Source organism: Pseudomonas faucium (assembly GCF_021602585.1).
GTDB lineage: Bacteria > Pseudomonadota > Gammaproteobacteria > Pseudomonadales > Pseudomonadaceae > Aquipseudomonas > Aquipseudomonas faucium.
Genome location: NZ_BQIP01000001.1, coordinates 451,426 through 560,767, shown reverse-complemented (window position 1 = coordinate 560,767; position 109,342 = coordinate 451,426). Strand labels below are relative to the sequence as shown.

The 109,342-nt window shown below is 62.3% G+C and carries 95 protein-coding genes and 3 pseudogenes (1 of these 98 cut by a window edge); 40 read left to right on the top strand and 58 right to left on the bottom strand.

Translation table 11 applies throughout. The annotated features are described in order from the left end of the window. Window positions 1–16 precede the first annotated feature (16 nt). The 22 genes from L6D75_RS02640 to L6D75_RS02535 form a co-directional block, all read right to left on the bottom strand. Window positions 17–874: a hypothetical protein gene (locus L6D75_RS02640; RefSeq protein ID WP_236193388.1), complete on the bottom strand. Its 858-nt coding sequence runs from the start codon at window positions 872–874 to the stop codon at window positions 17–19. Next, window positions 871–1,023: a hypothetical protein gene (locus L6D75_RS02635; RefSeq protein WP_176517272.1), complete on the bottom strand. Its 153-nt coding sequence runs from the start codon at window positions 1,021–1,023 to the stop codon at window positions 871–873. Before L6D75_RS02635 ends, L6D75_RS02640 begins: the two co-directional genes overlap by 4 nt. A 36-nt stretch (window positions 1,024–1,059) precedes the next feature. After that, complete coding sequence (locus L6D75_RS02630) at window positions 1,060–1,920, bottom strand: hypothetical protein (protein ID WP_176517294.1); 861 nt, start codon at window positions 1,918–1,920, stop codon at window positions 1,060–1,062. After that, a complete protein-coding gene (locus L6D75_RS02625) occupies window positions 1,917–2,069 on the bottom strand; it encodes a hypothetical protein (RefSeq protein ID WP_176517272.1) in 153 nt (50 codons plus the stop codon). The genes L6D75_RS02630 and L6D75_RS02625 overlap by 4 nt, the downstream gene beginning before the upstream one ends. Before the next feature lie 36 nt (window positions 2,070–2,105). Beyond that, complete coding sequence (locus L6D75_RS02620; protein WP_176517293.1) at window positions 2,106–2,966, bottom strand: hypothetical protein; 861 nt, start codon at window positions 2,964–2,966, stop codon at window positions 2,106–2,108. After that, window positions 2,963–4,087 carry a hypothetical protein gene (locus L6D75_RS02615; protein WP_176517292.1) on the bottom strand — a complete coding sequence of 375 codons (1,125 nt, stop codon included), beginning with the start codon at window positions 4,085–4,087 and terminating at the stop codon, window positions 2,963–2,965. Before L6D75_RS02615 ends, L6D75_RS02620 begins: the two co-directional genes overlap by 4 nt. A gap of 11 nt (window positions 4,088–4,098) precedes the next feature. Continuing rightward, complete coding sequence (locus tag L6D75_RS02610; RefSeq protein WP_176517291.1) at window positions 4,099–4,353, bottom strand: PAAR domain-containing protein; 255 nt, start codon at window positions 4,351–4,353, stop codon at window positions 4,099–4,101. A 35-nt stretch (window positions 4,354–4,388) separates the two neighbouring features. Next, entirely contained in the window at window positions 4,389–5,474 is a 1,086-nt protein-coding gene (gene tssA, locus L6D75_RS02605) for a type VI secretion system protein TssA (protein WP_176517290.1), read from the bottom strand. 99 nt (window positions 5,475–5,573) lie between these two features. Next, entirely contained in the window at window positions 5,574–6,092 is a 519-nt protein-coding gene (locus L6D75_RS02600) for an Hcp family type VI secretion system effector (RefSeq protein WP_176517289.1), read from the bottom strand. 107 nt (window positions 6,093–6,199) lie between these two features. Then, window positions 6,200–8,692: a type VI secretion system membrane subunit TssM gene (gene tssM, locus L6D75_RS02595; protein WP_176517288.1), complete on the bottom strand. Its 2,493-nt coding sequence runs from the start codon at window positions 8,690–8,692 to the stop codon at window positions 6,200–6,202. Next, window positions 8,689–9,612 carry a type VI secretion system-associated protein TagF gene (gene tagF / locus L6D75_RS02590; RefSeq protein WP_176517287.1) on the bottom strand — a complete coding sequence of 308 codons (924 nt, stop codon included), beginning with the start codon at window positions 9,610–9,612 and terminating at the stop codon, window positions 8,689–8,691. The genes tssM and tagF overlap by 4 nt, the downstream gene beginning before the upstream one ends. 34 nt (window positions 9,613–9,646) lie before the next feature. Beyond that, entirely contained in the window at window positions 9,647–13,528 is a 3,882-nt protein-coding gene (locus L6D75_RS02585; protein WP_176517286.1) for a type VI secretion protein IcmF/TssM N-terminal domain-containing protein, read from the bottom strand. A gap of 21 nt (window positions 13,529–13,549) precedes the next feature. Next, complete coding sequence (gene icmH, locus L6D75_RS02580) at window positions 13,550–14,263, bottom strand: type IVB secretion system protein IcmH/DotU (protein ID WP_176517285.1); 714 nt, start codon at window positions 14,261–14,263, stop codon at window positions 13,550–13,552. After that, window positions 14,260–15,603: a type VI secretion system baseplate subunit TssK gene (tssK, locus tag L6D75_RS02575; protein WP_176517284.1), complete on the bottom strand. Its 1,344-nt coding sequence runs from the start codon at window positions 15,601–15,603 to the stop codon at window positions 14,260–14,262. Before tssK ends, icmH begins: the two co-directional genes overlap by 4 nt. Continuing rightward, complete coding sequence (gene tssJ, locus L6D75_RS02570; protein ID WP_176517283.1) at window positions 15,596–16,312, bottom strand: type VI secretion system lipoprotein TssJ; 717 nt, start codon at window positions 16,310–16,312, stop codon at window positions 15,596–15,598. Before tssJ ends, tssK begins: the two co-directional genes overlap by 8 nt. A 72-nt stretch (window positions 16,313–16,384) precedes the next feature. Next, entirely contained in the window at window positions 16,385–18,985 is a 2,601-nt protein-coding gene (gene tssH / locus L6D75_RS02565; protein WP_176517282.1) for a type VI secretion system ATPase TssH, read from the bottom strand. After that, window positions 18,982–20,052, bottom strand: a complete 1,071-nt coding sequence (gene tssG / locus L6D75_RS02560; protein ID WP_176517281.1) for a type VI secretion system baseplate subunit TssG — start codon at window positions 20,050–20,052, stop codon at window positions 18,982–18,984. Before tssG ends, tssH begins: the two co-directional genes overlap by 4 nt. Further along, on the bottom strand, window positions 20,016–21,848 hold the full coding sequence (gene tssF, locus L6D75_RS02555) for a type VI secretion system baseplate subunit TssF (RefSeq protein WP_176517280.1): 1,833 nt from the start codon (window positions 21,846–21,848) through the stop codon (window positions 20,016–20,018). The genes tssG and tssF overlap by 37 nt, the downstream gene beginning before the upstream one ends. After that, a complete protein-coding gene (tssE, locus tag L6D75_RS02550) occupies window positions 21,848–22,330 on the bottom strand; it encodes a type VI secretion system baseplate subunit TssE (RefSeq protein WP_176517279.1) in 483 nt (160 codons plus the stop codon). Before tssE ends, tssF begins: the two co-directional genes overlap by 1 nt. A 32-nt stretch (window positions 22,331–22,362) precedes the next feature. Next, window positions 22,363–23,865 (bottom strand): type VI secretion system contractile sheath large subunit, encoded by a 1,503-nt coding sequence (tssC, locus tag L6D75_RS02545; RefSeq protein WP_176517278.1) that lies wholly within the window; start codon window positions 23,863–23,865, stop codon window positions 22,363–22,365. 14 nt (window positions 23,866–23,879) lie between these two features. Continuing rightward, entirely contained in the window at window positions 23,880–24,413 is a 534-nt protein-coding gene (tssB, locus tag L6D75_RS02540; protein WP_176517277.1) for a type VI secretion system contractile sheath small subunit, read from the bottom strand. A gap of 62 nt (window positions 24,414–24,475) precedes the next feature. Then, window positions 24,476–25,225, bottom strand: coding sequence for a hypothetical protein (locus L6D75_RS02535; RefSeq protein WP_176517276.1), 750 nt, complete (start codon window positions 25,223–25,225; stop codon window positions 24,476–24,478). A gap of 657 nt (window positions 25,226–25,882) precedes the next feature. Here L6D75_RS02535 and L6D75_RS02530 point away from each other — a divergent pair. The 7 genes and pseudogenes from L6D75_RS02530 to L6D75_RS02500 all read left to right on the top strand — a co-directional run. Next, entirely contained in the window at window positions 25,883–27,058 is a 1,176-nt protein-coding gene (locus L6D75_RS02530) for a M20 aminoacylase family protein (protein ID WP_176517275.1), read from the top strand. 95 nt (window positions 27,059–27,153) lie between these two features. After that, the gene (locus tag L6D75_RS02525) at window positions 27,154–28,464 is read left to right on the top strand and encodes a citrate-proton symporter (RefSeq protein WP_176517274.1); all 1,311 of its coding nucleotides are present in this window, start codon (window positions 27,154–27,156) and stop codon (window positions 28,462–28,464) included. Next, on the top strand, window positions 28,461–29,918 hold the full coding sequence (locus tag L6D75_RS02520; RefSeq protein WP_176517273.1) for an amidase: 1,458 nt from the start codon (window positions 28,461–28,463) through the stop codon (window positions 29,916–29,918). The genes L6D75_RS02525 and L6D75_RS02520 overlap by 4 nt, the downstream gene beginning before the upstream one ends. 69 nt (window positions 29,919–29,987) lie before the next feature. Continuing rightward, on the top strand, window positions 29,988–30,773 hold the full coding sequence (locus L6D75_RS02515) for an IclR family transcriptional regulator (RefSeq protein WP_371871985.1): 786 nt from the start codon (window positions 29,988–29,990) through the stop codon (window positions 30,771–30,773). 298 nt (window positions 30,774–31,071) lie between these two features. Further along, a complete protein-coding gene (locus L6D75_RS02510; RefSeq protein WP_176515555.1) occupies window positions 31,072–31,731 on the top strand; it encodes an ABC transporter ATP-binding protein in 660 nt (219 codons plus the stop codon). Next, window positions 31,728–34,181: an FtsX-like permease family protein gene (locus tag L6D75_RS02505; RefSeq protein WP_176515554.1), complete on the top strand. Its 2,454-nt coding sequence runs from the start codon at window positions 31,728–31,730 to the stop codon at window positions 34,179–34,181. Before L6D75_RS02510 ends, L6D75_RS02505 begins: the two co-directional genes overlap by 4 nt. Then, a pseudogene (locus tag L6D75_RS02500) lies at window positions 34,171–34,953 on the top strand (lipocalin-like domain-containing protein); the annotation flags it as partial. The gene L6D75_RS02505 and the pseudogene L6D75_RS02500, both read left to right, overlap by 11 nt. Window positions 34,954–34,966: 13 nt before the next feature. On the opposite strand, the gene L6D75_RS02495 reads toward L6D75_RS02500, so the two are convergent. Further along, window positions 34,967–36,154, bottom strand: coding sequence for an MFS transporter (locus L6D75_RS02495; protein WP_176515553.1), 1,188 nt, complete (start codon window positions 36,152–36,154; stop codon window positions 34,967–34,969). 137 nt (window positions 36,155–36,291) lie between these two features. On the opposite strand from L6D75_RS02495, the gene L6D75_RS02490 reads away from it, so the two are divergent. After that, a complete protein-coding gene (locus tag L6D75_RS02490) occupies window positions 36,292–37,197 on the top strand; it encodes a LysR family transcriptional regulator (RefSeq protein ID WP_176515552.1) in 906 nt (301 codons plus the stop codon). Here L6D75_RS02490 and L6D75_RS02485 read toward each other — a convergent pair. The 7 genes from L6D75_RS02485 to L6D75_RS02455 form a co-directional block, all read right to left on the bottom strand. After that, a complete protein-coding gene (locus L6D75_RS02485; RefSeq protein ID WP_176515551.1) occupies window positions 37,187–37,957 on the bottom strand; it encodes a substrate-binding domain-containing protein in 771 nt (256 codons plus the stop codon). The genes L6D75_RS02490 and L6D75_RS02485 overlap by 11 nt on opposite strands. A gap of 12 nt (window positions 37,958–37,969) precedes the next feature. Next, the gene (tcuC, locus tag L6D75_RS02480; RefSeq protein ID WP_176515550.1) at window positions 37,970–39,262 is read right to left on the bottom strand and encodes an MFS transporter; all 1,293 of its coding nucleotides are present in this window, start codon (window positions 39,260–39,262) and stop codon (window positions 37,970–37,972) included. A 132-nt stretch (window positions 39,263–39,394) separates the two neighbouring features. After that, window positions 39,395–40,774, bottom strand: a complete 1,380-nt coding sequence (locus L6D75_RS02475) for an APC family permease (protein ID WP_176515549.1) — start codon at window positions 40,772–40,774, stop codon at window positions 39,395–39,397. Window positions 40,775–40,981: 207 nt separating this feature from the next. Next, window positions 40,982–43,519 (bottom strand): HWE histidine kinase domain-containing protein, encoded by a 2,538-nt coding sequence (locus tag L6D75_RS02470; RefSeq protein ID WP_176515548.1) that lies wholly within the window; start codon window positions 43,517–43,519, stop codon window positions 40,982–40,984. A gap of 172 nt (window positions 43,520–43,691) precedes the next feature. Further along, the gene (locus L6D75_RS02465) at window positions 43,692–45,053 is read right to left on the bottom strand and encodes a purine-cytosine permease family protein (RefSeq protein ID WP_176515547.1); all 1,362 of its coding nucleotides are present in this window, start codon (window positions 45,051–45,053) and stop codon (window positions 43,692–43,694) included. A gap of 14 nt (window positions 45,054–45,067) precedes the next feature. Further along, complete coding sequence (locus tag L6D75_RS02460; protein WP_176515545.1) at window positions 45,068–45,742, bottom strand: cysteine hydrolase family protein; 675 nt, start codon at window positions 45,740–45,742, stop codon at window positions 45,068–45,070. Window positions 45,743–45,866: 124 nt separating this feature from the next. After that, a complete protein-coding gene (locus L6D75_RS02455; RefSeq protein ID WP_176515542.1) occupies window positions 45,867–46,022 on the bottom strand; it encodes a hypothetical protein in 156 nt (51 codons plus the stop codon). Between the two features lie 298 nt (window positions 46,023–46,320). On the opposite strand from L6D75_RS02455, the gene L6D75_RS02450 reads away from it, so the two are divergent. Next, complete coding sequence (locus tag L6D75_RS02450; RefSeq protein ID WP_176515540.1) at window positions 46,321–46,818, top strand: peroxiredoxin; 498 nt, start codon at window positions 46,321–46,323, stop codon at window positions 46,816–46,818. Window positions 46,819–46,893: 75 nt separating this feature from the next. On the opposite strand, the gene L6D75_RS02445 is transcribed toward L6D75_RS02450, so the two are convergent. Then, window positions 46,894–47,274, bottom strand: coding sequence for a Rho termination factor N-terminal domain-containing protein (locus L6D75_RS02445; protein WP_176515538.1), 381 nt, complete (start codon window positions 47,272–47,274; stop codon window positions 46,894–46,896). Between the two features lie 188 nt (window positions 47,275–47,462). On the opposite strand from L6D75_RS02445, the gene potE reads away from it, so the two are divergent. Then, a complete protein-coding gene (gene potE / locus L6D75_RS02440) occupies window positions 47,463–48,827 on the top strand; it encodes a putrescine-ornithine antiporter (RefSeq protein ID WP_176515536.1) in 1,365 nt (454 codons plus the stop codon). On the opposite strand, the gene L6D75_RS02435 is transcribed toward potE, so the two are convergent. Beyond that, window positions 48,725–49,168, bottom strand: coding sequence for an HvfX family Cu-binding RiPP maturation protein (locus L6D75_RS02435; protein ID WP_443096555.1), 444 nt, complete (start codon window positions 49,166–49,168; stop codon window positions 48,725–48,727). The two genes, potE and L6D75_RS02435, sit on opposite strands and share 103 nt — an antisense overlap. A gap of 286 nt (window positions 49,169–49,454) precedes the next feature. On the opposite strand from L6D75_RS02435, the gene L6D75_RS02430 reads away from it, so the two are divergent. After that, window positions 49,455–49,721 carry a hypothetical protein gene (locus tag L6D75_RS02430; RefSeq protein ID WP_176515533.1) on the top strand — a complete coding sequence of 89 codons (267 nt, stop codon included), beginning with the start codon at window positions 49,455–49,457 and terminating at the stop codon, window positions 49,719–49,721. Between the two features lie 13 nt (window positions 49,722–49,734). Here the strand turns inward: L6D75_RS02430 and L6D75_RS02425 are convergent, their stop codons facing one another. Beyond that, complete coding sequence (locus L6D75_RS02425; RefSeq protein ID WP_176515531.1) at window positions 49,735–50,466, bottom strand: Crp/Fnr family transcriptional regulator; 732 nt, start codon at window positions 50,464–50,466, stop codon at window positions 49,735–49,737. Between the two features lie 37 nt (window positions 50,467–50,503). Further along, a complete protein-coding gene (locus L6D75_RS02420; protein WP_176515529.1) occupies window positions 50,504–59,098 on the bottom strand; it encodes a glycoside hydrolase family 94 protein in 8,595 nt (2,864 codons plus the stop codon). A 177-nt stretch (window positions 59,099–59,275) separates the two neighbouring features. Here L6D75_RS02420 and L6D75_RS02415 point away from each other — a divergent pair, with 177 nt between their 5' ends. Then, window positions 59,276–59,902 (top strand): LysE family translocator, encoded by a 627-nt coding sequence (locus L6D75_RS02415; RefSeq protein ID WP_176515527.1) that lies wholly within the window; start codon window positions 59,276–59,278, stop codon window positions 59,900–59,902. A 36-nt stretch (window positions 59,903–59,938) separates the two neighbouring features. Here L6D75_RS02415 and L6D75_RS02410 read toward each other — a convergent pair whose 3' ends face one another. After that, a complete protein-coding gene (locus L6D75_RS02410; RefSeq protein WP_176515526.1) occupies window positions 59,939–61,060 on the bottom strand; it encodes an alkene reductase in 1,122 nt (373 codons plus the stop codon). Between the two features lie 137 nt (window positions 61,061–61,197). Between L6D75_RS02410 and L6D75_RS02405 the strand changes: the two genes are divergently transcribed. After that, window positions 61,198–62,127, top strand: a complete 930-nt coding sequence (locus L6D75_RS02405; protein ID WP_176515525.1) for a LysR family transcriptional regulator — start codon at window positions 61,198–61,200, stop codon at window positions 62,125–62,127. A 52-nt stretch (window positions 62,128–62,179) separates the two neighbouring features. On the opposite strand, the gene L6D75_RS02400 is transcribed toward L6D75_RS02405, so the two are convergent. Continuing rightward, on the bottom strand, window positions 62,180–62,974 hold the full coding sequence (locus tag L6D75_RS02400) for an SDR family NAD(P)-dependent oxidoreductase (protein WP_176515524.1): 795 nt from the start codon (window positions 62,972–62,974) through the stop codon (window positions 62,180–62,182). A 106-nt stretch (window positions 62,975–63,080) separates the two neighbouring features. Here L6D75_RS02400 and L6D75_RS02395 point away from each other — a divergent pair, with 106 nt between their 5' ends. Next, the gene (locus L6D75_RS02395) at window positions 63,081–64,037 is read left to right on the top strand and encodes a GlxA family transcriptional regulator (RefSeq protein WP_176515523.1); all 957 of its coding nucleotides are present in this window, start codon (window positions 63,081–63,083) and stop codon (window positions 64,035–64,037) included. On the opposite strand, the gene L6D75_RS02390 is transcribed toward L6D75_RS02395, so the two are convergent. From L6D75_RS02390 to L6D75_RS02380, 3 genes are all read right to left on the bottom strand, one after another. After that, window positions 64,034–64,339 (bottom strand): DUF7693 family protein, encoded by a 306-nt coding sequence (locus L6D75_RS02390; protein ID WP_176515522.1) that lies wholly within the window; start codon window positions 64,337–64,339, stop codon window positions 64,034–64,036. The genes L6D75_RS02395 and L6D75_RS02390 overlap by 4 nt on opposite strands. Window positions 64,340–64,385: 46 nt before the next feature. Then, window positions 64,386–64,808 carry a nuclear transport factor 2 family protein gene (locus tag L6D75_RS02385; protein ID WP_176515521.1) on the bottom strand — a complete coding sequence of 141 codons (423 nt, stop codon included), beginning with the start codon at window positions 64,806–64,808 and terminating at the stop codon, window positions 64,386–64,388. 121 nt (window positions 64,809–64,929) lie between these two features. Beyond that, a complete protein-coding gene (locus L6D75_RS02380) occupies window positions 64,930–65,829 on the bottom strand; it encodes a LysR family transcriptional regulator (RefSeq protein ID WP_176515519.1) in 900 nt (299 codons plus the stop codon). A 156-nt stretch (window positions 65,830–65,985) separates the two neighbouring features. Here L6D75_RS02380 and L6D75_RS02375 point away from each other — a divergent pair, with 156 nt between their 5' ends. Next, entirely contained in the window at window positions 65,986–66,432 is a 447-nt protein-coding gene (locus L6D75_RS02375; protein ID WP_176515517.1) for a DoxX family protein, read from the top strand. On the opposite strand, the gene L6D75_RS02370 is transcribed toward L6D75_RS02375, so the two are convergent. Next, the gene (locus L6D75_RS02370; RefSeq protein ID WP_176515515.1) at window positions 66,401–67,840 is read right to left on the bottom strand and encodes an aldehyde dehydrogenase family protein; all 1,440 of its coding nucleotides are present in this window, start codon (window positions 67,838–67,840) and stop codon (window positions 66,401–66,403) included. The genes L6D75_RS02375 and L6D75_RS02370 overlap by 32 nt on opposite strands. A gap of 135 nt (window positions 67,841–67,975) precedes the next feature. Here L6D75_RS02370 and L6D75_RS02365 point away from each other — a divergent pair, with 135 nt between their 5' ends. The 4 genes from L6D75_RS02365 (at window position 67,976) to L6D75_RS02350 (ending at window position 71,533) form a co-directional block, all read left to right on the top strand. Next, window positions 67,976–68,896: a LysR family transcriptional regulator gene (locus L6D75_RS02365; RefSeq protein WP_176515513.1), complete on the top strand. Its 921-nt coding sequence runs from the start codon at window positions 67,976–67,978 to the stop codon at window positions 68,894–68,896. An 89-nt stretch (window positions 68,897–68,985) separates the two neighbouring features. Then, a complete protein-coding gene (locus L6D75_RS02360) occupies window positions 68,986–69,654 on the top strand; it encodes an isochorismatase family protein (protein WP_176515511.1) in 669 nt (222 codons plus the stop codon). 53 nt (window positions 69,655–69,707) lie between these two features. Next, a complete protein-coding gene (locus L6D75_RS02355) occupies window positions 69,708–70,316 on the top strand; it encodes a dTMP kinase (protein WP_176515509.1) in 609 nt (202 codons plus the stop codon). 74 nt (window positions 70,317–70,390) lie between these two features. Then, the gene (locus L6D75_RS02350) at window positions 70,391–71,533 is read left to right on the top strand and encodes an MFS transporter (protein WP_176515507.1); all 1,143 of its coding nucleotides are present in this window, start codon (window positions 70,391–70,393) and stop codon (window positions 71,531–71,533) included. 56 nt (window positions 71,534–71,589) lie between these two features. Here the strand turns inward: L6D75_RS02350 and L6D75_RS02345 are convergent, their stop codons facing one another. The 3 genes from L6D75_RS02345 to L6D75_RS02335 all read right to left on the bottom strand — a co-directional run bounded on the left by L6D75_RS02345 (window position 71,590) and on the right by L6D75_RS02335 (window position 76,170). Continuing rightward, complete coding sequence (locus tag L6D75_RS02345) at window positions 71,590–73,785, bottom strand: TonB-dependent receptor (protein ID WP_176515505.1); 2,196 nt, start codon at window positions 73,783–73,785, stop codon at window positions 71,590–71,592. Between the two features lie 163 nt (window positions 73,786–73,948). Further along, entirely contained in the window at window positions 73,949–74,935 is a 987-nt protein-coding gene (locus tag L6D75_RS02340; RefSeq protein WP_176515503.1) for an alcohol dehydrogenase catalytic domain-containing protein, read from the bottom strand. Window positions 74,936–74,958: 23 nt separating this feature from the next. After that, entirely contained in the window at window positions 74,959–76,170 is a 1,212-nt protein-coding gene (locus L6D75_RS02335; protein WP_176515501.1) for an MFS transporter, read from the bottom strand. Window positions 76,171–76,269: 99 nt separating this feature from the next. On the opposite strand from L6D75_RS02335, the gene L6D75_RS02330 reads away from it, so the two are divergent. The 4 genes from L6D75_RS02330 to L6D75_RS02315 all read left to right on the top strand — a co-directional run bounded on the left by L6D75_RS02330 (window position 76,270) and on the right by L6D75_RS02315 (window position 80,127). Then, a complete protein-coding gene (locus tag L6D75_RS02330; protein WP_176515499.1) occupies window positions 76,270–77,193 on the top strand; it encodes a LysR family transcriptional regulator in 924 nt (307 codons plus the stop codon). Between the two features lie 315 nt (window positions 77,194–77,508). After that, window positions 77,509–77,922, top strand: coding sequence for an alternative ribosome rescue aminoacyl-tRNA hydrolase ArfB (arfB, locus tag L6D75_RS02325; RefSeq protein WP_176515497.1), 414 nt, complete (start codon window positions 77,509–77,511; stop codon window positions 77,920–77,922). 61 nt (window positions 77,923–77,983) lie between these two features. Then, on the top strand, window positions 77,984–78,889 hold the full coding sequence (locus tag L6D75_RS02320) for a hypothetical protein (protein ID WP_176515495.1): 906 nt from the start codon (window positions 77,984–77,986) through the stop codon (window positions 78,887–78,889). A 152-nt stretch (window positions 78,890–79,041) separates the two neighbouring features. Then, window positions 79,042–80,127 (top strand): methyltransferase, encoded by a 1,086-nt coding sequence (locus L6D75_RS02315; RefSeq protein ID WP_236193386.1) that lies wholly within the window; start codon window positions 79,042–79,044, stop codon window positions 80,125–80,127. 333 nt (window positions 80,128–80,460) lie between these two features. Here the strand turns inward: L6D75_RS02315 and L6D75_RS02310 are convergent, their stop codons facing one another. Then, window positions 80,461–83,427 (bottom strand): DEAD/DEAH box helicase, encoded by a 2,967-nt coding sequence (locus tag L6D75_RS02310; protein WP_176515493.1) that lies wholly within the window; start codon window positions 83,425–83,427, stop codon window positions 80,461–80,463. A 720-nt stretch (window positions 83,428–84,147) separates the two neighbouring features. Here L6D75_RS02310 and L6D75_RS02305 point away from each other — a divergent pair. The 5 genes from L6D75_RS02305 to L6D75_RS02285 all read left to right on the top strand — a co-directional run bounded on the left by L6D75_RS02305 (window position 84,148) and on the right by L6D75_RS02285 (window position 90,147). After that, the gene (locus L6D75_RS02305) at window positions 84,148–85,962 is read left to right on the top strand and encodes a DDE-type integrase/transposase/recombinase (RefSeq protein WP_176515491.1); all 1,815 of its coding nucleotides are present in this window, start codon (window positions 84,148–84,150) and stop codon (window positions 85,960–85,962) included. Then, the gene (locus L6D75_RS02300) at window positions 85,963–87,021 is read left to right on the top strand and encodes a TniB family NTP-binding protein (protein WP_176515489.1); all 1,059 of its coding nucleotides are present in this window, start codon (window positions 85,963–85,965) and stop codon (window positions 87,019–87,021) included. 105 nt (window positions 87,022–87,126) lie between these two features. Next, complete coding sequence (locus L6D75_RS02295; protein ID WP_176515487.1) at window positions 87,127–88,995, top strand: TniQ family protein; 1,869 nt, start codon at window positions 87,127–87,129, stop codon at window positions 88,993–88,995. A gap of 239 nt (window positions 88,996–89,234) precedes the next feature. Beyond that, the gene (locus L6D75_RS02290) at window positions 89,235–89,621 is read left to right on the top strand and encodes a hypothetical protein (RefSeq protein WP_176515484.1); all 387 of its coding nucleotides are present in this window, start codon (window positions 89,235–89,237) and stop codon (window positions 89,619–89,621) included. A 100-nt stretch (window positions 89,622–89,721) separates the two neighbouring features. Further along, window positions 89,722–90,147 (top strand): hypothetical protein, encoded by a 426-nt coding sequence (locus L6D75_RS02285; RefSeq protein ID WP_176515482.1) that lies wholly within the window; start codon window positions 89,722–89,724, stop codon window positions 90,145–90,147. 521 nt (window positions 90,148–90,668) lie between these two features. Here the strand turns inward: L6D75_RS02285 and L6D75_RS02280 are convergent. Further along, a complete protein-coding gene (locus L6D75_RS02280; RefSeq protein WP_176515480.1) occupies window positions 90,669–91,139 on the bottom strand; it encodes an XRE family transcriptional regulator in 471 nt (156 codons plus the stop codon). A gap of 315 nt (window positions 91,140–91,454) precedes the next feature. Here L6D75_RS02280 and L6D75_RS02275 point away from each other — a divergent pair, with 315 nt between their 5' ends. The 5 genes from L6D75_RS02275 (at window position 91,455) to L6D75_RS02255 (ending at window position 93,873) form a co-directional block, all read left to right on the top strand. Continuing rightward, on the top strand, window positions 91,455–91,835 hold the full coding sequence (locus L6D75_RS02275; protein WP_176515479.1) for a hypothetical protein: 381 nt from the start codon (window positions 91,455–91,457) through the stop codon (window positions 91,833–91,835). A 28-nt stretch (window positions 91,836–91,863) separates the two neighbouring features. Beyond that, entirely contained in the window at window positions 91,864–92,235 is a 372-nt protein-coding gene (locus tag L6D75_RS02270) for a DUF6957 family protein (RefSeq protein WP_236193385.1), read from the top strand. A 17-nt stretch (window positions 92,236–92,252) separates the two neighbouring features. Beyond that, entirely contained in the window at window positions 92,253–92,492 is a 240-nt protein-coding gene (locus L6D75_RS02265; protein WP_176515475.1) for an antitoxin VbhA family protein, read from the top strand. A 239-nt stretch (window positions 92,493–92,731) separates the two neighbouring features. Then, window positions 92,732–93,460, top strand: a complete 729-nt coding sequence (locus L6D75_RS02260; protein WP_176515473.1) for a metallophosphoesterase family protein — start codon at window positions 92,732–92,734, stop codon at window positions 93,458–93,460. Window positions 93,461–93,486: 26 nt separating this feature from the next. Further along, entirely contained in the window at window positions 93,487–93,873 is a 387-nt protein-coding gene (locus L6D75_RS02255; protein ID WP_236193384.1) for a hypothetical protein, read from the top strand. Window positions 93,874–93,910: 37 nt separating this feature from the next. Here L6D75_RS02255 and L6D75_RS02250 read toward each other — a convergent pair whose 3' ends face one another. Beyond that, entirely contained in the window at window positions 93,911–94,189 is a 279-nt protein-coding gene (locus tag L6D75_RS02250) for a hypothetical protein (protein ID WP_176515471.1), read from the bottom strand. A gap of 134 nt (window positions 94,190–94,323) precedes the next feature. On the opposite strand from L6D75_RS02250, the gene L6D75_RS02245 reads away from it, so the two are divergent. Beyond that, complete coding sequence (locus L6D75_RS02245; protein ID WP_236193383.1) at window positions 94,324–94,665, top strand: hypothetical protein; 342 nt, start codon at window positions 94,324–94,326, stop codon at window positions 94,663–94,665. Window positions 94,666–94,987: 322 nt separating this feature from the next. On the opposite strand, the pseudogene L6D75_RS02240 reads toward L6D75_RS02245, so the two are convergent. The 5 genes and pseudogenes from L6D75_RS02240 to L6D75_RS02220 all read right to left on the bottom strand — a co-directional run bounded on the left by L6D75_RS02240 (window position 94,988) and on the right by L6D75_RS02220 (window position 100,133). After that, a pseudogene (locus tag L6D75_RS02240) lies at window positions 94,988–95,893 on the bottom strand (4-hydroxyproline epimerase). Window positions 95,894–96,249: 356 nt separating this feature from the next. Continuing rightward, window positions 96,250–97,119: an isocitrate lyase/PEP mutase family protein gene (locus tag L6D75_RS02235; RefSeq protein ID WP_176515469.1), complete on the bottom strand. Its 870-nt coding sequence runs from the start codon at window positions 97,117–97,119 to the stop codon at window positions 96,250–96,252. A gap of 143 nt (window positions 97,120–97,262) precedes the next feature. Further along, window positions 97,263–97,871 carry a L(+)-tartrate dehydratase subunit beta gene (gene ttdB, locus L6D75_RS02230; RefSeq protein WP_176515467.1) on the bottom strand — a complete coding sequence of 203 codons (609 nt, stop codon included), beginning with the start codon at window positions 97,869–97,871 and terminating at the stop codon, window positions 97,263–97,265. After that, the gene (ttdA, locus tag L6D75_RS02225; RefSeq protein WP_176515556.1) at window positions 97,868–98,767 is read right to left on the bottom strand and encodes a L(+)-tartrate dehydratase subunit alpha; all 900 of its coding nucleotides are present in this window, start codon (window positions 98,765–98,767) and stop codon (window positions 97,868–97,870) included. Before ttdA ends, ttdB begins: the two co-directional genes overlap by 4 nt. A gap of 19 nt (window positions 98,768–98,786) precedes the next feature. Next, complete coding sequence (locus L6D75_RS02220; protein WP_176515465.1) at window positions 98,787–100,133, bottom strand: dicarboxylate/amino acid:cation symporter; 1,347 nt, start codon at window positions 100,131–100,133, stop codon at window positions 98,787–98,789. Between the two features lie 193 nt (window positions 100,134–100,326). Between L6D75_RS02220 and L6D75_RS02215 the strand changes: the two genes are divergently transcribed. After that, window positions 100,327–101,268, top strand: coding sequence for a LysR substrate-binding domain-containing protein (locus tag L6D75_RS02215; RefSeq protein ID WP_176515463.1), 942 nt, complete (start codon window positions 100,327–100,329; stop codon window positions 101,266–101,268). A gap of 215 nt (window positions 101,269–101,483) precedes the next feature. Here L6D75_RS02215 and L6D75_RS02210 read toward each other — a convergent pair whose 3' ends face one another. Beyond that, window positions 101,484–102,485 carry an NAD(P)H-dependent flavin oxidoreductase gene (locus tag L6D75_RS02210; RefSeq protein ID WP_176515461.1) on the bottom strand — a complete coding sequence of 334 codons (1,002 nt, stop codon included), beginning with the start codon at window positions 102,483–102,485 and terminating at the stop codon, window positions 101,484–101,486. 420 nt (window positions 102,486–102,905) lie between these two features. Here L6D75_RS02210 and L6D75_RS02205 point away from each other — a divergent pair, with 420 nt between their 5' ends. Beyond that, window positions 102,906–104,045: a glutathione-independent formaldehyde dehydrogenase gene (locus L6D75_RS02205; RefSeq protein WP_176515459.1), complete on the top strand. Its 1,140-nt coding sequence runs from the start codon at window positions 102,906–102,908 to the stop codon at window positions 104,043–104,045. Window positions 104,046–104,118: 73 nt separating this feature from the next. Here L6D75_RS02205 and L6D75_RS02200 read toward each other — a convergent pair whose 3' ends face one another. The 3 genes from L6D75_RS02200 to L6D75_RS02190 form a co-directional block, all read right to left on the bottom strand. Beyond that, entirely contained in the window at window positions 104,119–104,367 is a 249-nt protein-coding gene (locus tag L6D75_RS02200; RefSeq protein ID WP_236193381.1) for a hypothetical protein, read from the bottom strand. 79 nt (window positions 104,368–104,446) lie between these two features. Beyond that, on the bottom strand, window positions 104,447–104,911 hold the full coding sequence (locus L6D75_RS02195) for a hemerythrin domain-containing protein (protein WP_176515457.1): 465 nt from the start codon (window positions 104,909–104,911) through the stop codon (window positions 104,447–104,449). A gap of 140 nt (window positions 104,912–105,051) precedes the next feature. Beyond that, the gene (locus tag L6D75_RS02190) at window positions 105,052–105,555 is read right to left on the bottom strand and encodes a CinA family protein (RefSeq protein ID WP_176515455.1); all 504 of its coding nucleotides are present in this window, start codon (window positions 105,553–105,555) and stop codon (window positions 105,052–105,054) included. Between the two features lie 152 nt (window positions 105,556–105,707). On the opposite strand from L6D75_RS02190, the gene L6D75_RS02185 reads away from it, so the two are divergent. Continuing rightward, the gene (locus L6D75_RS02185) at window positions 105,708–105,869 is read left to right on the top strand and encodes a hypothetical protein (protein WP_176515453.1); all 162 of its coding nucleotides are present in this window, start codon (window positions 105,708–105,710) and stop codon (window positions 105,867–105,869) included. 53 nt (window positions 105,870–105,922) lie between these two features. Here the strand turns inward: L6D75_RS02185 and L6D75_RS02180 are convergent, their stop codons facing one another. Further along, window positions 105,923–106,780: an SDR family oxidoreductase gene (locus tag L6D75_RS02180; RefSeq protein WP_176515451.1), complete on the bottom strand. Its 858-nt coding sequence runs from the start codon at window positions 106,778–106,780 to the stop codon at window positions 105,923–105,925. 195 nt (window positions 106,781–106,975) lie between these two features. Between L6D75_RS02180 and L6D75_RS02175 the strand changes: the two genes are divergently transcribed. Beyond that, a complete protein-coding gene (locus L6D75_RS02175) occupies window positions 106,976–107,500 on the top strand; it encodes a hypothetical protein (RefSeq protein WP_176515449.1) in 525 nt (174 codons plus the stop codon). 58 nt (window positions 107,501–107,558) lie between these two features. On the opposite strand, the gene L6D75_RS02170 is transcribed toward L6D75_RS02175, so the two are convergent. Together L6D75_RS02170 and L6D75_RS02165 are read right to left on the bottom strand one after the other, a co-directional pair. Then, window positions 107,559–108,098: a type 1 glutamine amidotransferase domain-containing protein gene (locus L6D75_RS02170; RefSeq protein ID WP_176515447.1), complete on the bottom strand. Its 540-nt coding sequence runs from the start codon at window positions 108,096–108,098 to the stop codon at window positions 107,559–107,561. Between the two features lie 312 nt (window positions 108,099–108,410). Further along, window positions 108,411–108,686, bottom strand: a pseudogene (locus L6D75_RS02165) (SDR family oxidoreductase); the annotation flags it as partial. A gap of 198 nt (window positions 108,687–108,884) precedes the next feature. Between L6D75_RS02165 and L6D75_RS02160 the strand changes: the two are divergent. Both L6D75_RS02160 and L6D75_RS02155 read left to right on the top strand, forming a co-directional pair. Then, the gene (locus L6D75_RS02160) at window positions 108,885–109,169 is read left to right on the top strand and encodes a DUF6555 family protein (RefSeq protein ID WP_176515445.1); all 285 of its coding nucleotides are present in this window, start codon (window positions 108,885–108,887) and stop codon (window positions 109,167–109,169) included. A gap of 1 nt (window position 109,170) precedes the next feature. After that, window positions 109,171–109,342 carry the 5' portion of a hypothetical protein gene (locus L6D75_RS02155; protein WP_176515425.1) on the top strand. The gene runs 32 nt beyond the window's last position, so only the first 172 of its 204 coding nucleotides appear in the window; it begins with the start codon at window positions 109,171–109,173; the stop codon falls past the right edge of the window.

Sequence of the window (109,342 nt, the reverse complement as noted above, 5' to 3'; positions counted from 1 at the left end):
GGGGCTGAAGAGTGGGTTATTCCAGGGCCTTGATGGGCGGGTCCTGGTAGTTTTCATCGATGGCGATGCCCATCTGCTTCAAGCGTGCTTCGGTTTGGGCGCGTTCCTGGGCCATGCGTTTGAGTTCAGCGGGGAGGAGCTTTACCCAAACATCTTGATTCTCATTTGGGACGAAATTTTTATAAAACTCCGCTTCTGATTGAAAATTAAATGAAAAAAGATAGGAGCCGCGCTCTTGTGGGGCTTGCGAGGTGTTCTCTCGCTGGACACGGAAAAGGAGGTAGTTGCCGTTCTTATGAAAGTACCAGTTGTTGATTGTCGGCATTGCTAACCACTCTGCCTGACTTAGTTTTAGCGTAGGATCTTTCCAAGGGCCAGTACCAACAGGTACACCTAGTACTTCGTCAAAGAGTTTGAACTTGCTTGCTTCGCTTCCTGGTACTCTTGCTTCGTTGGGAAGGATATAGCGCTGCCATCCTGAAAGTCTCAGCTTGACTAGTGTGTCGTTGAAATATTGCATGAACTCAGAGTGTTCAGAGTTCGAAGGGGCGGGTGCAACCCTGATGCTGGCGTTTTCTACGAGGTCTGTCTTATACGTGATAAGTGCTGCGCCAACTATATTGTTCAGAGATAAAGGGTTCTGGTTGGGATCTACAAGGGCTGTGCCTTTGTTTTCGCTTTTGGAGGAAGTACTAAATTCATAGAAGCATACGTGTGAGCTGCAGTCCTTGGTTAGCTGCATAGTGGAGCTTGTCAGTACGTTCTTGATGCTGTCATTTAAAGAAAACGTTACATTAGGTTTATTTGCAGTCACGTTCGATGCTCCGCAGGCGGTCAATAATAATAAAAATAGTGAAGCCGGCTGCTTATTCATTGTGATGCCATGAGCGTATGGTTCGGGGTGCGGCCGAGGCGCTCGACGCCGTGGGCGCGCAGGGCCTGGAGTGCGTCGGCACCCAGCGGGGTGGTCAGCTGCAGCAGGCGGCCGCTTTGCGAGAGCGGGGTGCCGAAGGTCAGGTCCATGACAAGGGATCTCCTGAGTGAGGGCTGAAGAGTGGGTTATTCCAGGGCCTTGATGGGCGGGTCCTGGTAGTCCTCGTCGATGGCGATGCCCATCTGCTTCAAGCGTGCTTCGGTTTGGGCGCGTTCCTGGGCCATGCGTTTGAGTTCTTCAGGAATAAGTTTCAGCCAATCGTCACGATCGTCACTCGCAACAAATTCTTTGTAGAACTCCGATTCGGACCGTGCATTTAATGTAAATAGGTAAGATCCCTTTTCTCGCGGCGAATCAGCGCTGTTCTCTCGCTGCATGCTTAGAATCAGATAGATACCATCTTTATAAAAGTACCAGTCGTTGAACATTGGCAGCGATAGCCACTCTTCCAAGTTTAATTTCAGTGAAGGGTCAAGCCATGGACCTGTGCCGACGGGCTTGCTCAGCACCCTGCTGGTGCTTTCAAATTTTTTGGCTTCTAAACCCGGTATCCTTGCCTCGTTCGGCATGATGAACCGATGCCAACCCTGTGCCAGCAAGTTGTCTACTCGCTGATAGAAGTAGCCCATGGCCTGGGCGTGTGGTGAGTTAGGGCTGACGCCACCAAGCGTGATTTCTGCATCATTTACGATATCGCTTTCATATGTGCCGAGCGTCACGCTCACCGCATCTTCAAATTTTAAGGAAGTCGTGGTTTTAGGGTTAATTGATACAGCTGCACGATTATCTTCGCTAAATGAAAGCGAATATTTATAGAGGCAAATTCCTAGCATGCAGTCCTTGGTTAGCTGCATAGTGGAGCTTGCCAGTACGTTCTTGATGCTGTCATTTAAAGAGAACGTTACATTAGGTTTGTTTGCAGTCACGTTCGATGCTCCGCAGGCGGTCAATAATAATAAAAATAGTGAAGCCGGCTGCTTATTCATTGTGATGCCATGAGCGTATGGTTCGGGGTGCGGCCGAGGCGCTCGACGCCGTGGGCGCGCAGGGCCTGGAGCGCGTCGGCACCCAGCGGGGTGGTCAGCTGCAGCAGGCGGCCGCTTTGCGAGAGCGGGGTGCCGAAGGTCAGGTCCATGACAAGGGATCTCCTGAGTGGGGGCTGAAGAGTGGGTTATTCCAGGGCCTTGATGGGCGGGTCCTGGTAGTCCTCGTCGATGGCGATGCCCATCTGCTTCAGGCGTGCTTCGGTTTGGGCGCGTTCCTGGGCCATGCGTTTGAGTTCGGCGGGCACATGCGCCTTCCAGTTTTCACGGTTTTTTTCGCCTTCAACGAAGCCTTTATAAAATTCGCTTTCAGATTCAAAGCTGAGTGTAAACAAATACGATCCCTGCTTCTGGGGCGCTTGAGTATCATTCTCGCGCTGAACGCGAAGCAATAGATACACTCCGTTTCTGTAGAAGTACCAACTGTTTATCGTTGGGAGTGCAAGCCACTCTTCTGCACTCAGCTTTAAAGCGGGATCTTTCCATGGGCCGGTGCCGACAGGCTTGCCAAATATTGATCGAGTACTCTCGAATTTTCTGGCCTCTTCGCTGGAGACTCTCGCTTCGTTTTGAAAGATATACCTTTTCCAACCCGCAGTTTGTAGCTTGCCTATTTGCTGATAAAAGTAGCGCATGGCTTGATCGTGCTTGGAATCCTGTGGTACGCCACCGAGTGTCACTCTGGCATTGTTGATAGTGTTGTTTTCAAAAGTGCCCAGCGTGGTGCTAACAACGTCGTCAAATTTTAAATTTCCATTGTTGGAGTTAATCGACACATCCGCCCGCAAGGTGTTGGCGAATGATAGGGAGAATTTGTAGAGGCACAGGCCTTGCATGCAGTTCTTTTTAAAGTCGACTGATGACGATGAAAGGGCCTTGTCAATAGGTGTATCAATTTCAAATCGTATAGTGGGCTTTTCGCGATTCATGTTCGCCTCCCCACAGCCGACAAGCCCCAGCAAAAATGCATATCTGGCGAACTTCATCATCCGGTGTGCTCACTCGTTTGCAGGCCAGCAACTGCTACCTGCGAAGGGCCAAGCAACCACCCCTGGGTCTGCGTCGAGCCATGCCGGTCGAACACCAGCACCGCGCCCTGCAGGCTGTTGGCCGCCTGCAAGGCGAGCGCCAGCGCGCTCATCGCGCTGATCCCATGCCCGTATTCGCCCGCCAGCAGGGCATGCCCGATAACGTGCTGCTGCGGGTCGCAGTCGGGCAGGCAGGTGTTGACGAACTGATACAGGTGCTCAAGCCGGTTGTCGTCGTGGTGGCCGTCCGTGACCAGGGCCTTCACTTCGGCGATTGCCATACGGCTGCGTTCGTACAACTGCTCGGCCACCTGCTCGAGACTGCCCGTGCTCTTGCGCGGCTGCAAGGCGCGCGGGCCATGGGCCTCGGTCACTGGCGGATAAAGCTGCCAGCGCGCATTGCCTTCGGGGTTGGCCAGGTCGACCCGTTGCAGGTTCAGCACGGCAATCGCTTCGCCTGCCATGCGCTCGCCTGCAAGGCCGCCGGCCCTGGCCAGGGTCGCCCACGAGTCGAGGCCGATGCACAGCAGGTTCGGCGCCTGCAGGTCGTTCTGCAGCGCCCAGGGCAGCCAGGTGGCGAAGGCTTGCTCGGGGGCGATGAAACCGTGCCTGGGCAGGTAGTCGAATGGCCACATTTCCAGCGCAGCATCCAGCCACGGGTCGGCCTCTATGTCGGTCGGCGCGAACAGCACGACCTGGGTCTGGTCCCAGTCCAGCTCGGCGGCAAAGTCGTGCCACTGGCCGAACATGCCTTGTAGCAGTTGCCGCGCCCTTGGCAGGGCATGGACTTCGGGGCGCTCAGTACCTGCACGGATGCGCCGCACATTGCGCCGGTGCCCGGCCGGGCTGACCAGCCGTGGGTCGTGTTCGAAATCGGCGGTCAGCTTGCCCAGCGCCTTGCCGGCCCTGGCCTCGGCCGGGCTCAGGTTGGGCAGCCACAGCCAGGCATCGGCCAGCCCCATGCGCGTGGTGTCGTAGTGCGCCACGGGGCGCGGCGGTGGGGCCAGGCGCTGTTGCTGTTCGCGTCGCTCGCCGATCACATCCCATAGTGAACGGTGGCCCTGGGCAAAGGGTTTCAACATGCGGGCTGTCCTTAGAGTATTCCGGTGTCGCTGTTGGTCGCGATCAGGCTGGAGCCGCAGGCGGTCTTGTCGCCATGGCGGGCCACCGGCATGCCGTCGACCAGGGTGGTGCTGTCGCCGCTGGCGATCACGCAGGCACCGTGCAGGCACATCACCTTGTCGCCCATCCGGGCCACGGCGCGGCCGTTGACCACGGTGGAGGATGAGCCCTGCACGACCATGCCGCCGCGGTCGGTGGGGTCGTTCAAGAGAATGATCGGACGCATGTCGAAACTCCTTTTCTGGCGGCTAGGACCACAAATCAGTCACGAGGTTGCAAGGTGCCGAGCACATCGCGGATGCCATCGACCACGCCGCTGTCCTTGATCACATCGTTGAGCCAGGACTCCAGCGGCATGTTGCCCCACTTGATCGCCCGCTCCACCAGGTACGGCACCGGGCTGTGCGGTTCGGTCTGCTTGAAGAATTGCGCCACGCCCTGGAGCAGGGCAAAGGCTTCCTCGCGGTTCAGCGGGGTGGTGCGCAGGGGCGCATCGCTGCTGCGCTGCGTGGGGGCGCGGGTGGCAACGGCGTCGGCTTCTGGCCTGTGCTCGGGCTCGCTCGGGGCGGGCGCCGTGAGCCGTTCCACACCGCGCTCCTTGAGCAGGCGCTCGACCAGTTGGCGGGCGTCCAGCAGCACGTCATTGAGTGCCAGGAAGCTTGGTACATCCTGCTCGAACGCGGCGTCGGCGGCCGCTTGCAGCTGCTGGCAGGCGTGCAGGCACTGGCTGATCTGGGCGTGGCGCAGGTGCAGGTGTTCGGTGTCGGTGAGCACCACCGAGCGCTGGAACAGTTCGGCGTTGATCTTGCCTTCTTCCAGTGCCTGGTGCATTGCCGAGGGGTTTTGCCGGGCGAGGTTCTCGACCTGCCGCGACTCTTCGTACTTGTGCAGGCTGTAGTGTTGCCCCTGGGTAATCGGCAGGGTGCGCACCACTTGGGTCAGCGTGGTAGTCAGCCACGCCAGGCGGGCCGCGCGTTCCTCCACACCCTCGTCGAGGGCGGGGTACAGCGTGTCCCAGAAATCTTCCAGCAGGGCCTGGGCCACTGCCAGGGAAAAACGGACCCCAACAAAGTGCTTGCGGTGGGCCAGGCCTTCGCTCAGCCACGCCACCAGCATCAGGTCCTTGCTTTGCTCGGTGAGGCCGGCCGCAGCGAGTTGGATCACCTGCTCCCAGTCGGCCTGCTTGAGGTCGGTTTGCCAGTCGCCCTGGGTCAGGTAGTCGGCATCGGCGCGGCGAGCTTCCTTGATCTGATCGAACAGGCTGGAAAAACTCAGGTCCTCGCCGGCACCGCCATCGATCGGGGCGCGCAAGGCAGACAATGAAAGGTCGTCGAGAATGTCGGTCATGGACGGCTCTGCAGCAAAGGTAAAAGGAAGGTCACCGTGCCGAGGCGGCACGGGACCCTCGAGCGAGCTGCCCGTTACCGGCGGCAGCTCAGGTCAGGCTCAGGCATAGACCTTGTTCAGCGAACGGTCCCAGCCGCCGGTGACCTTGCCGCCACCTGCGCCATCGGAACGCTTCTGCTGGGTGTAGGTGGTCTTGATGCGCGAGAAGTTGAACTTGATCTCTTCCATCGGCAGGTCGCTTTCGGCTTTGGCTTCGCCGTCGATCGGCAGGTTGCCAAGGAAGTTCACCGAGGAGATCACCACTTCTTCGAGGGTGATGGTCAGGTAGGTCACCTTGTCACCACCGGCACGGTTCACGTTCAGCACCACTTCCTTGATGTGCTGGCCTTTGCAGCACGCCTCGAAGGCCTTGGCAGAGGCCTTGTCGACGTACTTGCGGATGGTGAAGTCGCTCAGATTGACACGCTCGGACGACGCACCGCCGGAGGAGCTGGCAGTGGCCGAAGTGGCCTGGGTGGCGCCGTACTGGTAGCCCAGTACTTCGATCCAGTCCTTGTGCTTGTCGTCCAGTGCTTCGCCTGGGATGCCGTCAATCTTGAGGTAAGCGTCAAATGCCATTTTTACGTTTCTCCATAGGTGTAAAGGGCTTCCATGATCCATAGCGTGGACCTGCCCTGAGGTTGACCCCGGCGAACGGTTCACCGGGATCGTATTGAGACCGGGCGTCAATCAAGTGCCCGGACCTCGATCTCTACGCGCCTGTTCGGTTCCAGGCACTGAATCAGTTCGGCGCGCGGCGCTTGCAGGTTGCAGCGCACCAGTGGTTTGTTGCTGCCTTCGCCCACGGCGTCGACCAGTTCTGCCGGCAGGCCCTTGCCCACCAGGTAGGTCTTGATGGTCTGCGCGCGTTGCCGCGAAACCTGCAGGTTGCTCTGCGCATCGCCGATCTGGTCGGCGTGGCCGGTGATGACGATCTTGCCGACGTTGGGGGTGTTCAGCAGTTTGTTGGCGATGCTGCTCAACTGGCGCTGGCCGGCGGCCTCAAGGCTCTGGAAGTCGGCGCGGCCGAAGGCGAACAGCGTGTCGGACTCCAGGGTGATGGTCTCGATGGCACGCAGCGAGCGCGACAGCAGGCTGTTGATGTAGTTGCGCGAGCTGGAAATCAAGAACGCGTTGTTGAGGATGCGCGGCACGTCCGGTTCGCGGACCTGGTCGCTGTAGAAGGCGATCTGGCGCCCGGCGAACTGGTAGTCGTCGGCTTCGCCGGCAGCTTGCGCGGATTGCCCGGCAGTGCGTGGCACCTGCTTGTAGATCGCCGGGTACCAGTAGTCGGGGATGCGCGCCTTGAGCACGGCTGGCTCGGCTTGCTCGCGCTGGGCCTTGGACAGCATCAGGTAGGTGTCCAGGGTGGTCTGGCCGAACGTGGCGACCGATTGGGCACGGTTGTCCACCGGCAGGGCGCGTGGCTCGACACTGTCGATGCCGCTCACCGCTTCCAGGCGCGCGGCATTGCGCTGGTAGATCTTGATGCTGCTGAGCAGGTACAGCGAGCGCGTCAGGTTGTCGGCGGTGGGCTTGAGCATCACTTTTTCCAGCTGGGCGAAATAGCGCTCGCGGATGAAGGGCTCGATGTCGTGGCCGCTGTACAGACCCATGCGCATGGCCAGCGGCACGCCGTCGACGTGGTGGCGGGCATACAGTTCGGCCGCCGCCTGGCGCAGCTGGTCGAGGGTGTGCCAATCGGTGTACTGCTGGCTGGCTGCGGCGTCCTGTTGCTGGGCGGCCTGCAGATTGCCGGCCACGGCCTGGATGGCGGCCTTGTTGTTGCTGTACGACCAGCCCCAGGCCAGGCACAACGTCAACCCCGCAACGCCAGCGGCGGCGACCCAGGCGGCCTTGCGCCGGGCCTCGCGGTGGTTGCTGGTGTACAGCGCCACCAGGTGCTGGTCAGGGATGATCACTTTGCGGAACAGGCTGGCGATGAACAGCGGCGCGGCCTGGTTGTGGCCACCCGCGGTGTGGGCAGGCGCGGCCAGGGCGAAGCGCTCGCGCACCTGGCGGGCATAGGCTCCCTGGGCCGGCTCATCGGCGTCCAGGGCGCTGGTGAAGTAGAAACCACGCAGCAGTTCGGCGCTCTGGTAAGGGTTGGCGCGCAGCAGGTCGGTGACAAAACCCTTGAGCAGCGGCTTGAGCGCCGCCAGCTCCAGCGGCAGGCGGTAGGCGGCCGGGTCCTGGCGGGTCAGCTGGATGTCCTGCTCAAGCACTTGCTGGTCGGCCAGTGCCTGCCAGTGCTCGACCAACGCGTCCAGCGCGCTGGCAAAGCGGCTGCCCCAATCGGCCTGTGCGAAGCCTTCGTGGGCGAAGGTCTTGCCCATGACCTCGTCACGGGCGGCGGGGTCGAGCTGACGCAGGAAATGGGTGAAGCCTGGCAGCAGGTCGCACTTGGTGAACACCAGGTAGATCGGCAAGCGCAGCGCCAGCAACTCGTGCGCCTCCTGGATACGCTCGCGCAGGCGCTTGGCCAGGCGCTCGCGGCCTTCGGCGCCGGCATTGAGGATGTCTTCGATGCTGACAGCCACGATCAGGCCGTTGAGCGGGCGGCGCTGGCGGTGCTGGCGCAGCAGGCCGAGGAAGGCGCGCCACTTGCCGGCTTCTTCCTGGTTGTCGATGTAGCGCCCGGCGGTGTCGAGCAGCACGGCTTCGGAGCTGAAGAACCAATCGCAGTTGCGTGTGCCGCCAAGGCCTGCAACCCGTGCGCCTTCGCGGTCGGCGTAAGGGAAGGTGAGGCCGGACTGGTAGAGCATGGTGCTCTTGCCCGAGGCCGGCTGGCCGATCACCAGGTACCAGGGCAGGGCATACAGGGCGTCCTTGTTCGCCCCCGGCTTGGCCGAACCCTGCAGGCGCTCCAGGCTCTGCAGCAGGCGCTCGCGCAGCAGGCTCACTTCTTCGCGGTCCTGGGGGCTGGCATTGAGCACCGCTTGGTCGGCGTCATCGCGCAGCAGGGCCTGCAGGTCGTGGTGGTTGGACACGCCTCGGTACATCAGCAGCACGTAGGCGGCCGACAACAGCATGAACAGCCCGATACCGGCCAGCAGGCTGTAGAGCGAGGCAAAGCCCAGCGCCACGCCAGCCGCCCAGACCAGGAAGATGGCCAGGAAGAACACCACGCCGAGCACATACGGCTGGTATTTGAAGAAGTAGTACTTGAGCCTGTTCATCGATACTGTTCGTCCCGCGCGCTGGCAAAGCGCTCAATGAAATCGTTCAGCGCCAGGTCGTCGGCTGGCAGCGCCAAGGCGCCACCTGCCGCTGGCTGGGGCAAAGGGTCCAGCAGGTTGTAGCGCTCATGGGCGCCGGCCACGCCAGTCAGCACGCGGTACACCTCGTCGCAGCCGCGCGAGGCGAAGCACAGCAGGCCCGGGCGCATGAAGTTGTCCACCAGCACGCTGACATCCGGCATGCCGGCGCTGCCGCGCAGGCGTGACAGCAGCGTGCACCAGAGGTCGGCCATCGGCCGCTTGAGCCCGCTCTGCGCAGGCAGGGGCAGGTTGATCGCGGCAGGCTGCCCGTGCTTGAGGGCGGCGCGCAGGCGGTACAGGCTGGCCATGCCGGCCTGGGTGTCGAACTCCGGGTAGCTGTGGCGCAACGGCCGGGCGACGTCGTGCAGGTTGAAATCGCGCAGAAACTTCTCGTGCACCCGGCGGTACAGGTCCAGGTCTTGCGCGGTCCAGCCGCGCATGGCCTTGATCCGGGCGAACAGCTCGGCCATGTCGCTGCCTTGCGCGGCCTGCATCAGCAGCGGCTTGATCTGCCCGGCAAACAGCTCGCTGAGGATGTGTGGGCTGACGAACTGGCCGTCGTGCTCCACGCGGATGCTCTGGAACACCATGAACGGGTAGCGCCGTCCGCTGGTATCGCGCGAGCTGATGAAGCCGCCGAGCAGCCACTGCCCGCCACGGCTGCGGTAGCAGAAGAAGCACACCGGCAGGGCGTCGAAACGCTCGCGCCAGTCGGCTTCGGCCTGCATCCGGCCAAGGCCGTTCTGCAGCCACAGGTCGAACTCGCAGGCCTCCGGCAGGGCGCCGTTGAGGCTGACGAAGTCGGCACTGGCCGGGACTTTGCCGAAACACCCGATCATCGTGCGCCGGCCCCTTGCATCGTGCTTGCCATCGTCAGTTCACCCGCGCGCTGTCATTGAGCACGCTCAGTGCCTTGACCTGGGCCAGGTCGGTCATCTTCACCCCGCCGTAGTTGCGTACCACCAGGCTCACCGGGCCTGCCACCGATTGCCAGGTAAAACGCTGCTGGATGGTGTCCAGGTCGCTGACCCGGGCACTGTCATTCATCTTCAGCAGGCCCCAGCGGCCGGGGTAGTCGAACACGGTGATGCGCTGGCCTTCCAGGGTCACCACGTCCAGGCGTGCGCCCGGTGTGTTGTTGCTGCCTGGCCAGGCGAAACGGTTCCAGCTGGTGCGGCCGTTGCGGTAGTGCTGCTCCTGGCCATCGAGGGTGAAGATGATGTCGGTGTAGCGGGCGGACGGTTCGAGCATGATCTCGAAGCCGTTCTCGCGGTCCGACAGGCTGGCGATCACCTGGCCCACGGAGCTGGCCTTGTCGATGCTGTCGACCATCCGCGCGTTGACCAGGGGGCTGGTGTTGTTGCCGCTGCCCATGCCCAGCCCTTCGCCTGCGGCCAGGTTGCCGATTTGGTTGCGCTTGAAGGCCGGCAGTAACCCGCTGTCGGGGTCGACGAAGCGCTGCAGGTCCTTGACCGAGGCTTCGTTGTCGCTGCTGGCGACGATCGGGTAGCGGTGCGCCATGACTTGCTGCCAGGGGCGGGCGATGTCCTGCGCCCAGGCTTTGGCGATCTGCTGCCCGGCGGGGTCGCGCAGGGTTTCCCAGGTGTACTGCAGCGGCGAATTGAACAGCCGCAGCAGCGACTCGGAGAGGCTGCCGGCGCTGGTGTCGACGCTGGTCTCGATGTAATTGCGCACCAGGGTCACTTCCGAAGGCTGGCCTTCGAGGGTTTCGCTGATCAGCAGCTTGCTGTTCTTGCCCACGTCCTGGGAGCGCTGGATATTGCTCAGGCGCACCTTGAGCTTGCGCAGGGCAGCCAGGTAGCGGTCCATCACGGTACTGTCGGCGCCCTCGGCGTTTTGCGCGGCGAACAGCCGCGAGACCGGCTCGAAGCGCTTGGCCAGGCTGGCGTCGTCAACCCGTGGCAGCTTGGCGACGATGGCTTCTGCCGCAGCGCCCTGGCTGGCGAACACGCCCTTGATGCTGCTCCAGAAGCTGTCCTCGGCAGCATTGGCCGGGGAGGCGGAGGCCTGCTTGGGCAGGTCCCAGTCGGTGTTGTGGTTGACCGCGGCCAGCAGGCTCTTGACCGGCGAGTTCTGCACGTCGCTGAGCACGCTCAGGCGTTCGCTGGCATTGGCCATGTCGGTGAAGTGGCGCACACCCACGCCTTGCAGCAAGGTGAACCAGGCATCGGCGTAGTCGGCCTTGTAGCGGGCCAGCAGCTCCCGCATGAAGTTGGCCTTTTGCACCAGGCCATTGCCGCCTTCACCGTCGAGCACCCAGTCGCTGTCGTTGCGCAGCTCGCCCGAGAGCAGCTTGATCAGCTCGGGCTGGACGAACGTTTCCCAACCCTGGCGGGTATAGAAAGCCGGTACCGATTCTGCCGAGAACAGCTGGTTGCGGCTGTTGGCCGGGACCATGTCGGCCAGGGTCAGCGCCGGATACTGGCGGCCGGATTCCAGTTGCAGGCGCAGGTATTCGCGGTCGACCAGGGAGCTTGCGATCATGAACGAGCGCAGGCTCTGGCGCGCATCGGTGACCAGCTGCTCGTTGCGCCGCAGGGCGGGCGCCGTGCCTTGCTGCAGGTAGCGCACGTACATGGCGCTGTTGGCGGCGATCAGCTCGGGGCTGATCGCCTGCCCCTGTGCCTGCGCCGCCTCGGCCCAGGCGCGTGGCAGCTCGGTGGCGACGAAATCGGCATCCGGGTGCGCCTGCGGGTTGGACAGGATCAGGTAGAGCTTGAGCGCGCTGTAGGCTTCGATCACCGAGGCGATCTGCTGCTCGCTGAGGCGTCCGAGGCTGTCTTCGGACAGCGACAGCCCGGCGGTGAGAGCGGTGTCTTCGGAGGAGTCGGCGCTGGATACCGAACGGGCCTTGTCCTGCAGCGCATCGAGCGCGCGGCGCCGGCCTTCCTGGCCCAGTGCCTGGCTGCCGTTGCCGGCGACGGCAGTCAGCCGTTCGGCCACCTGGGGCGCCTTGAATACCTTGACGCCTTGGGCAGGGGTGGCGTTGCTCGCCGCTGCGTTGGCCGGGCGGCGCTTGCCGCTGTCGGCCAAGGGGGTGCGGTCGACGGTTTCGGCAAACTGGTTGAGCGCGCGCAGTTGTACCTGCAGCTGCTTGCCGATCGGCTCCAGGGCCTGGGTGCGCAGTTGCTGCAGGTAAGCCTGGCGCAGCGGGCCGAGCAGGTCGGCGCCACTGTACAGGCCAGCGCCCAGCGCCAGCGGAACGCCTTGGGTATCGTAGCCCTCGAACTCGCCCAGGTAGCGGCGCAGCTGCTCCATGGCCTGGCCGGAAGCCAGGCGCTCGGCCTGGTCCGGCGCCTGTTCGAGTTCGCTCAGTTCGCCGCCGATACTGCCCAGCACTTGGCGGTTGTTGTGGAACGACACACCTTCCCAGGCCAGCAGCGCCACGCCGGCAAGGGCTGCGGCACCGGCCAGCGCCGGGGTGAGGGCGCGGGTACGCCCCTGGCGCGAGTAGTACAGGCTCAGGTTGCGGTCGGGGAACACCACCTCGCGGAAGGTGCCGGTAATGAAGTAACTCTTGTCACCGATCTTTTCTGCAAGCCGGCCGGTACCTGCGCGTTCGCTGGCCTGTAGCGCGTAATGGGCGCCCAGCGCATCTTCATACACCGGCGGCAGTTGCTCGTCGGTCTGCAGTGCGCTGGTAAAGTACACGCCGCGCACGATCGGCGGTGTGCGGCCTTCGGCAGTGCGTTCGAACTGCTCCAGAAAGCCGCCCAGCACGCTGGCCAGCTCGGCGAAATAATTGGGGAACTGCAGCAGCTCGACGTCGGCCGTGTTGCCGGCGCCGATCAGCTGGCCGTCGACGTGTTCGCGAACACTGCCCAGCAACTGGCTGAAGCGCGCTTGGGCCACGGCGCGCAAGCCTTTGCTGCGCACCTCGGCGAGCGGGAAGGTCATGCCCAGAGGTTGTTGGCGCTGGTTGTTGTCCAGGCCTTCGAAAGCCTGGTTGAAGCCCGGCAGCAGGTCGGTCTTGCTCAGCATCAGGTACAGCGGCGGGTTGACCCCCAGGCACTCGCTGTACTCGTCGATGCGCCCGACCAGGCGTGCGGCGATGGCCTCGCGTTCGGCAACCGTGGCGCAGATGATCTCCGGCAGGCTGACCACCAGCACCAGGCCGTTGACCGCAGGCTTGCTGCGCTGCTTGCGCAGCAGTTTGAGGAACGCGGCGAACTCGCTGGCCGAGGCATCGTCACGCAGGTAGCGCCCGGCGGTGTCGATCAGCACCGCCTCGGGGCTGAAGTACCAGTCGCAGTGCTGGGTGCCGCTGTCGAAGCCGCTGGCCTGGGCGCCGGCAATCGAGGCATGCAGCCCGGAGCGGGTCAACAGCGAAGTCTTGCCCGAGGCCGACATGCCGATTACCAGGTACCACGGCAGGTCGGACAGCGCCGAGGCGCCGCCACCCCCTGCCGAGCGTGCCGAACGCAGCATGGCGATGGCGTGCTTGAGGCGCTCGCGCAGCACATGCTGATCGCGAAACTCGCCTTCGCTGCCCAGCGAACGGTCGACTTCCAGCTGGACCAGGTGCTCGATGTTCTGCTCGGCGCGGATGCGCCGGTACTGGCGCAGCACCACCAGCAACAGGCACAGCGCGCTGAACAGCGTCATGGCCACGTACACCTGCTCCGGTGCCAGCTGCCAACGCGGCAGGGCGAACCAGCAGATCAACAAGCCGATCACCCAGCCCAGGGCCAGCGCGAACCAGAAATTCTTCAAACAGCGCAGTAGTGCTTTCATGTCTTCCTGACCGTACCCAAGTTAAACGCCGAACAGTTGTCGGACCTGTTCTGCCAATGCCGCGACTTCCTTGCCCAGCAACCAGTCCAGGGTCAGGTACACGGCGCCGCAGACAAGTGCCACCAGCACCAGGTAAAGCCACAGCGGCACTTCGTAGCGCAGCATCTGCGAGACCTGGTCGGGCAGCGCCCACTGCGCGGCGAGTGCCTTGCGTGGCGCACGGTGGCGGGCGATGTCCTGGCCCAGGGTGTTGGCGATGTAGCGCAGCTGGTCTTTCTGCTCCAGGCTGTACTTGCCCTCGAAGCCCAGGGCCAGGCACAGGTGGTACACCTCGAGCACATCGAGGTTGCGCTTGACGTCGCTGCGCAGGCTGTCGAGCTTGTCGAAGAAGCCCTGGCCGGCCAGGTGCACGCCGAAGTACTGGAACTGCAGCGGGTTGATCTCGATCTGGTTGCGGATCTCGCTGGGCCCGGCATTGAGCACGCTCTCGTCGAGAAACGCGCACAGCGCGTACTGGGCGTCCTTGACCTGCTCGACGCTGTAGTTGGCACGCCGCGCATCGCGCTCCAGCGCCGGGAAGAACTCATCGACACTGGCGCGCAGGCGCTTGACGTCGACTACCTTGTTGCCCCGGCGAATCATCAGCGCCATGGTCAGGAAGTCCTTGACCAGGTCCTTGAGGGTCGAGGGTTGTTCGACGGCGGTCACGCCGCCTGGCATCACGGCAACAGTCATTTGAGCACCGCCATCAGTTCGAGCTTGAGGTTCTTGAAGGCACTGGGCACGTAGAAGGCGATGGCGTTGGCGCCCATCATGCGTTCATACACGCGGCCATGCGGTTCGATCGCGAAGTACTGGTTGTCCAGGCGCACCGGGATGGCATTGGGCGTGCGCACGCAGTGGTTGAGCGTGGCGCCGGGCATGGCGGTGTTGACCACCACTTCGATGTCTTCCGGCGAGCCGACCTTGAACGCCCGCGGTACCAGTTCCAGCACCTGGGCGCCGGGCATGTCGGCGTGCACCGAGATGTAGAAGTCGGCATCGGCCAGGCGCGGGTCGTTGAGGCGGCCGACGTAGTACGACGGGCGCGTCTGGTCCAGCGCAATCGGGATGTACTGGTTGGGCACCACGCTGTTGAGCAGCTCGCGCACCAGCCGGTCGAGCTTGAGCATCGAGGCGGCCGGATCGTGGTGGTCGTAGGGCGCAATGTCATCCAGGCGGGCGTTGAGCGAGAAGGTCAGCAGGCTACCGGCCAGCTCGGCGAGGAAGCGGTACAACTGCTCCGGGTGCAGCCGCGGGTGCTGCAGCAAGTGGGCAAGGCCCGGGTAGGCGCGGTTGACGGTGTACAGCAGCCAGAACAGGCTGACGTCGCTGGAGCCGAACTCGGCGATCTGGTCGGCGCGCTCGCGGCGCCGCCCGGACAACGTTTCGCTCTTGCTCTGCAGCAGCGCCAGCAGGCGCTGGGCGATGGTCAGCAAGGTGTCGTGGGCGCCCAGGTGCAAGGCGGGGTGGACGAACTGGCTGTCGACGCTGAAGGCGTTGAGGTTGTTGCGCTGCAGGTGCAGCAGCGGGCAATAGCTGTAGCCGTCCAGGGCATCGCCATCGACCAGCAGCACCACGTTCAGGCGCAGGCTGGTGATCTCGTTCTCCAGGTCGCCTTCGTTGAGGTCGGGCAGGGTATCGAAGGCCTTGCGGTAGCGGCGTGCGCCCTGGCGTTCGGCACCTTCCTCGAGGTAGTTGGCGCTGTAGGGTTCTGCCAGCTTGAGGGCGGCATACACCTTCAGGCCCGAGCCCTGCATCACGTCCTTGAGGTCGCGGGCGGCGGGCAGCGGGTCGTGCTGCGGGGCATCGAACACCGAGCCGTCAGGGAACACCAGGTGCAGGCGCTTGAGCTGCAGGATGCCGCCGCTCAGGGCCTGCTCGTCGACTTCCAGGGCTTGCACGCCCCAGTGGAACGGCGAGCTGCGCAGGCTTGCCTGGGCCAGCTGGTGCTGGTGGAACTCGTCCTGGTACTGGAAGTGCTGGGGCAGGAGGAACATGCCCTCCGACCACATCACACGGCTTTTCTTACTCATGGATACCTTCCAGTGCTGAGTCGAACAGGTTGTTCATCGATTTCTTCATGGATTGGTCGGCGGCCTGTTCGGCCGCCTGCTGCGCGGAGTCCAGCGCCTTGGCCTGCAGCTGCTGGGCCACGGTGGGCTGCGGTTGCGCCGGCTGCAAAGTGGCCACGGCCTGCTGGTTGGGCAGCTCCAGCACGTCCTGGCCGCGCTCGGCGGTGATGGCGTTGTGGTCGAGCAGGATGCGGCCGCCACTGGAGGAGAAGAAGATGCCGTCCTTGCGGAAGGCGTCGGCGTTGAAGGCCATCTTCCAGCGGCCACCGCTTTCGTCGCGGAAGAAGGCGGCCACGGCCACGTAGCGTGCCTGTTTGTTCAAGGGCCAGCGCTGGATGTCGCCGATGCCGGGCAGCACCACCCGCTCACGGCTGTCGAGCAGGGTATTGCCCAGCGCCTGCTCCGGGTGCTGCTGCAAGGTGTCGGCATCGCTGCTGACGAAGCGCTCCAGGCTGGTGAGCTGGTAGATCCGGGTGACCACCGACAGCGGCGTGCCGGCAGCGTCCGGGTTCAGCTGGTTGCCACCGTCGATGGTGAGGATCACCTGCTCGTCGCTGCTGAACAGCATGTCGCCAGCCCACGTGTCGTCGACTCGCTTGCCGACCCGGTCGGTGATGCCGCAGGCGCTCAGCGCCGATGCCACGATCAATACACCCAGTAACCTGCCCATTGCCCTGCTCCTGATGATTCGCTCTGGCAGCACCCGTGCTGCCGATGGTCCCTGCGTCAACGTGTGTATCCCTTACGCCAGGCTGTAGGTGAAACCACCGGCCTCATCCAGGTCGATGCGCAGGCTGTTGATCGGCTGGTCCTCGGCCATGCGCGCCAGTACATGCTCGGCCAGCTCCGGCATGAGGCTGCCCGAGAGGATGTTGTCGATGTTGCGTGCACCGCTGTCGACTTCGGTGCAGCGCGCGGCAATCGCCGGCACCAGCGCCGGGCCAAAGTGCAGCTGGGCCTGGTGGTTGTGCTCGAAGCGTTGGCGGATACGCGCAAGCTTCAGGCCGACGATGCGTTCGAGAATGGCGTCCTGCACCGGGTAGTAGGGGACGATGCTCAGGCGGCCGAGGAATGCCGGCTTGAACACGGCATTGAGCTGCTCGCGCAGGTCCTCGACCAGTTGCGCCGGGGCTGGGGCCTGTACGGCCCCCAGGCAGGTGCGCATGATGTGCTCGGTGCCGACGTTGGAGGTAAGGATGATCACCGTGTTGCGGAAGTTGATCTCGCGCCCTTCGCCGTCGTCCAGCACGCCCTTGTCGAACACCTGGAAGAACAGTTCGAGCACGTCGGGGTGGGCCTTTTCCACCTCGTCGAGCAGCACCACGCTGTAAGGCTTGCGGCGCACCGCTTCGGTCAGCACGCCGCCTTCGCCGTAGCCGACGTAGCCGGGTGGCGAACCCTTGAGGCTGGAGACGGTGTGGGCCTCCTGGTACTCGGACATGTTGATGGTGATCACGTTGCGCTCGCCGCCGTAGAGGGTGTCGGCCAGGGCCAGGGCGGTCTCGGTCTTGCCCACGCCGCTGGGGCCGAGCAGCAGGAACACGCCGATCGGCTTGTTCGGGTCTTCCATGCGCGCCCGGGAAATCTTGATGCGCTTGCCGATCTCGTGCAGGGCGTGGTCCTGGCCGAGCACGCGCTCGGCCATCAGCGCGGGCAGGCGCTGCACGGTGTCGATTTCGTCGCGCAGCATCTTGCCCAGCGGGATGCCGGTCCAACCGGCGATCACTTCACCGATGGTGGCGCCATCGACCAGGGCGTGGACCAGCGGCTCCTCGCCCTGGACATCGGCCAACTGGTTGCGCAGTGCGGCCAGTTCGGTGCGGTTGTCGGTGTCACTGGCCTCGCCCAGGGCGTGGATCTGGCGCACCAGTTCCAGCTCGCGCTGCCACTGCAGGTTCAGCCGCTGCTGGCGCTCGCTGGCCTGAGCGAGTTGTTCGTGCAGTTGCTCGAGCCGGCGCTGGTGGTCGCTGCCTTGGCGTTGCTCCTGCTGCAGCAGGGTGATTTCCGCCTGGAGGTGGCCGACCAGGCGCAGGCAGTCTTCAAGACGCCCCGGTTGCGCGCTCTGGCCCAGGGCAACCCTGGCGCAGGCGGTGTCGAGCACGCTGACAGCCTTGTCCGGCAGCTGCCGGCCGGTGATGTAGCGGCTGGACAGGCGCACCGCCTGCACCAGGGCATCGTCCATCACCGCCACGCGGTGGTGCGCCTGCATCTTGTCGAGCAGCCCGCGCAGCATATAGATAGCCTGCTGTTCGTCTGGCTCCTCAACCTTGACCACCTGGAAGCGGCGGGCGAGGGCGGCGTCTTTTTCGAAGTACTTCTTGTATTCGGCCCAGGTGGTGGCGGCGATGGTGCGCAATTCGCCGCGCGCCAAAGCTGGCTTGAGCAGGTTGGCCGCATCGTTCTGTCCGGCCTGGCCACCGGAGCCGATCAGCGTGTGGGCTTCGTCGATGAACAGGATGATCGGGTGGACGCTGCGCTTGGTCTCCTCGATCACCGATTTCAGGCGGTTCTCGAACTCACCCTTGATCCCGGCACCGGCCTGCAGCAGGCCCAGGTCCAGGGTGTGGATGGCGACGCCCTTGAGTGGCGCCGGCACATCGCCCTGGGCGATACGCAGGGCCAGGCCCTCGACCACGGCAGTTTTGCCGACGCCGGCTTCGCCGGTGAGGATCGGGTTGTTCTGCCGGCGGCGGGTGAGGATATCGACCATCTGCCGAACTTCGGCTTCGCGGCCCAGCACCGGGTCGATCCGGCCTTCGCGGGCACTGCGGGTCAGGTCGACGGTGTACTGGTCCAGCGCCGGGGTCTTGCCCGACCCCGCGGCCCGGGCGGGCGCTGCGCTGCCGGCGGCGGCCAGCGGCGTGGCCTGCTGGGCTTCACCACTGGCGCTGATCAGCTCGGCCAGGTTGGCGCGCAGGTCGTCGACGTTGACCTTTTCCAGTTCGGCCGCGCTGGCCAGCACCAGCCGGTGCAGGTCGGGGTCATTGAGCAGGGCCAGCAGCAGGTAGCCGCTGCGGATCTGTTGGCTGGCGTATTCGATCGAGGCCAGCACCCAGGCGCGTTCGATCAGCTGGGTGATGTGCGGCGACAGGGCGGGGGTGCGGGTGTTGCCAGTCTTGAACCCTTCCAGTGCCTGGGCCAGCTGCGATTGCAGGCGCTCGACCACCACATCGTAATGACGCAGCAGCGGGCGCAGGTCGTTGTCGTCGCCTTCGAGCAGTTGCAACAGCACGTGCTCGATGTCCACTTCGTAGTGACGCTCGGCAAGGCACAGCGCGGCGGCGCTCTCGGTGGCGCTGCGGCAGGTGTCGTTGAGCTTGGCAAACAAGGACTTGAGATTCACAGCGAGACCCCATCAAAAGGAATACTAAAAATGCCGCAGCGCACAGGCTTGGCCTGGCTGCCGGGCCGCTTCAGCCAGCCCATCCAGCCCAGCGCCACGCCGCCTTGGCGGCCCAGGCGGGCAACCGGTACGGCTTCGGGCTTGAGTTGCGGTGCCAGTTCGAAATCAAGGCTCGGGCCGAGGTAGAAGCGCACCAGCTCGACCAGCTTGCGGTAGGTATCGGTGCCCGGCAGCAAGCGCTGGTAATCGGCCAGCTCCAGCGGGCCGATCTCGATACGCACGCACGACTGGTAGTCCCAGACGCGGTTGCCGGCGACGCTGCTCTGGCCCAGCTGGGCGTTCTGCCGGCCCAGGCGCGTGCACTGCTCGGGCGCCAGTTGCAGCCAGCGCCCGGCGAACTGAGTTACGGTGAACGTCAGGCCGAAGTAGAAGCACAGCATCGCCTGCAGGTTCTGCGGGTTGCGCGGGCGCTGGGTGAACAACCCGGCGAAATGGCTGTACAGCTCGTGGCGCAACCCCGCGCCGGCTTCGCCGAACTTGCGCTTCTGGCCTTGCTCGCCGAAGCCCACCAGGTTGAGCAGGTAGCGTTCGAAGTCCGAGGCGCCGTTGCGCTCATGCTCGATGTGGAACCGGTACTTCTGCCAGGCCTGGTAGAACAGCGCGACCATGCGGTGGGAGAACAGGTCCAGGAACGCGTGCGCGGCATCGTCGCGGTACTGGATGTGACGGTTCATCAGCAGCTCGGTGTAGGGCCGCGGCAGCACGCCCGACGGGCCCACCAGGCCCATGAAGGTCACCTGCACCTCGGACAGCGGCTGGCCGTTGATGTTGCTGCGCTCGGCGCGCTCGAACTTCAGTTCGCTGACTTCGCTGACCGGGAAGTTCAGCGACAGTTGCGAGCGAAAACGCAGCGGGTCTTCATGCGGCCGGGTTTCCGGGTCGATACGCCCGGCACGGCTGTAGTGCAGGCGCAGCAGCCGTACCAGTTGGAAGAATTCGAACCGGTAGGGCTCCGCGCGTGCCTGGTCGATCAGACCAGGGGTTGATCGCCGGTTCTGGCTGGCCATTGTACGATTCTCTTTTCCCGCTGACGGGTACGCAGGGTGAGTTGGGTGAAGCTGTTGACGGTGCAGTACTGGCTGAAGAAGTGATCGAGGATCTTGCCGAACAGGAACACGCCGCTGCCGATGTACTGGCTTTCGTCCAGTTCCAGGGTGATGCCCACGCCGCGCACGAAATTCGGCCGCGGGTGGCCGATGCGCGCCACCACCGGTTCGCTCTTGATCGACAGGATGCCGCTGATCTGCTTGCGCACGGCCGATGTGCGCCGGTAGTCGTAGAGGCTGAGCATTTCCTGCAGCACCTCCTTGCCATTGGCCACCAGCGACAGGTGGTTCAGCGACAGGTGCGAGACCAGCCGCCAGATCAGGCCTTCGCCCAGGGGCACGCGGGCCGTGGCGGTGGGTTTGCGCAGCATGCGGATGCTGTCGACCACGCCGTCCTGGTCGAGGCTGAAGTCGCTCTGGTTGCCGCCGTAGCTGAGCAGTTGCGGCAAGTCGCGGTTGCTGCAGGTCAGGGCGATGCTCAGGGTGTCGTTGCTGGTGTCGATCAGGTCCAGCTCGCGGTCGACCACGCGGATCAGCATGTCGGTGCCGCCCTGGCTGCCGCGCCGTGACGGTTGCCGGCGGCCGATCCAGTAGCAGGCATCCGGGCCCAGCTCACCGCGCGGTTCGAAGAATGGGTTGCAGGCGCTGACCGTGTCTTTGCCAGCCAGCTTGCGCACCCGCAGCACGCGGTCGATCGACACCACTTCGGCGTTGCCTTGCAGGCGCACGTCCGGGGTCACCGGATATTCGGGCAGCGCGTGGGTCAGCTTGATCGGCTCGGCCTGATGCTTGAACAGGTTGATGATCGGCGTGCAGCCGAGCTTGAAGTTGTTGCGGCCGATGTTCTGCGCCAGGCGTACCAGGCGCTCGCCCAGCTCGAAGTGGGCGAAGTAGAAGTTGATCTCCAGCGTGCGCAGGTCACGCCCGGCCAGGCTGCGCTTGAGCCCGCCGATGTCGAAGAACATGAACTTGTCGGGGAAGGTGAAGTAGTCATGCAGCAGGCGGTAGCCGGCGAACGAGCGCGACGAGTAGTCGACCAGGCCATCGGCGGCTTCGAAACCCACGGCCTGCAGGGCATCGGCGGGCAGGCCGATCTCGCGGCGCTGGCCATTCTCGGTGAAGCTCAGGGTGGCCTTGGCCAGGTTGTTGAACAACAGTTCGTACAGTTGCAGCATCAACGTGCTTTCGCCGTCGAGGAAGAACCGCAGCGAGTGGATGTCCAGCTGGCCGAAGTGCTGGTCAGTGGTCGCCGCCAGGGCGATTTTCAGGTGGGCGACCAGGTCGGCGCTGTGGCCGTTGAACACCGAGCGTTCGAGTTCGACGAACGCGGCATCCTGGACCGCGATGGGCCACAGTTGTACCGGGTAGCAGGTGCGGAACCGGCAGGCGACACCGTCGACAACGCGCGAAGCGATTTCGCTGTGGCGCTCGATGGTATGGCAGCCGGTCAACGCCGCCCGGTTGCCGGCGCAGAACTCGGCGATCGACAACGCCGGGGTAGGGCGCAGGTAATGCGGGTAGAGAACTTCGAGGAAGGCTTCGACGATTTCCGGAAACTCGTCATCGAGCTTTTTATGAATCCGTGCCGAAAGGAACGAAAACGCTTCGATCAGGCGCTCGGTGTGCGGGTCTTCGCAGTTGTCCCCTTCGATCAGCAGGCGCGAGGCGATTTTCGGGTACTCGCGCGCAAATTCCTGCCCGAGGTAGCGCAGGTGCGAGAGTTCCTTTTCGTAGTAGGGCAGCAGATCGTCGAGCATCAGTTGAGGTTCTGCACTTTGTATTCTTGGGTATTGACCTGGAGTACCGCATCGAAGGACACCTGGCGCGTGGCGTCCTGCAGGTGCAGCACCGCATCGACCCGGAAGGTCAGCATGCGGTGGCCCACTTGCTGGTTCATCAATTGCACGCGCACCGCGCGAAAGCGTTTGTCGCCCACGCTGATGGCGCGTTCCAGCTGCGCCTGGATCAACCGCCGGTCCTCGGGGTTGAGCACGCCCTTGCTGGTGAAGTCGGGCATGCCGTACTCAAGGATGCTGCCGGCCAGTTGCGGATGGCTGCCCAGGCGCTCGGCGACCAGGCACTGGCGGGTATTGACCAGCACCTCGAGGTCGCGGATCAGGCTGGCCTTGTAATCGGCCAAAGAGCACAGGCGCCCGGACACCGCCTCGCTTGCCTGATGCGGTACATCATCGAGCAAGCGATCGAGCAGCGTGGGTACCAATTGGTAGTGACGGCTCATGGGTGAACTGCGCCTTCCTGGCCTGGGTTCGATCAGCTACGGGTGGATTGCGGAAGTTCGGCGACCAGGCGCAGCGAGGCGGTCAGTTCGTCGAGCTGGTAGTGCGGGCGCAGGAACGCCACGGCCTTGTAGGCACCCGGCTTGCCGGGCACTTCCACGACCTCGACACTGGCTTCGCGCAGCGGGAACTTGGCCTTGGCCTCCTGGCCCGCGGTGTCGTCGAGCAGCACGTAGTCAGCCAGCCATTCGTTGAGGAACGACTCGACGTCCTTGCGCGAGGCAAAGCTGCCGATCTTGTCGCGCATGATCGCCTTCATGTAGTGGGCGATGCGCGAAGTGGCGAAGATGTACTGCAGCTGCGCCGACAGGCGTGCGTTGGCGTTGGCAATGTCGGTGTTGTACTGCTTCTGCTTCTGTGCCGACTGGGTGCCGAAGAACGCGGCGTAGTCGGTGCCCTTGCAGTGCACCAGGGGGATGAAGCCCAGGTCCGACAGCTCTTTTTCGCGGCGGTCGGTGATAGCGATTTCAGTCGGGCACTTAAGCGCGACTTCGCCGTCGTCGGTCTTGAAGGTGTGGGTCGGCAGCCCTTCGACCAGGCCTCCGCCTTCCACGCCACGAATCGCCACGCACCAGCCGTAGCGCGAGAAGGCGTCGGTGACGCGCGTGCCCAGGGCGTAGGCGGCGTTCATCCACAGGTACTTGTTGTGGTCGCGGCCGTCGACGCTTTCGACGAAATTGAATTCGTCCACCGGCACGGTATCCGGGCCGTAGGGCAGGCGGCCAAGCACATGGGGCAAGGTCAGGCCGACGTAGCGCGAGTCTTCCGAGGCGCGGAACGACTTCCACTTGGCGTACTCGACGGTGTCGAAGATCTTCGCCAGGTCGCGCGGGCCGGACATGTCGGTGAACGAGTCCCAGCCGAACAGCTCGGGCGAGGCAGCCGAAATGAACGGTGCGTGGGCAGCGGCGGCGACGTGCGAGATTTCTTCGAGCAGGTACATGTCTTCGGGGCTGCGGGTGAACTCGTAGTCGCCCAGCAGCATGCCGAATGGCGCGCCGCCAAAGGTGCCGTATTCCTCTTCGTAGATTTTCTTGAACAGCGCGCTCTGGTCGAATTCGCTGGCAGCCTTCAGATCGCGCACCAGGTCTTTCTTCGAGGCGTTGAGCAGGTGGATCTTCAGCGTGGTGCTGGTTTCGGTCTGGTCGACCTGGTACTTCAGGCCGCGCCACGAAGCCTCCAACTGCTGGAACTCGCGGGCGTGCATGATCTCGTTCATCTGCTCGGAGAGCATCGCGTCGATTTCGGCGATGCGTGCATCCAGTACCGCGATCAGGTCCTTGCTCGGCGTCAGTTCGCCTTCCAGTACCTGGCCGACCAGTTCACCGATCAGGTCGCGGGTGCGGCTGCGTTCGGTTTCCGAGCGGGCCACGCGGCTTTCGGAAATGATGCTGTCGAGCAGCGAGGCCTGCGGGGCGAAGTGCTCGACTTCGACCAGGTCGGTGTCCTGCTGCGGCAGTGCTTGTTTGTCGGTCATCGTCTGGCTCCTGCTTACTCGTTGCCGTCGGCGGCGGGGACGGCGGCCTCGCGACCGAATTCCTTGCCCAGGGTTTTCAGCTTCTCGGTGTTTTGCAGCACGTCCATCAGCAGCTCTTCGAGCTTGTCGTTGCCGCCCATCTTGTTGCGCAGGTCAGCCAGCTTGTTGCGCACTTCCAGCAGCTTGCGCAGCGGCTCGACCTGCTTGACCACGTTCTGCGGCTCGAAGTCTTCCATGCTGTTGAAGTTCAGCTCCACGCCCAGCTGGGTGCCGTTCTTGGCCAGGGTGTTGTCGACGCGGTAGGTCAGGCGCGGCTTGATGCCCTTGAGCACGCCGTTGAAGTTGTCGCGGTCGATGAACACGAACTTGCGGTCCTTGAGCTTGGGCAAGGGCTCCAGCGGGTTGCCGGAGAAATCGCCCAGCACGCCGACGACGAAGGGCAGTTCCTTTTTCTCGATCGCATCGCCGATGTCCACGTCGTAGGTGATGTGGACCCGCGGCGCGCGAACGCGGTCGAGTTTGTGCTGGGTACTTTCCTTCTTCGCCATCGTGATCTCCAATGCGAGCAATTCGCTGCGAAACTTGGCGCGGCCCGGTAGCGGGCCGCGCGTTACAGTCCTTCGATCGTCAGCAGCAGGCGCTGACGGATTTCGTCGTTCATTTCCAGGATGTTGTCGCGGCCCACCAGCTCTTCGAAGCTGGTGTTGCCGGCAATCTGCGTGCTGCTGCGGATGACCGAATCGTCGGGAAGCTCCGAACGCACCGGCGCGCTGATGACGCAGAACGGCAGGTCGCCCAGGCCCTTGAGGCGCTCGAAGCTCAGGCCGAAGCGCAGGCCTTCGAACAGCCGGCCAAGGCCGGGCGACTTGCTCAGGCAGTAGAACAGCACCAGGTAGTGCACCACGAAGCGGTACAGCTCGGCGCTGCTGCGATTGGGGTCGTTGATGACGCTGCGAAAGCGCGCCAGCTCGAAGCCCTGGAAGCCCACCACCCAGCGCACTGGGCTGGTGATGCGGATGACCTGGCCGCTTTCGGCCAGCACCTTGTCGTATTCGAGGGGGAACAATTCGGGGGTGGTGCTGATGAGGTTGAGCGGCACGTCCAGCTCGCTCACCAGCTGGAAAGGGGAGGCCGAGCCGATGCGCTCGTAGAGTTCGATGAGCGACTGGAAGTGGCCCTGGGTTTCGCGCCCGCTGCTGCGTTGCGCGCCCTGCAGGTATTCGCCGAACAGCGTTTGCGGACGGATCAGCGGGGCCACGGTGGCGAGGTAATCCGACGCCTGCGCCTTGAGCGCATCGGAAATAGCCCGCGTCTGGCCACGCAGCCTGATCAGTGCTTCGACATCAAACGTCTGTGTCATCGGTACATCGTCCATGAAGCTTGGTGTTCGTCCTGTAACGCCGTTGGCGTGGACCTGAAACTCGGTACTGGCACATGAATATCGTGTTGCCAGTAATGCCGTGTAGGGCAGCTCGTCGTAAGAGAAGTTCCAGCGACGGCGGCGATTTTTTCCTTGTTTTGTGAACGGGTGCAATGGTGTCGCATTGCTATCGATTGATGGTTGAGGGCGCGGAAAATAGGCGATTGGCCCCGGAGGGAGTGGGTTTTGCGCGGGAAGAATGAGCGCTGGATTCACCTCAAAATTATTTTTGAAAAAGTGAATCGCGTCGCATTTTTTGCCCGATGAACGGGTGTGTTTTCGGCTGGGCAATTGGCCATTAAATGATGGCAATGCGACGGAATACGGCGCGCCGGAGGCCTTGTAGGAGCGGATTTATCCGCGATGAAAGCAACCCCGCACATGAGTAGTGCTTCACCCTGGACCGCGGATCAATCCGCCACCAAAGACTATGAAACCCTTCCCTCTACAACGTAGTTCCACTACGTGGAACCACATTCCATTGTGCTCCCACCCCCACTCGCGCTTATCTGTCCCCACCCACGACCTGCCTTTTCCCCCGTCGTGATCTCAAGCGAACAACAAAAAACGGGACCCACCCGCGCGAGGAGATTCCCCATGTCGCAGCATCAGCACATCCTGGCCTGGCTCAATGACGTGGCCAGCGACCTGCACGCCATCCGCCACGATATACACGCCCACCCCGAACTCGGTTTCGAAGAAAGCCGCACCTCAGCCCTGGTCGCGTCCTTGCTGCAGCAGTGGGGCTATGAAGTGCACACCGGCATCGGCAAGACCGGTGTGGTCGGCGTGCTGCGCAACGGCAGCAGCCCGCGCAAGCTGGGCCTGCGCGCCGACATGGACGCACTGCCCATCGTCGAGGCCACCGGCGCCGCATACAGCAGCCGCCACCAGGGTTGCATGCACGCCTGCGGCCACGACGGGCACACCACCATGCTGCTGGGCGCGGCGCGCTACCTGGCGGCGACGCGGCAGTTCGATGGCACGCTGACGCTGATCTTCCAGCCGGCCGAGGAGGGCCAGGGCGGGGCAGAGGCGATGCTGGCCGATGGCTTGCTCGAGCGCTTCCCCTGCGATGCGCTGTTCGGCATGCACAACATGCCGGGGCTGCCGGCGGGGCACCTGGGCTTTCGCGAGGGGCCGATGATGGCTTCGCAGGACTTGCTCACGGTAACCCTCGACGGCGTCGGCGGGCATGGCTCGATGCCGCACCTGACGGTCGACCCGCTGGTGGCGGCGGCCAGTGTGGTGATGGCGCTGCAGACGGTGGTGGCGCGCAATATCGATGCCCAGGAAGCGGCGGTGGTGACGGTCGGGGCGCTGCAGGCGGGGGAGGCGGCCAACGTCATTCCACAGCAAGCGCTGCTGCGCCTGAGCCTGCGCGCGCTGGATGCGAAAGTGCGGGCGCAGACGCTGGAGCGGGTGCGGGCAATCATCACCCAGCAGGCGGAGAGCTTTGGCTGCACCAGCACCATCGAGCACCGCCCGGCCTACCCGGTGCTGGTCAACCATGCTGCGGAAAACGCCTTTGCCACCCAGGTCGGGGTCGAGCTGCTCGGCGCCGAGGCGGTGGATGGCAACACCCGCAAGCTGATGGGCAGCGAGGACTTCGCCTGGATGCTGCAGCGCTGCCCGGGCGCTTACCTGTTCATCGGCAACGGTGAAAAGCGGCCGATGGTGCACAACCCCGCCTACGACTTCAACGACGACATCCTGCTGACCGGCGCGGCCTACTGGGGCGCGTTGGCGGAACGCTGGCTCGCGCCGGCCTGACCTTCCTGTATTGACCACTGCCGCTGGAACCTGGGCGCGACCGCGCCTGGGCGATCACTTGAACGTTGCTGGCCAACCGAAATGGAGTGTTCCGCATGCAGATTTCCAATACAGGCGCGTCGCGTACCCGGCAAGTGGTCGCGGCCGTCATCGGCAATGCCCTGGAGTGGTACGACTTCATCGTGTACGGCTTCCTGGCGAGCATCATCGCCCGCCAGTTCTTCCCCTCCGACGACGAATACGCTTCGCTGCTGATGGCCCTGGCCACCTTCGGCGTGGGCTTTTTCATGCGCCCGGTGGGCGGCGTGCTGCTGGGCGTGTATGCCGACCGCAAGGGGCGCAAGGCGGCGATGCAGCTGATCATTCGGCTGATGACCGTGTCCATCGCGATGATCGCCTTCGCCCCCAGCTACCTGGCCATCGGCATGGGCGCGCCGCTGCTGATCGTGGTGGCGCGCATGCTGCAGGGCTTTGCCACCGGCGGCGAGTACGCCAGCGCCACGGCGTTTCTGGTGGAAAGTGCGCCGGCCCATCGCAAGGGGCTGTATGGCTCGTGGCAGCTGGTGGGGCAGTGCCTGGCGGTGTTCTCGGGGGCGGCGATGGTCGCGCTGGTGACCCACCTGTGCACGCCTGAGGCGCTGGACAGCTGGGGCTGGCGGATTCCATTCGTGCTCGGCTTGCTGATCGGGCCGGTGGGGCTGTGGATTCGCAAGCACATGGAAGAGCCCGAGGAGTTTCTCGAAGCGCGCAAGCAGGCCAAGGGCGAGGCGCCCGGGCTGCTGCAGGTGCTGCGTGAACATCGGCGCAGCCTGCTGGTGTCGATGGGCCTGGCCTGTGGCGCGACGGTGTCGTTCTACGTGGTGCTGGTGAACATGCCGACCTTCGCCCACAAGAACCTCGGCCTGCCGCTGGACCAGGTGCTGCTGGTGCAGATGCTCGCCGTGGGCCTGATGACCGTGGTCATCCCGCTGGCCGGCGCGCTGTCGGACCGGCTCGGCCGGCGGCCGGTGCTGATGGCCTTTACCCTGGCGTTTTTCGTGATGGTCTACCCGCTGTACGTGTGGGTGGCGGCGGCGCCGTCGATCGAGCGCCTGCTGGTGATGCAGCTGCTGCTGTGCACGGCCATCGGCGGCTTCTTCGGCCCGGCGCCGACCGCGCTGGCCGAGCAGTTTCCGGTGGCGGTGCGCTCCACCGGCGTGTCGGTGGCCTACAACGTGGCGGTGATGGTGTTCGGCGGCTTTGCGCCGCTGATCGTCACCTGGCTGAGCAAGGTGCTGGGCACGCCGGTGGCGCCGTCGTTCTACGTGCTGTTCGCCTGCCTGCTGACCCTGCTGGGCACCTACTGCCTGAAAGAGGCGCCGCGCGCCGCCAAACCCGTTGCCTACAACCTTGGAGTGAAACCGTGAACGCGTTAGCCATCGACCCGATCGTCAGCCTCGACGCCGAGGCGCTGTCCCAGGCGATCCATGCCCGCCAGTATTCCTGCCGTGAGGTGATGCAGGCGTATCTGGCGCAGATCGAGCGGTTCAACCCCAAGGTCAATGCGCTGGTGTCGTTGCGGGATGCCGAGGCGGTGCTGGCCGAGGCCGACGAGCGCGACCGCGAACTGGCGCGCGGCCAGTCACGCGGCTGGATGCACGGCATGCCCCAGGCGATCAAGGACCTGGCCGCCACCGCCGGGCTGCGCACCACCCTGGGCTCGCCACTGTTCGCCGAGCAGGTGCCGAGCGAGGATGCGATCAGCGTGGCGCGGATGCGCGCGAGCGGGGCGATCATCGTCGGCAAGAGCAACGTGCCGGAGTTCGGCCTGGGCTCGCAGAGCTACAACACGCTGTTCGGCACCACCACCAATGCCTATGACTACAGCCGCGTGGCCGGCGGCAGCAGCGGCGGGGCGGCGGCGGCGCTGGCCATGCGCCTGCTGCCGGTGGCCGACGGCAGCGACATGATGGGCTCGCTGCGCAACCCGGCGGCGTTCAACAACGTCTACGGCCTGCGCCCCTCGCAAGGCCGAGTGCCGTTCGGGCCGACGCCGGAACTGTTCGTGCAGCAGTTGGCCACTGAAGGCCCGATGGGGCGCAGCGTGCAGGATGTGGCGCGGTTGCTGACCGTGCAGGCCGGGCACGACCCGCGTGTGCCGTTGTCGATCAACGCCGGCCCCATCGATTTCGCGGCGCAGTTGTCGCGCAGCTTCAAGGGCGCGCGGCTGGGCTGGCTGGGCGACTATGACGGCTACCTGCCGATGGACGATGGGGTCATGGCGCTGTGCGAAGCGGCGCTGGCGGATTTTGCCGAGCTGGGCTGCGAGGTCGAGGCCTGCCAGCCCGCCTTCGAGCCGGCGCGCTTGTGGCGCTGCTGGCTCACTCACCGCCACTTCCTGGTGCACGGCAACCTGGGCGCGGCCTATGCCGACCCGGCCAGGCGCGCCTTGCTCAAGCCCGAGGCGCAATGGGAGGTGGAAGGCGGCCTGAGGTTGGGCGCGCAGGACCTGTACCAGGCGTCAGTCGACCGCAGTGCCTGGTACCAGGCATTGGCCAGCTTGTTCGAGCGTTACGATTTTTTGCTGTTGCCAGCGGCCCAGGTGTTTCCTTTCGACGCAGCCGTGCCGTGGCCGCAGGTGGTTGGCGGGCGGGCGATGGACACCTACCACCGCTGGATGGAGGTGGTGATCGGCGCCACCCTGGCCGGCTTGCCGAGCATGAGCGTGCCGGTGGGCTTCAACGCCGCCGGCCTGCCCATGGGCCTGCAGATCATCGGCCCGGCCCAGGCCGACCAGGCCGTGCTGCAGCTGGCCTATGCCCATGAACAGCTGACCCGTTGGGTCGAGCGTTGCCCGCCAAGCGGCCTGCAAGCGCGCTGAAGGCCCTGGCCAGGCCCGTATCTTGCTGGGCATGATGACCATCCACGCACAGACACGGAGGTCAACTTCATGGGCACTCACATCGGTACAGCCTCTGACGGCGGTGGCGTGCGCTCGGTGGAGCGGGCGCTGGCCATCGTCGAGCTGCTGGGCGAGCACCAGGCGCTGGGGCTCGAAGAGCTGCACTACCTGACCACGCTGCCCAAGGCCACGGTGTCGCGCATGCTCGCCACCTTGCAGGAGCAGGGCTGGGTCTACCGTGGCCTGAGCGACCGGCGCTACCGCCTGTGCGCGCGGCGCCTGTTCGGCGACCGCCAGCAGCGTTTCAAGCGCCACCTGGTGGAAAGCGCAGCGCCGCTGTTGCTGGAGTTGAGCGAGCGCACGGGGTTGGTGGCGGACCTTTCGTGCTTTGACGGCGAGCGCCTGGAGGTGATGGAAAGCGCCATTCCCCAGGTGCTGCGCAAGCGCTACCCGAACAACTGCCAGATCGTCGGGCACCACGCCAGCCTGTTTCACTCGGCCATGGGCCGGGCGTGCCTGAAGGAGCTGGCGGTGGATGAGGTGCAGCGGCTGGCGGCCCATGAGCGGGTAGGGGATGAGGGGCTCTTGCGGGATATCGAGGCCGATGCGCACAAGGGTTTCGGGCAGCGCACCGAGGGGTTCTGGGAGTATCCGGTGCGCTTGCCGTTCCTGATCCGGGCGATTGCCCTGCCGGTGCGGGTGGAGGGGCGCCTGGCGGGGAGTATCGCCTTGCATTGGCCGCTGGACCAGGCACCGGTGGAGCGGGTGCTCAGCCTGCACCTGAACAGCCTGGCGCAGGCGGTGGGGGATGTGCAGCGAGCGGTGGTGAGTTAGGGGGGCATGCCTTGGGTTTTGGGGTGGGTTTGAGATCGAGCGCCGCCCGCGCGGCGCATCGCGGATGAATCCGCTCCTACATCTATTGCAACGTGCCACGGTCTGTCAGGCCATGGTTGTCCGCTTTTGGCGCCCGTCGAGAAATCGCGTTGTGCCACCAAGGCTGGCAACCATGGCCTTTCAGGCATAGGCTCGTTGCAACAAATGTAGGAGCGGATTCATCCGCGATGCGCCGCGCGGGCGGCGCTCGATCTCACTCCCCACTCAAAACCCCAGACAAGCACCAAAGGCCCCACCCATGCTGGTCGTCGAACACCTGCAAAAGTCCTTCACCACCGCCCAAGGCACCCTGCCTGTGCTGCGTGGCGTCGACCTGTCCCTGGCCCGCGGCAGCAGCCTGGCGCTGATGGGCGAGTCCGGCAGCGGCAAGAGCACCTTGCTGCACCTGGTCGCCGGCCTCGACCGCGCCGACGGCGGGCGCATCCTGATCGACGGCCAAGCCCTCGACCCGCGCGATGAATCCGCCCTGGCCCGCTGGCGGCGCGAGGGCATCGGCCTGGTGTTCCAGCAATACAACCTCATCAGCAGCCTCGACGTGGCCGCCAACCTGGCCTTCCAGGCCCGCCTGGCCGGGCGCCACGACCCGGCCTGGGCCGCGCACCTGGCACAGCGGCTGGGGCTGGCCGAGCTGCTGCAGCGCTACCCCGAGCAGTTGTCCGGCGGCCAGCAGCAGCGCCTGGCCATCGGCCGTGCACTGGCCGGAAGGCCCGCGCTGCTGCTCGCCGACGAGCCCACCGGCAGCCTCGATGAGCACAACGGCGACGAGGTGCTGGCGCTGTTGCTGCAACTGGTCGAGGAAGCCGACAGCACCCTGTTGATGGTCACCCACAGCCAGCGCCTGGCCGCACGCCTGCAGCAGCGCTGCGTGCTGCACCAGGGCCGGGTGCAGGCGGCATGAACAGCCTCGGCCTGGCCCTGCAGGCGCTGTGCAGCCATTGGTGGCGCCACCGCCTGCAGGGCATCAGCATCTTCACCGGGTTGTGCCTGGCCACGGCGCTGTGGGCCGGGGTGCAGGCGCTCAACAGCCAGGCCCGCAACGATTACGCCCAGGCCCGCGCGCTGCTGGCCGGGCCGGCCTACCCGCAACTGCTGGCGCGCAGCGGGCAGCGCTTCGACCAGGCGCTGTACGTGCAGCTGCGCAGGCAAGGCTGGCAGGTGACGCCCGTGCTCGAAGGGCGCTTGCAGGTCGCTGCCGGGCATTCGCTCAGGGTGCTGGGCATCGAGCCGCTCAGCCTGCTGCCGGGCATGGCCGTGGCCGGCGCGCAAGCCCAAGCGTTCGACCTGCAAGCCTTCATCGGCCCACCCGGGCAAACCCTGGTCGGCCCGGATACCTTGCGCCAACTGGGGCGCACGGTGGGCGAGCACGTGCGCACGGCAGAGGGGCAGTTGCTGCCACCCCTGGCGCTGAGCGCAAACCTTGCGCCGGGGGTGCTGATGGTGGACATCGGCCAGGCGCAGGCGCTGCTCAAGGCGCCGAGCCAACTGTCGCGGCTCATCACTGAGCGCGAGCAGCCTTTGCCTGCGCAGCTTGCGGCCAGCCTGAAGCTGCAGCCGGCCAGCGACGATGCCGACCTGCAGCGCCTGACCGACAGCTTTCACCTGAACCTCACGGCGCTGGGCCTGCTGGCCTTTGTGGTCGGCCTGTTCATCGCCCATGCGGCCATCGGCCTGGCCCTGGAGCAACGGCGCGGGCTGATGCGTACCCTGCGGGCCTGTGGCGTCAGCCTGCGCACGCTGCTCACGGCCCTGGCCGTGGAACTGGGGTTGTTCGCGCTGCTGGGGGGCTTGGTGGGTGTGTTCGCCGGCTACCTGATCGCCGCCTCGCTGCTGCCCGACTTCGCCTCCAGCCTGCGGGGGCTGTACGGCGCCGAGGTGGCGGGGCAACTGCATCTGCCCTGGCACTGGTGGCTGGCGGGCATGGCCGTGAGCCTGCTGGGGGCGCTGCTGGCCGGCTTCGACAGCCTGCTGCGCGCGGCGCGCCTGCCGCTGTTGGGGCTGGCCCAGCCGCAGGCCTGGCGCCTGGCACAACTGCCGTGGCTGTGGCGCCAGGCCCTGGCGGCCGGCGTGTTGCTGCTTGCAGCCCTGGGCTGCGGCTATTTCGGCAACAGCTTGCCCTACGCGTTCGCCTTGCTTGCCACCTTGCTGCTGGGGGCGGCGCTGTTGTTGCCCGGGCTGCTGGCACTGCTGCTCGCCGGTGCTGCGCGCTTGGCGCGGGCGCCCCTGGCCCAGTGGTTCGTGGCCGACAGCCGGCAACAGCTGCCGGCCCTGAGCCTGGCGTTGATGGCGTTGTTGCTGGCATTGGCTGCCAGCGTCGGGGTGGGCGGGATGACCGAGGGCTTTCGCCGCACCTTCATCGGCTGGCTCGACCAGCGCCTGGCGGCGGATTTGTATGTCACGCCACGGGACAGCGAGCAGGCGCAACAGCTCTACGCCCAGTTGCGCGACGACCCCGCGGTCAGCGCCGTGCTGCCGAGCTGGCGGGTGGAGTGGCGGCTGCAGCACTGGCCGGTGCAGGTGCAAGGGGTGGTCGACCATCCGTTCTACGCACGCCACTGGCCGTTGCTGGCCAGCACGCCGGATGCCTGGGCGCAGCTCGCCTCGGGCCAGGGCGCCATGCTCAGCGAGCAACTGGTGCGGCGCCTGGGCCTGGCCCTGGGCGAGCGCGTGACATTGCCCGGCGAGCCGCCGCAGGCCATGACGCTGGTGGGCATCTACGCCGACTACGGCAACCCCAAGGGCCATGTACTGGTCAACGCCGACTGGCTGCGTGCCCATGCCCCGGCCGCCAGCCTGGCCGGCCTGAGCGTGCTGGCGCAGCCGGGGCGGGTGGCCGCGCTGGAGCAGCAGCTGCAGCAACGCTTTGCCCTGGAGGACAACCAAATCGTCGAGCAGGCCCAGCTCAAGGCCTGGTCGACGGCGATCTTCAGCCGCACCTTCGCCGTCACCGCCGCCCTGAACAGCCTGACCCTCGGCGTGGCAGCGGTGGCGCTGTTCATCAGCCAGCTCACCCTCGGCCAGCGCCGTCTCGGGCAACTGGCGCCCTTGTGGGCGCTGGGTGTGCCGCGCCGCTGGCTGGGCTGGCTGTGCCTGTGCCAGGCGCTGCTGCTCAGCGCCTTCACCGTGCTCCTGGCGCTGCCCTTGGGCCTGCTGCTGGCCTGGTGCCTGGTGGCGGTGGTGAACGTGCAGGCATTCGGCTGGCGCTTGCCGTGGCAGGTGTTCCCCGGGCAACTGCTGCAACTGGCGGCGCTGGGCATGCTCACCAGCCTGCTCGCCAGTGCCTGGCCGTTGTGGCAACTGGCGCGATGCCAGCCCCGGCAATTGCTCCGGCAGTTCTCCGATGAAGTGTGAAACCTGGCTGCTGCTGGCCTGCCTGCTGCTGGCCGGGTGCGACGCGCCTGCACCGGCGGCCAAGGGCTATGCCGGCCTTGGCAGCGAGGCGGGGGCATTCAGCCAGGTAACGCCCGGCGTGCCGCTGGTGTTCCCCCGCGACCACGGCGCCCATGATGGTTATCGCATCGAGTGGTGGTACGTCACCGCCAACCTCGAAGATGCCCAGGGCCGTGCCTGGGGCGCGCAATGGACGCTGTTCCGCTCGGCCCTGCGCCCGGGGCCGGAAACCCACGACTGGCACAGCCCGAACCTGTGGATGGGCCATGCGGCGCTGACCGGGCCAGGCGGCCACCAGGTCGCCGAAACCCTGGCCCGGGGCGGGGTGGGGCAGGCGGGGGTGACGGCCGCGCCGTTTCAAGCCTGGATCGATGACTGGTCACTGCAAGGGGCGCCAGGCATCGAGCGTTTGCGCATGCGCGCGCGCGGGCAGGGCTTTGCCTACGACCTGCAGTTGGCCAGCGACAAACCGCTGGTGCTGCATGGCCTGCAGGGCTACAGCGAAAAATCCGGCAAGGGCCAGGCGTCGTACTACTACAGCCAGCCGTTCTACCAGGTGACTGGCGAGGTTGAGCGCGCAGGGCAGCGCATTGCCGTGACCGGCCAGGCCTGGCTCGACCGCGAGTGGAGCAGCCAGCCCTTGGCGGCCGGGCAGCGGGGCTGGGACTGGTTCTCCTTGCATCTGCAGGGCGGCGCTCGATCTCAAATACCCCGCAAAACCCAAGGCATGCCCCCGACTCTTCCCCTCAATGCCCGCCTTTCATCCGCCGCGCCACCAGGTAGATGCCCAAGCCCACCAGCGCCGCCGCCGCGCCAATGTACCCGGTGCTGGTCCACCCCAGCCCGGCACTGATGGCCATGCCTCCAAACCACGGCCCCAGCGCATTGGCCAGGTTGAACGCGGCATGGTTGGACGCCGCCGCCAGGCTCGGCGCCTCATGGGCAATGTCCATCAGGCGGATCTGCAACGGCGCCGCCAGCGCAATCATGGTGCCGACCAGCCCGATCCCCAGCAGCAGGCTCCACAGCACCTGGGCCGCGAAGGTGAAGAACAGCAGCACCGCCATCGACCACACCAGCACCATGCCCACCGCGCGGAACTGGTAACGGTCGAACAGCTTGCCCCCGGCAATGTTGCCGATGATGCCGCCCACGCCGAACGCCGCCAGGCCGAACGGGATCCACTGCGGCGCCACCTGGGTCACCTGCAGCATGGTCGGCGCCAGGTAGCTGAACACGCAGAACATGCCGGCAAAGCCGATGGACGCAATGCCCAGCGCCATCCACACCTGGGGCAGGCGGAAGGCCTGCAGCTCCTTGCGCGGGTCGCTGCGGGGTTCATCGTGGGGTTGCGGGACATAGCGCCATACCAGGGCAATGGTGCACAGGGCGATCACCCCCACCAGCACGAACGCCGAGCGCCAGCCGAAGAACTGCCCGAGGAAGGTGGCGATCGGGTTGCCCAGCAGCATCGCCAGGGTCAGCCCCATCATCACCCGCGCCACGGCGCCCGCGCGCTGGTTGCCCGGCACCATGCTCGAGGCCACCACCGCGGCAATGCCGAAGTACGCCCCGTGGGGCAGGCCGCTGATGAAGCGGAAGGCCACCAGCCCGGCAAAGGACGGCGCAAAGGCCGTGGCCAGGTTGCCGATGGCGTACAGCGCCATCAGCAGCAACAGCAGGTGCTTGCGCAGCAGCTTGGCGCCGAGGATCGCCAGCGCGGGCGCGCCCACCACCACGCCCAGTGCATAGGCGCTGATGGCATGGCCCACCTGCGGCTCGCTCAACTGCAGGTTGCCGGCGATATCGGGCATCAGGCCCATGATCGCGAACTCGCCGGTGCCAATGGCAAAGCTGCCCAAGGCCATGGCCGCTTCCATCTTGGCCACTGCGCCTTTGCTGGCGGCGAGCGGGGGTAATTGCTGAACAGACATCGGGATCCTTACTGAAACTGGCTGAAACGTTCAACGCGCGATGATAGACGACATGCCTGCGCGCTGTAGCATTTTGCATTAATTGCCGGCGCTCATAAAATGGCTGCATCAATCCGCCGGTTTCCGAGTGCGCGCCCATGGCCATCAACTTCGACCTCAACGACCTGCAGGCCTTCCGTGCAGTGGTCGAGCAAGGCAGTTTTCGCAAGGCCGCCGAGGCGGTGCGCATCTCGCAGCCGGCGCTGAGCCGGCGCATCGACAAGCTCGAGGACGCCCTGGGCGTGCGCTTGTTCGAGCGCACCACGCGCAAGGTCAGCCTGACCCAGGCCGGGCGCGGCTTCATGCCCAGCGTCGAGCGCTTGCTCGACGACCTGGACAACGCCCTCCTGGGCATCAGCGAAGTGGCCTCGACGCGGCTCGGCCAGGTCACGGTGGCCTGTGTGCCGTCGGCGGCGTACTACTTCATGCCGCGGGTCATCGCCCACTACCACCAGCAATTCCCGCGGATCAAGGTCAAGGTGCTCGATGCCAGCGCCCACGAGGTGCTGAGCGCGGTGGTCGATGGCGAGGCGGATTTCGGCCTGAGCTTCATGGGCACCCAGGAGGCCGATGTCGACTTCGAGCCCCTGGTGCAGGAGCACTATGTGCTGGCATGCCGGCGCGATCACCCGCTGGCCGGGCGCAGCAGCGTCAGCTGGCAGGCGTTCTACCAGCAGGCCTACATTTCCCTGGGCAAGACCTCCGGCAACCGCTTCCTGCTCGACCAAGCGCTGGGCGGCATCGTGCCCCAGCGCCAGAGCATCTGCGAAACCCGCCATGTCACCACCATGATCGGCCTGGTCGAGGCCGGGCTGGGCGTGGCGGCGGTGCCGGCGATGGCGATGCCGGCGGCCGACCACCCGATCCTCACCTCGGTGGCCCTGGTTGAGCCCCAGGTGCTGCGCAGTGTCGGCCTGATCAAGCGCCGGGGCCGTACCCTGACCCCGGCGGCATTGGCGCTGGAGCGCCTGGTGGTGGACATGAAGGTCGAGGTCAGCGGCTGACCGAGTCCAGCCCGGTGGCCTGCACGGCCTGCTGGGCCGCAGGCGCGGCCAGGTAGGCGAGCAGTGCCCTGGCCTGTTGCGGGTGGTCGGCATTGACCGGGATGCCTGCGGCAAAGCGCGTGACCGACTGCACGGCCTCCGGCAGCTTGCCGACGAAGCTCACCCCCGGCACCGGCAACAGCTCGCTGACCTGCTGCAAGCCAACCTGGTAACTGCCCTTGGCAACCTCCATGGCCACCGGGGTCTTCACAACCATGCTGGCCTTGGGCGCGAGCTGTTGCTCGATGCCCAGCCGCTTGAACAGCTGGTTCTGCACGTACAGGCCGCTGGCGCTGTCCGAGTAGGCCACCGACTGGGCGGCCAGCAGGGTGTTCTTCAAGGCCTCCACGCTGGCGATATCCGGCTTGGCTTCGCCAGCGCGCACCACCATGCCGATGCGCGAATCGGCCAGCTCCACCCGTGAGGCCGGGTCGACCTTGCCCTGGCGGATCAGCTCATCGAGCGCGTAGCCGACCATGATCACCACGTCGGCCTTCTCGCCACGGGCCAGCCGATTGGGGATCGCCTCCGGCGCCTGGCCCATCGACGGGCCCAGGGCTGTGTCGAGGGTGTTGCCGGTGGCGGCCGCGAACTTCGGGCCCAGTGCCTGGTAGGCCGCGGTGAACCCGCCGGAGGTCATCACCCGCAGTTGCTCGGCATGGGCGGTGCCGGCGAGGCTTGCGCAGGCGAGCAGGGCAAGGCTGTGCAGCAGTGTGCGCATGCTCATGCTCCTTCAGGCCACTGCCGGTTGCAGTTGGCCGCGCGACTTGCGGTAGAGGAACAGCGTCGCAGCCAGCGCGCAGAGCGCGGCAAAGCTCATCCAGTAGCCGGGGGCGGCCTTGTCGGCGGTGTACTGGATCAGGAAGGTCGAAATCGCCGGGGTGAAGCCGCCGAACACCGCCGTGGCCAGGCTGTAGGCCAGGGAGAAGCCCGCCACCCGCACCTCGACCGGCATGATTTCGGTGAGCGCAGGGATCATCGCGCCGTTGTACAGGCCATAGATGAACGACAGCCACAGCAGCACCAGCAGCATGTGCATGAAGCTCGGCGCATTGACCAGGAACGTCAGCGCAGGGTAGGCGCTGGCCAGGGTCAGCAGGGTCATGGCGATCAGCACCGGCCGGCGCCCGATGCGGTCGGACAGCGCGCCGCCCAGCGGCAGCCAGATGAAGTTCGACACCCCCACCAGCAAGGTCACCAGCAGCGCATCGGCGGTGCTCAGGTGCAGCACCGTCTTGCCGAAGGTGGGTGCATACACGGTGATCAGGTAGAACGCGGTGGTGGTCAGCGCCACCATCAGCATGCCGGCCAGCACCGTCGCCCAGTGCTGCAGCAGGGTGCGCAGCACCTCGGCCATGGCCGGGCGGTGCTTGCGCGCGGCGTATTCCTCGGACTCCTGCAGGTTGCGCCGCAGCAGGAAGATGAACGGCACGATCAGGCAGCCGACGAAGAACGGAATGCGCCAGCCCCAGTCGGCGATCATCGCCGCTGGCATCCACTGGTTCAGGGCGTAGCCCAGGGCTGCGGCGACGATGATCGCCACCTGCTGGCTACCCGACTGCCAGCTGGTGAAGAAGCCCTTGTTGCCGGGCGTGGCGATTTCCGCCAGGTACACCGACACACCGCCCAGCTCCGCGCCGGCCGAAAAGCCCTGCAGCAGCCGCCCAAGCAGCACCAGGGCCGGGGCAAGCAGGCCGATGGATTCGTAGCCGGGCACCAGCACGATGAGGATCGTGCCGCTGGCCATGATCGACAGGGTCACGATCAGGCCTTCGCGCCGGCCCACCTCGTCGATGTAGGCGCCCAGCACCACGGCGCCCAGCGGGCGCATCAAGAAGCCTGCGCCGAACACGGCGAAGGTCATCATCAGGGACGCGAATTCACTGCTGGCAGGGAAGAACACCGCGGCAATCTGCGTGGCGTAGAAACCGAAGAGGAAGAAGTCGAACTGCTCGAGGAAGTTGCCCGACGTGACCCGGAAGATCGCGCCGGCGCGGGAGCGCCCGGAGGCGGTTGCTGCTGTCATTGCCTGTACTCCATACCGCTTTTGTGACGTGCGCCGCGGGGACGGCGCACGGTTCTTATAGGCGGACGAGGGTGCTACAGGGCCATTGATTAGAGAATTGCATTGTTCGCATCGATTGATGCCCAGCGCGGATCAATCTGCCATCTGCAACTCCGGCAGGCTCACGCGAAACGCCTTGGTCAGCCCCAGCAGGCAGATGAAGCCCACGCCCAGCCAGCACAGGCCGATGGTGAACGACATGCTCGACAAGCTGGTCCACAGCCACAGCGTGCTGAGGAACCCCAGGGCCGGGATGGCGCCGTACAGCAGGTAATTGCGCGCACCGCGCAGCTTCTGGTCGAGCAGGTAGTGCTTGACCACTGCCAGGTTGACTGCCGAGAACGCGAACAGCGCACCGAAGCTGATCATGTTGGCGACCGTGTCCAGGGTAATGAACAAGGCGACCAGCGACAGCGTGCTGACCAGCATGATCGCCGTGGCCGGCACGCGCTTTTTCGTCACCAGGCGGCCGAACACCCGTGGCAGCGCACCGTCACGCCCCATGGCGAACAGCACCCGCGAAACGCTGGCCTGGGACACCATCGCCGAGGCGAAGCAACCGGCCACATAAGTGGCGGTAAAGCCGGTCACCAGCAGCTCGCCGCCAACCCGGCGCATCACGTCCACCGAGGCCGAGTCCGGGTCGGCGAAGCTGGCCCACTCGGGGAACACCTGCTGGGCGAAGTACGACACCAGCAGGAACAGCAGCCCGCCGATCACCGACACCGCCATGATCGCCTGGGGGATGCGCTTGGTCGGGTTGCTGGTTTCCTCGGCCATGGTCGACACCGCATCAAAACCCAGGAACGACAGGCACAGCACCGCGGCACCGGCCATCACCAGCGGCACGCTGAAACCCTCGTGGTGGAACGGTGCCAGCAGCGACACTGGCGCTGCCTGCTCGCTCAGGTTGCGCACCGACAAGGCGACGAACACCACGATGAACACCAGCTGCGCCACCACCAGCAGCCAGTTGACCCGGGTGATCGATTCGATGCCGATCAGGTTGAGGAAGGTGACCAGGGCAATCGAGCCCAGCACCCACACCCAGGCGTGCACGGCGGGGAAGTATTCGGACATGTAGATGCCGATCAGCAGGTAGCTGAGCAGCGGCAGGAAGATGTAGTCGAGCAGCAGGGTCCAGCCGGCGATGAAGCCGAAGTGGCTGCCAAAGGCCTTGCGCGTGTAGGTGTAGACGGAGCCGGAGTAGGGGTGGGCCTGGACCATGCGCCCGTAGCTGTAGGCGGTCAGCAGCATGGCGGCGAGGGTCAGCATGTAGGCGGTGGGCAGGTGGCCCTTGGTCATCTGGGTGACCAGCCCGTAAGTGGTGAAGACTGCCAGGGGCACCATGTACGCCAGGCCGAACAGCACCAGCGCGGTCATGCTCATGGACTTTCTGAAGCGGCCTGAAGCGGCCGGTTGCGACGCAGGGTGATGGGCAGGGGCAGAGTCTGTATTTGTTGTTGTATGCATTGCTAACTCCTGAAATGGAATGCAGGACGCCGCAGTAGGCGAGCGGGCTCGCTACTGGTCTTGGGAGTTCGATCAGGGACGGGTCAGGGGTGGGGCGGGAGAATGCTCCCACACTCCGGGGGTGGCAGAAATCACCCTTTGGGGGGAGCAAATGCTTTGAAGAAGACAGTTGCTCCCACAGGTAGATGTGAGCTGCTTGCCGATTCGCTAGCCCAGCAGGCTCTCCAGGTTGGACAGGATCGAGGCTGCGTCGTAAGGCTTGCGCACCACCGGCACATGCTTGAGGTGCGCAGGAATGCTGACGCTGTCGCCATACCCGGTGGCGAACAGGAACGGTATGCCCAGGCGCGTCAGTGCGTCGGCCACGGCGATGGAGGTGCCGGTGCCCAGGTTGATGTCCAGGATCGCCACATCCGGCTCATGGCTGGTCAACAGCTTCAGCGCCTCGGCTTCGGAGCTGGCGGTGATGACGTCGTCGATCTGCGCATCGGCCAGAATCTGCTCCAGGCCCACGGCGATCACCAGCTGGTCTTCGAGAATCAGCACGCAGGCATCCACCAGCGCGGCGCAGTCGGGCAGCGCGGCGGGGACGGCGACGGTCGGGTTGTCGTGGCTGAAGTCCTCGACCAGGGTCAGGTGCCTGGCCGGGATCTTGAACACGCCATACAGGCCCTCCGGCCGGTACTCCACGGTGCTGCTGCCGCCCAGGTCGAAGGGGATGCTGCGCTCGATCAGCACCGAGCCAAAGCCGCTGCGGCTTGGCGGGCGCACGCTGGGGCCGCCGCGCTCGCACCAGATGATTTCGCAAGCGCCGCCGGCATCCACCGCCCAGGTCACCGACAGCCGGCCGCCGGCACGCGACAGCGCGCCGTACTTGGCGGCGTTGGTGGCCAGCTCGTGCAGCACCAGGGCCAGTACCGAGTAGGCCCGGGCATCGACGAGCAAGGCCGGGCCGTGCAGCTCCAGGGCCTCGGCCGAGGTGCGGTAGGGTGACAGTTCGGCTTCGAGCAAGGTGGCGAAGCGCCCGCCGCCGTCACCGCGCACGACCTGGTCGTGGGCCAGCGACAATGCCTGGATGCGGCCCTTGAGGGTGGCCACGTAGTTGTTCAGGCTCTGGTTCTCCGAGGCCGGGTGGGCCACCAGCGCGCCGATCAGCGAGAGGATGTTCTTGACCCGGTGGTTGAGCTCCTCGTTGAGCATGCGCTGGCGCACGTCGGCCTTGGAGCGCTCGTCGGCCAGCAGCTCGCTGTTGTGCAGGACCACTTCGACGATCGCGGCGCGGATCGCTTCGCCAAACTGGCGGTCCTGTTCGCTCCAGGGCAAGGCGTGCTGGTGCACGGTCTGCTTCCACACGGCAAAGCTCTTGCGCGGCGTCAGGCGTTCGCCCAGCGGGCCGCTTTCGTAGGTCTTGTTGGGGTCGCCCGCCCAGTCCAGGGTTTCTACCAGCTCCTTGCGAAACAGCATGAGGTAGTCCCTGGGGTGCTGGGACATCGGCACGATCAGCACGCCCGACACCTCGACGGCGTAGCCCTGGGCCGCGGGGTGGGCCATCGACAGGCTGTTGGAGGCCCAGGTGCGCCCCTCGGCGACACTTTCGGCAAAACTCAGCAGGCCGGGGATCGCCGCCTTGGGCGGGGTCAGGCCGTCGGCCGACCAGCGCCCCTGCAGCGCCATGCCGATGCCATCGCAAGGGATCAGGGCCTTGAAGTCGGCCAGGCGCGAGCGCAGCAGCGCCTCGATGTCGTCGGCGCGGTGGGCGTCGCGCAGCAGGTTGTCGAGCACCTGGCGTGCATGCGCGGCGGCTTGCAGGGTGTGCCTGGCGCGCAGGGTCTGCAGGTGCAGGGAGAAAAATTCGCCGAACATTTCCGCCGCCACCCGTTGGCCCATGGCCAGGCTGCGCGGTGCGTAATGGTGGCAGGCAATCAGGCCCCACAGGGCCCCGTCGACGATCACCGAAATGGACATCGAGGCGCCCACGCCCATGTTGCTCAGGTACTCGCAGTGGATCGGCGAGACGCTGCGCAGGTGCGCGTAGGAGAGGTCCAGCGGCTCGCCGGAGAGGTCCAGGACCGGCACGATGGGCACGGTCTTGAAGCGCGCATCGGAAATGATCCGTACCGGGTTGCGCAGGTACAGCGCACGGGCCTGCTGGGGGATGTCCGAGGCCGGGAAGTACTGCCCCAGGAAGCTTTCCAGGCCACTGCGCCTGGCCTCAGCCACCACCTTGCCGGCGCCGTCGGGGCCAAGCTGGTAGATCATCACCCGGTCATAGCCGAGCAGGGCGCGCACGCGCCGGGCCGTGTCCTGGATCAGCTTGTCCGAGCGCTCGATCTCGCGCAGCTGGGCGATCACCGTGCGCACCAGCTCCACCGGCTCGGCGATGCTCGCGCCGGAGGGCTCGAACTCGAGGATGACCGTGCCTTTGTAGATGTGCGCCGACACGTCGAACGCCTGGCCCGAGGCGACCACCACGCCGAACGACAGCGCCGGGCGCGAGGCCTCCTTGACCCGTGCCAGCGAGTTGCGCAGGGTGTGCGCGGCTTCGCTGCCGATCACTGCCTCCAGGCGCTGGCCATTGAGCTCGCTGGCGACGCCGAGCATGGCCTGGCTGTTGGCCGAATGGCGCAGGATGATGCTGGCCGAGGCGTTGCAGGCCAAGAGGCAGCCGTGCGGCTGGATGCTGCCAGGAATCTGGATGGGTTCGCGGTCACAGTTGGTCAAGTTGACCTGAGGTAGCACAGTCATAGGTTCCTGCCGGTTTCCCAAAGACCGGCTGCCTGTGTGACCGCCGAACATTTTCAGGTAAACGAAGTAGTTACATTCATGTTCAGTCTCGGAGTCTAGCTGGCGTGCCTGCCTTCGTCACCTTGGGCCCGCGCGCAGGGCAGGCGCTGCGCGAGGGCTCTGGCCAGGCCGTTCAGCCTTTGGCCGGTGCCGAGGCCAGGGGTTTGCGCCGGCTCATCAGGGCGTAGTAGGCCAGGGCCGGGAACAGCAGGCCGACCGCCCAGGCCAGGTCGATGCCCTGCAGGCTGCGCGCCACCGGCCCGACATACAGCGACGTGCTCATGAACGGCACCTCCAGCACGATGGTGGCCAGGAACACCGCGACCGCAATGCCATTGACCCGCCCATAGATGCCGCTGGGCGCGAAGATGTCGGCAATCCGGTACTCGCCTTTGCGCAAGGCGTAGTAGTCGACCAGGTTGATCGCCGTCCACGGGATCAGGAAGTAGCTCATGAAGAAGATGAAGTTGAGGAAGAACTGCAAGAAGTCATCCTGGGCCAGGGTGCACAGCCCAGTGGCCGCCGCGCAGATCACCAGCATGAAGCCGGCGCGCACGCGCGGGGTGACCTTGAGCGCGGCAAACGGCTCGATCACGGTCACGGTGGACATGAACGCGCCGTACAGGTTGAACACGTTGATGGCCACCTGGCCGTAGAGCACGAAGGCGAAGGTCAACAGCGTGCTGCCGCCAAGAAACCCGACCAGGTTCAGGCCGACGTTGTCGCTGAACCCGGCCATGCCCTTGGCCAGCAAGGCGCCCAGCACCATCATCCAGCTGCCGCCGAGCACCGTGCCCAGGTAGCTGTACCAGAACACCTGGCGGGTGCTGGTGCGGGTGGGCAGGTAGCGCGAATAGTCCGCCACGTAGGGGGCGTAGGACAGCTGCCAGGTCACCGCGATGCTCACCGAGGCCAGGAAGGCCACGCCATCGAAGCCCTGCAGCGCCCACTGCCCGGGCGCCGTCGGCAGCGCCAGGGCAAGCACCGTGGCGATGCCGAATACGCCGATGGAGGCCAGCGACAGCACCTTCTGGAAGCGGTGGATCAGGTTGTAGCCGAACAACGCCACCAGAAAGCAGGCCAGCCCCAGCAGCACGATGTTGACGCCATTGCCGAACGGGCTGGCGGCGGCCACCGCCTGGGCCGCCAGCAGGGTGTTGCTGACGAAGAAGCCCAGGTAGATGAGCATCACGAACAGCAGCGGCACGATGGCCCCGTATACGCCGAACTGCGCCCGGCTCTGGATCATCTGCGGGATGCCCAGGCGCGGCCCCTGGGCCGAATGCGAGGCCATGAACACCGCGCCGATCAACGAGCCCAGCACGATTGCCAGCACGCTCCAGAACAGGTTCAGGCCCAGGCTTATCGGCAGCACCCCGGCCGCGACCGTGGTGATGTTGGCGTTGGCGCCGAACCAGACGAAGAACAGCGAACGTGGCTCGCCGTGGCGTTCGTTTTCGGGGATGTAGTCGATGCTTCTGTTTTCAACTTTCATGACGGTTTCTCCAATCAACGTTCGGCAACGAGGCGGCTTTCGAGGCGCGCGATGGCCTCGACGAAGGCATCGGGCTGGAAGGCCAGGTGGTCGGGCTCGGTGGTGCGCAGCGAGGTGGCCGGCAGGTTGTGCAAGCGTCTGAGCAGCTGCTGGGTGCTGATCAGGTCGAGCCCGTAGATCCAGTTGGAGAGCATGAACAGCGCCGAATAGTGGGCGGCCTGGGTGGTGGCGGTGCAGGCGTCGGTGACCAGGGTCAGCTGGAAGTCGTGCTGGTAGGCGTCGAACAGGCTGGTGAGCACGCAGACGTCGGTCAGCACACCCGTCACGATCAGGTGGTGGATGCCGCGCCGGTGCAGCATCTGCACCAGCCGCGTGCCGTGGAAGGCGCTGTAGCGGTGCTTGTCGATCACCACGTCGCCGGCTTGCGGCGCCAGGGCATCGACAATATCCACTGCCTGGGTGCCGGCGCAGTACGTGGCGGGGCGGCCCTCTGCGTCGAGCGGTTCACCGTGCAGCAGGTCGTGGCCGTGGGCGTCGTTGACATGGCGGGTGTAGAACAGCGGGATGTTCAGCTTGCGCGCCGCGTCGATCAACGCGGCGGTGTGCTCGATCACGGAGTCGAAGCGTTCGAGGCTGAAGCCATCTTCCTTTTGCAGGTCGATGATGAGTAGGGCGGTCTGCTGGGTCATCAGGTTTCTTCCGGGTGCCACGGCCCGCGCAGCGCCATGCAGGCGCCGCAGGGGCTGTGCGGCAGAGGGAGGCAGCGGCCGGCGAGCGGCCACTGCCATGGGCGAGCATGCTTCGGGGAAGGACCTAGGCGACTATCTGCCAGAAACCGTTCTGCTTGGCGGCCACGCAGGCGCGCGGCCGTTTCAGGTGAACCTGGGAGGGGGCGGTGGCACGGCGCAGGTAGCCTTTCATGGCGCACGGTGCAGCGTCGTGTGTAAAGCCAGGAAGGTGGATGGACATGCGTTCATGCTCGTGGGGTTCGGGCATGCAAAAGCAATAACCAGGCCAGCCCCTCTCTCCTGTGGGAGCCGGCTTGCCGGCGATAGGGCCCGAACAGGCGGCAGATTGGGGTTAGTCTGCACCGGCCTTATTGCCGGCAAGCCGGCTCCCACAGGGGAGTGGGGTAGCATAGACCGGTGAATGTTACGAATGGTATGCGGCATACCATAAGACATTGGTACGCAACGTAACGCCCGTAACACCCGCGCCGGTGTACCATCCCGCCACCCTACATACAGCTCAGCAATCAGGAGACGCAATGATCAAGATCGGCGACGCACTGCCCGATGTGACCCTCTACCAGTACAGCGATGGCCAAGGCAGCTGCCCGCTGGGCCCGCAGGCGTTTTCCCTGCGCGAGCGCTGCGCCGGCAAAAAGGTGCTGATCTTCGGCCTGCCCGGCGCCTTCACCCCGACCTGCTCGGAGCGCCATGTCCCCGGCTACCTGGCCATGGCGCAGGCGCTGGCGGCTGCAGGCGTCGACGAAATCATCTGTGTGGCGGTGAACGATGCCTTCGTCATGCACGCCTGGGGCAAGACCTTCGCCGAACAAGGCCCGGTCAGCATGATCTCCGATGGCAATGCCGAGCTCACCGACGCCCTGGGGCTGGCCCAGGACGCCTCGGCCCGGGGCATGGGGCGGCGCTCCCAGCGTTATGCCTTGCTGGCCGATGACCTGGTGGTGAAACACCTTGCCGTGGATGCGCCAGGCAAGCTTGAAGTGAGCGATGCGCAGAGCATGCTGGCGGTCGTCTAGCGCTTGCCTGTTATGGCCCTATCGCCGGCAAGCCGGCTCCCACAGGGTTTTGGGTGGGAGCTGGTTTGCCGGCGGTCACGCTGCCGCCTTGCTTACGGCCTCGATCAACTGCGCCTTGCGCATGCGTGAACGGCCCGCGATGTTCAGGCTGCGCGCCCGCGCCAGCAGCTCCTGCTTGGTCATGTCCTGCAAGCTGTGCCCAGGCCGCGGCACGCCGTGCTTGGTCGCCACCGCGCGGCGCGCAGACGATTCGCGCGCCTTGGCCTTGGCGGCGGGGCTCTTGGCCTGGCCCGAGCCGCCCTTACGCTCGCCGCCGCCCGATTGCTTGTTGACCGTCGCCCAGGCCCGCGCCTCGGCTTCGTCCTTGCTCACGCCCTTGGCCTCGTAGCCTTGCTCGATGTGCTCGGCCTTGCGTTTCTGCTTGTCGGTGTACTTGCCTTTGTCTCCACGGGGCATGGTGAACCTCCTGCGCGTCGGTGGGTTGCCGTTCTATCAGCTCTGACTGCGGCGCAGCGCCGAAAGCACCGTTCACGGCATCGATAAGCCGACAAAATGATCTATACCCAATACGGCAGTCGCTCCTGACCCGTTGCAGCACACCGCCAGGCGCAATTCCAGAACCCTGTGAGCACAAGGAGTTTGTGATGGCGGATGCAAGCAAGAAAATGAGCCTGGTCGGGCTCACCACGCTGGTGACGGTGAACATGATGGGCTCGGGGATCATCCTGCTGCCCACCAACATGGCGCAGCTGGGCGCCGTTTCGCTGCTGTCCTGGGTGTTCACCGCCATCGGCTCGATGGCCATCGCCTACTGCCTGGCCCAGTGCGGGGTGTTCTGCACCCGCTCGGGCGGCTTGTCGGCCTACACCGAGGAGGCTCATGCGAAGTCGGGCTTCTTCCTCTGCTCCTACCTGTACTTTCTCTCCCTGGCCATCGCCAACGTGGCCGTGGCCATTTCCGCGGTGGGCTACATGACCGCCTTCGTGCCCTGGCTGGGCAGCGGGGCGATACCGCTGTGCGTGGGCACCATCGGGTTGATCTGGCTGACCACCATCGCCAATTTCGGCGGGCCGAAAATCACCGGCAAGATCGGCGCGTTCACCGTGTGGGGGGTGATCATTCCGGTGGCGGGGCTGAGTATCTTCGGCTGGTACTGGTTCAGGCCCGAGGTGCTCATGGCCGCCTGGAACCCCAACCAGCTGCCGATCTCCGAGGCCATCAGCAAGGCCATTCCGCTGACCCTGTGGGCGTTTCTGGGCATGGAGTCGGCCGCCCAGGCCACCGATGCCGTGGAAAACCCCCGGCGCAACGTGCCGCTGGCCTGCCTGTTCGGCACGCTGGGGGCTGCGGTGGTGTACGTGCTGTCGACCACGGTGATCCAGGGCATCATCCCCAACGCCGAGCTGGCCAAGTCGTCGGCGCCGTTCGCGCTGGTCTACGGCAGCCTGTTCGGCCCGGGGGTGGGCAGCGTGGTCATGGCCCTGGCGGTGATGGCCTGTGTCGGCTCGCTGCTGGGCTGGCAGTTCACCCTGGCGCAAACCGCCAAGATGACCGCCGACCAGGACCTGTTCCTCAAGCTGTTCGGCAAGGTCAATGCGATGAACGCTCCGGTGATCGGCATGACCGTGTGCGCCTTGCTGCAAACGGTGATGGCGCTGTCGACCATTTCCCCCGATGCCGCCGCCCAGTTCGGCAGGCTGGTCAGCCTGGCGGCGGTGACCAACCTCATCCCCTACATCACCGCGCTGACCGGCTTGCTAGTGATCATGCACAAGGCCGGGGTCAGCCCCGCGGTCTACACCCGCAACATGGTGGTGCTGCTGGTGGCCGTGGGCTACTCGCTGTACGCCTTGCACGCCTGCGGCCTGGAGGCGGTGATGGGCGGCACCCTGGTGCTGGCCATCGGTTACCTGCTGTACGGCTTCTTGGGCCAGAAGTTCACCGACAGCGCATCCACGCTCAAGCCGCCTGCGCCCTTGAGCAACAACGGCAGCAATGCCACCAGGTAGATCAGCGGCAGCTTGTAGTTGCCAAAGCCGTGGTCGCTGATCGAATAGCCCTGGGCCAGTTGCGCCAGCGTCGACCACTGCGCGGGCCAGTGCACGGCGGCGATGGCAACCAGGGTCACGACGATCAGCGCAGCGCTCGCCAGCCGGGTACCCAGGCCCAGCAGCAGGAGCAGCGGGGCGATCAGCTCGGCCCACATCGACACCTGCCAGTCGAACCCGGCGGAAAAGTGGTTGAAGGGGAAGGGGAAGTTGGCGTGGATCTGTTCGAACCAGTTCTCGCCACGCCACTTCTCCAGGCCCGATTCGAAGAACTCCCAGGCCAGAAACAGCCGCAAGGGCATGTCCCAGCCCCAGGCGGCGGCGCGGTCGAGTCGTTCGAAAGTCAGCTTGAGCGGGTTCACGGGGAATGCGGACATGGGTACCTCGGCGCTATCAATGGATGGGCCGCCAGGGTGACAGCCGCAGTTATCCGGGATATGTCCGCTACAGGTGCTGCGTGTATCGCTGTGTAGCACCGTGGCCATTGGCATAAATCAATGAGCCCCGGCGGTCCGATATAAACCTTCTCTGGGCAGGCAAGGCGCACACTCGAAGAAGCTCAGGCCTTCTGAGCATCGAGAGGTGCGTATGACCATTGGCAAAAGCTTCAGCGATATCGACCTTCCAGGCCCTGCAGCCGCCGATGACGACGACGATTGGCCAAGCGGGCAGGACGATGACGAAAGCGAGGAGGAGGGCGAGCAGGACCAAGGCGCCAAACCGCTCGACCCGGATGACTACGTCGACCAGTCAATGCTCAAGGAAAGCGAACGCGGCTCCGGCCACCCCGACCCGTCCAGGGCATCGGAAGCCGAGCGCTACAGTTATCAACCGTGGCAAAAGATGAAGCCGTGAACGGGCCTGCGGCTCAATCTTCGGAGCCTGTGCCCGGCAAGTACGGCAGCAACCGTTCGGTTTCCTTCTTCACCACTGCATAGCACTCGCAACTGAGCTGCTCCAGCCGGGCACGGTCGAGCACCCTGATGTTGCCCCGGCTGTACTCGATCACGCCCAGGCGCTGCAGTTTGCCGGCGGCGTCGGTCACCCCTTCGCGGCGCACCCCCAGCATGTTGGCGATCAGCTCCTGGGTCATGCACAGCCGATCGCCCGGCAAGCGGTCCAGCGACAGCAGCAACCAGCGGCACAGCTGCTGGTCGATCGAATGGTGCCGGTTGCACACCGCCGTCTGCGCCATCTGGGTAATCAAGGCCTGGGTGTAGCGCAGCATCAACATCATCAGCTCGCCATGGCGATTGAACTCGTCCTTGAGCCGCTGCCCCGGCAGGCGGTAGGCGTGCCCGGCGCTCTGCACGATGGCCCGGCTTGGCGTGCTCTCGCCCCCCATGAACACCGCAATGCCCACCAGCCCTTCGTTGCCGACGACCGAGATCTCGGCCGAGGCGCCGTTTTCCATCACGTACAGCAGCGAGACGATGGCATCGAGCGGGAAAAACACATGGCGCAGGGTATCGCCCGATTCGTAGATGGCCTTGCCCAGCGGCAGGGTCACCCGCTGCAGGTGCGGCTGCAGGCGGCTGAACGTCTCGCTGGACAGGGCAGCCAGCAGGTGGTTCTGCTGGGGAGTGTACGGCGCGGGCATGGGCGGACCATCGGAGGCGGCGGCTGACGCAACAAGGTTAGCCCAGCAGCGAAGGGCTGCGCTGGCATTGGGCGAGCACCTGGTGCAGCTTGCCGTCGTCCTTGAGCTGCAGCGTGGCCTGTTCGAGCAACTGGCCGTCCAGGCTCAGGGTCTGGCCGGGGTGGGCGCTGTTGCGCACCTCGATGCGGTAGTGGGTGTTGCCGTAGCGGTAGTGCAGCACGCAGCCCGGCCAGCCTTCGGGCAGCAGCGGGTTCAGGCGCAGGGTGTCGCCGCGGCGCTCCAGGCCCAGCAGGCTCTCGACGATCAGGCGGTACATCCAGCCGGCGGACCCTGTGTACCAGCTCCAGCCGCCGCGCCCGGCGTGGGGGGCGATGGCGTAGACGTCGGCGGCCATGACGTAGGGCTCGACCTTGTAGGTGTCGATCAGCCCGCTGTAGCCCTGGCGCAGCGGGTTGATCATGCGCAGCAGTTCCCAGGCCCGCTCGCCATCGCCCAGGCGGGCATAGGCCATGCACGCCCAGATCGCCGCGTGGGTGTACTGCCCGCCGTTTTCCCGCACCCCTGGCAGGTAGCCCTTGATGTAGCCCGGGTCCAGCGTGCCCTGGTCGAAGGGCGGGTCGAGCAGCTTGACGATGCCGGTGGTGCGCCGCACCAGGTGTTGGTCCAGCGCTGCCATGGCGGTGCGCGCACGCTCGCCGCCAGCGACCCCCGACAGCACCGCCCAGCTCTGCGCCAGGGAGTCGATGCGGCACTCCTGGTTGCTTGCCGAGCCCAGCACCTGGCCATCGTCGAACCAGGCGCGGCGGTACCAGCCGCCGTCCCAGGCGTGGCGTTCGAGCTGCTGCGCAAGGGCGGCGGCCTGGGTCGTGCAGCGCAGCGCGAAGGCGCTGTCGCCGTGGCCCAGGGCCAGGCCGGCGAAGGCCCGCAGCACTTCATGGCCGAAGAAGCCCAGCCACACGCTTTCGCCGCGGCCTTGTTCGCCGACCCGGTTCATGCCGTCGTTCCAGTCGCCGCTGCCGATCAGCGGCAGGCCGTGCACCCCGCACTGCAAGGCGTGGCCAAGGGCGCGCTGGCAATGCTGGTAGAGGCTTTCGACCTGCGGCGAATGGCCGGGCAGGTCGTAATAGGACTCTTCGCCGGCATTCAGCGCGCGGCCTTGCAGGTAGCCGACCGGTTCATCCAGCACCGTGGTGTCGCCGGTCAGTTCCACGTAGCGGCTGGCCGCCAGCGGCAGCCACAGCAGGTCGTCGGAGCAGCGTGTGCGCACCCCGCGCTGCAGCGGCGGGTGCCACCAGTGCTGCACATCGCCTTCGATATATTGATGCGCGGCGCAGGTCAGCAGGTGCTGGCGCGCCACTGCCGGGGCAGCGTGGAGCATGGCCATGCTGTCCTGCAACTGGTCACGAAAACCGATCGCGCCTCCAGATTGGTAGAAGCCGCTGCGCGCCCAGAACCGGCAGGCGATCACCTGGTACAGCAACCAGCCGTTGGCCAGCACATCCAGCGAGGGTTCGGGGGTTTCGATGCGCACGCTGCCCAGGGTGCGCTGCCAGTAGGCCTGGACCTGCTCGAACGCATCCATGGCCGCCTGCAGGCCGCGGTGGGCCAGCACGCACTGGCTGGCGGCCTGGCCGTCCGCCGCCGCGCCCAGGCGGAACACCACCTCCTGGCTGGCACCGGGCTCCAGCAGCAGGCTGACCTGCAGCGCCGCGCAAGGGTCCAGGCCCGCGCCGGTGCGCCCCGACAGCCGCGCCTGGCGCAGGCCGGCGGGTGCCTGGCTGTCGCCGATGCGGCCGATGAACTCGCTGCGGTCACAGGTGTGGCCGGTGGGGGGCGGGTCGCAATCGACAAAGGCCACGTGACGGGAGAACTCGACGGCGTAGCGGTTACGGGCGAACAGCGCGCCGCTTACCGGGTCCACCTCGCTGACCACATGCTGGGCGGTCTTGCTGCGCAGGTCGCCCAGTACCCATTCGGCAAAGCAGGTCACGCTCAAGCGCCGGGTTCGTGCCGAGCGGTTGTGCAGCTTGAGCCGGCAGAACTTGACCGGGGCCTCCAGCGCCACGTGCACCCACAGCTCGCTGTGCAGGTCGTGGTCGGCGTATTCGAACACGCTGTAGCCAAAACCATGCCGGGTGCGGTACTGGCCGGGGCCCGGGCAGGGCTGCGCGGTGGCCGACCAGTACTGGCCGCTGTCCTCGTCGCGAAGGTACAAGGCCTCGCCGCTGGGGTCGCAGACCGGGTCGTTGTGCCAGGGCGTCAGGCGGTACTCGTGGGCGTTCTGGTACCAGCTGTAGGCACTGCCGGCCTCCGACACCACGCTGCCGAATTGCGCGTTGGCCAGCACGTTGACCCATGGCGCCGGTGGCGGTTTGCCCGCAACCAGGGGCATGACGTACTCGCGCCCGTCGGCGCTGAAGCCGCCGTAGGCATTGGCCAGCAGCAGCGGCGCCGGCGGCTCCGGCGCCTGGCGCACGGGCGCGGGGCCGGCGGGCACCGGGGTGGCCTCGAAGGGCGCCGGTGCCGGGGGCGCGCGGTGCTGGCGCAACTGCTCGGTGAGGGTCCCGCGGCTGTCGTTGAGCACCAACCGGGCGACCGACAGGGTGAGGATGCGGTCTTCTTCGGACAACTGCTGCGCAGGCCGCACGAAGATGCCACCGGGGCGGTCGAGCAGCGGCGCTTCGCTGCCCGAGGCGACGATGCCCATGATCAGCTCCTGCAGCTGCTGGCGGTAGCCGGCCTGGTCTTCGTTCCAGATCACCAGGTCCAGCGCCAGGCCTTTCTGGCGCCAGTAGGCGTGGGCCAGCACCAGTTGCCGGACCAGCTGGATGTTGGCCGCATCGCCGATCTGCACCAGCACGATCGGCAAGTCGCCCGAGAGCCCCTGGCCCCACAACCCGGACTGGTTGCGCCGGTTGCGTGCCAGCAGCCCAGGGTCGGCGCGCAGGGACGCATTGGGGTAGATCACCGAGGCGGCCATCTGCTCGAACAGCCGGGCATCGGACAACGAGCCGTTGAGCTGGCGCAACAGCACCTGGCTGTGCGGCCAGGCCAGGTCGAACACTCGGTCGGCCAGGTGGCGGTCGCGGTACTTGGCGATCAGCTGCAGGCAGGCATCGCGGCTGTCGGCGACCCCGGTGACCAGGTCGACGGTGGCGGCCTGGCCGGGCGCCAGGGTAATGCGGCAGCGGATCGCCACGATCGGGTCGAGCACCGCGCCGGCACTGCCGGACAGCGCTTCGCAGTCCCGTGCCAGTGCCGCCGGCGCCGCCAGCGTGCGGCCACGGCCGATGAACCGGGCGCGGTCGGTTTCATAGGACAGCGCGTCGATATCGGCGCCATGCACCGCCAGCACATGGCACAGCCAGGGCGTGGCCTCCTGCAGCGAGCGCGGCCGGCGGGTGCAGAGAATCGCCTGCAGCGGGCGCAGCAGCTCGGTCTGCACGAACAGTTTGCTGAAGGCCGGGTGCAGCGCATCGCTCATGGCCTGGGCCAGCACCACTTCGGCGTAGCTGGTCAGCTCCAGGGTACGGGGCTGGTCGCCATGGTTGGTCAGGTGCAGGCGGCGCAGCTCGATGTCGTCTTCCGGGGACACGGCAATTTCGGTGTGGCAGTCGAAATTGCGCTCGCGGATGCGGAATTCGGCCTTGCCGTCGCTGAAGATCGCCTCCTGGTGCGCAGCCCGGTGCCGGGTCGGCTGAAAGCTGGTGGACCAGTAGGCGCCGCTGGTGACGTCGCGCAGGTAGCAGAAGTTGCCAAGCTCGTCGTGGCTGGCATCTTCGCGCCAGCGGGTGACTGCCATGTCGCCGCGCTGGCTATAGCCGCTGCCCAGGTGGTTGAGCATGACGTGGTAGCGGCCGTTGGAAAGCAGCTGCACGGCCGGGTGGCGCCGGTGCGCTTCGCTGAACACCCGCAGCCGGGTTTCGCTGGCGCGCTGCCCGGCCTCCGGCGCCGGGGCCTGCAGCGTGTGCAGGTACGGCGCGGCGGTTTTCGGCACGCGTTCCTGCAACAGCAACATGCTGGCCTGGAACGGCGGCGCCGAGGCAAAGCGCCGCTGCATGGGCCGGTTCAGCAGCAAGGCGGTGAGGGCAAGAAAACTCATGCCCTGGTGGTGGGCCATGAACGAGCGAATGACCACGCTGGTTTGCCCCGGTGGCAGCCGCGCCTCGCTGTAGTCCACGGCTTCGTACAGCCCGTAGCGGCCGGCCAGGCCGAGGCCGGCCAGGCGCTGCAGGTTACGGCAGGCGGCGGCGGGCGCCACCATCAAGGCCAGAGCGCTGGCGTAGGGCGCGACCACGCGCTCCTCACCCAGGCCACGCTTGAGCCCCAGGCCCGGCACGCCAAAGGCCCGGTACTGGTAGTTGAAGTGCGCATCGAGCACGTTGTAGGCCGACTCCGAGACGCCCCAGGGCAGGCCCAGCAGGTTGCCATGCTCGATCTGCCGGCTGACCGCAGCCTGGCAGGTCTGGTCGAGCAGGGTGCCCTCGTAGCTGGGCATCACCAGCAGCGGCATCAGGTACTCGAACATCGAGCCGGACCAGGACAGCAGCACCGGCACCCCGGCATTGCTGGTGAGCAGCCGGCCCAGGGCGAACCAGCTGTCCTGCGGCACCTGGCCCTGGGCGATGACGACGAAGTTGGTCAGGCGCATTTCCGAGGCCAGCAGGTCGTAGAAGGCGGCGTCCAGGCGGTGTTCGTCGGCGTTGTAGCCGATGGCGAAGAGGTCGCGGTGGGGGTCGTAGAGAAAGCGGAAATCCATGACGGCCAGGGCCGTGATGCGCTTGGCCAGTGCCTGGGCCTGGGCGATGCGCTGGCGGGCGAGTGCGCGCACATTGCTTGCGGCCAGGCGTTCGGCAGGGGGCCACTGGTCGGTCTGCAGTTGGGCCAGCTGTTGCCAGGTCTGGCCGGTTGCCGGCACCGGGTCGTTGCCGGGCGGCAGCTGCAAGCCCTGCAGTTCGGTGCTGAGGTCCAGGCACTGGGCCTGCAGGGCTTGCAGCCAGAACGTGCAGTCATCGCCAGCATCAGGCGAAGGGGGCAGGCCTTGCAGCTGTTCACCCAGTTGCAGCAGGGTGGCGGGCAGGTCCTGCGGTTGCCCGTGGGCCAGTTGCAGCTGATCGCGCAGGGCGCTCAGCGCGCCAGGGTCGCGTTCGGCGCTGGCGAACGTCTCGAGCAAGGTGTCCAGTGTATCCAGCAGGCCTTGGGTCACGCGCGAGTCCAGCAGCGGCGTTTCGGCCATCTCCAGAAGGCCCGGGCGCAAGGTCAGCAGCAGCGCGCAGAGGTTGCCGCTGTCCACCGCCGAGATGTACAGCGGCGCCAGGGGCTTGAGCATCTGGGTGTCGTACCAGTTGTAGAAGTGGCCCTTGTAGCGCTCCAGGCTGGCCATGCTGTCGAGCATCTGCGCCAGGCGCTCGAACAGGCGGCCGGCGCTGAGGTAGCCGAAGTCGTGGGCGGCCAGGTGCGAGAGCAGCGCCATGCCAAGGTTGGTCGGCGAGGTGCGGTGGGCGATGCTGGCGAAGGGCGGCTCTTGCAGGTTGTCGGGCACCAGCCAGTGGTCCGCCGGGCCGACCTGGTTGTCGTAGAACGCCCAGTTGCTGCGGGCCAGGCGGTGCAGGAAGCGCAGGTCTGCCGTGGACGGTGCAAACGCTGCGCGCCCGTGTGGCCGGCTGAGCCACCAGGCCAGCGCCGGGCCCAGCACCCACAGGGTGAGAATCGGCGAGGCCAGCAACAGCACGGCGGGCTTGGCCAGCAAGGCCGCGGCCAGCAGCAGGGCCAAAGCCGGCTGCAGCCACTGCTGGCGGTACACCGCCGGCAGGCTGTCGGCGCTGCTGCGTTCATCTTCGCGCGAGGGGTTCCATTGCAGCAGGCGGCGCTTGCTCACCAGCAGCCGCCACAATGTGCGCAGGATGGCGTCCAGGCTGTTGCCGGCCTCGAACGGCAGCCACGCCAACGACAGCCCGGCCCGCACGAAGAAGGTGCCCGAGGTGCGCAGGGCCGCACGCAGGTGTTGGCCAAACGGCACATCGGTGGTCTTGTCGAGCAATTCGAGCAGGCTGTCCAGCAGCGGGCGTGTCAGCAGCAAGCCGAGCAGCGCCACTGTCCAGGCCAACGGCGTGGCGCTGGCCAGCCAGCCCCATAGCAGCACCGCCAGCAGCGCTGCCGGCTCCAGGCTGCGGCGCAGGTTGTCGAAGATCTTCCAGCGCGACAGGGCGCTGAGTGCGCCGCGTGCCTGGCCGTTGCCGGGCAGCAGCCAAGGCAGCAATTGCCAGTCGCCGCGGACCCAGCGGTGGCGGCGCTTGATATCGGCGCTGTAGCGCGCCGGGTAAGCTTCGAACAACTGCACGTCGCTGAGCAGGCCGGCGTGGGCGTAGCAGCCTTCGATCAGGTCGTGGCTGAGCACGCGATTGTCGGCGAAGCGCCCGTCCAGGGCGCGCTCGAAGGCGTCCACCGCATAGATGCCCTTGCCGATGAAAGAGCCGCTGAGAAACAGGTCCTGGTAAACGTCGGAAACGGCCTGGGTATAGGGGTCGACCCCGGCATCGCTGCCGTACAGGCGGGCGTAGGTCGAGCGCGCCACGCTCGGCAGGCTAATGCCTACCCGCGGCTGCAGGATCGCGTAGCCTGCGCAGATACGCCCTGTGTGCGGGTCGAAACGCGCACGGTTCAACGGGTGCTGCAGGGCGCCGACCAGTTTCTGCGCCACCCCGTGCGGCAGCTGGGTGTCGGTGTCCAGGGTGATCACATAGCGCACCTGCCCGAGCGCCTGCAGGTCGCCGACGATGCGCATGAAGCAATCGCCGCCGCGCCCACGCAACAGGGCATTGAGCGCGGCGAGCTTGCCGCGCTTGCGCTCCAGGCCCATCCACACGCCTTCGCTGGCGTTCCACAGCCGAGGCCGGTGCAGCAGCAGGAAGCGGCCGCCGTATTTGAGGTTCAGGGCGCGGATACCTTCGCTGGCCTGGTCGAGCAGCGCCAGGTCGCCGGCGCAGGTCTGCGCCTGGGCATCCATGAAGTCGCTGAGCAGGGCGAAGTGCAGGTGCGCGTCGCGGTTGGCCAGAAAGCGCACCTCCAGGCCTTCGACCAGCTCCTCGACATCCTCGGCGGTCGCCAGCAGGGTCGGCACCACCACCAGCGTGCAGGCCTCGGCCGGGATGCCGGCGGTGTAGTCCAGGCGCGGCAGGAAGGCCGGCTTCACGGTCAGGGTCACCAGCCAGTTCACCAGGCCGATGGCCAGGCGGCTGGTGCACAGTAGCAGCGGTACGGCCATGGCCGCGGTCACCCACAGCGGCCAGCCGGCGAGGTCGATGGCCCGCACGAACCCCCAGGCCAGCAGGCACGACAGCAGCACCACCGGCACCAGGTAAAAGGCCAGCGGCGCGCGGTGCAGCAGGCGCTGCCAACGCTCGCCAAGGCCGACCCGCGCCTGCAGCCGGCGCTCCAGCGCGGGCAGGCCGGCGCCGGCCAGGTAGTAGCCGACGTGCTCGGCCGCCTCCCCAGCCGGCGCAGCCGCTGCCTGCGCGAGCTCGATGGCGACCTGCGCCACGGCCTCTTCGCTGAAGGCGCTGTAGCGTGCCAGGCGCTCGACGATGTGCCGGTAATGGTCGCGGCTGGCAAAATCCATGGCCGGGTAGACTGCGGCCGGGTCGCGGCAAAGGGCCTGCTCCACGTGGCTCAGGTGCTCGACGAACAGCCGCCAGTCGATGGTCGAGAGCAGCCGCAAGCTGCCGATGCTGTTGCTGATCGACACCTGGTCGATGGCCTGTTGCTGGGCATCGAGCTGCACATAGCGCTCGATGCTCAGCGCCGATTCGGCAAGCACCTGCTCGACCCAGGCCAGCGGCTGGGTCAGGGTGGCGCTGTGGCCTTGCAGGCGCCTGGCCAGTTCGGCGACGAAGGCGGCGGTCATCGGTGGGTCCGAGCGGGCCATGTCGGCCACCACCAGCACCACGCTCTTGGCATCGCGCTCGGCGGTTTCGCCCAGGCGGTCGGCCCAGGTATTGGCCTGGTCGCGGTCGGCCCAGTTGGCCATGACCCGCGCCGCCACCCGCCGCAGGTTTTCGATCAGCGCCAGGCGCAGCATGATCGGGATCGCCCACAGCTCGCCGAGGGTCAGCGTGGCGGTTTGCTGATAGGCCTCGACGAACCGGCTCAGGCTCTCGGCATCGAAGCGGCCATCGCCGTGGGAGATGGTTTCCAGGGCGATGTCATAGACCCGTGGCAGGCCGGTCGAGGGGCCGCTGTCCAGGCGCGGCAGCTGCAGGCTGTAGTCGCTGGGCAGGTGGCGCTTGGCGATGCGGATATGGGTTTCGACCAGGTAGAAGTTGTCCAGCAGCCACTGCGCCGCAGGCAACGCCGGGCGTGAGCCGGGCAGGGCGGCGGCGAGCGCGGCGCAGCTGCTGGCGAGCATGCGTTCGTTGTCGGCCAGGCGGCCGAGCAGCGCATCGTCGGCGGGGAGCTGGCTCAGGCGGTGCTGGCTGGCCAGCAAGGTACCGTGTTCGGCCATCTGCCGGGCGTTGTACAACCCCGAGCGCAGCAGGCTTTCGTAGCTGAACCGGTGGCGCGGCGAGCGCCAGCGGCGGGCAAGCCCTGGGAGGCGTTTGACGAAGGCGAGTGCGCGAAGCCAAGGGTTGTTCATCAGGAGCCTGGGGTACCGAGGAGTAGCCGGTCAGCGTCCAGTCTGACGTGGGCCGCCCGGGCGGTCTGTTCGGTAGCGAACAGACCCTTGGGCGCTGGCTTGTCGGGAGGACGAATTACCCTCTATCGTGTGGACTCCCGAGGGTTGGATACCCCCTGACAGCAAGGAGCAACGCTGATGTTCCCACTCGATACCTGGCTTGCGTACACCCTGGCCTGCCTGCTGCTGGTCATGTCCCCGGGGCCGGACAACCTGCTCGCCATCGGCCGTGGCCTGAGCCAGGGCAAGGCTGCGGCGATTGCCTCGGGGCTGTCGTCGGGCGTTGGCATTCTCTTTCACGTAACTGCAGCTGCGCTTGGCCTGACCTTGCTGATGCAGACCTCGGCGGTGGCGTTCTGGGTGGTCAAGCTGATTGGCGCGGGCTACCTGCTGTGGCTGGGCATCAAGGTGCTGCGCAGCCGCAACCTGTTCAATTTCGAGCCGGTGGCGCGCCAGTCGCTGCCGAGCATCTTCCTGACCGGCTTTCTTTCGGCGGCGCTCAACCCCAAGCCAGGCCTTTTCGTGCTTGCGTTCATCCCGCAGTTCGTCGACCCGCAACGCGGCTCGGTGACCGTGCAGATGCTGGTGTACGGGCTGTGGTTCGCGGTGCTGACCGCCGTTGGCTTTGCCCTGATGGGGGTGTTTGCCACCGCGCTTACCCGCTCGTTGCGTGAGCGCCCAAGGTTGGTGAAGGGGCTGAATGTGGGCGCGGGCGCGACCTTCGTGGCCTCGGGCGTGTCGATCGTGGCGCTCGGGCAGAAGTGAAAAAGCCGCCCGGTGCACGGGCGGCTTCTGCGTGGCTTACGCGGTGTACGGCGGGTAGTCGAGGTAACCTTCGATACTGCCGCCATAGTAGGTATCGCGGTTGGGCTGGGTCAGCGGCCAGCCGTTCCTGAAGCGCGCGACCAGGTCGGGGTTGGCGATGAACGGCTGGCCGAACGCCGGCAGGTCGATCAGGCCGCTTGCCACCAGCGCCTGGGCACGCTCGACGGTCAGGTCGCCGGCCAGGATCAAGGTGGTCGAGCCCAGTGCCTGGCGGCAATTGCGCAGCAGCGCGTTCAACGCCTGTTCACGGGCTTGGGCGGTTTCCGAACGCAGGAAGAAATGCGTCTGGTCCATCACGTGCACGTAGGCAATGCCGCGCTGGCCCAGGCCTGCGCAAAGCGCGCCGTAGGTCTCGTCGATCTGCGGGTACAGCGGCATGTCCATCAGCTGGCCGTAAGGCGAGATGCGAATGCCCACCCGCGCCTTGCCAATGCGCGCACTCACCGCATCGACCACCTCGAACACGAAGCGCAGGCGGTTTTCCAGGCTTTGCGGGCCGTAGTGGTCGGTGCGGTCGTTGACCTGCGGGTTGAGGAACTGCTCGATCAGGTAGCCATTGGCGCCGTGGATCTCGACGCCGTCAAAACCGGCTTCGATGGCATTGGCCGCTGCCTGGGCAAAGTCGCGGACCACCCGCGCCACCTCGTTGGTGGCGAGCTGGCGTGGCACCGAGGTCTGCAGGAAGCCTGCCGCGCCTTGTTCGTCGTAGCCGAAGGCGAAAGCGCCCGCGGCCACCTTGCTGCTGGCGCTGACCGGCGCTGCGCCGCCTGCCTGGATCGAGGTGTGCGAGACGCGGCCGACGTGCCACAGCTGCGCGAAGATCTTGCCGCCGACGCTGTGCACCGAGTCGGTGACCAAACGCCAGCCGGCGATCTGCTCGGGGGTGTAGATGCCTGGGTTGAACAGGTAACCCTGGCCTTCACGGGAGATTGGCGTGCCTTCCGAAACGATCAGGCCAGCCGTTGCTCGCTGGGCGTAGTAGAGCGCCGTCTCGACGGTGGGGATGTCCTGCGGTGAACGCGAGCGCGTCATCGGCGCCATGACGAAACGGTTGCCGAGGGTTTGATCGCCAAGTGTGTAGGGGTCGAACAGGCTCATTGAGCGCCTCCGTAAGGTGTGAATCGCAGGCTGTGCTGCGCCGGACATTTCCCCTAGGATATTTGAGAAATTACCGGTGATTTACGGAGATTATTACCAAGTGAACGGAATAGAATTCACGAATGAGGCGGCGCGCCATGTATTCCTCTGAGCGCCTGAAGGGCATCGACGTGTTCGTCACGGTGGCGGACGTGGGCAGCTTCACGGCCGCTGCCGAGCGCCTGGGGCTGACCAGCTCGGCGGTGAGCAAGGGCATTGCCCGGCTGGAAAAACGCATCGGTGCGCGGCTGTTTCGGCGCACCACCCGCCAGCTGGCGCTGACCGAAGCCGGCACCACGTTCTACCGCACCTGCACGGCGGTGCTCGCCGACCTTGAAGAAGTGGAGCTGGCCATCGTCAATGAAAGCCACGAGCCCCACGGCCGGGTGCGCATCGACCTGCCCGCATCCTTCGGGCGCCAGCATGTGCTGCCGCTGATCTGGGATTTCGTCCATCAGCACCCGCTGCTGCAGCCGCACATTTCCTTTTCCGATCGCTTCATCGACCCGGTCCACGACGGTGTCGACATCGTCGTGCGCATTGGCGGCAACGATGCCTGGCCGGCCACGCTGGGGCACCGCTATTTCGGCGCGCAGCGCCTGATCTTCTGTGCCTCGCCGGCCTACCTGCAGGCGCATGGCGAGCCTGTGGCCGAGCGAGACCTGGAACACCACCACTGCATCGGTTATCTGGATGCCGCCGGCCTGGTGAGCCCCTGGTATTTCAAGGGCCGCCAGCCCGGCGAGATGGAGCGGCGGGTGATGCCGTCACGCATCGCGGTTGGCGATGGCGAAGGGGAGGTTTCGGCGATCCTGGCCGGCCACGGCATCGGGCAACTGCCTACCTGGCTGGTGCAGCCGTACCTGGAAGGCGGCGAGCTCGTCGAGGTACTGCCCGCGCTGGCCACCGATGGCTTGCCCATGAACCTGGTCTGGCTCAAGAGCCGCGAAGGGTTGCCGAAGGTGAAGGCGCTGCTCGACTACCTGGCCGAACGGCTTGGCCCGCACGGGGCCCGGCGGGCGCAATAATGGCCAGATTAGCGAGTGGAGTACATTTGTACTCCACTCGATTCCTGCGCAGTCAGTGGCTGTAGCGCGACGCCAGCTGGTTGCTGGAAAGCTGGCCGAGCAAGGCCTTGCGGCTGGCTTCGTACTGCTCGAATGCCTGCAGGTCGTGCAGCGACGGGATGGAGATCAGCACGCCGTTTTCGAAGTCCTGCAGGGCGCCGTCGACCAGGTCCTGGGCCGACATCACGATGCCAGGGTCGAGGTTGCTGACCGGCAAGCCGCCGATCGCCCAGAAGTCGGTGGCGGTGGCACCGGGGAGCACGGCCTGGACCTGGATGCCCTGGCCGGCGAACTCCTGGTGCAGAGAGTGGGTGAAGGCGGTGACGTAGGCCTTGCTGCCGCCGTACACGCCATTGAGCAGCTCCGGTGCGAGGCTGACCACCGACGAGATGTTGATCACCGCGCCTTGCCCGCGGGCGACGAAGCCTGGCATGGCGGCGTAGGTGAGGCGGGTGAGGGCGGTGATGTTGAGGCTGATCATTTCGGCCATGCGCTCGACGTCGCTGTCGAGCAATGGGGTGTGGGTGCCGACACCGGCGTTGTTGACCAGCAAGGTGATGCTGGCATCCTTGCGCAGTTTGCCCTCGACCCGGGCCAGGTCGGCGGCGTTGGCAAGGTCGGCCGGCAACACCTCGACGTTCTGCCGGGTTTGCTCGGTCAGCCGGCTGGCCAGCGCGTTCAGCCGCTCGCGGTTGCGCGCCACCAGCACCAGGTCATAGCCCCGGCGGGCCAGGCCCTCGGCATACAGCGAACCGATGCCGGTGGATGCGCCGGTGATCAGCGCGGTGCCTTTGAATGCGTGAGTCATGGTCCTGCTCCGTTGCGGTTGGGTGTGCAGCCATGATGCAGAAAGCGCGCTATGGCTTGAATGACGCATAAGGTAGTATTTCGGGACATCCCATGAGGAGCACGCCATGCACCGCGTCGGCTACCTGATTACCGAAGGCTTCCAGGTCATGTCCCTGGCAACCCAGTCCGTCTTCGAGTTCGCCAATATCGTGGCCGGCGAAGCGGTCTACAGCATCCACAACTTCTCCGTCGGCGGCGGCCTGGTGCGTTCGTCGCTGGGCATGCACATGGACACCCTGGCGCTGGGGGCGCCAGGGCTGGCTGACACCTGGATGATCACCGGCACCTTGACCCCGCTGACGCCGCCCGGCGAAGCGGTGCTGGCTGGCGTGCGCAGTTTCGTGGCCGGCGCGCGCCGCACCGCGGGCCTGTGCACCGGCACCTTCGTGCTGGCCCAGGCCGGCGTACTCGACGGGCGCCGGGCGACCACCCACTGGGCCTATGCCAAGGCGTTCGCCGACCTGCACCCGCAAGTCGAAGTGGAGCCAGACCGGATCTTCATCGTCGACGGGCCGGTGTGGACCTCCGCCGGCATGACCGCCGCATTGGACATGGCACTGGGCATGGTGGAAAAGGACCTGGGCGCGGAAATGGCGCGCGCGGTGGCGCATCGGCTGGTCATGCACCAGCGCCGTTCCGGCGGGCAGTCCCAGCATTCCGAACTGCTTACGCTGGCGCCGAAGTCGGACCGCATCCAAACCGCTCTGGACTACGCCCGCAAGCACCTGGGCCGCCCGCTCAGTGTCGAGGAGCTTGCCGAGGTAGTGCACCTGAGCCCCCGGCAATTCACCCGGGTGTTCACCGCCGAAACCGGCCAATCACCGGCCAAGGCCGTGGAAAGCCTGCGCCTGGAGGCGGCGCGGGTGATGATCGAGCAGAGCCGCCACGGCCTGGATGTGGTGGCCAGGGAAACCGGGTTCCGCGACCGCCGGCACATGCGCGAGGTGTTCATGCGCGGCTTCGGCGTGCCGCCCCAGGCGGTAAGGCGGGATGCGCGGCGGGTAGAGGCGGCCGAGGCCTAGAGGGCTGCGAGCATCGTTTGCACCTGCTTGAGCTCCCAGGTGCTCATCAATTCGACCGGGTGGGTGCCGAACCTTTGCCCGGAGCCCAAGACATAGGCCCTGCCATCCGGTGCCTGGCAGCTGGCGCAATGGTCCAGCGCGCTACCAGCGCTGCACAGGGTGAGCAGCCAACCCTCGACCTCCACCGTGATCTGGCCCGAATCCCAGGGTTGCTCGCTGACGCGGCGCATGCTGCGGATGCCCAGGGCGATGTCGCGCAGTACCTGGTAGGCCTCGCGGGGGGTCAAGGGGGTGGGGGACAAGGGCGATTTCCGCAGCGATTGAAGGGTGCGGGGCAAGGGTACATGACTACCCTTGCGACGGCCACGCCAGCGGCTCGTCCAGTGAGTAGGCAGCACGAACCGGGTCGAAGTACTCGCGCAGGTGCGCGATGCTGCCGTGTTCGACGCGGCAGAACAGCACGTATTGCTGGCGATAGATTCTGCCGGTCGCGCGGATCAGCCCTTCTGCTTTGACCTCGGCGACGGCCATGCTGGGGTCGGCGAAGGCATGGATGCGCAAGTCCTGGAAACGGAAGTTTTCCACTGCCTGGATGAACCAGCCGACGTGGTTCAGCACCTGCTCCCGGCCGACCAGCCGCTCGGGGTGGCCCAGGCTGGGTGCGTAGGGAAGCTCCCAGACCAGGTCATCGGCAATCAGTGCCTTCCACCGCGCAGGGTGATCGACGAATGTTTCGAAGTGTTGGCGAAGTAGATCCGCAGCGTTGTTCATAGCCGTTTACTCGATGCCAGAGGCGGGTAATGGGGGGTGATCAACTCTGGCACAGGCCCAGGTCTCGCAATAGCCGAATAAAATCGAGGCTGATGTTCGAAAATTTGCAACAGTGGAGGGGCTACACGGCGCCCTCGCGCAAATGGTCGATCAGCCACTGCGCAGCGGGGCCGGGCGGGGTGTCGGTGCGGTAGATGGCATCGAAGGGGTAGGTGCCGATTTCGCAGTCCGGCAGTGCCAGGCGCACCAGCCGGCCCGTCGCCAGGTCCTCGCGCACCATCGGCAACGGCATGTTGCCCCAGCCCACCCCTTCCTTGAGCAGCATGTGCTTGGCGCCCAGGTCGGCCAGGCGCCACGTGCGTGTGCCGATGACGGCGAAGTCCTTGCCTTCGGTGAGCGGCGAACGGTCCGACAGCACCAGTTGCACATGCTCGCGCCCGGCGCCCGGTGGGTTCGACCCGGCTTGGGCCAATGGGTGATTGGGCGCCGCCACGGGTATCAGCTCGACGCTACCGACGGCGATGCGCTCGATGCCATCCATGGGGCCTTCCAAAGGGCCGCTGACGCCAATGCTGGCGCCGCGATTGAGCACCAGCTGGGTCACGGCGCCCAGGGCTTCCATGTGCAGGTGCAGGGAAACCGTGGGGAAGTGCGCCTGGAACGATTTCAGGGCATCGACCACGCGCTCGGCTGGGAGCATGACATCGAGCACCACATGAAGCTCCGCCTCAAGGCCCTGAAGCAATCCCTTAACTTTCGCACGTAAACCATTGATGCCATTGGCGATAGCGCGGGCTTCAGCCAGCACCGTTCGCCCGGCTTCGGTCAACTGCGGCTTGCGCGTGGTCTGCCGGTCGAACAACTGGACACCCAGCTGCATTTCAAGGTTGGCGATCGAGTAGCTGACCACCGAGGTAGCGCGGCTCAACTTGCGCGCAGCCGCAGCAAAGCTGCCCACCTCGACCACGGTGAGAAACACCCGCAGTTGGTCGAGCGTCGGGGTGCCTGGATCAGAAATCATGCGAAGGTCCTGGGTGGGGGGCTAGGCAAACATTTCTAGATTCTAGAACGTAATCGTCGAAATTAGTCCGCTATTCAGATGTTAGGCCCGGTGTCAGACTTTTTTCCATCGCGGCGCTCCACAGTGGATGCGCCCAACCCTGATGGAAAATGCCTCATGTCCCAGTCTGCAATCACGCCTGCTCAAACCACCCCTGAACTCACCCGCACCGCCGTTGGCAGCGACACTGCCGCGCTGGTCGGCCGTGCGCTGATGAGTGCGATCTTCATACTGTCCGGCCTGTCCAAGCTCGCAGCGCCGGCGATGATGGTCGGCTACATCGGCTCGGCAGGCTTGCCTTTCCCGGCGCTGGCGCTGGTGCTGGCCATCGTCGTCGAAGTCGTCGGCGGCCTGGCCTTGCTCGCCGGCTACCGCACCCGCAGCGTGGCGTGGGTACTGGCGGCCTTCAGCGTGGCCACCGCATTGGCGTTCCATCACCAACTGGGCGACCAGAACCAGTTCATCCACTTCTTCAAGAACCTCGCCATGGCCGGCGGCCTGCTGCAGGTCGCCGCGTTCGGTGCCGGCCGCTTCAGCCTCGATGCCCGTCGTCGCCGTGCATGAGCAGCGTCTTGGGCTCGAGATAGGCACTGATGCCCCACTTGCCCATCTCGCGGCCCAGCCCCGAATGCTTGAACCCGCCAAACGGCGCGCTTGGCTCGTGGGCCAGGGTGTTGATCAATACCCGTCCGGAGTCGATCTGGCGGGCGATGCGCAGGCAGCGCTCGGTTGATCTGCCCAGCACCAGGGCGCTCAGGCCATACAGGGTGTCGTTGGCGATCTGCAGGGCATCGGCTTCATCTTCGTAGGGAATGATGGTCAGTACCGGGCCGAAAATTTCCTCGCGGGCGATGCGCATCTGGTTGTTGGCCTGGGTGAATAAGGTCGGCTTCACGAACCAGCCGGCCTCTAGGCCTTCAGGGCGGCCCTCGCCACCTGCCAGCAAGGTCGCACCATCTTCCTGGCCCAGGCGAATGTAGTGCTGCACCCGTTCCCACTGCTTCTGGCTGACCATGGGGCCGATGTCGGTATCGGCGCTGCGAGGGTCGCCGCTGCGGATATGGCCTAACGCCTGCTTGGCGACCTGCTCGAACTCGCTCAGCCGGGCACGCGGTACCAGGATGCGGGTGCCGGCAATGCAGGCTTGGCCGCTGTTGAGAAAGCCCGCTTGCAGCACCAGCGGCATGATGGCCTGGAAGTCGGCATCGTCGAGCACCACGGTAGGCGACTTGCCGCCAAGCTCGAGGGTGACGCGCTTCATGGTTTCGGCGCCGGCTGCGATCAGGTGCCGGCCGACGGCCGAAGAGCCGGTGAAGGAAATCTTGGCGATGTCGGGATGCCGGGCGATAGCTTCGCCAACCACGTCGCCGCGGCCGTTGACGATATTGAACACGCCTGGGGGCAGGCCCGCCTCGTGCAATGCAGTGGCGATGATCTGCGTCTGCATCGCGCTCATTTCGCTGGGTTTGATGACCGCAGTGCAGCCTGCCGCCAGCGCGGTCGCCAGCTTGTTGCAGATAAAGCCTGCGTTGCTGTTCCAGGGGGTGATCAGGCCGGCGACACCCACCGGCGTGTGGATGACCCGGGCGATGCCGGCTTGTTCTTCGAAGGTGAAGGCCTGCAGTGCGTCGATCGCCTGGGCAATCACATCGGCAGGGTAGGTCGCCATCCAGCGGCCGCGTACCAAGGGCGCGCCATATTCCAGGGTGATCGCTTCCATCAGCTCTTCTTCGCGGGCCGCCACGGCCTGGTGCATGCGGCGCAGGGCGGCGATGCGCTGTTCGCGAGTGGTGCGTGACCAGGCGGGGAAGGCTGCTTTGGCCGCGGCGATGGCGCGCTGGGCGTCCTGCTCGTCGCCCAGGCGAACCTGGCCGATGACCGCCTCGGTGCTCGGGTTGTGCAGGTTGAACCATTCCTCGCCGTGCGGGGTGACGAACTGGCCGTTGATGTAGTGGTGTTCGATGCGCTGCATAGTGGCTTCTCTTTGCAATGGGCTCGGCGGCTGCGAGCGGGTAGGAGAGAAGTCTAGGAATGGTTTATTGTTCCGATAAGCCACCCTTTAGGGTATGACTCATCCGCATTTTCGGGACAATCCCCAAGGCAACCCATGCACAGAACAGGCATCACCGAGCTCGAGGCCGTACTCGCGGTCGCCCGCCGCAGCAGCTTTCGCGGCGCCGCCCAGGAGCTGGGCATGTCCACCACGGCGGTCAGCAGCGCGGTTGCGGGCCTTGAGGCGCGCCTGAAAGTGCGCTTGTTCAACCGCTCCACGCGCAGCGTCGCCCTCACCGATGCCGGCCAGCGCTACGTGGAGCGCATTGCGCCGGCGCTGGCGGAAATCACCCGTGCAGGGGAGGAGGCCGGTGCCAGCCCCGACGAGCCGCGCGGCACCCTGCGCATCAATGCGCCCCAGGCCGCGGCCTATCTGCTGCTGGAGCCGCTGTTCGGCGAGTACGCCCGGCGCTACCCGCAAGTGCGCATCGACATCGTCAGCGAGCCACGCCTGATCGACGTGGTGGCCGAAGGTTACGACGCCGGTATCCGCCTGGCCGAGTCGGTGCCCCAGGACATGATCGCCGTGCCGCTGTCGGCCGACATCCGCATGCTTGTGGTGGCCTCCCCGGCGTACCTCGCGCAGCACGGCACGCCCAGCCAGCCGCAGGACCTGCTCGGGCACCAGAGCATCGGCATGCGCATGTCCCATGGCGGCATCTACCACTGGGAGCTGGAGCGCGACGGCCAGAAGCTGCAGATGGAGCTGCCGGTGCGTTTTGCCTTCAACGAGCTGCTGGCGATCAAGCAGGCCGTGCTGATGGGGCTGGGGGTGGGCTTCATTTCCGAGTGGTTCATCCAGCAGGAGCTGCAAAGCGGCGCGCTGGTGCCGCTGCTCCAGCCCTGGTGCCCGGCGTTTGCCGGGCTGCGGCTGTATTACTCGGGGCATCGCTTCGTGCCGGCCCGCTTGAGTGCCTTGATCGATCTGGTGCACGAACTGCGGCCCGGCAACCTGACGGGCGGGGCAAAGCCCTGAGCCCTGAGTGAACCTGTGGTCTACCCTTGATGAGCCTCAGGACAGCAGCGGGGCATGCAGCGTCACTCACAGACCTATGAGGAAACACCATGGCTACCCTCAATGGCATGCTGGACCCAAACGATGCGGTCATCCTTCTCATCGACCACCAGAGCGGCTTGTTCAACACCGTTCGTGATCTGCCTATCCCTGACCTTCGCAACTACGTGATCGCGATCGCCAAGACCGCGACGCTGTTGAACATCCCGGTGATCACCACCGCCTCCGTGCCCGATGGCCCCAACGGGCCGTTGATACCCGAGATTCATCAATACGCCCCTCACGCGGTGTATGTACCGCGCACGGGGCAGATCAATACCTGGGACAACCCGCTGTTCGTACAGGAGGTTGAAAAGACCGGGCGCAAGACGCTGATCATCGCCGGCACGCTGACCAGCGTGTGCATGGCCTTCCCGGCGGTCAGTGCGGTACAGGCGGGCTACAAGGCCTACTGCGTGGTGGACGCTTCGGGTAACTGGAGCAAGCTTGCCACCGACACCACCATCGCGCGCGTGGTGCAAGCTGGCGCGATTCCTACAGACACCTTCGCCATCGTCGCCGAATTGATGCAGACTTGGAACCGGCCAGAGGGCTCGCGCTTCGCTGAAATCCTGGCTGACCATGTGTGCCCTGAATACAAATGCCTGATGGAAAGCTTTGGCAAGGCGCAAGCGGTGGCCAAAGACGGCCCGGAAACCCACCTGGACAAATATCGCTGACAACCGCCATGGGCGCCTCGGCGCCCATGCACCCCCCACGCGTTGCCTGAACCATGACCCGTTCGCTGTTCGTTTCTTTCGATGGCCCCAAAGGGGCCGGCAAGACCACGCTGCTGGAAGCCGTTACCCAAGCGCTGAGGGCCCATGGCCGCAAAGTGATCCGCTTGAGCGAGAGCAAGAGCGACCCGTTCAGGGGGCAGACCATGGCGCTGGTCAACGCCTTGGTGCGCAACCCCTCCCGCGAGCTTGAGCTGCAGGTGTGCGAGCGCTTCGCCCAGAGCCGCCAGTGGATTTCCCAGCACGTGCTGCCCAAGCAGCCCGCCGGCAGCATCATCCTCATCGACCGCTGGTACCCCTCCGAAGCCGCCTTTCGCCGCATCGTGCCGTTTGCCGAGATCCTGCAGCTGAACCTGGCGCACCACGTGCAGGTGCCCGACCTGCATGTCGGCGTGGTGACCGCCCCCGAAATATCCTGGGCCAGGGCCGCGGCCCGGCGGCGGGGCTTGAGCAGTACGGTGATGTTCAGGCTCGAAGAACAGGTGGCCGCGACCGAGGCGTTCGAGCGGGCGGTTGCCGAGCATGGCTGGGTGCTGTGCCGCAATGAAGGGACCCTCGAAGCGGCAACGAGGCAGGTGGTTGGCGAAATCCTTGGCCTGCCTTGATGCGCCGCTGAGCGTGTTTCCAGGGCCCGATCCTGGGTTATGCTGCGACCCCCTTTCGTCTTGCCGAGGCCGCCATGTCGTGCGCTGCCGTGCCGGTGCAAACGCACCGCGTCGACCGAGATTCGCGCAACGCGGGCTTGGCCCTGAGCCTGTGCCTGCCCAGTGATGTGCTGCTGTACCTGCTGTTGCCGATGTATGCGGCCGACTTTGGCGTGAGCCTGGCCCAGGCCGGTGTGCTGCTGGCGGCCAACCGGCTGGTGCGGATCGTCGGTTACGGTTGGGTGGTGCGCCGCTACGCCCGCCATGGCGATCGCGCCATGTGCAGCCTCGCGGCTGCGGCAGCGGCCATCTGCGCGCTGGGCTACGCGACCTTGAGCGGGTTTGCCGCGCTGCTGGTGCTGCGCCTGGTCTGGGGCCTGTGCTTCGCCACCTTCAACCTCAGCACGCAAACCCTCGCCACCGCCGATGCCCAGGGCGCTGCGCGGCGCGCCGGGCGTTCCCGGGCAATCATTTCCATCGGGCCGATGCTGGCCTTGCCGCTGGGCGCGGTGATGGCCCAGAGCTTCGGGCCGCGCAGCATCTTCCTGGTGCTGTGCCTCAGCTGCCTGTGCGGGGTGTGGGCTGCCCGCGCCTTGCCGGCCAAGGGGCATGAAATGACGGGCGCCAAGGGCCGCCGCCTGCGCCTGCCGGACAGCATCGCCACTTGGTCGTTCGTCGAGGGGGTGGCGCTCGATGGGCTGTTCATCTTCGGCCTGTCGCTCTATGCGCAGACGCAACTGGGCAGTAGCGGGGTGCTGGTGGCGGGTGTGCTGATGGCGGTGCGCTACCTCAGCGAGATGCTGTTCAGCCCGTTCGGCGGGCGCCTGGCCGACCGTTTCGGCGCGCTGCGCATGCTGGTGGTGTTGTCGCTGGCCACTTCGCTGGCGTTGCTGATGTTCGGCAGCGACTGGCTGATCGTTGGCGCAGCGCTGGTGCTGGTGCTGCGCGCGCTGCAACTGCCGCTGGTGGTCACCCTGGTGGCGCGGCGCAACCCCCAGGGGCGGATCCAGGCGCTGGCGGGCAATGCGGTGTGGCGCGACATCGGCGCCGGGCTTGGCCCGGTGCTCGCCGGCCTGCTGCTTGCCCGTGCCCCTGCGCTCTGGGTGTATGCCGCCGCTGCGCTGGCGCTGGCCTTGGCGGCGATGGGCTGCCTCTGGTCGCAACGCCGGTCACGCTGAGCCTGGCGCTGCAACCCCATTCCCAGGCATCGTCCGGCCTGGGAATGGGCTGCCACTCAATAGTGGAAGTTGAACGTCACCTGCGCCGAGCGGCCTTCGGCCCAGGTGGCGTAGATGGGGTAGGCCGAGGCGAAGTACTGGCGGTCGAACAGGTTCTTCAGGTTCAACTGCACGTCCAGCGACTTGGAGAACTTGTAGGAGGCCATGGCATCGACTTCGGCGTAGCCCGGGGTCCACTTGCGCGTGGTGTCGCTGACCGAGGCATAGATCAGGCTGGAGGCCTTCACCCCGGTGCCGACCGTCCACTTCGGGGTCACGTCGTAGTAGGTCCAGAGGGTCAGGTTGTGCTTGGGCACCATGACCATCGGCAGGCCCGAGGCCGATTCATTGGCATCGCCGGCATCGGTGGTCACTGCGTTGAGGTAGGAGTAGCCGCCGAACACGCGCCATTGCGGGGTCAGCTCGCCCGCCACGCCCAGCTCCACCCCGCGCACGCGCTGGGAGCCGGCGTTCTCGATGCCGCCCAGGCCATCGCTGACGCGGGCGTTGGTCTTGTCGGTCTGGAAGATTGCCGAGGTCAGCGACAGGCGCCCGTCGAGCACGTCCCACTTGGCGCCCACTTCGATGTTGCGGCTGCGCTCGGGCGAGAGGTCGTCGTTGTTCGCGGTCAGCTGGTCGTTGCCGCCGCCCGTACCGCCGTTGGCGCCCGGCGGGTTGGCCGAGGTGCCGTAGGAGGTGTACAGGCTCAGGTTGTCGATGGGCTTGTACACCAGGCCCACCTGGTAGCTGAACAGGTTGGCGATGTTCTGCAGGTTCTGCGCGCCGCTCTGGTCCACCCGGGTGTTGTAGTAGTCCAGGCGCACACCGGTGTTGAGCAGCCACTTTTCCGACAGCGCCAGGCTGTCGAAGGCGTAGGCCGAGGCCATGTTGGTGGTGGTGTAGATCGGCTTGCCGGGGAAGCTGTCGCCATTGAGCGTGGCACTGCCGGTCCAGTCCATGTCCGGGTCCCAGCCACCGATGGTGGTGCAGTTGCCGGCCACGGCGCATGAGCCGCCACCGCGGATGTTGCTGCCGGTGCTGTCGGTGACCAGGTAACCCTCGTACAGGCTCTTCTCGTGGCTCAGCTCGATGCCGGTGGTGAGCTTGCTGTCCAGGCCGAACAAGGTGTGCGAGCCGGTCAGTTCGGTCTGGTTGGCCAGGGTGTTGGTGGCGTACTTGCCGCTTTTCGCCTGCAGCTGGATGACATCGTTGGAACCCTTGAGGAACTGCGGGTTGGTGGCGATGTAGTCGAGGGTCGAGCGCCCGTAGCTGGTGGTGTTGCGCACCTTCCAGTCGTCATCGAGTTCGTGCTCGATGCGCACCTGGCCGCTGTCGGTTTGCCCACGGCGGTAATCGCGGTCGTTCAGGCCGTAGAAGTCCTTGCGCTTGAACTCCGAGGCAGGGGTGCCGCCGGTGGAGCGAAACGGCACGCTGAAGTCCGGCATGTCGTGGCTGGACAGGTGGTAGTAGCCCAAAGTGACGGTGGTCGGGCCGCCCAGGCCGAAGCTGATCGACGGCGCCACGCCCCAGCGCTTGCTGAACACGTCGGTGCGGCCTGGCTGGTCGGCGTAGTGCCCCATGACGTTGAGGCGGAATGCGGTGCTCTGGTCGATCACCCGGTTGACGTCCAGCGTGGTGCGCTTGTAGGCGTCGGTGCCCATGCCGACGCTGGCGTCGAGGAAGTCCTGCGCCTTGGGCGCCTTGGTTTCGATGTCGACGCTGCCGCCGACCGCGCCGCGGCCGGCATACACCGAGTCGGGGCCCTTGATGATGCTGATGCGCTCGACATCGAAGGTTTCGCGGTTCTGCACACCGGTGTCGCGCATGCCGTCGACGAAGATCGAGTTGCGCGATTCGAAGCCGCGAATCACCGGGCGATCGGCCGAGGGGTTGGCGGCAGCGTCACCGCCGAGGAAGGTGATGCCCGGTACCGTGCGCAAGGCATCGGTGAAGGTCGTCGCGCCGCTGGACTTGATGACTTCCTGCGGGATCACGGTGATCGAGCGGGGGGTGTCGATCAACGGTGCGGTGAGCTTGTAGGAGGGCAGTTCCTGCGTCTGCAACTGCGCTTCGCGGTCTGCTTCCACGGTCGTGGAAGGCAGTGCCAGCACCGGGGCTGCGGGTACTGGCTCGGCAGCTTGGGCGGTGGCGACCAGCGAGGTGGTGAGCAGGCAGGAGGTCAATAGCGAGCGGGAAGGGGTGGCGCAAGGCATTGAGAAGCGTCTACGGCGGGATGGGGAGGCAGATCCTATATAAATTGTAACAATTTATAAAGAGAAGCTTTATCATTCGTACTACTACCAATGTTGAATGGTTTGGCTTGCGGGCCCTATCGCCGGCAAGCCGGCTCCTACAGGGGCCGGCGATGGGGGCAGGTTAGGCCAGCCGCGTTACCCACTTGCCTGGCGTGCTGGCTTCCTTCAGTTGGCGCAACGCCTGTGGCAGCGCTTCGAACGCAAATTCCAGGGGCGCCGGGGTCAGCAGCTGGCCATCGGCGACCTGCTGCAGCAACCGCTGCGCCTCGGCTCGCAATGCCCGGTGATCGAGCGGGCGGCCATGGGCGTGAATGCTGTTCAGGGCGACTTCATGCAGCGAAATCGCGCTGCTGAAGGCGGGCAACGGCGCTGTTTCCTGGCGGTCCTGGATGCACACCAGGTGGCCGTTGTAGCCGAGCAGGTGGGCAAGGCTGGCGGCATGGGCGCCGCTGACCGTGTCGAACAGGGCGTGCAGGGGGCGCTCGCCCAAGGCAGCTTGCAACTGGGTTTGCCACTGGGTGTCGTGGTAGTCGAACACCTCGATCACGCCCAGCGCCTTGAGCCCGGCACGGTGCCGGGACCCTGCGGTGGCCCAGACCCGCAGACCGCGCTGCACGGCCAGCTGCGCCAGGTAGAACCCCACCGCGCCACCGGCGCCAATCACCAGCACATCGCTCGACGCCCCCTGGGGCACCTTGGCCAGCGCCTGCCACGCGGTGATGGCCGGGCAGGGCACGGCGGCCGCGACGCCCTCGTCGATCGTGGCTGGCAACTGCATCAGCAGGTAGGCATCCACCAGGCAGTACTCGGCGAAACTGCCATCACGCGACAGCGACTGGTGGTAAGCGACGCGAGTGCCCAGCGGGATCTGCACTCCAGCGCCGACCGCCGCGACGACGCCGACACCGTCCACGCCAGGCACCGTGCCCGCGTGCCAGTCGGGGTGGCCCCATTCGCAGATCTTCCAGTCCACCGGGTTGAGGGCGATGGCGCGGTTGGCCACCAGCACTTCGCCGGGGCCGGGTTGCGCCAGGGGTTTGCGCAGCAGTTGCAGGCCATCGAGGCCGGCGCCTGGGGTCCAGCCCCAGGCTTGGTAGGTGTTAGGCATGTAGCGCTCCTTGTAGGAAGGGTTCACAGCGTGTGCAAAGGCGGGCAGGCAATCGCCGAGCGTTTGCCGCGCCAGGCCAACCAGGCCAGCGGCAGGTGCACCAGCACTGCCGCAACCACGCCCGCCCACGGGGTGAGGGCCAGTTGGCCGTGGGTCACCAGGTAACTGCCGGCGGACTCACCCAAGGTGATGCCCAGGTTGAAGGCCGAGATGTTCAACCCCGAGGCAAAGTCCACCGCCTTGGGGGTGTAGCGCCCGGCGGTGTCGAGCATGCCGGCCTGGAAGCCTGGGGTCATGCCAAAGGCCAACACGCCCCAGACGAACAGCAGCACCACCATCGCAACCGGCGATGACAGCGAGAAGCCCAGCAACACCAGTACCGCCGCCAGCAACACGAACAGCACCCGCAGCGCACGTTGCCAGCCTAGGCGGTCGGCCAGGCGGCCACCGGCGAGGTTGCCGATCAGCGTGGCGATGCCGAACACCACCAGCAGGCTGCTGGCCGTGGCCGAGGAGAAGCCGGTGATATCGGTGAGGATCGGCGTGATGAAGGTGAACGCCGCAAAGCTTGCGCCAAAGCCCAGGATGGTCACCAGCATCATCGACCAGATCGCCGGGTGGCCGAGCGCCGCGAGCTGGGTGCGGATGCTGCCGGCCTCGGCGGTTTTCAGCGCCGGCAGCCAGGCGAGCGTGGCCAGCAAGGCCAGCGCGCTGAGCGCCGCCACCGCGTAGAACGGCAGGCGCCAGCCCATGGCGTTGCCCAGGAAGCTGCCCAGTGGCACGCCGATGACCATGGCCAGGGTGAGCCCGGCGAACATGATGGCGATCGCTTTGCTGGCCTGGCCCTTGGGCGCCAGGCTGGCCGCGACCGTTGCGCCAATGGCGAAGAAGCTGCCATGGGCGACGGCGGTGATCAGCCGGCCGATCAACAGCGTGCTGTAGTCACTGGACAGCGCCGAGAGCAGGTTGCCGGCGAGAAAGATCGCCACCAGGCCCGCCAGCACCGGCTTGCGCGGCAGGCGCCCGAGCAGCAGCACGATGAATGGGGTGAACACTGCCAATGCCAAGGCGTACAGGCCGACCAGGCCGCCCGCGGTGGCCAGGGTCACGCCCAGGTCGCTGGAGATGGCCGGGAGAATGCCGACCACGATGAACTCGGCCACGCCAATGGCGAAGGCGGTCAGGGCCAGCACGTACACCCCGGGGTGAATGCGTGTGGAGGAGGGGGTAGTCATGAACGAATGCTCGCAAGGTTGAATGATGCAGCACACGATACGAGCCGTTTGGTTTGTGATGTAGACTCGTGCAATTCCAACCAGCTGTGAATTCAAGTCATGCAAACACGCGCTAAAGACATCAACCGCTCTGGCGAGATGGAAGTGTTCGCCGAAGTGGTCGCTTGCGGCACCTTCTCGGAAGCTGCGCGGCGCCTGGACATGACGCCATCGGCGGTGAGCAAGCTGATCGCACGCCTGGAGCAGCGCCTGGGCGCGCGCCTGCTGCTGCGCTCGACCCGGCGCCTGGAACTGACCGCCGAGGGCGAGCGCTTCCATGTCGAAAGCCTGCGCATTCTCGAGCAGATCGACAACGCCGAGCGCGACGTGGCCAATGCCGCTTGCCCCAGCGGCATCATCCACATCAACAGCAACCTGCCGTTCGGCCTGCACTGCCTGGTGCCCCTGGTGCCGGCGTTTCTCGAGGCCTACCCGCAGATCACCTTGAACATCGAGCTGACCGACACGGTGGTCGACCTGCTCGAGCGGCGCGCCGACGTCGCGATCCGCTCCGGCCCGCTGAAAGCTTCGCGGCTGGTGCAGCGGCACCTGGGCCGCAGCCGGCTGTTGACGGTGGCTTCATCCGAGTATCTGGCGCGCAAGGGCACACCGCGCACGCCCCAGGAGCTGCTTGGGCACAATCGATTGGCCTTTGGTTTTCACCGGCACTCGCAGGCGTGGGTGTATCGCGGGGCTGATGGTGAGCGCATCGAGGTGGAGCCCCAGGGCAATTTGCTGCTGCAGGACGGGGAGAGCATGCGGCAGTTGGCCCTGGGCGGCGCCGGGGTGGCGCGCCTGGCCAATTTCCATGTGGGGGCGGATATCGAGGCGGGGCGGTTGGTGCCGTTGCTGGAGGGGTATGAAAGTGGCGAGGAGGATATTTTGCACGCGGTGTTTATCGGGCCCGGGCGGCAGTTGCCGCAGCGGGTGAGGGTGTTTATCGACTTTCTGGTTGAGCGGATGGAGGGGCGGTATTTCGGTTAAGTCGCTCGCGACCTCAGGTGACGCGTCACCACCACCTGGACAACGATTGCTATCAAGCAAAGCAATCCGAATTTTACGTTGCCTTCGACGCCCAGATGCTCGAAAACCTTGCCTACGAACATGACGCTGATGAAGATGGCAGCAGGCACTATAAGTCGGTTCATCACGGTTCCTTGGAGCCAGCAAAAAATAGCCGGGCATGATAGCTCAGCGCGTCCCGAGGCTTGCGTTGTCTGTATTTCCGCAAGTTTCCGAGATTCAGGTGCACGGGTGGGCTGAGGCTGTGATAATCGGGGCAATGACAAGGGCCGTGCCATGCTGACTATCTCCAACAACGTGCATCTGCCGGATGCTGAAATCGAACTGACCTACATTCGTGCCCAAGGCGCGGGTGGGCAGAACGTCAACAAGGTGTCCAGCGCTGTGCATTTGCGCTTTGACATTCCGGCTTCATCGTTGCCCGAGTTTTACAAGGAGCGGCTGCTGGCGTTGCGTGACAGTCGCATCACCAGTGACGGCGTGTTGATCATCAAGGGGCAGCAGTATCGGACTCAGGAGCAGAACCGTGCTGATGCGTTGGCGCGGCTTGCTGAGTTGATCATCAATGCTGGCAAGACCGAGAAGAAACGGCGGCCGACCAAGCCGACACTTGGTTCGAAGACTCGGCGGCTTGAAGGGAAAGCCAGGCGGAGTACGGTTAAGGCGGGGCGGGGGAAGGTGGAGTTCTAGCGATGGTCGTCTATACAGACGGTGTCTGTGAATACGCAATTTAACAAGTGGGTGATGGCAGATGCTCACAAGCAGTTCACGTGCTTTAGTTTACTGGCTCAATACTCTAATGTCCTATAAATTAGAAATGGAGTTCGATGTGCCACTAAAAAAGATGATCTATCTTGATTACAATCTCTTCGAGAGCTACCGGCAAGATGATATCCCAGGCTTGCGAGCGGCTGTTGACGCGATCAAGGACAAGCACATCCTGCCTTACAGCCCGGCCCACATGGAAGACCTAGCTTCATCTCTGATGTGGAAGGAGCACAACGAGGAGGAAATCAGAATCCTTTTGGAACGTAGTGAGGATCGGCTGCAGAACGTAATCAATATTTCTAAAATGGTAGAGTTGCTGCCTGCTCCGGATCATCAGCCAACGTATGTCGACCGAGAACATCCAGGAGAATGCCTAATCCGCGTTCTGAGGCATTTCGATCGTAATGAGTTCCTCGAAGTCCGTGAGCATAATTTCCTCAAAGGAATGAAAGAGAATGATGTGGCCGGTAAGCGCGCCTCTAAAGTATCCAACCTTCCAGTGGATTTCTTGTCAACCCCTGATTTCGATACTGCGATCTTGGAGGGGTATGCTGCAGAGCATGCGCTCTTGTTGAAAAAAAAGGAAGCGGGACTGGAAAATTTCAAATGGCCAGAGATTTCCAAATCACATGAGGTATTGGAGCACGTGTTTGAGGTGTTGATGAATTATCTGGAGGAGATCAGGTTTAGACCTGAAGACGTCAAACTATCTCGTTCTCGGATGCATGACGTTACTCATTCGATCTATGCGACCAAAGCCGACTATTTCATCACCGGCGATAACCGCTTTTACCACAAGGTGAGAGCCGTCTACGACTATCTAGGCGTGCCGACAAAGGTCTTGTCGAGGGATGAGTTTCTTCAGTTGGGTGGGCTGAGCTTCGAGTAAAGCGGGTGAACTACCTGCATCCGACTATACCTACCGCACCTGCATAAAAGATTGCAAGTGGGGAGCGTAGGCACCCAAGCCATGCAAGCAAGGTCGCTGGCTCCTGGCTCCATAAGGGGCTAAGAAGACACTTTATTACCATGGAGTCTCGAATGAGTGTTTTATCCCGCTTCGGAGAATCGGCTCCTTGCGAAATGCAACTGGTGAGCTTTTACCTGAGCCGAGATCGCGTCCTCGCGTTTTTGCGCGGGCAGCGGCTTCCTTCAGAAATGGTGATGGCGCTCAGAGGACACGATGTCTGGATGGCTTCGGCCATTCTGTCGAATGAACTTGGCGCCTATGTGCTGCAGGCAATTGCTACGGGTGCTATCAAGTCGCTCGATCAGCTTGAGCGGGACGGCCAGCTCATCGAGGGAGTTCCGTTTATCCACTACGGCCCGGTATTGGGAAAGGGATTCTCTTGGGCCAACAAAACACCGGCTCTCAGTCTTACGGGTAAGCTCGATTACGTCCTGCAGGGGAAGAAACTGGTGATCGACTTCTCCAAGAGTGGGCTCATAAACGACACTGCATTCTCGCGTATGCAAGGCCTGACCAAACTGTTCATTTTTGGGTATGTCACTCGGATCAATGGGTCGTCCATTCATGCGGTACCGTTTGTCATTGGCGATCTGATCGCGACAGCACCGTCGTTCCCGGTTCCGATCATCTCCACCTTAGAGCTTGCTCCGCAGGACATTCGCCAGTTTGCCAGTATCGATGGATCGTGGATTCCCTCAGCGGCAGAGGCCAGAAAGCTTAAGCACGTTCCTGAGCAGACGATCAAGGAACTCATCTGCAATCTGTTGGAAGAGTCCGAGGTGCCCGCTGATTGGGGAGGTGAGGAAAGCGATGTACTATCGGGTAATTTAATCGTCAGAGGCCAACGCCAATTGGGCGCATTTCTACTGAAAGGGCCAGCTCGGTTTCATGAGATGAAGCCATCGGACCTGGGTAAGAATGCCGACCAGCTCTACCGACTTTTCAACATTCCAGCTCAGGTGTACGTGATCCAGCATTGCCATAAAATCGGGGCTGCTGTGCGTAAACAGGCAATTGCCCTCGCATTTATGCAAAACCTCACAGTGCCCTGCCGTGTTTGTTTTATAGATGGCGTCACGACTATACAACTGCTTCACGCCAATAGAATGTGGCCACCGCTTGGCTTAACTCCTGCTCACTGCCATGGCCGTGGGTGAAGCGCCAAACCTGACTGCACGCTCATGGGCACAGTCCATACGCGCTTGAGCGTGTAATCAAGTGGATGGACTCGATCATGCTGGGCCATTTACGATCGGATTGACATCAAGTGCTGGGTTACTAACAGATGCGTCGAGCAACCGGCAATAATCGTGGAGGGCAGCAATCCATTGAGTGCATTTGGCAAATTCTCGAGGTCTCTTGGTAACCGCTAGCCATTGCAATGCAACGGTTGGGCGCCGGTCTGTGGTAATGCCAAGTAAAATTTGAGCTCACCCTCAAGCCTGGCGGTTCGAAACCTCGACACATCGCATCTTCCAGCACCCGCTGCGCTACTCACTCACTAGCCAGTATGCTTTTGCCGAGCCCTGACGTGCGTATCCTATGCAGAACGCCATCAAATCGCTCATGCGTTCATCAACCATGGTGCGCCGAATGCCAGGTTGAACCCCTACCACCGTGAAGGTAAGAGCTGTTGCAGGTGTTGACCGCAGCAACTCGTAGGTTTCATCCCTGTCCCCTCTGACAAAGTACGAAGGAGATGTATGTCTGCGATGCATGCGATCTTCCATATGATGCAGCAAGGTCGCGACGTTGCAGAAGTAAGCTGACTTTACCAGCTGTCCCGCAACCTCGTACACATCACCAACTCGCCCTCCATTGGCTGGCCCTCCTGCACCTTTACAGTGATAGAGGGTGACGTTCACTTCCTTGGCTGCATTGACAGTGACGCAGATGTAGTCGGCGGCTTCGCCTGAGCGATGGTCGTAATACAAACACCGGAGATCTGGAAGCGTCAGAAGGTGTTGCTCCAAGTGCTCCTGCACAGTTGCTTTGCCATCGAGCTCTGCACGTCGCTCCAGTGTGCGAGGCTCCTCATTGTTCGGCAGGAACTCTACCTCTATTGCGCAGCCTGTCCAATCGATTGACTCCGCATCACCTGGAGCAAGTGCGAGGGATCTGAGAAGAGGGGCAGCGATTTTGTTTAGCCCTTCAAACGAAGACTTATCTGTTGCATAGAAGATAGGAGGGTACTCACTAAGCCAGTCGGCCAGTGGCATCCAGCCATCCTGGTTAGACTCGATCGTCATTGTGGCATCTGGTTCCAGGCAGCGAATCAGTTGGCCACCCTCAAGACTCAGGCGCATACGGATCTGCCCATCAGCATGAACGATTGAAAAATCCAAGTGCCCGGCTTGTGGATCGCACTCAAAGTCTTGGATATCCCACTCCACAAGCCTGGATGTATGTAGCTCTTGTTCCTGCGCAGCCCTGAAGTGAATACGAGGATTGCGAATGAGGCTTTGCCGCGACCAGTTGGCTGCCATCACCGCTTCTGGTAGCTCCCGAAGAGTCGTAGTGGTTCTGACCAAGTCGAGGTGGGTTTGGCTAAACGCAGCATCTCCTACGATGCGCCCATGAAGCGTCTGCACCCAGGCAAAGAAGTCAGGAACGGACAGGCGCTGATTGCTCCAGATTCTAGAGCTGCTACTGGCTCCGATAGTTTCACGCACCTGGCCGTTCATACCACTCCCGAAGTAATGCCCCTGAGCGTAAGCGCGGCTGTCACCTGCAGTGACCGCGCGCTCGGCTTGAGGGCCAGTTAGGGTTCGGTAAGTTTCGACTTGCGAATTGAAGGTCGTGTTCTGCAAGCCAACAGCAAAAAACCTCATCCCCTCCAGTCCAGCCCTCGCGCGGCTCGTTTCTTCGTAGCTCAACCCTCGGCTGCCGGCACGGCAAACGATATCCATGATGGTCAGGTACAGCTTCTCTGTCCTGAGGGTGGAGCCGATGAAGCAGTAGCTCGATTCAGGAAAATACATCAGCAAGAAGGCCTCGTGCCGAATATCAGTGAGCGTGTTTGAGGTCGACCAGTTCGGAGGTGCTTCATCTGCTGTCAATACGAGAGACAGATTGCCATCTGGCGTTCCCCACTGCTTCACAATCCGAAGCACTCGACCGACCTTTTCTCCCAGCAGGTCGAAATCCGGCCTGCGACTGCAGTGAAACCCGCGGACGTGCGCGTACAAACTGAAGGAGAGTGCAGACACGGATTCATAGTCAGATTCAGTCATCCGACGCACCGGCAAGCTTTCGATGAATTCTTGGGCTTCAACTGCGCCCTGGATTTCAGAAAGCGCGGCATCATCAATCATCTTAGCCAGATCGACTCCCTCTCTGAGCAGAGTCGCGGTCGCCTCACGCACTCTGAATGCCGGTGCAATGAGGGTTGGGCGTCCCGTGGCATCGTCGATCCTGGCGAACCTGCCGATGAACTGGATTGTGGGTACCAGTGATTTGTGCGGTGCGTGCAACGCGGCGACCTTGAGCTTTGGGAAGTCATAGCCTTCGCCGAACATATCTACGCAGATGATGGCTTTCAATTCACCAGAAATGAGCTTCGCTTCAATTAAGTCCTGTTGTCGTTTGGTCAGTCGGCTGCTTATGGCGGCGACGGAAACGCCTAGTTGCTCGTAGATCGGGACGAGCGCTTGCGCGGAAGAGATGGTCGAGGCGCGTACAAAAAGCCTGTGATCAAAGCCGTTAGCGATATCTTCTTCGAGCTGTGCCACTGCAGTTTGGGCAATCGCCCGATCAACATGCTCATCATCAAGCTCGTTATCTATGGGGGCCTCCCGAAAGACGATAGGGTCAAACGCCCCTTCAGACACGGCTCTCATCACAGGATATCGGTAGACTAGCTTGCCCGGAATAACGCGGTCATCGCGCCTGAAGGGAGTTGCTGTCAAGAATATAAACCGAGCGGTTGAGTAATGATCCAGATACGCTGCCCAGGAATCCGCCGGCGCATGGTGAGCTTCATCGAAAATCACCACGTCAAAGAGGTCGGGCGCAGCGCCTGGGGCAATCATTGGCGAAGAACTGCCGGGAGTTGAGATCACGACGTCGAACTCCCGCAACTTTTCCCAAGCGTCGGGGGTTATCGGCCGCCCCGAATGCAAGTGAGCGGAAGGTAGCGGCCCGTTTTCAGGTAGTGCACCGATGCGCCTGAGTGTTGAAAGGGTAGAAAAATGCGAGTGCACCTGTTTGCGCAGAGCACTTGATGGCTCGACGACGAGGATCCGGGTTGCTCCAAGTAGAAGAGGTAGCGACATCATCAATGATGTCTTTCCATAGCCAGTGGGCAGGCAGATAATTGCAGGGTCGTCTTGCACAGAAAAATGGGCCAATGTTGCATGCATTGCGCCAAGCTGGCCCGGCCTGAAGCCGCTATTAGGTGCGTCAGCTTGCTGGAGAAGCTTGAGTGATCCGGCTTGCTCTACGAAAAATCCAGCCATTTCGACCGTCCTTGGATATTTCTAACCAATCCTAATGTGCGACGGGCTTTAAACAAGAGCTGAAGATAAAAATTTCTTTCTCGACTTTGGAACAGTTGAGTGATGTATAGAGTACTTGGCGGATCAGCCACCGTCATAGGTTTCAAGTTGGATTCAATGGGGGGGCGTACATGACGCTCTCATTCACAAGCTTCCGGAAGAGCGCCGATGGACCATCCTGCACAAGCGTGGCATGCGCTGATCGGACGACAAACGACACTGAATCAGCTTCATTGGCAAGCAGCTCATTGAGAACGCACCATGAACACGAAGGAAACGGCCGATTAAGAGAGTGTGTCAGCGTTTCCAAATTAAAGGACACGCCTTAACTAGTTGAAAGCAAGAAGCTTCCCAGATCTATAGTTTTCTTACGCTGGATTTTGAGCAGAAAAATCCAGCGTAAGAAAATTTCCAGCGTAAAATAAATACTCATATAAATCAGAAAGATAACATAAATTTATTTTGAAAATATAGATTTTCGCCAAAGCTCAGCTATACCTACGATTTCCATGTGATCATGGGAACGGTCATGAAATCTGGAGAGCCTTCAACCCTCGATCCTTTGGCCATCACAGGTCATTCCATCCGGGAATACGCCATCCCCGACAGGGTTGAACATCTTGCATACCGCACCCAGATCAACCTTTGGAAGCCCCATCAGCCACGCGGGAGCGCTTTCAAATGATCGAACTAGGCAGCCTTGTCACTCAAAAAGGCCCCGATAGCGATCTCTACAAGGTTGAGAAGATAGTTGATCGCGATCGAAATCTAGTTAAGCTTCGCTCAGTGTCAACAGATGCAACAATGAGTGTTGATGTAAACAACCTGCTACAGGTTACTGCCAGTGACATCCTGAGAATGCAGAAGGGCGTCAAGGAGCGCGCTGGAAATGCCGACAATGATGTGACGGATGATCCAATTACTGATGAGCAATACGCTCTTGCTCAAGAGCGATTTAATGCGTTCAAAAGGTTCGAGGACGGCGATCTAAGGACGAAAGAAGCAGTCTGCGCCGAGCTGGGTATTGGCCGCAGCACCTTCTATACGCTACGGGAACAGTTCGATGAAGCTGTTGGCGTTGCGTCCATGGTCGTTAACTCAAAGGGGCGCAAAAAGGGCAGCACTCTGTTGTCCGAAGATCAAGAAGACGCCATTCTATACTGCTACAACAAGTACGCCGTAAAGGAATGGACGCTTAGCTATCTTCATTCAAAGCTTCAGGCCGAGTGCGATAAGCGCAAAATACCTTGTCCGTCTTTGTCGGCCATGCGTAAGCGAATATTGGACATCGATCCAGCTGATAGGACTACTCGCAGAGAGGGTAAGTGCACTGCGGATGATATGTATGTCCGTCGCAAGAATCGCCGACTCACTCGTCCCCTGCAAGAATTGCAACTTGATCACACTCTAGCCGACATTTTCTTGCGGTCAGAAACTGATGGGAAACCAATCGGAAGACCATACCTTTCATTAGCTGTTTGCACCTATACCGGCGTCATTGTAGGTTTTCACCTTTCGTACGATGCTCCAAGCTCAAGAACAGTTTCGTATCTGCTGTTGCATGCGCTAATGCCTAAAGTTGAATTCATGGAGAAGCTTGGTCTAGGCGGGCTCTTGTATCCATTTTATGGGAAACCAGAGAAGATTTTTACAGACAATGCTAAAGAGTTTCGTGCCAAGAGCTTTCGGCGCGCTTGCAGTAAGAAGGATATGAAAGTGTATTTCCGGCAGTCGAAACAGGCAGGTGGAAAGGTTGAAAGAACTTTTGGAACGCTAAATACAAAATTCATCCATTTACAGCGCGGTACGACCTGCTCTCACCCAAAGCGTACGCGAGACTTTGATCCAGCTAAAGACTCGGTGATGACTTATCGGGAGTTTTTGATCGAGCTGACCAAGGCAATTTGCCAACATAACGAAACTGCAGATTATAAAGGCAAGTCTCCAGCTAGGCGCTGGAGAGAATACTACACTGATGCGAATGGTCGGATGCTGCTGCCGGAAGCGATTCTTAACCCGAAACGCTTTTCGCTTGAAATATTACCTGAGCGCTCAGTCACTTGCACCAATTGCTACGTGGAGTATCGCGGTATTCAGTACGACATTGGCGAGGCCCGAGATCACACTCGCCGGAAACTCCTGGTTAAACCTGATGCGCTAAATATTCGAATGATATGGGCCTATTTGCCGGCCAAGGATAAATGGATTGAACTTGATGCCGTCGACAAGGACATACTTCCGCGCACGATGACGGAGTTCTTACTTCAGCAAAAGCTTCTTGATCAACAGGGTCATCTTAGCCCCGAGGGTATCAAAGCCACGCAAATGCTCAACGAAGGGCATGCCCTGAACGAAACGAAGTACCTGCGCGCTCAGGAGGCGGGACTGATCGACACGGAGTATCACTCACGCAGTGAGCGGTCACAGCAGGCCCGGCCCACCTACCAGAAGCGTGATTTCACCAAGCGGGCATCAGCGATGCTCGGGGAGAGCTAGATGAACCATCTCAGCGAGGGGGCCCGCCAGTTCATGGACAAATCTGACGAGGAGCGCATTCTGGCGTGTCGTCGAAAGATTTTCATGGTTACGCCTGAAATCATCAAGACCTACGATATGGTTTCAGATCTGATAGCCGCCGAACGTTCAGACAGCAACATCGGTCTTGTTATCGTGGGCCCGCCGGGCGCTGGCAAAACTACTTTAGGCAAAAAAATCGCAGAGGTATTCGAAGACTCCCCATACGGCAAAGTTCTGTACATCGACCTAGCCAACTATGCGGAGGACATGGATCTCCGCGCCATCCTTCATCGCGAGCTGGGGGTGGTCAAAACTCCACGAAATCCCTACGCCACCTACGATAACCTTAAGGAGGCGAACCGCTTGATTCGTGAGAAGAAGATCGTTGGTGTGGTGTTTGATGAGGCGCACGATCTTGGGCGTGCGGTCAGTACCAGGCGAAGAGATGCAAATCTAACGGCCCTCAGATCGTTTTCCAACGGCGACTACAGGCTCACGATTATATTGATTGGCATCAAGGAGCTCTTCAATGTACTCGCCCCAGATGCCCAACTCACAAGCCGGTTCACGATCCGTAGGGTGACAATGGAGGAATGGAAGTCGGACAGCGAATTACTGGCGAGCTTTCTCACTGGTTTTGTCAGCCATCTTCCTATCAAAAAAGAGTCCATCGTCGACGGTGTTCTTTTCATGGCTGCGGTCGTCAGGCTGCGGGGAAACACCAGGGCGATCACGGATTTGCTGCGTGCTTGTGCAATCGAGGCCATCCGCAATGGTCAGGAGTGCATTACGCGGGAGCTGTTTGAGGCGATGCACGCGGAGTTCCGCGGGCAGTTGAGCGAGGAAGATATCATCCTAGAGGCAGATACCGAAGGTGGGCCTGCGGAGAGCACTCAGGCTAACCTGAAGTCGCGTCGCGCTGAATCCAAGAAACAAAAGTGCGCGAAGAAAGCTGCGAAAAACCCCATATCCAAGAGCGTCGTAGAAGACACCGACTACACCAATTCTAACGATCCGGATGAGCCAATTCAGCCATGATGAGGAGGCGCACCCTGAGGCTCTGTAAGAGCGCTTTGCTCTCACCAAATAGGACTAGCCTAGGCCAGCTTATGTTTCGCGTCTAAACGCGTGTCTGGAGGCAAGATGGGCCATTTTCCGCATTGGATCAGTTCGACGGACAATGAGTTGGTGCTGCAGCGGTGCCTAAATATCGTCCAAAAATCTGACACGCAATCTTCAACCCATTATGCAACACAACTTTCAGGAGAAATGCAACCAGTGCTGAGCCAGCCCGCGAACATAGACCTGCAGCCCCGTCCTGGCACCCAGGTGATCCTGCTTTCTGGCGATGCTGGTTGCGGTATGAGCGCATTAACTCATCAGATATGCCGGAGATTGTGCCGGCGAGGTATCCATGCATTGGAGCTGCCAGAACTGCCTTCCCAGCAAAACGCGACTTTCATCCATGGGCTTGTAGAAGCTCTGGGGCTGCCCCCTCAGATGATGGCGAGTCAGAAGTCCCAGATTGAGACCATCTACAGCGCCACGTTCAAGCTACGCCAAATCCAGGTGACCATCATGAATGATGTGCAATCGTATATGAGGCATCCTTACAGCAATGCATCGCCTACGGTCACCAAAATCGCCGAATTTATTCACTCAGGGATTTCAAAGTTTGTTTTCTTGTGTGCGACAACCCTATGTTGCGACGCCCTGGCTGAGGGCCTGGATAATGGCGAGATTTCTTACTCAAGAGTGCAAATCAAGAGAATGCCATATGGCGCCTCTTACATTGATTTTGTCACCGACACTGTTGAAAGCTTGACTGGATCCCCTGAGATCCCCGAGTCCCTGCCGCTGGAGCTGCACCAGCTTTCAGATGGCTTGATCGGCGTGAGCATGAGGCATATTCGGTGCCTGGTAGGCCCACGCTCTGAAACGGCACCCCCCTATGCGCCTCGGAAAAAGACTTGGTTTCGTGGTTTCTGTCGGCCCGTAAATGATGAGGTCTTTTCCTCGTGGCTCATGCGCAACGCATTCACTAAGGATGTCTTATCGGTAACCGCTACAGATTTGTATGGCTGCCGGCAAGCTGCTAGGTTGTACGGAGGAGGGGATGTAGATCGTGTTTCACATATGGCGACAAAGAATGTATTACCGAAAGCACTTCGTATTTCAACCCTAGCCAGAACATTTCGGTTGTACGATTCCAGAGTTTTTCCTAGCCATTACCTTCTCGCGTATTGCCCCCGATGCCTGGCTGATGACGTAGCCTGTGGGAGGCTTCCTTCATGGCGAAAAACGTGGCGACAATACGGATATTGCGTGTGTGACAACCACGAAGTACCCGTAACACTCTCTGTTCTGCAGCATCCCAACCCGGATCCTTTCTTCAAGGCTTGGGATGCTTACATGGAATACGTCCAGTCGCCACTTTTCAGACTTAAAAGAAGATTGGTAAGTTCTGCGCTTTCTGAAGAAAAGCTATTGATGCAAGAGCGCAAAGTAGGACTATTAATATTGCGAGTTCAAAACTGGATGGTAAGGCAGGTTCTCACGGGTCACTGTCGTGCACTTTCGCCTGCCGGAGCAAGGTTTATTTTAAATGTCCTATTGCACGAGCCAATTGCAAAAAGATCCCCGGGCGGATTTGCTAGAACGTATTTCAACTCGCGAGATTTGATCCACGTGTTCTATACCAGTCATCGGAATCCAGGAGATTTTCATGGGCACTATCTAACTGCAAGCCCCCGGCAAACCCTGACAGCCTACCTCTTGGTCGGCATCGCTTATGACATGATCAAGCAGTCGGAGGCAGCTTTCCTCCATAGAGTGTTTGGAATCACCAGGGAAGCTTTCCCAACATGCCGCTCCAAAATTTCTTATGCTGCGGCCACAATGTTCTTGCCGGAGCACTGGGCAGAAATGAAATGTACTGCGCAGCGAGACTTGCCCTTCGACGATTTATTACAAATTGCTTGGATTTTTGAATATGCGTCGAATCGCAAGTAATTATATACGTCAAACGGATTTATGTGTGCTCCGGCTATTGCGTCGCATTTCGGTGTCTCTTGCATAAACTTAAAATAGAAAAGTCGAACGCTGTAAGCACCTTGGAGAGCATGGTCGAAATCGAATTTTAACTATTCGTGATTTTACGGCTGAGCCAGTTTGAATGGGGGTAGACCTTTATTGGGTAAAAAATGTCAGCTATACTGGCTTCGTAAGGTACGGTACGAGGTTTGGCGGCCATGACTAAGTTATTGACTCGTAAGGATTTAGAACGAGAGTTGGCCGAGACGAAGCAGAGGCTTGCTCAGCAGAACGAAGAGCTTAACTCTCTGCGGGAGCGCATCGAGTCTACGAGAGCGAGAGACTTCTTTGAGAAATTCTATGCAATTGCTGATCGATATGGCTTTAGTGCCGAGGAAGCACGCGCCATTATATTCAGTGATTGTGCTCAAATCTCTGATGAACAATGGGAGGCTCGTCAAAAACAGGTTTCGGAATCTCTATCTGACTCCTTGGAAAACCTTTTCAAATTCGCGTGCACTGGTGAAATAGGGCAGACTGCCATGCGTAAAGTCTTAGACACTGGATTGGCGAAGCACAAGCAGGAAATGGTGGAGAACGCGTAGAAGTTCGTCTTTGCCGGTTGCAATACTTATTGATATCTTAAGCGGCTTACAGGTTTGAGTGGCGAGTCAAAGCAGTGATTGGAAATGAGAGGAAATGAGAGTGGCGTCTGTCATTTTACGACCCAAGACCAAAGAGTATCTTGAAGGGCTTAAGGAGGTCATGGATGGTTCTGCGCTAGCCCTCCAGGCTGGTTATAAGTACCTGTTCCTCAGTGAAGTCACTCATTTGCTGATGGCTTACGATTATACGTTGGAAGACATTCGAAAACTTCTAAATGGAGAACCGCCATCTCATGCTTTTTCTCAACACCGCCCGTTCAAAGGTCGCCGCAAAAATGGTGTTTCGGTTAGCTTGGATTCACAAGCCACCAGTTCCGCAAAAGCGGTGACTCGCAAAGAGAAGAGCTATCGAAATCCGCACACTGGGGAGACCATCTCGCTAAGAAGCAGCAAGAATAAGGTTCTGAAGCTTTGGCAGGAAACGTACGGGGTCGAAGCAGTCGAGCAGTGGCGGTGTAACGCGTAACTGCTGTTCGTGTAATTGCAAATTATTGAAAATTCTCGCAATTGTAGATATGGGCGCTATTAAGTAAAGATGTCATTTTTTACCAATCATTTTCCTTGCTGGTGTGATGGCTTTACATAAGTTTCTGATATTTATAGGTTTCCTGTTTTTTTTGTCAATATTTGTGAATCGTCTAGACAATAACCTAGAATTGCCTATCAAGATTAAATCGCAACTCAGCATTTTTATGCTCGAGCTCAAAGCTTTAGACGGTAGCGTCTGGAAGGGGCAAGATGAAAAAATGCGATGACGTATCCTGGGTAAATGAAAAATCACCACATAGGCTTCTTCTTGGCGATCCGGCCGAACTCGTAGGCTGATCGGGTAAGCTCAGTCAAGGGAGCGTACTCAATGAGTAAAGATGTACTAAAAACCAAACTCCAAAAAATATGTCGTAATTTTGGGGCTCGTCATTAGGCTTACTCTTGCGATATATTCTACCAGCACGCCCTACGTAAATGATTGAATCCCCATGGATATTCTCATTTTCTCCAATACTCCATCACCGACGTCAACGCCAATCCCAATCTAGTAGCAGCTTGCTTAGGTGACAGACCTTCCGCCCTAAGCGCGAGCACCGCCTTCTCATTTTCAACATTCAGCGGCCTGCCGCGAGGCCGCTTGACCAAAGATCCGACAGCGTCGAACTGCTCCTGGATCAACTCCATCCCGCCGGCGGCTTCGAAGTCGGCGAGCTTGGCTATCGAGTCGAGAATCTTATCTCTCGGCACGACCCCTTCGCGTACAGACACACACAGTGCCATCAGAGTGACAGCGTCAAGGCCGAGGGATTCTGCGAGAGCGTCGAACTGCTCAAGGGTGGTACTCGTCTGAGCGTTCTCAAGCTCGGCGATTTTGCGACGGTGCGTTGCGTCCGAGAGATCGGCATACCGGGCACCCCGGACGAGGCGGAGTGCGCGTAGCACCCCAGCGAAAGCGGTTCTGAGATCCATGACTCGCTCAAAAGTCAGGATATAGCCACATCCAGGCTTTACGAATAAACGCTAAATCAGTGTATTATACGTAGTTGCGGGATGACCCTAGAGCTCTGTGCTGGGGTCAGAGAGGGGCGGCAGGGCACTGTCAGCCGTCTCTGCAGCACCGCTAAACGGGGTTCAGCAGATGAAAAAACGTAGAAATCAAGCTTCCCTAGAAGGCGGAAGAGCACCAATGCGGGAAGTGCCAAATCGGTGTGACGTCAGAAACTTTAAGCATCAATTGTCAGTGTCCTCTCCCTGGCAACGAGTGTCGACAACGAGGTAGTGAAGGTGTTTGTAACCAACGGAGATGCGCTCAAGGGGCGTTTCAAAGCTGATGACAGCGAACGGCTGCTCTGGAAAGCGGTTGAGCTCAATCCTGTCAGCTACTACTTCCTTGTGGAGGGGTGCGGTCTAGTCGATGGTTGCTTCGGCCCGTCTGTGCGTCTGGTCTCGAGCGTCGAAGTGGTCGACTCGCTGTGCAAAGGGGGTACGGCGGAGTTCTTGAGCGTGAACAAGATTCAGCTGATGGCTCCTCCGTCGATGACAAAGCAGAACGAGTTTTCCATGCAGGTGCTATCGGAGATTCGCATCCAGAAGGGTAGTCAACCGAACCCTATCTACGAATTTGTTACGCGTGATGGGCAGGTCTACTCAAGCGCGAGGGGTTGAGACTATGGCTGCATCTCTAGAAGAGATCATGTCCTTTCTCTACGGCCCAGGCGACTTGGTAGAAGGATGGGCTGGTGATGCTGCAGACCTCGTCCATGCAGCTCAACAGCGTTTTCCTGGCAAACCTTTCTGCTTGATCAAGCGGTGGATCCTCATCGATGTCGTAGCCAATGAGGGTGAGCTATCGCCGGCAGAAATCCCACCGATGGTGATCTTCGCTCATGAGGTTGTTCAGGACAGCAGGCGGCGTTTCGATCCTGGGCATTGGGTACGAACGACCTATGCAGTTTCTCACCCGGATCGGAGCATGTTTGAAACGAGGAGTACCGTCTATTTACTTCTTGGCGATGGGTACAGGAAGGGAGCGACCCTTGATGTGGTCTTCTCGCTGCATCCATAACCGATGTGGGAGGTGCCATGGAAATTGATGAGATCGAACGCGAGCGCCGTCGTAAGGCTGTGGCAGCAGAAATCGCTTGTCTAGCTCTCGACGGAGGCCGGCTTGCTGCTGAACGCCTGGCTCGATTACAGGGTTATGTAGAAGGCCAAGTTAGTCTTGAACGGCTTCGAGCAGAGCTCATTGAACGAATGCGACAAGATAAATGGGGCATTGCAGATGAGGACGAAATGCGTCGGGCTTGGGGTGATCCTGAGTGACTCGAATCTTCCACCGCTAGCCGGCTAAAGCCGAAGGAGCGAGCTTTTCGCCGACGGCCCTATTTGGTCTATTCATCTGGGAGCTTCGATCAGATGCCTGAACGGTGTTGAACAGCCGCCACAAGGTTTCGATGGGCAGTACCACTGCTTCGTTTCCGCATCAAGTAACTATCAGTAGCCGGGCCCTCATGAAGGCACCGGAGACACGATCAGCCCTCGTACAGGACTCTGCTGACTCGATGAAAATTTTGATCTACTCAGATCTTCACCTGGAGTTCTCGGACTTTCAGCCTCCTGCGACAGAGTGTGATTTGGTCGTGCTGGCCGGCGACATCTCGGTGCGTAGTCGCGGAGTGGACTGGGCCAACGATACCTTCAACTGTCCAGTGATCTACGTCTGTGGCAACCATGAGTTCTACAAAGGCCACATTGACCGCACGCTCACCAAGATGCGCGATGCAGCTGCAGAGCATGTGCACATCTTGGACAACCAGTCCCTGATCGTTGGCGACACCAGGTTCTTGGTAGCAACGGCGTGGACAGATTTCACAGCGACTGGGGACTACCGGGTCGCGATGAGGGTGTGTGCGGAATGGATGAACGACTTCAAGCGTATCCGTATTGGAGAGGGCTACAGCAAGCTTCGTCCTGCTGACCTCATCGCTCGAAACATCACCACTCGTGATTTTCTGGTAACCGAGCTCGCGAAGGATTTCGAGGGGAAGACCGTCGTGATCACTCATCACTGCCCAATCCGAGAGGTCGCAGGTGATGGCCATGAAGGTCACCTAGGTGCAGCCTACTTCAATGAATGGCACGACCTGGTTGCCCAGGCTGACGTTTGGATTTTCGGTCATACGCACCATGCAGTCGGCACAATCGTCTCGGGCTGCCGGGTTATCTCCAATCCGCGAGGCTATCCAGGAGAGCGCACTGGTTTTTCGCCGGACTTCACCATAGAGGTATGACAGGGTTACGCCTGCAGGTGCGGGCAATGTCAGTTTTGGAAAAGGAAGAGCTGATGTCAGCTGAGATCAACATCGAGTACCACTGCAAGAGCCCGTCGGATTTCCAGCTTAAGCGGATCATGAGAGCGATGGCTTACAGGTACTCGCCACCAGTCACCGCCTACTTGAGCGATGTCTTCATTACTTCGGAGTGCGTGGTCGGCATCGTTTTTGGTCACACCGAGCCAGGGCAGTTTGAGCAACGCGCGGATGGACACATTCTGCAGACTTCCCCCGTCGAGCATCTGAAGAAGGTAGGGCGTTACTGGGTGATCACGACGGAGGAGGGACGTTTTGTATTGACGTCGTTCAAGCGGGGATTGGGAAGGGCGAGCTTACGAGCGCTCATTGCGACAATGATTAAAACAACGTAGCCAGGCGCCTCCGTGCGCTGGATAAACGATGCTGCGATCAAGTATCTGACAGCAATGTTCGACGACGGTGGATGCTACTCAGGATTTTGTAATCCCGGATTCGGTCGTGGGAGAGATGTCCAGCATCTACAAGTCCTCGAATGTAGCCTTCGGCTTTGCTCCGAGCTTCAAGCAGATCATCTACAGAAGCGCTGTGGTGGATGTCATCAACTATCAACTGCCAGCGCTGACTTTGCCGACGACCGATGGGGTCGGCAGAGAAGACAGGAGCTTTCAGAAGAGTTTCGTAGTAGCCAGAAACGGGTGGATTGCTCAAGTAGGGCGCTCCTCGGTTAAACATGGCCCGAGGTTATCATGGGTATATCTATTCGCCTGTTACTGGCCGACCTAGGCACATTTTTCTCGAACCGTAGCTTGCGAGATTGTGGTCACCAACACATGAGGTTTTACATGGTCAGACGCAGGACACCGCTTTCCTCATCCAATATCGTCGATGCACCTTTAGCTGCTATGCCCAGCAGCGTGAAAAAGGCGATGCAAATCGATTTTGGTTGGAAGATCACTGCTTATCTGTCATCTGTTGAGTACGGTGCTGGAGAACTCTATCTGCAGGGCATCGTGTTCCGTGATCGTGGGAAGCGATTCGATGATGGTGATCCAATTCGAACCTCGATCATCATGGCCTCTGAACAGATTCAAGGCTATTTGGTAGTGCAGACGCTCAGCAGCCGTTACGTGGTGTGCGATTGGGCAGGTAAGGGAGCAGAAGGGAGTTGCAGATCTCAGCACTGAATCGCGGACATCACAGATTTGCAGCGCACTTTATCGGCTCGGAAATGCGTCTTTGACTGATTGGGCCTCAGAGCAGGGTTCATTCTCCTTTGTTGCATACCAGCGGAGCAGCGACCCAGTAGTGACCAAAACGGAACCTTGCCAAAACTGAGAGCTGAGATGCGCGCCTAGCCAGACTGTTGCGAACGCAGGCTTCTCGCTGGTGCGAATGCGGCGAGGAGCTCGACAGAGGTCGAGCCGAGAGCCGATGAGCTGATGCTCTATCAGCGCCTTGGGTTGTCCAGGTGATTGGGCAGCTGCGGTCAGGTAGCTGCTTTTCATATCACATCAGTTGGAAGCCGTGAGCCAACGGATCACGGTCATCGACCAGAGTATTGTTATGGCCGATAACACGTGCCCAGCCGGCAACACTTGGCATGATTGCGGCGTGGCTACCGACCTTGGCGGCGGACTCAACGCGGCAGTCGAAGAGGGTGCCGATGATGCTCTCGTGAACGAAAGTATCGCCGACCGACAGGCGACCCTTGGCGACCAATTGCGCCATGCGAGCAGAGGAGCCGGTACCGCATGGCGAGCGGTCGATCGCTTTTTCTCCGTAGAACACGGCGTTCCGGGCATTTGCCCGTGGATGGCGCGGCTTGTCCGTACACATGACGTGGCTTACGCCTTTGATGCGGCTGTCCTCGGGGTGTACGCGGGCCAGGGCCTCTTCAGCAGCGCGGCGAACCAGCGGGCTCAGGCGCACGATGTCGCGAGCGGACATCGAGTCCAGGCCTTTCCAGTTCTCTTGGGGCTCGATGATGACGTAGTAGTTGCCACCGTAGGACAGATCGACAGTAATCTTGCCGAGCTCTGGCACTTCGATTTCGACGTCTGCTGCGTGCAGGTAGCTCGCTACATTGTAGAGTCGCACCTGCTCGATGTACTGGCCATCACGCTTGTACTCGATTGCCACGCGACCTGCAGGTGCTTCGATGGCCAGCTTGCCCTCGACCTTCGGTACCACAAGGCCTTCTTCCAAGGCGGCTGTAACGGTGCCGATGGTGCCGTGACCTCACATCGGCAGGCAACCGCTCACTTCGATGAAGAGCACGCCGATATCGCAGTCGTCGCGGGAGGAGGGATACAGGATGGTGCCGGACATGACATCGTGGCCGCGCGGCTCAAACATCAGGGCCTGGCGAACCCAGTCGTACTCGCGCTGGAAGATTTCTCTTTTCTCCGCCATGGGTACGTTGGGGAGCTGTGGGCGCCGCCAGCAACTACTCGAACGGGGTTACCGCAGGTAGGTGCCCAAAGCCTGGCGTGAGTTGTGTAGGGTGGTATGAATACGCTCGTGCGGTAGCTTTTGCGACCTTCACAATCACCTGGTTGATCGCCGTATCCGCTGCTTGGCTGGCCAAGGAGAGGCGATCGTGGGAATTGTGCAGGAGGGGCGGATCATCAAGGGTGGTGGCGAACTTCACTACTGAACTGCCGGCAGGAGAATAGGGACATGCACAGTGGAAATTGCATGATTCGGTTGTGATTCCTGGCTGATTGAGGGTTACTGATTTTCGTGTGGAATTGCTGGTTTTTCGGCGCCTATGTGGTGGGGAACTGCATATGGATTGTGGCCTGATCACTGTACTCTCCCTGCAAGCAGTATTTTTTTACAAGATCATTCGCGCAACTATTTTCGGTGCTGTTTGGGTTGCGCTGTGCTCGCAGGTTTTCAAACGTTGCCTTTACAGCTGCAAAGTAGGCCATGTGTCCGTCCACTACGATGCGAGTGCCAAGGTCAGCCAGGCCAGTTGAATCTCGTAGTTCGCTGTTACCATAGGTTATGAGCATGATCGGAGTGCTGAGGCCGTCTGCAATAGCTGCGAGACTTTCAAAGTTCTTTACTCCCACGAGGCAAATGGCATCGGCGCCGGAGCTTTCAAATGCCCGGGTTCGTTTAATAACATCCGGCAGAGACTGAGCGCCTGCATGTGTGCGGGCGATTATCGCTAGCGACGTATCCACTCTTGCTTCTTTGGCCGCGCGTATTTTACCTACCGCTTCTTCAATACCTATAAGTTCGACCGGGCGGCCCCCGAAGCGCGCAGGCAGAAGCGTATCTTCGATCGTAAGAGCTGCGACGCCAGACCGCTCAAGTTCCGTAACTGTGCGCATCACGTTCAGAGCATTACCATAGCCGTGATCAGCATCAGCAATAATCGGTAAACGGGCAACTCTCCCTATACGTGCAGCCTGTTCTGCAAACTCGCTAAGCGTAATTAAAGTGACGTCTGGGGCGCCTAAGACCTGCAGAGATGCCACGGATCCACCTAAGATCCCCGCTTCAAAGCCAAGGTCTGCAGCTATGCGAGCCGACAAGGGATCAAACACTGAAGCTGTGCTAATACATGTTTGACCTTGAAGTAATCTACGAAAGTCATTGCGCAAGTCATGGTAGGGGCGGTTTCGCATGGCTATCTCTTAAAGCAATCCAGGGAGGCGTTAAATCAGGCCGCACTCGGATTCTTGTTGAATGTACGAAGTTTTCGAGAGGTGTGGTAGAAGTTTGTGAGGCGGGCAGTTTAGGCGTATTCGCTAAACTGCCCGCCTGCTCGTCACTTGATGAATCGAACTTGACTATTGATCTTCTCGATGACCGCACCTTTGCGTTCGTTGAAGCGTGCCTTGTTCTGCTCGAACAGGTTGTTGCCCTTGGTGTCGATGGAGATGATCAGAGGCCCGAACTCACGCACTCGGTTGACCCACAGGGTCTCCGGCATGCCCAAATCCTGCCATTCAGCACGCTCGATTTCCTCGACCTGGGTGGCGGCCAGCACTGCGCACCCACCGGGGAACACTGCATGCACGGCTTTGTTCTCCAGGCACCCGGTGGTGGTCTCTGGCCCCATGCCGCCCTTGCCTACGATCAGCTTGACGCCGGTCTGCTCGATGAACTGCTTCTCGAACTTTTCCATGCGCATGCTGGTGGTTGGGCCGATGGAGACCATCTCGAAGCTGCCATCTTCTTTCTTCTTGACGATAGGGCCGGCGTGGAAAATAGCGCCGCCACGCAGGTCAACCGGCAGCTCGCGGCCCAGCTCGATGAGTCGGCGGTGGGCGACGTCACGGCAGGTCACCAGTTGGCCAGTAAGGTAAACCACATCGCCGACGTTGAGGCTGGCCAGATCTTCGTCGCTGATCGGGGTATTGATGATCTTTTTCACAGTACTACCCCTTCGTGGGAGAGGATGTCATAGGTCAGGTCGGCGTTGATGCGGATCTTGCCGCGGCGGTGTGCCCAGCAACCGGTGGACACTGCCACGCCAATGGTCGAGGGGTGACGCGCCGAAGACTCGATGTTCACGCCCATCACGCTACTGTTGCCGGTCAGGCCCTGCGGGCCGATGCCGATTTCGTTGAGGCCTTCTTCCAGCAGCTTTTCCATCATCGCCGCGCTTTCGTTCGGGTGGCTGGAGTCCACTTCGCGCAGGATGGCCTTCTTCGACAGGCGTGCTGCCGTCTCCACCGAGGTGGAAACACCCACACCTACCAGCAAAGGTGGACAGGCGTTTACCCCACGGGAGGTGATTACATCGAAGACAAACTCAGTCACCCCTTCATAACCTTGGCCTGGCATCAGTACCTTGGCCGAACCCGGCAACGTGCAACCGCCACCTGCCATGTACACGTCGACGATGGCGTAGTCGGCATCGGGGATGATTTCCCAGTCCAGCCACGGGATCTTCGAGCCGGTGTTGGTGCCAGTGTTCTTCTCGATGAAGGTTTCCACTGCGTTATGGCGCAGGGGCCCGTGGATGGTGGCCTCCTTGGTAGCATTTTCGAGGATGCCTTCCATTTCACCGAGCAGCGGGAAACGCGCGCCGGCCGAGATGAAGTACTGGATCACGCCGGTGTCTTGGCAGCTGGGGCGGTTGAGCTTGTCGGCGTATTCCTGGTTGTCTGCCATCGAGTCATACACTGCAATGGCCAGTGGATTGGTTTCAGCTGCACGCAGCTTGGCCGTTTTTTCTTTGACGTCTTTGGGCAGGCGTTTGCCAATGTAGGCAGTGAACTTAGCCAACGTGTCGGTCAGCGATGAGACGGCTGTTTCTTTATCTATGGTATCCACGGTTATTTCCTCAGTGCATCACAAGGTGTTTTTTTTCAGGGCTGACGGCAGTTTCTGGAGCCGCCCCCTGTAACTCTTCTTTCTCTGGTTCCGCGCAGGCCTTGCCATCAAGAACCTGGTTCATCCGGTCGCTATCAAGTGCACCAACCCACTTCGCGATGGCCATCGTTCCGACCGCGTTGCCGATGGTGTTAGTGATGGCGCGAGCCTCGGACATGAACCGGTCGACGCCGAGCAGCAGCACCATGCCGGCTACCGGAATGTTGTCCATGGTTGCCAGGGTCGCAGCGAGAGTGATAAAGCCTGAGCCAGTTACACCTGCCGAACCCTTGGAAGTGAGCAGCAGCACGCCGAGTACGATGAGTTGATCCATCAGGGACAGTGGAGTGTTAGTGGCTTGGGCGATGAAGATCGCAGCCATGGTGTAATAGATGCACTGGCCGTCAGGATTGAAGGTGAGGCCGGATGGGATAACCAGGCCGACCACCGGCTTGGACACGCCAACCTTTTCCAGCTTATTCATCAGCTGTGGCACCACCGACTCCGAGGAGCTGGTACCAAGTACGGTGAACAGCTCTTCGCGCAGGTACTTGAGGAACTTCCACAGGCTGAAGCCCGACATCCGCGCAATGCTGCCAAGCACCAGCACCACGAACAGGAAACAGGTCAGGTACATGGTCGCCATCAGCTTGCCCAGCGACACGATCGAACCCAGGCCGTACTTGCCGACGGTGAAGGCCATGGCGCCGCAGGCCGCCAGCGGCGCGACGCGCATGACCATGCCGACGATGTAGAACATGCCGTGGGAAAATGCCTCCAGCACATCGACCACCGGCTTGCCGCGCTCGCCGAGGTTGGCCAAGGCGATGCCGAGCAGGGTCGAGAACAGCAGGATCGGCAGGATCTCGTTCTTGGCGAAGGCATCGGTGACGCTGGCCGGGATCAGGTGCAGCAGGAAGTCGGTGAGGCTTCCGGAGCCACTGGCCGCGGCGGTGGTATAGGTGGAGATGGCCTGAGTGTCGAGGGTGGCGGGATCGACGTTCATGCCTTGCCCAGGCTGCACCAGGTTGACCACGATCAGGCCGAGCACCAAGGCGAAGGTCGACAGCACCTCGAAGTAGATCAGCGCTCGGGCGCCGACCCGGCCCAGCTCTTTCATGTTTTCCATCTTGGCGATGCCCAGCACCACCGTGGCGAAGATGATCGGTGCGAACACCATCTTGATCAGCTTGATGAAGGCGTCACCCAGCGGTTTCATGTCGGCGCCGACCTGCGGCCAGAACACACCTAACAGGATGCCGATCGAGACCCCGATCAGAACCTGCACGTATAGCTTACTTACCAATCGCTTGGCCATTGCCGTCTCCGAATTATTGTTGTGAGTCGGATTTATGTGGCGACTGGGCTACGTAGCGGGATGCAATCTCCCGCGCAGGCTGGCAGCTAATAGCCCAGATTTTTTGTGGTTAATCACGCAGGCCTAAGGTAATGGTTTTTTCAGAATGGTGTAATACAATGAAATTAAACTCATTGTTTACCTAGAGTTAATTATGAACCAAGTGTCTGAGCTTGCTTTCTTCAGCCAGCTGGTCGGGGCGGGCAGCCTGGCGGCCACCGCTCGCGAGCTGAACCTCACTCCACCTGCCGTGACGAAGCGTCTTGCGCAATTGGAAAAGCGCCTTGGGGTGCGCTTGCTTAATCGGACGACACGCAGCATCAGCCTCACGGCAGAAGGTGAGACCTATCTGGTTAATGCCAAGCGGATCCTTGAGGAGATTGAGGAGATGGAGCGCCAGGTCTCAAGCAGCCGCGCTGAGCCGAAGGGATTGCTGCGTGTGAATGCGCCCCTTGGCTTTGGGCGTACACATGTAGGGCCAGCCATCTCGTCCTTTGCCAAGCGTTACCCCGAGGTGGAAGTCCAGTTGCACCTGAGTGACCGTCCGATCAATCTTCCAGACGACGCGATCGATGTGGCCATCCGGTTTGGCGAATTACCCGATTCCAGACTGATCGCTCGAAAGATTGCTACCAATCGCAGGCGTCTCTGTGCAACGCCGGGCTATCTCGACACCTTCGGCAGACCGGAGGCTCCACGTGATCTCATGAACCATAACTGCATAGTGTTGCGGCAAAACGATGCGGCATTTGGCACTTGGCGATTGAGTCGGGGTAAGCAAATCGAGTCCATAAAAATTCATGGGAGCTTGAGTACCAATGACGGCGAGGTCGCTTTGAATTGGGCTTTGGAGGGGCATGGGATACTCATGCGCGCAGAGTGGAACCTAGCCGACCATCTGAGATCAGGCAGGCTCGAAGAGGTATTAGAGGACTATGAAACACCTCCGGCGGACATCTATGCCGTTTACTTGGAGCGTCTAAACCTATCTGCAAAGGTGTCATTCTTCGTTGAGCACCTCCGAGAGTTTTTCAAGAGCAAAGCCGATCAGCAGGCCAATAGTCTTGCTGCTTGGACAGGTTCAGACATTTCTTGATCTGGTTTGGATTGTTTTGTCATTAGGTAGGCCCGCGCTCGCACGCTGATGCACGCTCGCTCCGAAAGCGGTTTAGCTTTATGGTCGAGAAAACTGCCTGGGAGCTTGCGGCTATCCGAGGTGCCCCATTGCTTCATTTGTCATTCCAACCAGGGGCAGGATGATGAGCGCACCGGCGGGCAATGCTCCGGCCATGTCCAGGGTGCAGCGAACGATTAGGCTTCCACGTAGCACAGGCCATTCAAGCGCTGCATTGCAAGCTGCGCATCGTCAAGAATGTCATCGAATATCTGTTCTACTGGCTGTACTGCATTCGCAAAAACCGCCGATGGCCCGTAGTCGAGCATACCGATGCTGCTATCACCAGTGAGGTAGGCCTCGGTGGTTAATGTGCCCATGACGTGCGGGCGGTAATGCTCAAAATCGCTGGTACCCGTCGCATCGATGGCAGCCACGGCTTTCGCGCTTTCGTTGTTCAAAACCCGGTGATGTTGGCGTAGGCCGGTCTTAACGATGACGCTGTCTGTGCCATCGCTATTGACCAGTAGATCCTTGTACTGGCGGTGAATCCACAGCTCTTCCGATACGAGCATCCGGGTGCCCATCAAGATCGCGTCAGCTCCCATCACGAGGGTGGCGGCTAGTTGGCTGCCTGTTCCCATACCACCGCCAATCACCAGGGGTATGGATAGCTCCCGTGAGGCCTGAGGGGCTTGCACCATGCTGCTGATGCCGTAGGTTCCTGGATGACCTCCGGAATCGTTGCCAACAACAATCACAGCATCAACGCCTAAGCGTTCGGCTGACCGGGCATGTCGGACAGCTGAAACCTTGTGCAGCACTTTGATGCCGGACTCGTGGAGGGCAGGAAGGATTGCCTCGGGGCTCCCACCGGAGGTTTCGACGCAAAGGACGTCTTCTTCAGCCAGGATTCTCACCTGCTCCTGCAAGCGACTTGCAGCATTGGGCTGACCTGAAATGTAAAGATTCACGCCGAACCTCTTCCCAGATGTCAGCTGCCGGCACTTGTGAAGCTCCTCGCGAAACTGCTCCAAATCAGGGTAGGCGGAAGCAACGATGAACCCCATTCCTCCCGCGTTGACCACTGCCGCGACATAAGTCGCGTCAGACACCCCCGGCCCCATGCCTCCGCAAAGAATGGGGTGGCGGATGCCGAGCATTTCAGTGATCCGGGTTTTGAACAATTGGTTTCGCATGGGCAGTCCAGTTCGTTCACGATACAGAGAGCGGGCAGTCCAACCTGTGAATAAGAGGTGGAACCACGTGATAGTTCCGCACGTAGGTGGCAGGCATCTGCTTTTTAGCTGAACATCCGTTCAGTAGTAAAGCAATTTGACGTCGACATGGATCTTGAGGGCTGCGCAGCATCGGCGGGGACGGTACGAGCCTTCGCTGACGCTAGCCGTCGACATGGCCGGCTCTATCGATGTTGAGTCCACTAAGGCATCCGGTACTGCGTTCCGGAATTCGCTGTCAATCAGTTGCTTGGGGTGAGAGCGACAGCATTTAGCGCCACCGGTCTGACCCCACCATCACCTCGCTGAACGTACTGGCTCACCAGTTCGCCTGAACAGAGTAGGGCGGATTTCTGCCGCCCCTGATTTTGGGAGTTCAGCATGAAAGCAATTGTGTACAACGGCCCACGTGACGTCGCGGTTAAGGATGTACCAGACGCAAAAATCGAGAAGCCAACGGATGTGTTGGTGCGCATTACCACTACCAACATCTGCGGTTCTGACTTGCACATGTACGAAGGCCGTACCTCGTTTGAGGTCGGACGTGTATTTGGCCATGAGAACCTCGGTGAGGTAATTGAAGTTGGTGAGGGGGTTGACCGGGTCAAGGTCGGTGACAGGGTCTGCCTGCCGTTCAATATCGGCTGCGGATTCTGCGAAAACTGTGAAAAGGGGCTCACCGGATTCTGCCTTACAGCCAATCCTGGTGCTGCCGGCGCCGCTTATGGTTTCGCAGAGATGGGGCCATATCAAGGCGGTCAAGCCGAATTGCTGCGCGTCCCGTATGCCGATTTCAATTGCTTGGTATTGCCGGAAGATGCCGAGGAGCGTGAGGACGACTACGTCATGCTCTCGGACATTTTTCCGACTGGTTGGCATGCAACAGAGCTGGCTGGTCTGCTACCAGGCGAGAGCATTGCGATTTACGGCGCAGGGCCTGTCGGCCTGATGGCGGCTCATTCGGCAATCATCAAAGGCGCATCTCAGGTGTTCGTCATTGACAACCAGCCGGATCGCCTGCAACTCGCCGCGCAGCTCGGGGCAATCCCAATCAACGCAGTCGAGCAAAAAGCAGTGGAAGAGATCATGAACCTGACCCACGGCAAAGGCACCGACCGAGGTTGTGAGTGCGTGGGTTACCAGTGCTGCGACAAGCATGGCCATGAAGCGAACTACCTCACTATGAACAACCTGGTTGCTTCAACCAAAGCCACCGGCGGCATCGGCGTGGTTGGTGTGTTCGTGCCAGAAGATCCTGGGGCGAAAAACGAACTGGCGAAGGAGGGCAAGATGGCCTTCGACTTCGGAGCGTTCTGGTTCAAGGGTCAACAGATCCGTACAGGTCAGGCGAATGTGAAGGCCTACAATCGCCGCCTCGCTGAGCTTATCCATCATGGGCGCGCCAAGCCCTCGCAGATCATTTCTCATCGCCTGAAGCTGGCTGAAGGCCCGGATGCCTACAAGCACTTCGATGCCCGCGATGATGGTTGGACGAAGGTTGTGCTCAAACCTGCTGCTTAAACCGCTTACTTTGCTTCCAAGGAAGGAAGCGAGCAAGTGAGCAGAACTCCCCGTATCTGCCTACCAAATCCAGTCAACTGCTTACCTCCTGTTGCGTGTTCTTGTGCCACCCTCGCAAATTCATGGCGCAGAGACAAAACTGCAGGATAATCAATGCCCAGGCTCCTGCTTGCCAGCCCCACACGGCCCACAGCACGTTGCTAGTGATGAAACAGCAAAAGCCGATTTTTCTTCTCCTGGGGCGGCCCGACCCAATGCACCACGCTGCGAGCACTGTCATAAGCATGGCAGGCCATTCCAACAACCCAATCCAGTGTTCCATGAAGCTCACCCCAACAGCTCGTTTGATATCTGCAACTGGATACCTGCCAGCGTAGTGGAGCTGGCAGGTAATCGCTTCATCAGGCCGCGCGCTGCTCACCCTTCAGCATCTTCTTCTGCGTTTCCATGGTTTGCCCAAGCTCCTCCAGAATCTTCTTGCTGAGTAGCTTCTTGGCCGTCGGGAAGAGTTCGCTTTCTTCTTCCTCGATGTGATGCTCCAGCAACTCTTTCATGACCTTGACCCGCCCGGCGAATTCGAGGGTGCCGGTTTCGGTATGCAGGAGGTCGGGTAGGACGAGGGAGTCGACAGTTCTGTGCTCCTCCTTAGCCTCGTAGTACATTTTCACTTCATCCTTACCGCCGGCTTGCTTGATGGCCGGGTAAAGGATTTCTTCCTCAAGCCTTGTGTGGATCTGCAGCTCCTGCTCGATCTTGTGCAGTAATTCACCCCGCTTTTTCACCGCCCGCTCAGTGGTGGTCGACAATTCTTCGAGCAGCTTTTTCACCAGCTTGTGGTCTTGAATCAGTAAATCGATGGCGTTCATGGCGTACCTCAACATGGACAGATTAAAGAACTTGCCTGTGGTTGAGTCATGGCCACGTATCACGGTTCAATGGCGACGATGTTTGGCAGCGGAGCGTCTTTGGCAGTCAATATCGGGGCATCCGGCCTACGCACATGCCTTCAGGCACGCTCGCCGCGAAGCCAACGCTGGTGATAGTGGGAAAGCCGGGTCAACCCGAACAGGGCGCCTTGGCGCATGACTTCAGACCGCTCGCCGAAGAAACGTCGAGTGCGCGTGAAAACGGCAATTGGCTCGCCGGCGAAGGCCCACGCAAAGCACATCGTCCCCGGTGGTATCCCGGATTCGGGCGCCGGCCCGGCTACGCCGGTGGTGGCGATCACCACATTCGCATCGCTGTCTCTCAAGGCGCCCAAGGCCATTTCCCAGGCTACTGCTTCGCTGGTCAGGCCGTAACGTTCGATGGTTTCGGTGCTGACCCCCAGCAAGCGCTTCTTGGCGCTGGGCGAGTAGACAACATAGCCGCTTTCCAGCACTTCTCCGGTACCCGGTACCGCCGCCAACAAAGCCACAAGGCAGCCCGCAGTGCACGATTCTGCTGTGCTCAAAATCAGTTTGTTGTTTTTGAGATAGCCGAGGGCGGCCAGTACAGGGTCGTTTTCCATTCCAAAGTCGACTCGCTTGTTTTGCGGTGGACGCGATCCTGGGGTAATTGGTTCATCGCCCCTGTTGCCCGCCCATCTCCTGAAGTGAAACTGACCTGAACTTTGCCCCATAGATTGGCTTCCCTTGCTCAAATGCAAAGGGAGGAAGCAGCATGAAGAAAGAGACCGAGACGCAAAAGCCAGCAGCGCAGACGAGGCCGCATGGGGAAGAGGAGCGAGACAACGATGCTCATCGTCCGGATGGATCAACCGGTACAGCCCATGACTCGACGGCGCAAAAAACGGCCCGTGATCACGATCAGGACAAACGCTGAAACTGCCATGCAAAAAGAGGGTAAGGCTCGCCAGCACGGCGAGCCTCCATTCGCTAAAGGATCGGTTTGCCGCCAGTCACTGCGTAACGTGAGCCACTGATGTAACTGGCCTCGTCGGAACCCAGCAGCACGTAAATCGGAGCGACCTCCACCGGTTGTCCGGGACGACCCAACGGTGTTTTGGAACCAAAGTGCGTGACCGCTTCGTCTGGCATGGTGGAAGGAATTAGAGGCGTCCAGATAGGCCCTGGCGCAACGCTGTTGACCCTGATGCCTTTCTTGCCTAGCAACTGAGCCAAGCCAGCAGTGAAGTTGGCGATGGCCCCCTTGGTCGTGGCGTAAGCCAGCAGGCTGGGGGATGGATCGTCGGAATTGACCGAGCTCGTATTGATGATCGAACTGCCCTTGCGCATGGAAGGCAGTGCCGCCTGGCAAATCCTGAAGATCGCGGTGATGTTGGTATCGAAGGTCTTCACCCATTCATCATCTTCGATTTCCTCCAGGGTCTCGTGGGACATCTGGAACGCCGCGTTGTTGACCAGAATATCGATGCGACCGAACTGCGCCACGGTCTTGTCGACGATGTCGTAGCAGTGCTGTTTCTGCGCTAGGTCGCCGGGCAAGAGCAAGCACTGCCGGCCAGCAGCCTCAACCCAGCGCGCGGTTTCTTGCGCGTCTTCATGTTCATCCAAGTAAGCGATGGCGACGTCGGCGCCTTCACGGGCGTAAGCAATCGCTACTGCTCGCCCGATACCGCTGTCTGCGCCGGTGATGAGTGCAATCTTGCCTTCGAGTCGATTGTGGCCGGTGTACGACTGCTCACCACAATCTGGGTAGGGCTCCATCTTGCGTTGTGAACCAGGAACACTTTGCGGTTGGGAGGGAAATGGAGGAGTAGGGTAGTCGCTCATGAGGAAGGCTCCTGCAGTTGAGAACGCTTGTTACCGTTCGAACGGAGCTAGGGGCCGACGTTGAGATGAGTTCAGGGTTTGAACGACGGGCGGTCACCCCTTCTATTTTCATTGAATTATCGGGAATTGGTCGGCTCTACCGCTGACCCGTGTCGCGCTTTCTGTGTGAGGCTCCATCATTAACCGGAGGGTCAAGTGCCTCGAATCATCACCCCCAGCACGCCCGAACATGAGATCGATCAGCAGAATGCGAATATGTTCGGTACCCCAAAAGAGCGGCTGGATTTCTATCGACGCGAAATTCAGTACGAGACCACCATTCTGGCCAATCGTACAGATGCCTATCTCGCTGCCCAGTCGTTTCTGGTCATCGCTTTCGTTTCTTCGATGGGCAACCTGAATCAGAGCTGGGGCGAGATGTTTACCGTGATGGTACCGGCGTTTCTCGCACTGCTCGGCGTGCTGAGTTCGCTGAACGCCTGGCCAGGCATCCGCGCTGCCTTCCGGATCATCGAGCACTGGCAACTGAAGCAAAGCCATTTGCTGCGCAGTGAGCCCATGATGGGGTTGGCCTATGACGAATCGCCGTTGTTCTGCGAAGCGGAAACCTCGCAGGCGGGTCACCGCAAATCGCTGCTGTTTTCCCTGCGCACGCCCTGGATATTTCTCGGTTTCTGGGTCTTGCTGGGTACCTATTCGGTTTACATCCAGCTGGCGTGACCCGCGCCCTCCAGGGGCCTTGAAGCATCACCGAAGGGCGCGAAGCAGAAAGCTGGACTCAGCCTGCCAGTGCTTTGATCAACTGTTCGTTGAAAGCAGGAATATCGTCCGGCTGGCGGCTGCTGATTAGGTTGCCGTCCACCACAACTTGCTCATCCACCCAATTGCCACCCGCATTGCGAATGTCGTCTTGCAATGTCTTGTAGCTGGTCATGCGCTTGCCTTTGGCTAAGCCACTGGACACCAGCAGCCAACCTCCGTGGCAGATGACGGCCAGCGGCTTGCCAGCCGCGTCGTGGCTCTTTACTAGGTTCTGGGCACCGGGGATCAAGCGGATCGTGTCAGAGTTCTGCACGCCGCCTGGCAGCACCAGAGCATCATAGAGATCGAGTTGGGCATTTTCGAAGGTTGCATCAACGGCAAATTCGTCGGCAGGCTTGTCGTGATTCCAGCCACGCACCGTACCTTCCTTGTCAGCGAGGATGTCGATCTCGGCACCAGCTTTCTGCAAAGCCTCACGAGGCCCGGTGAGCTCGATCTGCTCAAAACCATCAGTCACCAGGAAGGCCACGCGTTTGCCACTCAGTTGTGCATTCATCATTGAATCTCCATTTTCGATAAGCCTGACAGGGAAGGCCTTTGGCCAGGCGCAAAGTTCAAAGGCGACGCCTCAACGGCGTGGACGTTGGGCATGAGAAATGAGAAGTCCCGCGAGCAAACCGATGACTGCCGCACTCAGCAACAGCGGTATCTTGTCTTTAGGGGTTAGGCCGATGCCCTCCATGCTTCCTGACCTATATGTTGGCGTGAACAGATTCTCGGAGGACTCCAGCGCGTCGGAACTGCGGTTCAATGGTGTGTCCGGATTGGACTGAGCGACGGGCTCAACCTCCTCACCCGTGGCGCTGACGTCCAATTGGTTCAGCTTCAACGCTGTGCCGTCCACCAAGGTCAGTGTCAGGTTTTCAATGTCTCCCGCTGCGCGACCTGGAAAAACCGGTTCGCCTGCAGCATCGAGGTTGTCGTAAATGAAGCGCTTGCCCTCCAGCCAGCCAACGGCTGTGAGTAACTCGGGGCCGAGGTAGTATTTTCCATCGAGGAAGAAGCCTGGAAACTGGTGAGCGCGTTCGACGTTCTCCACGGAGTAACGCTCACCCGCCTTCATGCCTGTTGTTGGATCAATCATGACCACGACCTCCGTATGCTGGTATAGCCATGGAGGTTGCCGAGGCAGTATGTGTTCCTAAGGGATGACCAATGGACTTCAGTCCAATCTGTTGGTGCGTGGCCGGTATTTGGGCGCAGGGTCTGCCGTCTGACTTTTGAATTGAATTTTTAAGCGTACATCCCGCTCAGTAAATATGGGTCAAAGGGAGATACGCACGTGGCGGGGCAGCAATTATTCGTGATCGATTACACACTCCATGGCGAGAGCCGAACGTTCATTATTCGCTTGGAAAAAATGGATAACCCCGTGGCCTGGCACTGGGCCAGTTGCGACGCCGGCGTTGGCATCATCCCAAGGTTCAGTCAGCAGAAAATCAAACTGGTCAGTCGTCCCATGGCAGAGCGCTACGGCATTGCGAACGTGAAGTGGCGACCTGCCGGCAATGGCCCTGAATTCGTTCCACAACCTATCGATGTCGGCAAATTCTCAGGCGCTTCATAAGATGCTTGGTGCTTTGCAGCCGACCAATTTTTCAGGAGGTATTGTGATGCAGCCGAAAACTGAAGGCTCTGAAGAGAAGGGGCCGAGCGACGTACCCTTCATCAATGATCCGGAAAAGCCCACGTCGCCACCTTTGAATGATGCTGATGCCACGAATGCAGCTGAGGCAGATG

Coding starts and splice junctions, on each gene's coding strand:
- L6D75_RS02640 (WP_236193388.1), bottom strand. CDS start 874: ATGAATAAGCAGCCGGCTTCACTATTTTTATTATTATTGACCGCCTGC.
- L6D75_RS02635 (WP_176517272.1), bottom strand. CDS start 1,023: ATGGACCTGACCTTCGGCACCCCGCTCTCGCAAAGCGGCCGCCTGCTG.
- L6D75_RS02630 (WP_176517294.1), bottom strand. CDS start 1,920: ATGAATAAGCAGCCGGCTTCACTATTTTTATTATTATTGACCGCCTGC.
- L6D75_RS02625 (WP_176517272.1), bottom strand. CDS start 2,069: ATGGACCTGACCTTCGGCACCCCGCTCTCGCAAAGCGGCCGCCTGCTG.
- L6D75_RS02620 (WP_176517293.1), bottom strand. CDS start 2,966: ATGATGAAGTTCGCCAGATATGCATTTTTGCTGGGGCTTGTCGGCTGT.
- L6D75_RS02615 (WP_176517292.1), bottom strand. CDS start 4,087: ATGTTGAAACCCTTTGCCCAGGGCCACCGTTCACTATGGGATGTGATC.
- L6D75_RS02610 (WP_176517291.1), bottom strand. CDS start 4,353: ATGCGTCCGATCATTCTCTTGAACGACCCCACCGACCGCGGCGGCATG.
- tssA (WP_176517290.1), bottom strand. CDS start 5,474: ATGACCGACATTCTCGACGACCTTTCATTGTCTGCCTTGCGCGCCCCG.
- L6D75_RS02600 (WP_176517289.1), bottom strand. CDS start 6,092: ATGGCATTTGACGCTTACCTCAAGATTGACGGCATCCCAGGCGAAGCA.
- tssM (WP_176517288.1), bottom strand. CDS start 8,692: ATGAACAGGCTCAAGTACTACTTCTTCAAATACCAGCCGTATGTGCTC.
- tagF (WP_176517287.1), bottom strand. CDS start 9,612: ATGATCGGGTGTTTCGGCAAAGTCCCGGCCAGTGCCGACTTCGTCAGC.
- L6D75_RS02585 (WP_176517286.1), bottom strand. CDS start 13,528: ATGAAAGCACTACTGCGCTGTTTGAAGAATTTCTGGTTCGCGCTGGCC.
- icmH (WP_176517285.1), bottom strand. CDS start 14,263: ATGACTGTTGCCGTGATGCCAGGCGGCGTGACCGCCGTCGAACAACCC.
- tssK (WP_176517284.1), bottom strand. CDS start 15,603: ATGAGTAAGAAAAGCCGTGTGATGTGGTCGGAGGGCATGTTCCTCCTG.
- tssJ (WP_176517283.1), bottom strand. CDS start 16,312: ATGGGCAGGTTACTGGGTGTATTGATCGTGGCATCGGCGCTGAGCGCC.
- tssG (WP_176517281.1), bottom strand. CDS start 20,052: ATGGCCAGCCAGAACCGGCGATCAACCCCTGGTCTGATCGACCAGGCA.
- tssF (WP_176517280.1), bottom strand. CDS start 21,848: ATGCTCGACGATCTGCTGCCCTACTACGAAAAGGAACTCTCGCACCTG.
- tssE (WP_176517279.1), bottom strand. CDS start 22,330: ATGAGCCGTCACTACCAATTGGTACCCACGCTGCTCGATCGCTTGCTC.
- tssC (WP_176517278.1), bottom strand. CDS start 23,865: ATGACCGACAAACAAGCACTGCCGCAGCAGGACACCGACCTGGTCGAA.
- tssB (WP_176517277.1), bottom strand. CDS start 24,413: ATGGCGAAGAAGGAAAGTACCCAGCACAAACTCGACCGCGTTCGCGCG.
- L6D75_RS02535 (WP_176517276.1), bottom strand. CDS start 25,225: ATGACACAGACGTTTGATGTCGAAGCACTGATCAGGCTGCGTGGCCAG.
- L6D75_RS02530 (WP_176517275.1), top strand. CDS start 25,883: ATGTCGCAGCATCAGCACATCCTGGCCTGGCTCAATGACGTGGCCAGC.
- L6D75_RS02525 (WP_176517274.1), top strand. CDS start 27,154: ATGCAGATTTCCAATACAGGCGCGTCGCGTACCCGGCAAGTGGTCGCG.
- L6D75_RS02515 (WP_371871985.1), top strand. CDS start 29,988: ATGGGCACTCACATCGGTACAGCCTCTGACGGCGGTGGCGTGCGCTCG.
- L6D75_RS02510 (WP_176515555.1), top strand. CDS start 31,072: ATGCTGGTCGTCGAACACCTGCAAAAGTCCTTCACCACCGCCCAAGGC.
- L6D75_RS02505 (WP_176515554.1), top strand. CDS start 31,728: ATGAACAGCCTCGGCCTGGCCCTGCAGGCGCTGTGCAGCCATTGGTGG.
- L6D75_RS02495 (WP_176515553.1), bottom strand. CDS start 36,154: ATGTCTGTTCAGCAATTACCCCCGCTCGCCGCCAGCAAAGGCGCAGTG.
- L6D75_RS02490 (WP_176515552.1), top strand. CDS start 36,292: ATGGCCATCAACTTCGACCTCAACGACCTGCAGGCCTTCCGTGCAGTG.
- L6D75_RS02485 (WP_176515551.1), bottom strand. CDS start 37,957: ATGCGCACACTGCTGCACAGCCTTGCCCTGCTCGCCTGCGCAAGCCTC.
- tcuC (WP_176515550.1), bottom strand. CDS start 39,262: ATGACAGCAGCAACCGCCTCCGGGCGCTCCCGCGCCGGCGCGATCTTC.
- L6D75_RS02475 (WP_176515549.1), bottom strand. CDS start 40,774: ATGCATACAACAACAAATACAGACTCTGCCCCTGCCCATCACCCTGCG.
- L6D75_RS02470 (WP_176515548.1), bottom strand. CDS start 43,519: ATGACTGTGCTACCTCAGGTCAACTTGACCAACTGTGACCGCGAACCC.
- L6D75_RS02465 (WP_176515547.1), bottom strand. CDS start 45,053: ATGAAAGTTGAAAACAGAAGCATCGACTACATCCCCGAAAACGAACGC.
- L6D75_RS02460 (WP_176515545.1), bottom strand. CDS start 45,742: ATGACCCAGCAGACCGCCCTACTCATCATCGACCTGCAAAAGGAAGAT.
- L6D75_RS02455 (WP_176515542.1), bottom strand. CDS start 46,022: ATGTCCATCCACCTTCCTGGCTTTACACACGACGCTGCACCGTGCGCC.
- L6D75_RS02450 (WP_176515540.1), top strand. CDS start 46,321: ATGATCAAGATCGGCGACGCACTGCCCGATGTGACCCTCTACCAGTAC.
- L6D75_RS02445 (WP_176515538.1), bottom strand. CDS start 47,274: ATGCCCCGTGGAGACAAAGGCAAGTACACCGACAAGCAGAAACGCAAG.
- potE (WP_176515536.1), top strand. CDS start 47,463: ATGGCGGATGCAAGCAAGAAAATGAGCCTGGTCGGGCTCACCACGCTG.
- L6D75_RS02435 (WP_443096555.1), bottom strand. CDS start 49,168: ATGCCCTTGCGGCTGTTTCTGGCCTGGGAGTTCTTCGAATCGGGCCTG.
- L6D75_RS02430 (WP_176515533.1), top strand. CDS start 49,455: ATGACCATTGGCAAAAGCTTCAGCGATATCGACCTTCCAGGCCCTGCA.
- L6D75_RS02425 (WP_176515531.1), bottom strand. CDS start 50,466: ATGCCCGCGCCGTACACTCCCCAGCAGAACCACCTGCTGGCTGCCCTG.
- L6D75_RS02420 (WP_176515529.1), bottom strand. CDS start 59,098: ATGAACAACCCTTGGCTTCGCGCACTCGCCTTCGTCAAACGCCTCCCA.
- L6D75_RS02415 (WP_176515527.1), top strand. CDS start 59,276: ATGTTCCCACTCGATACCTGGCTTGCGTACACCCTGGCCTGCCTGCTG.
- L6D75_RS02410 (WP_176515526.1), bottom strand. CDS start 61,060: ATGAGCCTGTTCGACCCCTACACACTTGGCGATCAAACCCTCGGCAAC.
- L6D75_RS02405 (WP_176515525.1), top strand. CDS start 61,198: ATGTATTCCTCTGAGCGCCTGAAGGGCATCGACGTGTTCGTCACGGTG.
- L6D75_RS02400 (WP_176515524.1), bottom strand. CDS start 62,974: ATGACTCACGCATTCAAAGGCACCGCGCTGATCACCGGCGCATCCACC.
- L6D75_RS02395 (WP_176515523.1), top strand. CDS start 63,081: ATGCACCGCGTCGGCTACCTGATTACCGAAGGCTTCCAGGTCATGTCC.
- L6D75_RS02385 (WP_176515521.1), bottom strand. CDS start 64,808: ATGAACAACGCTGCGGATCTACTTCGCCAACACTTCGAAACATTCGTC.
- L6D75_RS02380 (WP_176515519.1), bottom strand. CDS start 65,829: ATGATTTCTGATCCAGGCACCCCGACGCTCGACCAACTGCGGGTGTTT.
- L6D75_RS02375 (WP_176515517.1), top strand. CDS start 65,986: ATGTCCCAGTCTGCAATCACGCCTGCTCAAACCACCCCTGAACTCACC.
- L6D75_RS02370 (WP_176515515.1), bottom strand. CDS start 67,840: ATGCAGCGCATCGAACACCACTACATCAACGGCCAGTTCGTCACCCCG.
- L6D75_RS02365 (WP_176515513.1), top strand. CDS start 67,976: ATGCACAGAACAGGCATCACCGAGCTCGAGGCCGTACTCGCGGTCGCC.
- L6D75_RS02360 (WP_176515511.1), top strand. CDS start 68,986: ATGGCTACCCTCAATGGCATGCTGGACCCAAACGATGCGGTCATCCTT.
- L6D75_RS02355 (WP_176515509.1), top strand. CDS start 69,708: ATGACCCGTTCGCTGTTCGTTTCTTTCGATGGCCCCAAAGGGGCCGGC.
- L6D75_RS02350 (WP_176515507.1), top strand. CDS start 70,391: ATGTCGTGCGCTGCCGTGCCGGTGCAAACGCACCGCGTCGACCGAGAT.
- L6D75_RS02345 (WP_176515505.1), bottom strand. CDS start 73,785: ATGCCTTGCGCCACCCCTTCCCGCTCGCTATTGACCTCCTGCCTGCTC.
- L6D75_RS02340 (WP_176515503.1), bottom strand. CDS start 74,935: ATGCCTAACACCTACCAAGCCTGGGGCTGGACCCCAGGCGCCGGCCTC.
- L6D75_RS02335 (WP_176515501.1), bottom strand. CDS start 76,170: ATGACTACCCCCTCCTCCACACGCATTCACCCCGGGGTGTACGTGCTG.
- L6D75_RS02330 (WP_176515499.1), top strand. CDS start 76,270: ATGCAAACACGCGCTAAAGACATCAACCGCTCTGGCGAGATGGAAGTG.
- arfB (WP_176515497.1), top strand. CDS start 77,509: ATGCTGACTATCTCCAACAACGTGCATCTGCCGGATGCTGAAATCGAA.
- L6D75_RS02320 (WP_176515495.1), top strand. CDS start 77,984: ATGCTCACAAGCAGTTCACGTGCTTTAGTTTACTGGCTCAATACTCTA.
- L6D75_RS02315 (WP_236193386.1), top strand. CDS start 79,042: ATGAGTGTTTTATCCCGCTTCGGAGAATCGGCTCCTTGCGAAATGCAA.
- L6D75_RS02310 (WP_176515493.1), bottom strand. CDS start 83,427: ATGGCTGGATTTTTCGTAGAGCAAGCCGGATCACTCAAGCTTCTCCAG.
- L6D75_RS02305 (WP_176515491.1), top strand. CDS start 84,148: ATGATCGAACTAGGCAGCCTTGTCACTCAAAAAGGCCCCGATAGCGAT.
- L6D75_RS02300 (WP_176515489.1), top strand. CDS start 85,963: ATGAACCATCTCAGCGAGGGGGCCCGCCAGTTCATGGACAAATCTGAC.
- L6D75_RS02295 (WP_176515487.1), top strand. CDS start 87,127: ATGGGCCATTTTCCGCATTGGATCAGTTCGACGGACAATGAGTTGGTG.
- L6D75_RS02290 (WP_176515484.1), top strand. CDS start 89,235: ATGACTAAGTTATTGACTCGTAAGGATTTAGAACGAGAGTTGGCCGAG.
- L6D75_RS02280 (WP_176515480.1), bottom strand. CDS start 91,139: ATGGATCTCAGAACCGCTTTCGCTGGGGTGCTACGCGCACTCCGCCTC.
- L6D75_RS02270 (WP_236193385.1), top strand. CDS start 91,864: ATGTCCTTTCTCTACGGCCCAGGCGACTTGGTAGAAGGATGGGCTGGT.
- L6D75_RS02265 (WP_176515475.1), top strand. CDS start 92,253: ATGGAAATTGATGAGATCGAACGCGAGCGCCGTCGTAAGGCTGTGGCA.
- L6D75_RS02260 (WP_176515473.1), top strand. CDS start 92,732: ATGAAAATTTTGATCTACTCAGATCTTCACCTGGAGTTCTCGGACTTT.
- L6D75_RS02255 (WP_236193384.1), top strand. CDS start 93,487: ATGTCAGTTTTGGAAAAGGAAGAGCTGATGTCAGCTGAGATCAACATC.
- L6D75_RS02245 (WP_236193383.1), top strand. CDS start 94,324: ATGGTCAGACGCAGGACACCGCTTTCCTCATCCAATATCGTCGATGCA.
- L6D75_RS02235 (WP_176515469.1), bottom strand. CDS start 97,119: ATGCGAAACCGCCCCTACCATGACTTGCGCAATGACTTTCGTAGATTA.
- L6D75_RS02220 (WP_176515465.1), bottom strand. CDS start 100,133: ATGGCCAAGCGATTGGTAAGTAAGCTATACGTGCAGGTTCTGATCGGG.
- L6D75_RS02215 (WP_176515463.1), top strand. CDS start 100,327: ATGAACCAAGTGTCTGAGCTTGCTTTCTTCAGCCAGCTGGTCGGGGCG.
- L6D75_RS02210 (WP_176515461.1), bottom strand. CDS start 102,485: ATGCGAAACCAATTGTTCAAAACCCGGATCACTGAAATGCTCGGCATC.
- L6D75_RS02205 (WP_176515459.1), top strand. CDS start 102,906: ATGAAAGCAATTGTGTACAACGGCCCACGTGACGTCGCGGTTAAGGAT.
- L6D75_RS02200 (WP_236193381.1), bottom strand. CDS start 104,367: ATGGAACACTGGATTGGGTTGTTGGAATGGCCTGCCATGCTTATGACA.
- L6D75_RS02195 (WP_176515457.1), bottom strand. CDS start 104,911: ATGAACGCCATCGATTTACTGATTCAAGACCACAAGCTGGTGAAAAAG.
- L6D75_RS02190 (WP_176515455.1), bottom strand. CDS start 105,555: ATGGAAAACGACCCTGTACTGGCCGCCCTCGGCTATCTCAAAAACAAC.
- L6D75_RS02185 (WP_176515453.1), top strand. CDS start 105,708: ATGAAGAAAGAGACCGAGACGCAAAAGCCAGCAGCGCAGACGAGGCCG.
- L6D75_RS02180 (WP_176515451.1), bottom strand. CDS start 106,780: ATGAGCGACTACCCTACTCCTCCATTTCCCTCCCAACCGCAAAGTGTT.
- L6D75_RS02170 (WP_176515447.1), bottom strand. CDS start 108,098: ATGAATGCACAACTGAGTGGCAAACGCGTGGCCTTCCTGGTGACTGAT.